The organism is Phytobacter cepae (genome assembly GCF_054165735.1).
This window is the reverse complement of the sequence record NZ_CM135107.1, coordinates 56,500-171,842: the sequence shown is the minus strand read 5'-3', so window position 1 is coordinate 171,842 and position 115,343 is coordinate 56,500. Positions and strand designations below refer to the sequence as shown.

Genomic DNA, 115,343 nt, shown 5'->3' with positions numbered 1-115,343 from the left:
GGCGGCAGGCGCGCAGGTGATGCTGGCGGTGGAGATCATGGACACCGCGTTTATGAACTCCATCACCAAATGGAAGAAGTGGGACGAGATGCTCGCTTCGCCGTGGTTCACCGTCTACCCGGATGTGGGCAATCTTAGCGCGTGGGGCAACGACGTCCCGGCGGAACTGGCGCTTGGCATCGACCGTATCGCCGCCATCCACCTGAAAGACACGCAGCCCGTGACCGAAACCAGTCCGGGTCAGTTCCGTGACGTGCCGTTCGGTGAAGGATGTGTGGATTTCGTGAACGTCTTCAGCACGTTACAAGACCTCAATTATCGCGGCGCATTTCTGATTGAGATGTGGACCGAAAAAGCCAAAGAGCCGGTGCTGGAGATCATCCAGGCCCGTCGCTGGATTGAAGCCCGTATGCAGGAAGGAGGATTCGCATGTTAGAACAACTGAAAGCCGAGGTACTGGCGGCAAACCTGGCGCTGCCCGCACACGGGCTGGTTACCTTCACCTGGGGTAACGTCAGTGCGGTCGATGAAACCCGCCGTCTGATGGTGATCAAACCCTCCGGCGTGGAGTACGAGGTGATGAAAGCCGAGGATATGGTGGTGGTGGAGGTAGCCAGCGGTAAAGTCGTGGAAGGCAGTAAAAAGCCCTCTTCCGATACGCCGACGCACCTGGCGCTGTATCGTCGCTTCCCGGAGATTGGCGGCATTGTCCATACCCACTCCCGCCACGCCACCATCTGGTCGCAGGCTGGCCTCGACCTGCCTGCCTGGGGCACAACGCACGCCGATTACTTCTATGGCACCATTCCGTGTACACGGCTGATGACCTCTGAGGAGATCAACGGTGAGTATGAGTACGAAACCGGCGAAGTGATCATCAAGACCTTTGAAGCGCGCGATCTGAACCCGTTGCAGGTTCCGGCGGTGCTGGTCCACTCCCACGGCCCGTTTGCCTGGGGCAAAGACGCGGCAGATGCGGTACACAACGCGGTGGTGCTGGAAGAGTGTGCCTACATGGGCCTGTTCTCACGCCAGCTGGCCCCGCAGCTACCGGACATGCAGTCTGAGCTGTTGGATAAGCACTATCTGCGTAAGCACGGGGCGAATGCCTATTACGGGCAGTAATCCTCTGCGGCCTGATGCCCTCACCCCGGCCCTCTCCCACGGGAGAGGGAGAAAGACCGGCTCGATCGGCCCCCTCGCCTCCGGGGCTGGGAGCTCTCCAGAAAAAATGCGAGCACGATCGGTCCCCTCGCCCCACCGGGGAGAGGGGTAGGGTGAGGGGGAACATGCGGCTCTGTTGGTCATTCCGTTCACCTTATGTTCCTTGCTTTTCTGTCACGCCAGAACCCGTGAACGTGCCAGGGCGGTTCACCGCCACCGCCCTGGCGACCCGGGCTCCCGGCCAGGAAAATCGCCGCTGGCGCGGTCCACTTAGCGTATTCCTTCAGGCTTATCGGGTCGGGCGCGATGCAGCGTCCCTGCAACGCGCGCCCTGAACCCGCATCCCTGCGGGTTCCCCCGGCCTTACGGATACGCTTCGTCGATTTTCAGCCGGACCCAGTCATCGCGGTGACTGTTTTATTCTCATGACGCAGTGTTATCGCTGCAAAACGTAATATTACCAGGGATTCCTCAGCCCACAGGGAGAGGGAGCAAACCCGTCACCCCGAATTAATATGCTCCTTACAATACCGGCGCTTCCATGCGGCGGGCGTAATGCCGGTATGCTTGCGGAAAATCTGGCGGAAGTAACCCACATCATGAAATCCACACTGTACCGCTACCTCCTTGAGCGATAATGAATCGCTGATCAGCAATTTCTCTGCCGCCCGCACCCGCTGGCGATGGATGGCTTCGGTGAGTGTCAGACGAAAAGCACGACGGTAAACACGCCCCAGGTAATCCACATTACAGTGCAACTCTTTTGCCAGCGTTGAGGCCGAAATCGGCAAGTGAAAATGTGTGCCAATCATCTGCCTGGCTTTCCAGGCGAGGGCAATTCCGGGGTTGTCAGCCGCCTGCTCGCTCAGGGCTGATGCTGAAATCTGTTGCAGAATCAGCAGCAAAATACACTCCAGCGCTACGCTGCGATGTATATTTTCCTGCTCATGTAAAAACTGTCGAAACAGGCCGGTCATATATTGCGGATCGCTTAAAGCCGTATGCTGAGGCAACGCTAATACCGAGTGTTGTAATGTTTTTTCTATCGACTGCGTTAATTCAAAATGCAGCCAATAGAATTTTAAATCCGCCGGAAATTCCCCCACGCCTACATGACGACGCTGCGGCCAGAGTAAAAGACTCTCACCGGCGTTTACCGTAAAAACCTTATCCTCTTCACGAATCGTTAATGTCCCCTTTTCCACAAAAATAACTTCCCAGGAATGGAGCGTACGTGATGGATGACTCCCTACGCCGCGGGAAATAAACAGCCCACCATTTTGTACCCGGATCGGAAGTGTTATGGATAATTCGAGCATAAATATGTTCATTCCCGCTAATAAAGTGTTGTTAACCTCTTTTTAGTATTGATTATTAATGATAAATGCACCCTACGCTGGATCGAAATCACATTTTCTTCATCAGGTCGGAATTGTCACCTTTTTGTACTTTTTCCTTCCCTTGTTGTGTGCTGAATTCAATGCAAAATAAATAAGGTACTTTGCAAACTACAAAACAAAATCCGCAAATAAGCGGCTTATTATTTGGAATAACCGTGAGGCGTTTTCCATGACTTCAACATTAATTTCTAATACCGATTCGGCGCAAACCCGGCTGGACGATAAATTATCCGTTCGTGAAAAAATAGGCTATGGGTTAGGCGATGCAGGCGGAACAGTCATTACCTGCCTGATCATGAATTTCCTGACTTTCTTCTATACCGATATTTTTGGCTTAACCCCGGCGCTGGTCGGCACGCTGTTCATGGCATTACGTATTTTTGACGCTATTTCCGACCCGGTGATGGGAATCATTGCCGACCGTACCCAAAGCCGCTGGGGCCGTTTTCGTCCGTGGCAGATGTGGATTGCCCTGCCTATCGGCATTATCGGCGTGCTGACCTTCACCGTACCGGATGCCAGTATGAATGTGAAAATCGCCTGGGCTTTCGGCACTTATCTTTTATTGTCAGTGGGTTATACCGCCATTAACGTGCCCTACTGCGCCTTAATCAATACCATGACCACCCGCCATAGCGAAGTGATCTCCTGCCAGTCCTGGCGCTTTGTTCTCTGCGGTGTGGCCGGGTTTCTGGTCTCAGTGGGCCTGCCGTGGCTGGTCTCCGCGCTGGGTCAGGGCAATGCTGCGCAGGGTTATCAGCTGGGCGTAGGCGTGCTCTGTGCCATCGCAGTGGTGATGTTCCTCTGCTGCTTCTTCTGGGTGCGTGAGCGCGTGCCGTTGGCGATGATGGGCAAATTCACCCTGCGTGAACATATGGCAGGACTGCGCAAGAACGATCAGTTGCTGCTGATGCTGCTGATGTCATTCCTGCTCATCAACGTGTTCAATATTCGTGGCGGCGGCTATATGTACTTCATCACCTATGTGCTTGAAGGCAGCACCGGTTACACCTCGCTGTTCTTCACCATGGTGACCTTCGCCTCCATTCTCGGCTCGGTGCTTGTAAACCCGCTGTCGAAGCGCATTGATACCGTGAAACTCTACTACTACACCAACCTGGTGCTGGCGGCACTGTCGGTAATGATGTGGTTTCTGCCAGCCGGGCCTGCACACCAGACAATGTGGCTGGCGGTGATCCTCGGCAACGGCGTAATTTTAGGTTTCACCCTGCCGCTGCACTTTTCATTAATGGCGTTTTCGGACGACTACGGCGAGTGGAAAACCGGCGTGCGTTCTTCAGGCATGAACTTCGCCTTCAACCTGTTCTTCATCAAGCTCGCCTGGGCCTCCAGTGCGGGGATCATCAGTCTGGTGTTTATCTTCGTCGCCTACCAACCGGGCGCGGGTAATCAGACCCCCGCATCGTTGCAGGGCATCACCCTGATGGAAACGTTACTGCCCGCCCTGTTCCACCTGCTACTGGCGTTCTCTATCCGCGCCTGCAAGCTCAACAATCCCTTGATGGCGCGTATTTCCGGCGATTTGCGTCAGCGTCATGTTCAGTCTTAAGGAGTCTGTAATGGAAGTCAGTCTGCATAAATTGAAAATTAACGATGCCTTTCTCGGCCAGTATCAACAACTGGTGCGTGATGTCGTTATCCCCTACCAGTGGGATGCGCTGAACGACAGAATTGCCGAGGCCGATCCCAGCCATGCGATTGAAAACTTTCGCATTGCCGCCGGGCTTCAGGAGGGAGAATTTTACGGCATGGTCTTCCAGGACAGCGATGTGGCGAAATGGTTGGAAGCAGTCGCCTGGTCACTCTGTCAAAAGCCTGACGCAGAGCTGGAAAAGACCGCCGACGAGGTGATCGAACTGGTCGCCGCCGCCCAGTGTGACGACGGTTACCTCAACACTTACTTCACGGTGAAAGCACCGGAAGATCGCTGGACTAACCTGGCCGAGTGCCATGAGCTTTACTGCGCCGGCCATATGATTGAAGCAGGGGTCGCGTACTTCCAGGGCACCGGCAAGCGCCGCCTGCTGGAGGTGGTTTGCCGCCTCGCCGACCATATCGATACGGTGTTTGGCCCGGGCGTTAATCAGCTTCACGGCTACCCCGGTCACCCGGAGATCGAACTGGCGTTAATGCGCCTTTATGAAGTCACCCAGGAACCACGTTATATGACGCTGGTGAATTATTTCGTTGAGCAACGCGGCACACACCCGCACTTCTATGACGTCGAATATGAAAAACGTGGGCGCACCTCCTACTGGCACAACTACGGCCCTGCATGGATGGTCAAAGACAAGGCCTACAGCCAGGCGCATCAGCCGCTGGCCGAACAGCAGACGGCGATCGGTCATGCGGTGCGTTTTGTCTACCTGATGACCGGGGTGGCTCATCTTGCGCGATTAAGTCAGGATGAAGGCAAGCGCCAGGACTGTTTACGTTTGTGGAACAACATGGCTCAGCGCCAGTTATACATTACCGGTGGCATTGGCTCACAGAGCAGCGGCGAGGCATTCAGCAGCGATTACGACCTGCCGAACGACACCGTCTATGCTGAAAGCTGCGCCTCGATTGGCCTGATGATGTTTGCCCGCCGGATGCTGGAAATGGAGGCCGACAGCCAGTACGCCGACGTGATGGAACGCGCGCTATATAACACGGTGCTCGGCGGCATGGCGCTGGACGGTAAACATTTCTTCTACGTGAACCCGCTGGAAGTGCATCCGAAATCGCTGAAGTTCAACCACATATACGATCATGTAAAGCCGGTTCGCCAGCGCTGGTTTGGCTGTGCCTGCTGCCCGCCGAATATCGCCCGTGTACTGACCTCGCTCGGCCATTATCTCTATACGCCACGCGAGGATGCGCTCTATATCAACCTCTACATTGGCAACAGCGTCGAGATCCCGGTCAACGATCGGACGCTGCGCCTGCGCATCAGCGGTAATTATCCGTGGCAGGAGCAGGTCACACTGACCATTGATTCCCCTCAGCCGGTCGACCATACCCTGGCATTGCGTCTGCCCGACTGGTGCGCCAGCCCACAGGTACAGCTTAACGGCACGGACGTTGCGCAGGATATCCGCAAAGGCTATCTGCACATTCAGCGTCGCTGGCAGGAGGGCGATACCCTCACGCTGACGCTGCCGATGCCGGTGCGCCGTGTTTACGGCAACCCGCTGCTGCGCCATGTAGCAGGCAAAGTAGCGGTGCAGCGCGGTCCGCTGGTTTATTGCCTGGAGCAGGCGGATAACGGGGAAGAGTTGCATAACCTGTGGCTGTCGCCGGATGCGCAGTTCACTGTCTTTGAAGGCAAAGGCATTTTTGCCCACAAGATGCTGATACAGACGCAGGGGGTAAAACACACCACGGCCGATGCCACGCAGCAGCCTTTGTGGCGCTATGACCAGACGCCCGCCAGTAGTACGCCGCAGACGCTGACCTTCATTCCGTGGTTTAGCTGGGCTAACCGTGGAGAGGGGGAGATGCGCATCTGGGTAAACGAAGAACGATAAACGCGCTTGCCGGATAACGGCTAACCCCTTATCCGGCCTGCAACAAAAGCAACATCCGGTAGGCCCGATAAGCTTGCGCCATCGGGCTTTTTATTGTGCGGAGGATTATTTAAACAGGCGAACGCGGCAGGCTTTGCCTTTGATTTTGCCCTGCGAAAGCTGTTTATACGCTTTGTTTGCCACCGACTGGCGAACCGCCACGTAGGCGTGCATCGGGTGCATGACAATCTTGCCGATGTCTGCGCCATCCAGCCCAATATCGCCGGTCAGCGCGCCGAGAATGTCGCCCGGACGCATCTTGGCTTTCTTGCCGCCATCAATACACAGGGTTGCCATTTCTGCCTGCAGCGGTTTAACGCTGCTGCTGATAACCGGCTCTTGCCACTCAAGTGAGAGGGCCAGCATTTCACTGAGAATAGCCGCACGCTGTGCTTCTTCCGGCGCGCACAGGCTGATCGCCAGACCGCTTGCCCCCGCACGGGCGGTACGGCCAATGCGATGAACATGCACTTCCGGGTCCCAGGAGAGCTCGAAGTTAATCACCATCTCCAGCGACTTGATGTCCAGTCCGCGGGCGGCGACATCGGTCGCTACCAGCACGCGGCTGCTGCCGTTAGCAAAACGTACCAGCGTCTGGTCGCGATCGCGCTGTTCCATGTCTCCATGTAGCGCCAGCGCGCTTTGGTGCTGCTCATTCAGCGCGTCGCACACTTCCTGGCAATCTTTTTTGGTGTTGCAGAACACCACGCACGAGGCGGGCTGATGCTTGCTCAACAGGCTCATCAGCAGCGGGATTTTCTGGCGGCGTGACGCTTCGTAGAACTGCTGCTCGACGGCAGGAAGCGCATCGACGGTGTCGATTTCAATGTTCAGCGGTTCACGCTGGAAACGGGTGCTGATAGCGGCAATCCCTTCCGGCCAGGTCGCCGAGAACAGCAACGTCTGGCGGTTCGCCGGAGCATGGCCGAGGATCTCAACAATCGCATCGCTAAAGCCCATATCGAGCATACGGTCCGCTTCGTCCAGCACCAGGGTTTTCAGCGCGCTCAGCGAGACGGTGCCTTTTTGCAAGTGATCGAGCAGACGCCCCGGCGTGGCGACGATGATGTGCGGCGCGTGCTGGAGCGAGTCACGTTGAGCGCCAAACGGCACGCCCCCGAACAGGGTGAGGATTTTGATGTTTGGCAGATAACGCGCCAGACGACGCAGCTCGTTCGCCACCTGATCCGCCAGCTCGCGGGTCGGACATAACACCAGAGACTGCGTCACAAACCGGCCGGCTTCGATGTGTTGCAGCAAACCAAGGCCAAAAGCCGCCGTTTTGCCACTGCCGGTTTTTGCCTGCGCACGCACGTCTTTCCCCTCAAGGATTGCCGGCAGCGCCGCCGCCTGGACCGGGGTCATGGTGTGGTAACCCAGTTCATTCAGGTTGGCGAGGAGTTCAGGAGGCAAAGCATTTAAGGTTGAAAAGGCAGTCACGGTGTTATCTCTGATTAATGGCAGGCCGCTATGCTAGCAGACTCTGCGGGTCCGGTCATCGCGCCTGCCTGGGTTTACTTTTAACTCGCCTTAAAAGGGTCTTTCTTGTCGTCTTTACTGTCATCGCGCTTGCGCGGGATCTCACCCTGCTTGTTAGGCGCATCTTTAACGTCTTTGACCTGCTGTTCTTCAGATTTCGTCGTGTTGGACATGATTTCCTCCCGTGTCGTTGTTCAGTAAGTATAGACGACAGGAGTTTGAGGCCACGTACGAGGCGATTATCCGGGCAATACACGTCGCGCCGCTTCGGCCAGAAAGGCACTGCGATTGCTGAATTCGGGATTATCGTGCACGAAAACATCGATTTTGCTGAGCAAACGGCGAGGCAGAGTGATGTTGATACGCTCAGCCCGGCCATCGAACTGATTCATATTAATATCCACCAGCAACCATTGGCCTTCGACAAAATCCTCTGCCCGCTGCTGTAAATGCTGTTCAACCGCAGTTGCTGCTGGCAAAACCTGCCCCAACTCACACAGGGTTTCGAAATGTGCGGTGAGTGCACCTTGCGCATCCTTAAACGCTTCGTTCAGGCTGTCACCCGCAAAAAAACAGCCCGGTACGTCGGGGAAAAAACCGCTGGCGCTGCCATCAGCATCAGAGTGTATGTAGGCCGGATAGAACATTTCTGGTTCCTGCGAATTGAGGGTTAATGCCTGCCTGTCGCCAGATTTGCGCCAGCGTGCCAGGTTTGATGTCTTTGCGAGGATGCGGAACCGTTACCAGTCCAGACCGAAGCGGGTGGCTAAACTGATGATGGCTTCCTTTTGTTCTGATAAGAACCCATCCCTGTTTTTTTAGTATTACCATCACCTGTGCGCTGGCCACTTTCCCTGTCCCCGCTTTAAATTATACACATCATACACACGAATTTATCCATGACGATCACATTAACGCAGTGCGGCGCGGGTTTCATCGAGAAGAAGCAGATCCTGGGAAGAGGTACGCAAAAATTTCCTCTGCAAAAATCATCCTGTGGAAAGGGAGATTCAGTCATTACCTGGATTTACAGTTTTCCCGCAGCGGTAAGCCATAATTATTCTGACTATCCGGGACAGCGCAGGGAGAAAAGATGCAACGATTTATCGGCTTCGATGTGGGCGGAACCCATATCAAATATGGCGTGATCACTGAAGAGGGTGAAGAACTGTTCAGTGACGAATATGACACGCCTGAAGATGAACAAACGTTCCGCCAGAAGTGGCAGGAGGCGGTGGAAAAATGTCAGCGCGATCAGGATATTGCAGCCATAGGCATCAGTTTCCCAGGCCATATTAATCCGCACACCGGGCTTGCCGCCAAAGCGGGGGCCGTGGATTTTCTTGATGGTACCAATCTGCTTGAACTCTTCGGCGAGCTGACCGACCTGCCGTTAACCGTTGAAAACGATGCCAACTGTGCTGCCCTCGGCGAACAGTGGCGCGGTGCGGGCAGGCGTTATGACAGTCTGGTCTGCATCACCGTCGGGACCGGTATCGGCGGCGGCATTATTGTCGATCGCGATCTCTATCGCGGGGCGCATTTTCGGGCAGGAGAATTTGGCGTGATTCCGGTCGGCAACGGCGGTGAGACCATGCATGAAGTCGCCTCTGCCAGCGGCCTGATGAGCGCCTGTCGCAAAGCGCTCGGCGTGTCTGAAGAGAAAATGCCGCACGGCAAAGAGATTTTCGACAGGATGGACAGCGATGTTCATCTGCGCGAAGCGGTGAACGACTGGGCGCGGTTCCTGGCGCGCGGGGTCTACGGTGTGATTTCGATGTTTGACCCACAGGTGTTATTGATTGGCGGCGGCATCAGCGAGCAGGAAAAACTCTACCCCCTGCTCGACCGTCACCTGCAAACCTTTGAACAGTGGGATGCGCTCAACGTCCCGATTCTCCCTTGCGAACTGGGGAATCAGGCGGGACGACTGGGTGCCGTCTGGCTGGCGAAGCGCAAATTTGCCGAGAAATCGTCTTAAGCAGCACGGCGGCTTTATGGGCCGCCGATGTTCTTACTTCGTGAATAAGGCTTTGTCACGCAGGATATGGTCATTGCCGCGACGGCGTGTAAAACCGATACGATCGAAATACTCCAGAATCTGAATCGCCAGCTTACGCCCAACGTTGAGGGTATCGCGGAAATCCGCTGCACTGGTGGAGCCGTGAACCGGATCCCGGTCGCGGATCATACTGGCAAACGCGACAATCCGATCGTTACGGTAATAACGATCTTTGACGATCGCCGTAATCAATCCCTGCTGCGCGGCCTGGCGTAATACCCCACGCATCACCTGCTCATCCGCACCGGTTTCCCGTGCCAGATCGCGTACCCACCAGGGCTCATCGCCAAAGAGAGCATCGACACGCTGCCAGATTGCCGCCTGCTCCGGGGTAAATCCCGCTTTGTGATCCGGCAGATGCAGCCACCCGTGATGACTCCGTATGTCACCGCTCTCGCGCATCCGCTCGATGAGTGTCAGCACCAGTGCTTCATCTTCCATCGGCAATGCCATACGGCGCAGGCGTTCGCGGCCGGGGCCGGGTTCGTCCGCGTGTTGCGCATGATAGGTCGCGAGCGTGGTCAGCAGCTTACGCTGCCAGCTCGCCGCCACTGGCGCATTGAGCAGGTTAGCTCCGGCGCGAATAAAACCCGGTTCATTCACTAACGCCGCAAGGCCGGTCTCATTAAGCTGACGCGCCCAGGTAAAGGCCGGAAGATTGACCGCGCCGCGTTGCAGGTGCACCGCCAGCGCTTCGGCATCGCTCTGGGTTGCTGAGAGTGCGCCTATCCACTGCTGGTACTCCGGTTTGCGTTTGCCACGCCGTGGTGGGTGCAGCGTCACCACGCGCGCGCCTGCCAGCGTCTCTCGTGCTGAGATGTCGCGCAGGACCAGACGATCGTTATCCGCCAGCCATAGCGGTGTGTCGAACACCAGCTCTGCCAGATTGTTGTCCAGTAGCGAGACGCGCCCGGTGATATGACTGGCGGCGTGGTGGATATGCAGCGGCTGCCATTGGGTGAGCGGTGCATGAGTTTGCAGGGCCACAATCACGCGATCGGAAGGTTCGGGCGGTTGTGAAGACAGCAGCCAGTCTCCACGGGCCAATGCCTCTTTCTGCGCATCCCCGGCGATGTTCAGGGCAATACGCTGCCCGGCATACGCATGTTCAACGGGCTGATTCTGCGCATGCAGGCCGCGCACGCGCATCGCTGTATTTGCTCCGGTCAGCCAGAGGGTATCCCCCACACGCACCTCCCCCGACAGCGCCGTGCCGGTCACCACCAGACCCGCCCCTTTGACGGTAAAAGCACGGTCCAGCGCCAGGCGAAAACGCTGGTGCTGCGGATGCGCACGGGCCGGGAGTTGCAAAAGGTGCGCGCGCAGGGCGTCGATACCGCGTGACTCAGTGGCGGCGGTAACAAAGAGTGCAGCCTCCGGCCAGCCAAAATCGCGCAAAGTGTTAAGAACTTCCTCACGCACTGCATCAATGCGGGCGTCTTCCACGCGGTCGGCTTTGGTCAGGGCGACCGTCAGGGACGGGCTGCCGGTGAGCTGTAAAATAGCCAGATGCTCGCGGGTTTGTGCCATTACGCCATCGTCGCAGGCGACCACCAGCAGCGCATGGTCGATGCCACCGACGCCTGCCAGCATATTGGACAGAAACTTCTCATGGCCCGGCACGTCAATAAAGCCCGGTACGCGACCATCCGGTTGCGGCCAGTAGGCATACCCGAGATCGATGGTCATCCCGCGCGCTTTTTCTTCCGGCAGCCGGTCGGCATTCACACCAGTGATGGCCTGCAATAAGGTCGTTTTACCGTGATCGACATGTCCGGCGGTGGCAATAATCATTTCAACAGCATCTCCAGAAAACGGGGTTCATCCTCAAGACAGCGTAAATCCAGCCATAAACGCCCGTCATAAATACGGCCAATAACAGGGTGGTCCAGCCTGCGCCAGGCGGCGGCAAGGGCTTCTGTCTCACGCCCACTGCCATCAACAGGGGTAAAGGTCAGTGCCGCACTCGGCAGGCGGTCAACGGGCAGTGAACCGCTGCCAATCTGTGAGAGACAGTGCTCTACCCGCAGGGTAAAGCCTGGATAATTTGCGGCCAAAGCCGCCAATAAGCGCTGCGCCTGCTGGTTTATCTCTTCCTGCGAGCGAGTGAGTAAACGCAGCGTCGGCAGGTTTTCGCGCAGTTTTTCCGGGTGCAGGTAGAGGCGCAGCGTGGCATCCAGCGCCGCAAGGGTCATTTTATCTGCCCGCAGCGCGCGCTTCAGCGGGTGGCGCTGAAGCTGCTCAATCAGCGCTTTTTTGCCGACGATAATCCCGGCCTGCGGGCCGCCGAGTAGCTTATCGCCAGAAAAACTCACCAGGCTCACGCCAGCCGCAATCAACGCCTGCACCAGCGGCTCTTTCGGCAATCCATACTCGCTGAGATCCACCAGCGAACCGCTGCCCAGGTCGGCAATCACCGGCACCTTTAGTTCGTCGCCAAGAGAGACCAGCTCGGCTTCATCCACCGTTTTGGTAAAGCCTTCAATGTGATAATTGCTGGTATGGACCTTCATCAGCAGCGCGGTATTGTCATTCACCGCCTGACGATAATCTTTGGCATGAGTGCGGTTGGTGGTACCCACTTCCTGTAACACGCAGCCCGCCTGGCGCATGACGTCGGGGATGCGGAACGCACCGCCAATTTCCACCAGCTCGCCACGAGACACCACCACCTCTTTGCCGCTCGCCGTCGCAGCAAGCATCAGCAATACCGCCGCAGCATTGTTATTCACGATGCAGGCATCTTCAGCCCCCGTCAGGCGGCAAAGCAGGTCCGCCACGGCACGATCGCGGTGGCCCCGCCCGGCATCGTCCAGCGAGTACTCCAGCGTCACCGGTGAGCGCATCGCCTGCGTCACGGCATCAATAGCCGCTTGCGCCTGCAATGCACGTCCGAGATTGGTGTGCAGTACCGTGCCCGTCAGGTTGAAGACTGGCCGCAGGGCACCCATGCTCTCGTTCGCCAGGCGTTGATACGCCGCCTGCGCCCAGTTTTCGCACCAGCCAGGTAATGTCTGTTTCAGCCGCACCGCCTCACGCGCTTCAACCTGTAGCTGGCGTAACGCCGCAGCGACCTGGCGGTGACCAAAGGCGGCCATCAAAGGGGAGAACGCCTCATCACGTAACAGGCGGTCGGTAGAAGGTATCTGAATATAAAGCGACTGAATTTCCGTTGTCATGAGTGAGCCTGGCTGGGTTTGCCCCTCCCGCCGGGAGAGAAGTTCGACGTGAGGGGATTGTACCGCGAGTTGATTCAGGCTGACATAACGGGTATCAAGCCTTCGGCGGTTCGGTACGTGCGAAGCTCTCACGCTGGAACAGATTTTCCACCAGTTTAACCAGTTGAGGCCTGTCGACACACCAGCCAGGAGAGACGTGGCGGAAGTTGAGATAGCCGATGGCGCAGGCAATGGAGATAGTGGCAAGGTCCAGCGCATCCACGCTTAGCGTGCCGTCACTGAGGTAATTTTCCAGCGCATCTAACCCCTTGCTGATTTTCTCCCGTTGACGCAGAAGCTCCGTTTCTGACTGCTGGGCTGCGGGGCGCGCAATTTCCCGTACCGACACCAGGGCAGCATCCATAATACCGTCGGCCAGGGCTTCTATCTGGCGAAGCTTCAGCGCCGCTTTGGGTTCTTTCGGCAGCATGGCCGGGGCCATATCCAGCAAATCAATATATTCAGCAATGATCGGTGAGTCGTACCAGACGTCGCCTTCATCAGTGACCAGCGCGGGCACTTTACCTAACGGGTTGTACTGCATCACATTGTTGATGGCGTTGTAGGGCTGTTCATTCACAAACTCAAAGGTGATGCCCTTCTCCAGCAGAATGACGGAAATTTTGCGCACAAACGGGCTGGTATAGCTGCCAATCAGTTTCATTGCCTTCTCCTTGTCGCCAACTGCAAAGCCTTAAGTATGTACTAAGGTAAACAAATACGACGCCAGACGTTTCATAAATGTGAAAACTTATCTGGATATGTTGGGCCAGCCGCCGCGTGTGCCAGGCGAGGTGAAAGAGAATTACAGGTTGCGATGTGAGCGAAAACCAGAGTTTGCGACCGATCACACTCAGAAAACACCTGGTTAAAATATCTTGTGACGAAGATCACAAATGAATAACAAACCCACCCCAAACATTTGTGATAAGAGTCACATTAATGGGGGTACCACGCTGTTTTTTTGCCCTTTGTTCTTTTTCTACACAACATATTTGTGACGAATATCACGTTAAAGCACGGTACACCCCCTACTTTAACGTGATCTAAGTCACATTGCCGGGCGTCATCTGGACAGTTGGCTGATTCGGTGCGAGATTTCGCATCACAGAACACGGGTCCGGCTACCTCTGCCGCCACGTTAACAACAAAACCTCGGGCTTCCGGCCTGTGCGATAGCAAACATAAGAAGGGGTGTTTTATGTCATCCGATATCAAGATCAGAGTGCAAAGCTTTGGTCGCTTCCTCAGCAACATGGTAATGCCAAATATCGGCGCGTTTATCGCGTGGGGTATTATTACCGCATTGTTTATTCCTACAGGGTGGTTACCGAACGAAACGCTGGCGAAGCTCGTCGGTCCGATGATCACCTACCTGCTGCCGCTGCTCATCGGTTATACCGGTGGTCGTCTGGTGGGTGGCGATCGTGGTGGTGTGGTCGGTGCTATCACCACCATGGGTGTTATCGTCGGTGCGGATATGCCGATGTTCCTCGGTGCAATGATCGCGGGTCCGTTGGGCGGCCTGTGCATTAAGAAATTTGACGCCGCTGTAGACGGTAAGATCAAATCCGGTTTTGAAATGCTGGTGAATAACTTCTCCGCTGGCATCATCGGTATGATCCTGGCGCTGCTGGCGTTTAAAGGTATCGGTCCTGCGGTTGAAGTGTTGTCCAGAGGCCTCGCGGCTGGCGTTAACTTCATGGTTGTGCACGACATGCTGCCGCTGGCGTCCATCTTTGTTGAACCGGCGAAAATCCTGTTCCTCAACAACGCCATCAACCACGGTATCTTCTCGCCGCTGGGTATTCAGCAGTCGAATGAACTCGGCAAGTCTATCTTCTTCCTGATCGAAGCTAACCCGGGTCCGGGGATGGGCGTCCTGCTGGCGTACATGTTCTTCGGTCGTGGTAGTGCACGTCAGTCTGCTGGCGGCGCGGCTATCATCCACTTCCTGGGGGGTATCCACGAAATTTACTTCCCTTACGTGCTGATGAACCCACGTCTGCTGATCGCAGTAATCCTCGGTGGTATGACTGGCGTGTTCACGTTGAGCGTGCTGGGTGGCGGTCTGGTGTCTCCGGCGTCCCCGGGTTCTATCCTGGCCGTGCTGGCAATGACGCCGAAAGGGGCTTACTTCGCGAACATCGCTGCTATCTTCGCTGCGCTGGCTGTTTCCTTCGTTATCTCCGCGATTCTGCTGAAAACCAGCAAAGTCAAAGAAGAAGATGATGATATCGAAGCCGCTACCCGCCGCGTACAGGACATGAAAGCACAGTCTAAAGGGGCGAGTGCTCTGGCGACTGGCGACGTAACCAACGATCTGAGCCACGTACGTAAAATCATCGTTGCCTGTGATGCCGGTATGGGTTCCAGCGCAATGGGTGCAGGCGTGCTGCGCAAAAAAGTCCAGGATGCGGGTCTGACCAACATCTCCGTGACCAACAGCGCTATTAACAGCCTGCCGTCTGATGTTGACCTGGTGATTACCCACCGTGACCTGACCGAGCGTGCGATGCGCCAGGTGCCGCAGGCACAGCACATTTCGCTGACCAACTTCCTCGACAGCGGTCTGTACACCAACCTGACGGAACGCCTGGTTGCTGCGCAACGCCATGCGGATAACACCGTTAAGGTACAGAGCAGCCTGCAGGACAGCTTTGATACCAGCAACAGCAACCTGTTCAAATTAAGCGCTGAAAACGTCTTCTTGGGCCGTACTGCCAGCAACAAAGAAGAAGCGATTCGCTTTGCCGGTGAGCAGCTGGTGAAAGGCGGCTACGTTCAGCCTGAGTACGTTGAAGCAATGCTGGAACGCGAAAAACTGACCCCAACTTACCTGGGTGAGTCTATCGCTGTCCCACACGGCACCGTGGAAGCCAAAGACCGTGTACTGAAAACCGGCGTGGTATTCTGCCAGTATCCGCAAGGCGTACTGTTCGGTGAAGAGCCGGAAGATGTTGCCCGTCTGGTTATCGGTATCGCTGCGCGTAACAACGAGCACATTCAGGTTATTACCAGCCTGACCAACGCTCTGGATGACGAAACCGTCATTGAGCGTCTGGCTAACACCACCAGCGTAGAAGAAGTTCTGGCTCTGCTGAAGGCGTAATGTTCGAACGCTCCCCTGAAAATTCGGGCGGCGGGAAGGCAGGTTACAACACCACTCTGGCCACTTTTCTAAGCGACCGGGGTCAGTGAAGAAGCCAACCCACCTGCCGCTCGAACCAAACGGGGACGGACCTCTCCCTCTGGGGAGAGGGTTCGGGTGAGGAGAAACGCATGCGGTTCCTCACCCCAGCCCTCTCGGGTAAAAACATTAATGAAGGTTAATACTATGAAAGCATTACATTTTGGCGCAGGTAATATCGGACGTGGCTTCATCGGCAAACTGCTGGCGGACGCGGGAATTACCCTGACATTCGCCGATGTGAATCAGGTGGTTCTCGACGCCCTTAATGCCCGTCATAGCTATCAGGTTCATGTGGTTGGCGAAAACGAGCAGGTTGATACCGTCTCTGGCGTCAACGCCGTCAGCAGCATCGGTGATGAGGTCGTCGATCTGATTGCCACAGTTGATCTGGTTACCACTGCGGTTGGCCCGGTTGTGCTCGAGCGCATCGCCCCGGCCATTGCCAAAGGTCTGGCAAAACGTAAAGCGCAGGGACTCGACACCCCGCTGAACATCATTGCCTGTGAAAACATGGTACGCGGCACCACCCAGCTTAAAGGCCACGTCTTCAATGCACTGGCGGAGGAAGACAAAGCCTGGGTCGAAGCCCACGTCGGTTTCGTTGACTCAGCCGTTGACCGCATCGTTCCGCCATCTGAATCTGCTACCAACGACCCGCTGGAAGTGACCGTTGAAACCTTCAGTGAGTGGATTGTCGACAAAACCCAGTTCAAAGGTGCGTTGCCGACCATTCCGGGTATGGAATTAACCGATAACCTGATGGCGTTTGTTGAACGTAAGCTCTTCACGTTAAACACCGGGCATGCTATAACCGCGTACCTTGGTCAACAGACGGGTCATCAGACCATTCGCGACGCCATTCTGGACGAAAACATTCGTGCGGTAGTGAAGGGCGCAATGGAAGAGAGTGGCGCGGTGCTGATCAAGCGCTATGGCTTCGATGCTGATAAACACGCCGCGTATATTGAAAAAATCCTCGGTCGTTTTGAAAACCCATACCTGAAAGATGATGTTGAGCGCGTTGGCCGTCAGCCACTGCGCAAACTGAGTGCAGGCGATCGTTTGATCAAGCCGCTGCTCGGCACGCTGGAATACGCCACGGCACACACCAATCTGGTCAAGGGTATCGCCGCTGCGATGCATTACCGTAGCGAACAGGACCCGCAAGCGCAGGAACTGGCGGCACTGATTGCAGAAAAAGGCCCACAGGGCGCACTGGTACAGATCTCGGGTCTGGATGCTAACAGCGCGGTGGTAGCCGAAGTCGTCAACGCTTACAACGCAAAGGCATGATGCCGAATTTGGCGCGGGACATCCCGCGCCTGTTAACAAGATTGTCAGATATGCAGGCAATAATGGAACTAACACAGGCTTTCGAAAACCGTGTGCTCGAGCGTCTGAATGCTGGCAAAACCGTACGAAGCTTTTTGATAGCCGCCGTGGAGTTACTCACCGAGGCGGTGAATATTCTGGTGCTTCAGGTCTTCCGCAAAGACGACTATGCAGTGAAATATGCTGTAGAGCCGTTGCTTGACGGAGATGGACCGCTGGGCAATCTCTCCGTGCGCTTGAAGCTGATTTACGGGCTTGGTGTACTGAGTCGACCGGAATATGAAGACGCGGAGCTGCTGATGGCCCTGCGCGAAGAGCTCAACCATGACGGCACCGAATACGGGTTTACCGATGACGAAATTCTTGGTCCTTTCGGTGAACTCAACTGCGTGTCCGCCCTTCCCCCTGTCCCGCTTTTTGATACCAGCGACCCTGACCTGTACGCGATGCAAAAACAGCGCTACCAGCAGATTGTCCGTTCAACGATGGTGCTCTCTTTGACCGAGCTGATTTCTAAAATCAGCTTGAAAAAAGCGTTTCAGAAGTAAGCCTGCGCGCATTCGTGTATCCTTTGTCATTATCTCCCCCGTTTTCTGAGTCAAATGCCATGAAAGAAGTCGAAAAGAACGAAATTAAACGCCTGAGCGACCGCCTGGACCTCATTCGCCACCAGCAGGCCGCCCTGTCTTTGGTGGAGTCTGCCGAGAAATACGCAGAGCTGGAAAAAGAAAAAGAGACGCTCGAAACGGAAATCGAACGTCTGCGCGGCCAGTACAGCCAGAAGCTCAGCAAAGAAGCACAAAAGCTGGTGAACATGCCGTTCAAACGCGCCATCACCAAGAAAGAGCAGGCTGACCTCGGCAAACTGAAAAAAAGCGTGCGTGGGCTGGTCGTCGTTCACCCGATGACCGCCCTGGGTCGTGAAATGGGCCTGAAAGAGATGACCGGTTTTTCGAAGACCGATTTCTGATCCCGCGTCCCCTTCTTAACCGAAGGGGATGTCTTTCCCCCGAAAAAACGCCCATCAAGCAAGATAGCCTAATGGATGGGTTTTAATTGGTACTACCACTTCACGCATTAATGCGCACCGCTTCACACCCCGCAAAATCACATAAAATTAACATTGCCATTACAATGCAGCCTATTAACCTTGTGCTCATGGCGTTGTGCTGCCGGAAACTGGCAGTACCACTTTCCTCCCGGATTTAACTGACACGGAGCAGACCATGACCGCGACGGCTGAACGGCTTTCTGAGGATGTTGCCCGGCGTATCAGAACACTCATTAAAGAAAAAGGACTTGAGGCAGGTATGCGTTTGCCTTCGGAACGGCAACTGGCATTGCAGCTTGGCATCTCGCGCAATTCGCTGCGTGAAGCTATCGCGAAACTCATCAGTGAAGGGGTCTTACTGAGCCGACACGGTGGCGGCACGTTTGTGCGCTGGCAGCATGAGACCTGGTCAGAACAGAGCATTGTGCAACCGCTTAAGACACTGCTGGACGATGATCCGGATTACAGCTTTGATATTCTTGAAGCCCGCCACGCCATTGAAGGCAGCACCGCCTGGCATGCGGCCTTACGGGCCACGCCCGTCGAGAAAGAAAAAATCCGCCTCTGTTTTGAGGCTACCCTGGTCGATGACCCGGACCTCGCCTCGCAGGCCGATGTACGCTTTCATCTCTCCATCGCTGAGGCGTCACATAACCTTGTGCTGCTGCAAACCATGCGCGGCTTTTTCGATCTGCTGCAAAACTCGGTCAAGCAAAGCCGCCAACGTATGTACCAGGTTCCCCCCGTTTTTACCCAGTTAACCGGGCAGCACCGGGAAATTATGGATGCCATTTTTGCCGGTGACGCTCAGCGCGCACGCGACGCCATGATGGCGCATCTCAGTTTTGTCCACACCACGATTCGCCAGTTTGACGAAGACCAGGCGCGTAGCGCGCGCATCACCCGACTTCCCGATGAAAAACTCACGCTTCCCTTTGGAGACTCCGCATGATCATTTCCGCCGCCAGCGACTACCGCGCTGCCGCCCAACGCATTCTGCCCCCTTTCCTGTTCCACTACATCGATGGGGGTGCTTACGCGGAGTATACGCTGCGTCGAAACGTGGAAGATTTGGGTCAGGTGGCCCTGCGTCAGCGGGTACTGAAGAATATGTCAGCGCTGAGCACGGAAACCACGCTGTTTAACGAAAAACTCTCCATGCCGGTGGCGCTGGCCCCGGTTGGACTTTGCGGTATGTACGCCCGTCGCGGCGAGGTGCAGGCGGCGGGCGCAGCAGATGACAAAGGCATTCCCTTTACGTTATCGACCGTTTCCGTCTGCCCGATTGAAGAGGTGGCTCCCACCATCAAACGCCCGATGTGGTTCCAGTTATATGTGCTGCGCGATCGCGGCTTTATGCGCAACGCGCTGGAGCGTGCCAAAGCGGCGGGCTGTTCCACACTGGTTTTCACCGTTGATATGCCGACACCAGGGGCGCGTTATCGCGACGCGCACTCCGGCATGAGTGGGCAGAACGCCGCGCTCCGGCGCTACTGGCAGGCCGCGACCCATCCGCAATGGGCGTGGGATGTAGGTCTGCACGGCAGGCCGCACGATTTGGGGAATATCTCTGCGTATTTAGGGAAACCCACCGGGCTTGAGGATTATATCGGCTGGCTGGCGACCAATTTTGATCCATCGATTTCGTGGAAGGACCTGGAGTGGATCCGTGAATTCTGGGATGGCCCAATGGTGATCAAAGGGATCCTCGATCCCGAGGATGCGCGGGATGCCGTTCGCTTTGGTGCCGATGGCATTGTGGTCTCTAACCACGGTGGTCGCCAGCTCGACGGCGTACTCTCTTCGGCCCGCGCCCTGCCGGCGATTGCCGATGCGGTAAAAGGGGATATCGCGATTCTGGCGGACAGCGGCATTCGTAACGGGCTGGACGTGGTACGTATGATTGCGCTCGGTGCCGACACGGTGCTGCTGGGGCGTGCCTATCTTTATGCGCTGGCAACGCATGGCCGTGCCGGCGTGGCTAATTTGCTGAACCTGATTGAAAAAGAGATGCGCGTGGCGATGACCCTCACCGGGGCGAAGTCGATTAGCGAGATCGGCAAAGATTCGCTGGTACAGGAGCTGAGTAAGATTCCGGCGGCGCTGGCACCGCTGTCGCAGGGGGATGCGGCTTAAATAAGAGCTGCCTGATGCCCTCACCCCGGCCCTCTCCCACCGGGAGAGGGAGAAAACGCCCCCAGTCTTACACCGAGCGCGCACCAGAAGAACGCTGGGGTGAGGGTCAGGAAAAATTCTGCTATGCTCCCCCCGCAATTAAGGGGGCAGCATGTTAAACATCGTTTTATTCGAACCAGAGATTCCACCCAACACCGGCAACATTATTCGCTTGTGCGCGAATACCGGCTTCAGTTTGCATATCATCGAACCTATGGGATTCACCTGGGACGATAAGCGCCTGCGCCGTGCTGGCCTCGATTACCACGAATTCACCGCCGTGAAGCGCCATCATGATTACGCGACCTTTGTTGAGTCCGAAAAGCCTGAGCGTATGTTTGCTCTTACCACCAAAGGGACGCCAGCACACAGTGCAGTGAGCTATCAGGACGGGGATTTTCTGCTGTTTGGCCCGGAAACCCGTGGTCTGCCCGCCTCTATTCTGGACGCGCTGCCGCCGGAGCAGAAGATTCGTATTCCGATGATGCCGGACAGCCGCAGCATGAACCTGTCCAATGCGGTGTCGGTGGTGGTGTATGAAGCCTGGCGCCAGCTCGGTTATCCTGGCGCGGTATTGCGCAGCTGATATTTGCCGGATGGCGGCTCGCGCCTTATCCGGCCTACGGTTTACCAGGCCCGGTAAGCGCAGCGCCACCGGGCAAGGCGTCATATCCCGTCGCCATATTCAAACCCGTGGTTAATCCCATTAAAATGCTGATCCATATCCATCGCGGGTTTGTCTGACTCTGGCTTGCCGACGATACGCGCCGGTACGCCTGCGGCGGTCGTATGCGGTGGCACCGGTTGTAACACCACCGATCCCGCGCCGATTTTCGCACCACGCCCTACTTCGATATTGCCAAGGATTTTTGCCCCTGCGCCAATCATCACGCCTTCACGGATTTTCGGGTGACGGTCGCCGCTGGTTTTACCGGTACCGCCGAGCGTCACGGACTGCAGAATCGACACGTCATCTTCAATCACCGCCGTTTCACCCACGACGATGCCTGTCGCGTGGTCGAGCATAATCCCACGCCCGATTTTTGCCGCCGGGTGGATATCGACCTGGAAGGTCACCGAGACCTGGTTTTGCAGGAAAATCGCCAGCGCGCGACGCCCTTCGTTCCACAGCCAGTGGCCGATGCGATAGGACTGGAGGGCGTGGAAACCTTTGAGGTAGAGCAGCGGTGTGGAGTATTTGTCCACTGCCGGGTCACGGGTGCGCACCGCCTGAATATCGCAGGCGGCGGAGGCAATCATCTCGGGATCGGCCGCATAGGCTTCTTCCACCACTTCCCGGATGGCGATGGCGGGCATAATCGACGAAGACAATTTGTTCGCCAGCATATAGCTCAGCGCACTGCCCAGGTTCTCATGTTTGAGTAAGGTGGCGTGGTAAAAACTGGCCAGCATAGGCTCGCAGTCCGCCAGCGCACGGGCTTCGGCTTTAATATTGTTCCAGACCAGATCCAGTTCTTCACACGGCATTGCTTACTCCAGACGTAATAAGACGACCGGCCAGTCTATGCTGGCCGTGTCGTGAGGTAACATCATTCCCTGCGACTAGTGGCTGCTGCGCTCGTCCTTGCGCGCACGACCTAATAAGGTCAATGCTGCCTCGCGCGCATTTTTTCCGCAATACAATACCTGATAAATTTCCTCGGTAATGGGCATCTCGACCCCAAACCGCTGCGCCAGCGCGCGCACTTCCTTGGTATTGCGGTAGCCTTCAACCACTTGACCAATCTGGTCCTGAGCGGTTTGAACATCGGCCCCCTGGCCCAACGCCATGCCAAAACGGCGGTTGCGCGATTGGTTGTCGGTACAGGTCAGCACCAGATCGCCTAAGCCGGCCATTCCCATAAAGGTGGCAGGATCGGCCCCCAGCGCTTCTCCGAGACGCGACATTTCCGTCAGCCCACGGGTAATGAGCGCGGTACGTGCGTTGGCCCCAAAGCCGATGCCGTCAGACATGCCTGCGCCGATGGCGATCACGTTTTTCACCGCGCCGCCCAGCTGTACGCCGATAAAATCGGGGTTACTGTAGACGCGGAAGCTTTTGCCGCAGTGCAGAAGCTGCTGCAGATCGTCAGCAAAAACGGAGTCCGTTGAGGCCAGCGAAATCGCCGTGGGCAGCCCTGCGGCCAGCTCTTTCGCGAAGGTTGGCCCGGAAATCACCGCCAGCGGGATGTCGTCGCCTAATACTTCCCGCGCCACATCCTGCAGCAGACGGCCCGTTTCCGCTTCCAGTCCTTTGGTCGCCCAGACGATGCGCGCATCGCTACGTATCAGCGGCTTAATCTGTTGCAGCACGATGCCAAATACATGGCTTGGCACCACCACCAGAATATTACGGCTGGCGGCCAGGGCAGAAGCAAGGTCGCTTTCCAGCGCAAGGGTATCGGGAAAAGGGACATCAGGCAGGAAGGCAGCATTGCAGCGATCGTGCTGCAATGTCGCGATATGTTTAGGATCATGGCCCCACAGAACAACCTGGTGGCCATTTCTTGCCAGGGTGATGGCAAGAGCGGTGCCGTAAGAGCCGGCACCGATAACAGTCATTTCAGCATTGCGTGCGTTCATCAGGCATCCTGATGTTGTTCGGCACCTTCGCCAGCCTGCTGCTGCAAATAGTTCATGAACAGCGCATCAAAGTTGACCGGCGCAAGGTTCAGTTGCGGGAAAGTACCGCGAGAAACCAGGCTGGTAATGCACTCGCGCGCGTACGGGAACAGAATGTTCGGGCAGTACGCACCCAGGCAATGAGCCATTTGGTTACCATCAATGCCTTCGATGGAGAAGATACCGCCCTGCTGAACTTCACACAGGAATGCATTTTCTTCGCCCAGCACAGCGGTAACGGTCACACGCAGTACCACTTCGTAAACGCCATCAGCCAACTGGGTGGACGCGGTATCCAGATCCAGTTTTACTTCCGGCTGCCAGTCTTTCTGAAACACGTGCGGAGCATTCGGTGCTTCAAAAGAGATATCTTTAGTGTAGATGCGTTGAATCTGGAAAGTCATTTCCGTGTTGTTTTGTTCTGACATTCTAAAACCCTTGAGTGTTGTCCTTAAATACGCGTTTTTCAGGCTGCCACCGATTAAAGTCCGGTACAACCTGCCTTTTTTGCGTATGCATTAACGCAAGAGGGGATCAAGCCCACCACGCGCGTCCAGCGCATACAAATCATCACAGCCACCGATGTGCTGCGCATCGATGAAAATCTGGGGTACCGTCGTGCGGCCGCTACGTTTAATCATCTCTTCGCGTTTTACCGCGTCACCATCGATAGGTAACTCTTCGAAGGAGACGCCTTTGCTGCCGAGCAGCGCTTTTGCGCGATGGCAGAACGGGCAAGTTGCTTTGGTATAGATCTCAATATTGGCCATGACTGTTCCTCTGAATGTTACTTACCGCGCACCAGCGGAAGGTTCTCACCGCTCCAGCCAGCCACGCCTTCTTTCAGCACATACACCTGTTCGAAACCGGCTTTGATCAGGGCATTTGCAGGGTCTTGAGCCTGCATGCCGGAACCGTCAACGACGATAACCGGTTTGCTTTTGTGTTTCTCAAGCTCACCTACATTATTGGCCTTGATATCGTTTGGCAGCAAATTCACTGAACCGGCGATATGACCTTTGCGGAAATCGTCGCGCTGACGCAGGTCCACAATAACGGCATCTTCTTTGTTAATCAGACGGGTAGCTTCACCGCGGGTGATCACTTTCACTTTCGACGCAAAACCCTTGAACGATGTGAACAGTACAGCCCCGAGTAACGCAATCCAGGCGAGACAAAGAACGGGGTGGCGACTAACAAACTGCATAATTTCTTGCATGGGGGGTAACAGCTCCCGAATCAGTGATTAAAAAACCAGGAAAGGAGTATACCTGCGCGGTGTAGCAAATACAGCCAGCGAGCGTGATGGATTGCATTTTCTGCGGACTGTTATCAAAAAAAAGCCCCGAGACGGCGTATTCATTGCGCTGCGCTACCGTTTTCTTTGATCTTCTGCGGCTATTTTATCGATTCAGCTGTAGTAAAATTACGCAAATTTTTTTGTCTTTCAGCATGAGGTTGTCGCAATGTCGGTTTCTAAAAAACCTATGGTACTGGTGATTCTGGATGGCTACGGCTACCGTGAAGACCAGCAGGATAACGCTATTTTCAGCGCAAAAACCCCGGTCATGGATGCGCTTTGGGCCAAACGCCCGCATACGCTGGTTGATGCATCTGGCCTGGAAGTGGGTCTGCCGGACCGTCAGATGGGTAACTCCGAAGTCGGTCACGTAAACCTGGGAGCGGGCCGTATCGTGTATCAGGATCTGACCCGTCTGGATGTTGAAATTAAAGAACGGACTTTCTTCAGCAACCCGGTACTGAGCGGTGCGGTGGATAACGCGGTTGCCGCTGGCAAAGCCGTCCACATCATGGGCCTGCTCTCTGCCGGGGGTGTTCACAGCCATGAAGATCATATTCTGGCGATGGTGGAACTGGCCGCTGAACGTGGCGCAGAAAAAATCTATCTTCACGCTTTCCTTGATGGCCGTGACACCCCGCCGCGCAGCGCTGAGTCTTCATTAAAACGCTTTGAAGATAAGTTTGCTGAACTCGGTAAAGGCCGTGTGGCGTCTATCATTGGCCGTTACTATGCGATGGACCGCGATAACCGCTGGGATCGCGTAGAACAAGCCTATGACCTGATAACGCTGGCAAAAGGCGAATTCACCACGGCCACCGCTGTGGAAGGCCTGAAAAATGCTTACGCCCGTGACGAAAACGACGAATTTGTGAAAGCGACCGTGATTCGTGCTGAAGGCCAGGCAGACGCAGCAATGGAAGACGGAGATACGCTGATTTTCATGAACTTCCGTGCCGACCGTGCGCGTGAAATCACCCGCGCCTTCGTTAACGCTGACTTCGACGGCTTTACCCGTAAAAAAGTCGTCCAGTTGGGCGAGTTCGTGATGCTGAGCGAGTATGCCGCCGACATTAAAGCCGCCTGCGCTTACCCCCCTTCTTCTCTCGCCAACACCTACGGTGAATGGATGGCGAAGAATGACAAAACGCAGCTGCGTATTTCAGAAACCGAAAAATACGCACACGTCACCTTCTTCTTCAACGGCGGTGTGGAAGAGCCGTTCCCGGGCGAAGACCGTATTCTGATCAACTCACCGAAAGTCGCGACCTACGACCTGCAACCGGAAATGAGCTCTGCCGAACTGACCGAAAAACTGGTCGGCGCGATTACCGGCGGCAAATACGACACCATCATTTGTAACTACCCGAACGGCGATATGGTAGGCCATACCGGCGTGATGGACGCCGCCATTAAAGCGGTCGAAGCCCTGGATCATTGCGTTGAACAGGTTGCCAAAGCGGTTGAGTCCGTTGGCGGTCAGTTGCTGATCACCGCCGACCACGGTAACGCAGAGCAGATGCGTGACCCGGCGACCGGCCAGGCGCATACCGCCCACACCAACCTGCCCGTCCCGCTGATTTATGTCGGCAGCAAAACGGTGAAAGCCGTTGAAGGCGGCAAACTGTCCGACATCGCGCCGACCATGCTGACCCTGATGGGCATGGAAATCCCGCAAGAGATGACTGGTAAGCCGCTGTTCATCGTGGAATAATCCCTCCCCATGAGGGGAAAGGCGATTTATTCAGTCACATGGGGTGCAGTTCGACCTCTGATTTACGCCAGCGCGATTAGCGCTGGCGTATTGTTGTGCGCTTTACCCGCCCACGCGGATGACCGCGATCAGTTAAAATCCATTCAGGCTGACATTGCTGCCAAAGAGCGCAGTGTTCGCCAGCAACAGCAGCAGCGTTCTGCTCTGCTCGCCCAGCTTAAACAGCAGGAAGTGGCTATTTCAGCCGCTACCCGGGCGCTGCGTGAAACCCAGAACTCCCTCGCCCAGCTCAACAAACAAATAGACGCAATGAATGCGTCCATTGCGAAGCTTGAGAAACAGAAAGCCGCGCAGGAACGAAACCTCGCCGCGCAGCTTGATGCCGCCTTTCGTCAGGGCGAGCATACCGGCATCCAGCTGATTCTGAGTGGCGAAGAGAGCCAGCGTGGGCAACGCCTGCAGGCTTACTTCGGCTATCTGAACCAGTCGCGGCAGGAGACCATCGGGCAACTGAAGCAGACCCGTGAAGAGGTCGCCTCGCAGAAAGCAGAGCTGGAAGAGAAACAGAGCCAGCAACAAACGTTGCTGTATGAGCAGAAAGCCCAGCAGGCCAAGCTTGAACAGGCCCGCAACGAACGTAAGAAAACCCTTTCAGGCCTTGAGTCGTCCATCCAGGCAGGCCAACAACAGCTGGGCGAGATGCGTGCGAACGAATCCCGCCTGCGTGACCGCCTCGCCCGCGCAGAAGCGGCTGCCAAAGCCCGAGCCGACCGGGAAGCGCGTGAAGCGCAGGCCGTGCGTGAAAAACAGCAGGATGCATCGCGCAAAGGCTCAACCTACAAACCCACCGAAAATGAACGTTCACTGATGTCCCGTACCGGCGGGCTTGGCTCGCCGTCCGGTCAGGCTTTCTGGCCGGTGCGTGGCCCTCTCCTCCATCGTTATGGCGAACAGCTGCAAGGTGAGCTACGTTGGAAGGGGATTGTTATCGGTGCGTCTGAAGGCAGCGAAGTGAAAGCCGTGGCTGACGGACGCGTGATCCTTGCCGACTGGCTGCAGGGCTATGGCCTTGTGGTGGTGGTCGAGCATGGGAAAGGGGACATGAGCCTCTACGGTTATAACCAGAGTGCGCTGGTCAGCGTGGGCACTCAGGTTCGCGCCGGTCAACCGATAGCCCTCGTCGGGAGCAGTGGTGGTCAGGGTCGACCCTCACTCTATTTCGAAATTCGCCGCCAGGGTCAGGCGGTCAATCCACAGCCGTGGTTGGGAAGATAAGTTTTGCTTCAATTTCGTCGTATTTTTGTTGTTATGGCTAGCCTGCTGGCCTGTTCCACCTCGGCATTCGCCGGAAAACTTGCCATCGTTATTGATGATTTTGGCTACCGTCCGCAGACCGAAAATCAGGTGCTGGCGATGCCGGCAGCCCTCTCTGTTGCCGTGTTGCCCAACGCGCCGCACGCACGCGAGATGGCGACCAAAGCCCATAACGCCGGGCATGAAGTGCTGATTCACCTGCCCATGGCCCCCTTAAGCAAACAGCCGCTGGAAAAAGACACGTTGCGCCCTGAAATGAGCAGCGCGGAAATCGAGCGGATCATCAGTGATGCGGTCAGCAAAGTGCCCTACGCCACCGGTCTGAACAACCATATGGGCAGTGCCATGACCTCCAGCCTGTTCGGTATGCAAAAAGTGATGCAGGCGCTGGAACGTTACGATCTCTACTTCCTCGACAGCATGACCATTGGCAACAGCCAGGCCATGCGTGCGGCCAATGGCACCGGCGTCAAGGTCATCAAACGTAAAGTTTTCCTTGATGATACGCAGAATGAAGGGGATATCCGTCGTCAGTTTACCCGCGCCGTGGAGCTGGCACGTCGTAATGGCTCCGCGATTGCGATTGGCCACCCTCACCCCTCAACGGTTCGCGTCCTCCAGCAGATGATCTATAACCTGCCGGCGGATATTACACTGGTGCGGGCGAGCAGCCTGCTGAACGAGCCCCAGGTCGACACCTCAACGCCAAACCAGGCGCAGCCGCAGAATCCGCCAGCGCCGCGAAATCCGTTCCGTGGGGTCAGGGTGTGCCAGACCAAACATGCACCCGAGCCAGTTTATGCAGGTCATTTCTTTGCAGTGGTGAAAGAGAGCGTCAGTGAAAGCACACTGATAAAGTATTTTACCAATCAGTGGCAGGGCTGGGGTAAGCCGCGCCCCTAAAGGGCGCGGGAGTTTTTCTTTTCGTTGACCGCGACGGCTTTTTCTTCGTTGTGTGAATACCAGGCTTTGAAATATTTAAGAAAACTATAAAAGGTAGCGTATAAGCCGGTCACAACGCCCACTTTACCGCTTCGCCAGGCACCGCTGAATAAATACCATTTAAAAAACGCACCGATAGCACTGATTATTCCCCGGCTTATCGATGGTTTAACTTTCTGATATTTCACTAATCTCGTCGTGTAACTATTTAGTTTACTGAATACTTCATGCAATGAATAAAAGGTATCGTGACGGACGCGTCCCGGTATTTTTGTTGACTGGAGATACCCTTCAACTTTGTCATCAACGGGCCGGTCATTAAAACGGGCATGTGCGCGATGAAATAAGCGAACCGGAAAGTCAGGTGAGGATATGGGATATATCGTGCGAATTTCTTCCCCCAGCACGTACCAATATCGCGGCAGACGCCAGGCCTGTTCAGGTGAGGGTTCCTCCCCGGCTTTCAGTTGCAAAATAAAATTCAGCGTCTGTTCGTCGAGGATTTCATCGCTATCCATACACAGCACCCAGTCATGGGCAGCAAGGCTTGTTGCATGGTTCATTTGCGCGCCATGCATGGCATACGGGTGGTGATGGACGGTCAGGCCATATTCGTGACAAATTTCCAGCGTCGCATCCGAGCTGCCGGAATCGAGTACCACAAAATCATCCGCAACCACTAATAGCGGCGGAAGCACCTCGCGTAATAAACGAGCCGAATTGCAGGTGAGCAAGCACACCGAAAGCTTGAACATAATTATCCGTAATTAAAAGTTAAACCAATCGTCAACAGACTTTAAGTTTAATCCGGTTAAACCGTTACAGAAAATGTGCCTTAAGTGCTATTTCGGCGTAAAAATGTGAGGGAGATAATAAAAAGACGCCCGCAGGCGTCTTTATTTTCAGTTCCAGCTGAGGATAACCTTCCCGGATTGCCCGGAACGCATCGCATCAAAGCCTTTCTGGAAATCATCAATACCAAAGCGGTGCGTGATAATCGGTGACAGATCCAGACCAGACTGAATCAGCGCTGCCATTTTATACCAGGTTTCGAACATCTCACGACCGTAAATTCCTTTAATAAAGAGCCCCTTGAAGATCACTTTATTCCAGTCGATAGACATTTCAGACGGCGGAATACCCAGCAGCGCAATACGACCACCATGGTTCATGGTGTCGAGCATTGTGCGAAAAGCGGGCGGCGCACCGGACATCTCCAGGCCGACGTCAAAACCTTCCGTCATGCCAAGCTCAGCCATCACCTCCGTCAGGTTCTCATTGGCCACGTTAACGGCGCGGGTGACGCCCATTTTACGTGCTAGTTCCAGACGATATTCATTCACATCAGTAATGACCACATGACGTGCACCCACGTGTTTCGCTACCGCTGCCGCCATAATACCAATCGGCCCCGCGCCCGATACCAGCACATCTTCGCCAACCAGGTCAAAAGAGAGCGCGGTGTGCACCGCATTGCCGAACGGGTCAAAAATAGACGCGACATCGTCAGAGATGTTGTCCGGGATTTTGAAGGCATTAAAGGCCGGAATAACCAGATATTCAGCAAAGCAGCCCGGACGGTTAACGCCGACGCCCACGGTGTTACGGCACAGATGGGTACGGCCCGCACGGCAGTTACGGCAGTGACCGCAGGTGATATGCCCTTCGCCGGAAACACGGTCGCCGAGTTTAAACCCTTTCACTTCCTGACCAATACCCACCACTTCGCCAACGTATTCATGGCCGACCACCATGGGCACCGGAATGGTTTTTTGTGACCATTCGTCCCAGTTGTAGATATGAACATCGGTGCCGCAAATCGCCGTTTTGCGAATTTTAATCAGCAGATCGTTATGCCCGACGTCCGGTGTCGGAACGTCGTTCATCCAGATGCCTTCTTCCGCTTTCAGTTTGGATAGCGCTTTCATCTTACGTCCTCAGGCAATCACGCCCAGTTGTTTACCGATGCGGATAAACGCAGCCACCGCACGTTCAATTTGCTCAGGCGTATGTGCCGCCGACATCTGGGTACGAATACGCGCCTGGCCTTTCGGCACGACCGGGAAGAAGAAGCCGGTCACGTAAATGCCCTCTTTTTGCAGTTCGCGGGCAAAGTTCTGCGCCACAACCGCATCACCCAACATCACCGGTATGATGGCGTGATCGGCACCCGCCAGGGTGAAACCGGCGGCGCTCATTTTTTCACGGAACAGACGAGCGTTAGCCCACAGGCGGTCGCGCAACTCGCTACCCGTCTCGACCATCTCCAGCACCTTGATGGAGGCCGCCACGATGGCCGGTGCCAGGGAGTTGGAGAACAGATACGGACGTGAACGCTGGCGCAGCCATTCAACCACCTCTTTGCGCGCAGCGGTGTAACCACCTGATGCACCGCCGAGCGCTTTGCCGAGCGTACCGGTAATGATGTCTACCCGGCCCATCACGTCGCAGTACTCGTGGGAGCCGCGACCGTTTTCACCGACAAAGCCGACGGCGTGAGAGTCATCGACCATCACCAGCGCATCGTACTTATCCGCAAGGTCGCAAACCCCTTTCAGGTTGGCAATCACCCCGTCCATTGAGAAGACGCCGTCGGTGGCAATCAGCACATGGCGCGCCCCCGCATCACGGGCCTCTTTTAAACGCGCTTCCAGCTCCTGCATGTCGTTATTGGCGTAGCGGAAACGCTTCGCTTTACACAGACGCACGCCGTCAATGATCGAAGCATGGTTCAGGGCATCGGAGATAATGGCGTCTTCTGCCCCGAGCAGGGTTTCAAACAGCCCGCCGTTGGCGTCGAAGCAGGATGAGTAGAGGATCGCATCTTCCATTCCGAGGAAATCGGCGAGTTTTTTCTCCAATACCTTATGGCTGTCCTGGGTTCCGCAAATGAAACGTACCGAGGCCATACCGAACCCGTGGCTGTCCATGCCGGCTTTCGCCGCCGCGATCAGCTCAGGATGGTTCGCCAGCCCGAGGTAGTTGTTGGCGCAGAAGTTGATGACATGGCTTCCATTCGCCACGGTGATGTCAGCCTGTTGGGCTGAGGTGATAATGCGTTCTTCTTTAAACAACCCTTCCGCCCGTGCGGTCTCCAGGTCGCTCGTTAACTGCTGATAAAAATCCCCACGCATCGCAATTCTCCAGACAGGGCAAATTTTGGCACATATTACCCAAAGCTATACGTTGATACGAGATGACGCATCATTCATTGCGCATTTTGCAGCATAAATCACGCGTAACAATCTGGCCTGGTGGCGAATGGCTGTAGGGTGTGCAATGAAATGGTATGATGAGAGATATTAGTGTCTGAGATAGTCTCAGCGCTCCACAATTCAAAGGTTACAGTTATGATTATCGTTACCGGCGGCGCAGGCTTTATCGGCAGCAATATCGTTAAAGCCCTGAATGATAAAGGCATCACCGACATTCTGGTGGTGGACAACCTGAAAGATGGCACCAAATTTGTGAATCTGGTGGACCTGAATATCGCTGACTACATGGATAAAGAAGATTTCCTTATCCAGATTATGGCGGGTGAAGATTTCGGCGATATCGATGCGGTGTTCCATGAAGGTGCCTGCTCTTCCACCACCGAGTGGGATGGCAAGTACATGATGGATAACAACTATCAATACTCAAAAGAGCTGCTGCACTACTGCCTGGAACGTGAAATCCCGTTCCTGTACGCCTCTTCCGCTGCCACCTATGGCGGTCGCACCAGCAACTTTATTGAGTCTCGTGAATACGAACAGCCGCTGAACGTATATGGCTACTCTAAGTTCCTGTTTGATGAATATGTTCGTCAGGTGCTGCCAGAGGCAAATTCCCCGGTTGTCGGCTTCCGTTACTTCAACGTCTATGGCCCGCGTGAAGGCCATAAAGGCAGCATGGCGAGCGTGGCATTCCACCTCAATACCCAGCTGAATAATGGCGAAAGTCCGAAATTGTTCGAAGGCAGCGACAACTTCAAACGTGATTTCGTCTATGTCGGCGACGTAGCGGCAGTGAACCTGTGGTTCTGGGAAAACGGCGTGTCCGGTATTTTCAACCTCGGCACCGGCCGTGCGGAATCTTTCCAGGCAGTGGCAGACGCTGCGCTGGCATTCCACCAGAAAGGCAGCCTCGAATACATCCCGTTCCCGGACAAACTGAAAGGTCGCTACCAGGCCTTCACTCAGGCTGATTTAACCAACCTGCGCGCAGCGGGCTACGATAAGCCGTTCAAAACCGTTGCCGAAGGCGTGACCGAATACATGGCCTGGCTGAACCGCGATAACGGCACCCATTCATAAAATCATTTAAGCGGTATCAAGGCGGCAACTGAGTGAGTCCCCAGGAGCATAGAATAACTATGTGACTGGGGTGAACAAAGGCAGCCAACGCAGAGACAGCTTGAAGGATGAAATGAATGAAAATATTGGTGGTTGGCCCGTCATGGGTGGGCGACATGATGATGTCGCAAAGTCTCTATCGCACGCTCAAGGCGCGCTTTCCCCAGGCTTCAATCGATGTGATGGCACCGGCGTGGTGCCGTCCTCTGTTGTCGCGGATGCCGGAAGTGAATGAAGCTATCCCGATGCCGCTAGGCCACGGCGCGCTGGAAATCGGCGAACGCCGCAAGCTGGGTCATCGTCTTCGCCAAAAGCGTTATGACCGATCGTACGTGCTGCCGAACTCGTTTAAATCGGCGCTGGTGCCGTTCTTCGCCAGGGTGCCACATCGCACCGGCTGGCGCGGCGAAATGCGCTACGGTTTGCTCAATGATATTCGCACGCTGGATAAGCAGGCCTGGCCGCTGATGGTCGAGCGCTATGTGGCGCTGGCCTATGACAAAGGCGTGATGAACAGCGCGAAAGATTTGCCACAGCCGCTGCTTTGGCCGCAGTTGCAGGTGAGCGATGGTGAAAAACTGCAAACCTGTGCCGCATTCGATCTCTCATCAGAACGTCAGATTATTGGCTTTTGCCCTGGCGCTGAATTCGGCCCGGCCAAGCGCTGGCCGCACTACCATTATGCGGAACTGGCGAAACAACTTATCGACGAAGGATTCCAGGTAGTGCTGTTTGGCTCAGCGAAAGATCACGAGGCGGGCAATCAAATCCTCGCCTCCCTGAGCGTTGAGCAGCAGGCGTGGTGCCGCAATCTGGCGGGCGAAACCCAGCTTGAGCAGGCGGTCATTCTGATTGCGTCCTGCAAAGCCGTGGTCAGCAATGACTCTGGCCTGATGCACGTCGCCGCGGCGCTTAACCGCCCGCTGGTGGCGCTCTATGGCCCGAGCAGCCCGGACTTTACCCCACCGCTGTCGCATAAGGCGCGGGTGATTCGCCTGATTACCGGCTACCACAAGGTGCGTAAAGGCGAAGCTGCCGAAGGTTACCATCAGAGCCTGATCGACATTACGCCGGAGCGGGTACTGAACGAGCTGAATAACCTGCTGCTGAAAGAAGAAGGGTAACGCATGCGGGTGCTGATCGTTAAAACGTCCTCCATGGGCGATGTGTTGCATACGCTCCCTGCTCTGACTGACGCTGCCCGCGCCATACCGGGTATTCGTTTTGACTGGGTGGTGGAAGAGGGCTTTGCCCAGATCCCCTCCTGGCATGAAAACGTTGACCGGGTCATCCCGGTGGCTATCCGCCGCTGGCGCAAAGCCTGGTTCTCCGACCCCGTAAAGGCGGAGCGGCGGGCATTTCGTCATGCCGTGCAGGCAGAGCAGTACGATGCCATCATTGACGCCCAGGGGCTGGTCAAGAGCGCGGCCCTGGTAACCCGACTGGCGCACGGCATCAAACACGGCATGGACTGGCAGAGCGCGCGCGAACCGCTGGCAAGTCTGTTCTATAACCGCCGTCATCACATCGCAAAACAACAGCACGCCGTGGAACGCACCCGCGAACTGTTTGCCAAAAGCCTTGGGTATGCGAAGCCGGAAACCCAGGGTGATTATGCTATCGCACGCCATTTCCCTAACAGTCGCAGCCATTCAACGCCTTACGCGGTGTTTTTGCATGCCACCACCCGCGACGACAAGCACTGGCCGGAAAGCCACTGGCGTGACCTGATTGGCCTGCTGGCAAACAGCGGCCTGCAGATCAAACTGCCGTGGGGGGCCCCCCATGAAGAAGCCAGAGCGAAACGGCTGGCGGAGGGCTATGATTTTGTTGAGGTGCTGCCGCGCATGAGCTTAGAGCGCGTGGCGCAGGTGCTTGCCGGTGCCCGCTGCGTGGTCTCTGTTGACACCGGGCTCAGTCATCTGACCGCGGCACTCGATCGCCCTAACATTACGCTTTACGGCCCAACGGACCCTGGGCTGATTGGCGGCTACGGAAAAAATCAATATATCTGCCGCCCGGAACATTCATCGCAGCTGAGCGACCTTCACGCAGCTGCGGTTTTTGCGCAATTACAGCCTTTGCTGAAAGCAGAGAGTGACTATGTCTGATTTTTTTACGCCGGAACGTCCGCCGAAGCGTGTGCTAATCGTTAAGCTGCGCCATCACGGAGATGTCCTGCTCACTTCGCCGGTGTTTACCGTGCTGAAAAAAAACTGGCCTGATGTCGAAGTCGACGCGCTGGTCTATGACGATACCCAGGCGATGCTCACCAGCCATCCGTACATCGATCAGGTGCACACCATTGGCCGCAACTGGCGCAAAAAAGGCTGGTTTGAACAGCTTCGCCTCTACCGGGCACTGCTGAAAAAACTCAAAGCACGGGAATACGACGTGCTGATCAACCTGACCGAGCACTGGCACGGCGCCCGCCTGGCGCGTCGTCTCAAACCACGGGTGTCGGTGGGCTTCAAGCCGGATAAACGCGGTGGACTGGCCCGTCGCCGCTGGGTGAAATCCTTTACCACGCTCTACCCGGCGATTCAGGATAACAGCCGTCATATGGTGGAAGTTAACCTCGACGCCCTGCGTCGAATTGGTATTCACCCGCAGTCTGCCGAAGATAAAAACACGCTCTTCGTGCCAGGTGAAGCCGCCGAGGCAATGATTGCTGAGAAGCTGGCCGGTTTTGGCCTCGCCAGCAAGTCGTACATTCTGGTGCACCCCACTTCGCGCTGGATGTTCAAAGCCTGGCAGATCGACCAGCTCGCCGCGACCATTGATAACCTTGCGGCCCGTGGCCTGCCGATCATCCTTTCCGCCGCGCCATCAAAAGATGAGACGGAATACATGGATGCGCTACGCGCGGCGCTGACGCAGCCGGTGTTCGATTTAAGCGGTCAACTGAATCTGAAAGAGCTGGGCGCACTGATGAAGCACGCACGGGTCTACTTTGGCGTCGACTCCATGCCGATGCACCTCGCCAGCGCCGTGGGCACGCCTACCGTGGCAATTTTTGGCCCTACCGGGGCCATCAAATGGGCACCCTGGGGAGTGAACTACCGCGTGATTACCGCCGGCTTCACCTGTCAGCCCTGCGGTAAAGCAGGCTGCGGTGACAGCGGTGTTTCTGACTGTATCACCGCCATCACGCCGCAGCAGGTGCTGAGTGCGATTGACACACTGCTGCTGGAATACCCTGCATGAAGCTGGCGATTGTCCGACAAACCTACAACCCAAACGGCGGCGCGGAGCGGTTTGTCTCCCGCGCTCTGAACGTGCTGGCGCAGGATACTTCGCTCGACGTCACGCTGATTGCCCGCCAGTGGGAAGATGCCGCTGGCTGGCAGACATTAACGGTGAATCCCCCCTTTCGTAACCGCCTGAGCCGTGAGGCCGGTTTTGCCGCCGCAGCCGCCGCGCAATTCGGCCAGTTTGATATTGTGCAAAGCCACGAGCGCATTCCGGGGGCGACCATTTTTCGTGCCGGTGATGGTGTACACGCCACCTGGCTTGAGCAGTATGGCCGTATCCAGTCACCGCTGGCGCGCTGGGCGCAGGCGTTCAGCAAGTACCATCGCTATATTCTGCAAGCGGAAGCGCAGATGTTCACCCATCCGGCACTGCGCAATGTTATCTGTAACTCGAAGATGGTGCGGGATGATATTGCGCGCCGTTTTGCCCTGCCGGATGACAAACTCACCGTTATCTATAACGGTGTGGACACTACGCACTTCCACCCGACAGTGAAAAACCGCTCACAGCGTGAGGCGTTAGGTATTCCGCATGATGCGCCCGTACTGGCTTACGTCGGGTCGGGTTTTAGTCGCAAAGGGGTGGCAACGGCGCTGAAGGCCATTGCGCCCCATCCTGCTGTCTGGCTGTTGATTGCCGGGCGTGATAAACATGCGCGCAAGTTCGAAAAGCAGGCACAGACCCTGGGTGTGGCGTCCCGCGTGCGTTTTCTGGGGCCGGTTGCCGATGTCCGCGAGGTGTACGGTTCTGCGGATGCGCTGATCCTGCCCACGCTCTACGATCCCTTCCCAAACGTCTGCGTCGAAGCGCTGGCCTGTGGCTTGCCGCTCCTCACCAGCCACGGCTGCGGGGCGGCAGAGTGGATTGAAGAAGGGGTCAACGGCTGGGTGCGCGATGCGCTTGACGATAAGGGGTACCAGCAGGCCATTAGCGCCTGGCTGGACGGCAGGAAACAGGGCGTCGATTATTCGACAGCCGCCCGGGCGACTGCCGAACCCTATACTCTCGACCGCATGGCCGGGGAGTTACAGGCGCTTTATCGTGGTCTGCTGCGCTGAGCGGCGTCGGTAAAGACGTTCTCCATCGCCTCAAGCATGCATTCACGCGTAAAGTGAGCGCACAGGTAGTCATAACCCTGCTGCGCCAGCGTTTGGCGTAAGGCTGCGTCGTTATAGAGTGTGAGGATGGCATCACGCAGCGCCTTCTCATCACGCTGACCGATCAACAGCCCGGTTTTACCGTTAATGACCGCGTCCCCTGTTCCCCCTGCGTCCGTCGCGATGGTGGCAATACGCGAGGCCAGCGACTGCAATACTCCCTGCGGCAGGCCCTCCATGTCATGGGACGGGCTCAGCGCAATATCGAAGGCCGGGAAAAAGCGCTCCGGGTCGCTGCGATGGCCCGTCATGATGACCCGCTCCTGTAAACCCAGTTCGATGATCTGCTGCTCAAGGGTGGCTTTGTAGGTCCCTTCGCCGACGATAACCAACTTCACCTCGGGGTGCTCAATGGTCGCCAGTGCACGCAATAGCACGCTGTGGCCTTTGTTGGGCCGCAGGTGCGAGACCACGCCGAGGAGAAAATCATCCTGCGCCAGACCGCAATATGTTCTGGCAGCCTGTTTATCTGCAGGATGAAAACGCCCGGTATCCACACCGCTTGGCACCGACGTGCTTTGCGCCATGGGTACGCCGATATCCGCCATCTGCTGACGTAACGCCTCACCCGTGGTCACGATGTGGGCGCAGGCTTTGCGGAACAACCAACGGGTCGTCCAGTTATTGCGCGGCACACCGGAGGCATGGCGGGTACGGACCAGCGGAATTGGTTTGCTGAGCGTCAGGTTGGCCAGCGCCACCAGCCAGGTGTCCGCAGAATTGTGACTATTTATGACATCTATAGCCTCGCGATGCTCACGTAGCCAGCGGCGTAAGGCCTGCAAATTTTTAAGATTTTTACGCTTCAGCGGCATCGTGACGACAGTAAGCCCGGCCTCGCGTGCCAGGCCATGCAGCGGTGCCGTCTCCGGGCACAGTATGGTTACCTGATGGCCCCGCTGAATCAGCCCGACGGATTCATTGATAATGCGTAACGGCTGTCCGCCCTTACCGCCATCGGCTTCTGTGTGAACGATATGCATACATTTCCTGTTATGAGCTAACGGCCTGATTGTCATAGTATATACTTGCAGTGCGAACGTAAGTACCCATCGGCCAGTGGGTTGCAGATTAATCTTGCTTACAATGATTAGCCTTCTGTCCCTTACGCTTCTATGTTAATTTCCACTGTCTTTTAATTCCCACTAAAAAAGTGGAATTTATGTAAGCTTTGCGCATTCGCTGGTGAAGATACCCATTCCCTTAAACTGTCCAAAAAATATGATAAGTATTCGTAGTTTTCTGACGAGCCTTTTAGTCATGGGCGTACTGGCTTTATGCTTTGCCTGGCCCATCCCAAATGAACAGCTTCCGTTCCACCGTAATGGCTTCATTTACCCTATCATTGCGGTTTCATTGGGGCTTTTTTTTACGTCCCCACTGGCCAAAAGTAAACTGGACTTAAATAAAATTAAGTTTGTCCTTATTACGATTTGGGTATTAACGTTCTTCCTGTTAATAAATGGCTTTTTTGTCGCGCCAGATATTAAAGAGATGGTTTCCACCTGGGATGGCCAATGGCTACGGCCAGTATTGCTGTTTTGCGCAGGTCTTGTGCTTATTCCTGCTATCCAGGCGCACTATCCGCACTTCTCTGCGGCGAAGTTTTTCACGCTGGTCATCCTCTTCTTCTGGGGGGTCATTTGCGTCCATCTGCTGGACACGCTCTGGCTCTACTGGCGCGATGGGGTGATTCATTGGGGTGAGACGCGCATTGTCTTTAACCGCACCCGCATGAGCTTCCAGATTAATATGATCACCGGGTTTATTCTGGCGGAGCTATTAGCACGCGGCCTGTTGCATCAGCGCTTCTTACGCCTGAATACCCCTGTCCTCGCATTGATTCTGCTCAGTAACCTGGTCTGTACCGCGCTGGTCGATACCCGCTGGGGAACCATTGGTCTGGTGGGCAGCCTGTTCTCAACCTTTATTTTGTTGAGCCTGCACAGCATGCGCCGGAGCCGCGTTCTCGTGACCGGCGGTATTCTGGCAGGCATCGTCATTGCTTCCGTGCTGCTGGGCTATGCCTCCTGGAAGACCGACCCACGCTGGCAGGGGCTGGAAAGTGACGCCATCGCGGGCTGGAATGCGCCTTTCACCAGCTTCTGCTACAACAAAACGGATGGCACTGAGCCTGTCAATGACATGGGTAACCCCATGAACCACTCCAACGGCTGCCGGGCCAGTTTCTTCCATCAGGGATGGAAACTGGTGGGTGAGCATCCGGCGGGCATCGGCCCACGCAAAGAGGCGTTCCAGTACGTTTTACAGCGCGATACGCAGGACAAGCGCATCAATATTCCGCATAGCCACTACGGCCTGATTGAATTTGGCATTCAGAATGGAATCGCGGGGATTGCTGGCTGGCTGATTCTGTTAGTCGGATGCTGGCATATTGGCTGGCGTGAATTCCGCCGCGGCAACACCATGTCAGGCATGTTCTTGCTACTGTTTACCGTCGGATTTTTCTCCCGAACCATGGTCGATCACAACTTAAAAGACCATTATCTGGAGCAATATATGATGCTGACGGGACTGCTCATCGGAATGTGTTCATTACGTTCACCGAAGTGTCATAATACCCCTGCCTGATTTTTGCTGCGCCAGTGCGATTGCCCTGGCGCATTTTACCCTTTCAGAACCCTTTACGCGTTGCGCTGTCGAATAACCACCGCAGAGTAAAGAAAGAGTTGAGCGATCGCTGCATCGCTCCGCTTCAATACGGAGAAAGCATGTCTGGAACGCCGCAATTAAGCCTCGTGATCGCCGTCTATAATGGCGAAAATTTTTTGAGCGCTTTTTTTGACAGTATTAAACGTCAGAACCTGAGTGGTCTGGAGTTGGTCGTTGTTAACGATGGTTCAACGGATAACTCAGCACAAATCATCGCGCGCTATGCCAGTGAATTTGAGCACTACCAGGTTATCGATCAGGCCAACGGCGGCGTGTCTGCGGCGCGTAATACCGGCCTGGCCGTTGCCCGTGGCGAGTATGTTGCCTTTCCCGATATTGATGATGTTATCTACCCCGGCATGTACCCCCGGCTGTTGGATATTGCCCTGGCGGGACAACTGGATGTCGCCACCTGTAACGGCACCTATATTTATGACGATGGGCGGCCGTCGAAGAAAATTTTCCCGTCAGATAAGCTGGCATCAACCGGCATCCTGGATGGCCCGACCTGGCTGCAAATGGCCCTCACCTCACGCAAATTCCTGCACGTCACCTGGCTGAATATCTACCGCCATGAATTTATTAAGGCGCAGGGTTTCACCTTCGAGCATGGCCTGCGCCATCAGGATATTCCGTGGACGACGGAAGTGCTGCTGACCGCTAAACGCGTGCAGTACATTGATGAGGTGTTCTACGATTACCTGATTCACTCCGCCTCCGTGTCACATACGCCTGGTACAGACGACACGCGGATGCGCTCTGCCCGGCATTATATGAAGATTCTGGAAATGCTGGATGCCATTAACAAACGCTACCCGGAACAGGTCAAACGCGTTCCCGCCTGCCACTGGCAAATCGCCAAAGAGGGCCTGGGCATCCTGCATAGCATCAATAACATTGAAGATTCAGCCAAAAAGCGCGAAATTACGCGCGAACTTTTTGCGCGCGGCATCTGGTCAATGATCTGGAATAATGCGCGGGGTTTACGTCAGCGCTGGCGTCTGGGACGTCGTTACTTCCGTCTTAAAAAATATGTTAAATAAAGTGGATATATGAGCAGGATGAAATTACACGTCGTTTCCCGATCCGATTTTATTGAAGCACATTTTGCCGACTTCAAAGAATTGATTGATCAGGCCATTAATCCCAACGATATTCCGCATCGTTTTTATTGTGGTGGTCGTGGAGTCTGGACCTTTCAGACCATGCTCAGTCTGAATTATTACTACAACGGACAGATTGAATGTTCCTGGGGAACAGAATGTCGTCCTGATGCCATTAACCTTATGCACAACGACCATTATGGTTCAAGGGTTAAACCCTGGGTTGGTGTCACTGTTGTCGCACGTGCCGATCGTCCGCCGGTCATTGGCGCTGATTATGTTGTCGAGCAAAACCCTGAAGTGGCTGCAATTCCAGGGCGTATATTTATTCCAAACTGGCCGCAGCCGGGCGTCAAACCGCGCGAACGCACTGATGAAACCATCCAGACCGTTGCCTTTTTTGGCCGCGTGGACAGCTTCCCGGAACAGTTCCGCAGCGAAGCCTTTAAACAGCGCCTGGCAGAGCAGGGGATTACGCTGCGCATCTCCTTCGATAACTGGACGAACTATCAGGACGTGGACGTTTGCATCAGTTTCCGCAAATCCCACGACCATAAACTGGCCCGTAAGCCCGCCAGCAAGTTGATCAACAACTGGCTGGGGAAAACGGTGATGATTTGCGACGATGAACCGTCCTATCGCGCCATTCGCGAAAGCGAACTGGATTACCTGATTGCGAAGACGCCTGATGAAGCGTTCGATGCCATCATGAAGCTGAAAAATAACCCGGAGCTGTATCGCCAGATGCGCGAGCAGGGTGAAAAACGGCTGCAGGTTTACTCCCGTGAGGCAGTGGCTGCCCGCTGGTATCGTCTTTTTGAGGATATCCAGGAGAAAGGATTACACACTCGCTCAACGTTTGCTCGCGCCCTGCGCTTCAGCTTCGGTAAAGCTATTCGTCCACTGACCAAGAAATTTTAAGTCATATCGAGTTCTGTTATGTCCACACTATCCGTACAGTCTGCCCGCGCGTCAGGAAGTAAACTGGCGCGCACTGCAGTATTAGCGCTTGTTTTCTTAGTGCTTTTTTCATTCTCAGAAATTCTGATTTTACTCAAAGATCGCGTCTATATGCCTAAAGCAGACGACATCGCACTCTATGTGCTGATCTCCCTGCTCGCGGCCGTTAGCGCCCGTCATTTTCTGACGCGTTTATTATTAGCCGTCACCTTTATCACGCAGATTTCAGAGGCCATCTACTACCAGTTCTATGGTCAGTTCTACGGGCCAAGCGAGGTGTGGCTGGCTTTCGTCGAGACCAAAGACATCGCCAGCGGGATTACCGATAGCCTCGGTTCGCTGGGCATCTACTTTGCGGTTATGGTAGTGGCGGTGGTGTTTGCTCTCGTCATTTCTCGCCGCATGGCGCCGGCGTGGGGAAAATGGCAGACCCTGCCGTGCCTGCTGATTATTCTGGTGATGTTCGGCGGTCAGTTCTATAAAGCCATCGACGGGCAGATGTATAAATTCAACCCGGACCTGCGTCACTCGCTGTTGCGTAACGGCCTTGCTGCCATGAGCTTCAGCAGCGTTCGCCTCATCCCGGAAGCGCTCTCGGGAGAAAACCAGACGCTGGCCCATTACGATCCCTACCAGGTCTCGCCGGCCGCAGGCGTGGTGACGGGCAAATACTCCATCATCCTTGCCATTGGTGAGAGCGTAAACCCGCACCACGTCAGCGCACTGGGGTACGACCGTGATACCACCCCGGAACTGAAAGCGCTGCTGGACAAATATCAGGGGACCGGTCGACTGATTGTCTCCAATGCGGTCTCCACGCGCGTGGCCATTCCGATGCTGGTAAACAATTTACGCGAGCCGGATAACTATGACGCCTACAAATCGAAGGCGACCAATATCTTCGCGAATGCCAAAAAACAGGGCTACCAGACGGCCTTCATTTCCGCCCAGGGGCTGGAAGGGCTGAGCAACTGGATTGGTATTCATGACATCGATTTATGGGAAGATACGCAGATCAGACCCGCGCCGGAAATCGGTGCTGACGTTGTTCTCACGCCCTCCGTTGAGCAGGCGAAGCTGAACTGGGACAAGCCGTTCCTGATGGTGCTGAACAGCCGTGCGCCGCATATTCCTTATGACCGCAACATCCCGCAAGGCTTTGCGAAGTTCTCGACGCCAAAGCTGAGTGATGACGTCGCCCAGAAGAAAAACGAATATGACGATGCTCTTCGTCTCTACGATAAAGAGCTGGCTTCCGCTATCCGTACCGCGTTGGCGAAATCTAAACTGCCCGTGCTGGTCTTTATCACCTCAGACCATGGTGAGCGCGTCGGTGACGGCGGATTATTCGGACATTCGGTGGTCGAAATGCCGATAGCCCAGGTGCCCTTCCTGTACTTCAGTAATGACCCGGCTTATGCCATGGGGAAAATCAGCCCGCAGCTGCCGCTGAACCATTTCCAGTTAGCAACGCTTATCAACAAGATGCTGGGCTATGATGTTAAAAACCCAAATCAGAAAGATGACAGCTACTTCATTACGGGTGGCGATATCCGGGGTTTGTCTGAACGTATAACCTATCACCTGAACGCTCTGCCCCCAGCCGAGCGCTAATAAAAGCAGCGAAACGGGCACAACGGTGCCCGTTTTTCTCTGAAATGAACAGATCCTGACTAAACACCTCCGGGAATAACGCCAAACATATAGCTTTAAGCGGGCTAAATGCTTAGAATTTGCCCGCCGAAACTTAAAAGACGGATTATCGCTTGGAATTGTTGTATACCTTCCTCCTTTACTTAATTCAGCCTCTGGTGTGGTTGCGCTTACTGCTGCGTAGCCGTAAAGCCCCGGCCTATCGTAAACGCTGGGCCGAACGCTATGGCTATTGTCAAAATAAAGTGAAGCCGGACGGGATCTTGCTGCACTCCGTCTCTGTAGGAGAGACCCTGGCTGCGGTGCCGCTGGTGCGCGCTTTGCGCCATCGCTACCCCACCTTACCGATCACCGTCACCACCATGACCCCCACGGGCTCAGAGCGTGCGCTCTCGGCCTTTGGCAAAGACGTGCATCACGTCTATTTACCTTATGATCTGCCCTGCGCCATGCGTCGTTTCCTCAACACCGTCCGCCCGAAGCTGGTGATTGTGATGGAAACTGAGCTGTGGCCGAATATGATTTCGGCTCTGCATGCCCGTAAAATTCCATTGGTCATTGCTAACGCCCGCTTGTCTGAACGTTCTGCGAAAGGCTATGGCAAGCTCGGCAAGTTTATGCGTCGCCTGCTCAGCAAAATTACCCTGATGGCGGCACAAACTCAGGAAGATGGTGACCGTTTCCTGCAGCTCGGCCTGAAGCGCAATCAGCTGGCGATTACGGGTAGCCTGAAGTTTGATATTTCCGTGACGCCTGAACTGGCGGCCCGGGCCATTACCCTGCGCCGCCAGTGGGCGCCTCGGCGTAAAGTGTGGATTGCCACCAGCACCCACGACGGTGAAGAGGCCATTATTTTGCAGGCTCACCGCAAGCTGCTGGAATCCTTCCCGGATTTACTGTTGATCCTGGCGCCACGGCATCCAGAGCGCTTCCCGGACGCCTGCGAGATGGCCCGTAAAGGCGGCTTTAGCTTTATTACCCGCAGCTCGGGCGAAATCCCCTCTGGCAGTACGCAGGTGGTGATTGGCGATACCATGGGCGAACTGATGATGCTGTACGGCATTGCTGACATCGCCTTTGTCGGTGGCAGCCTTGTGGAGCGCGGCGGACATAACCCGCTCGAAGCGGCAGCCCACGCTCTTCCGGTGCTGATGGGGCCACACACCTTTAACTTCAAAGACATTTGTGCGCGCCTGCAGGCTGCGGATGGCTTGATCACCGTGACGGATGCAGATTCCCTCGCCAAAGAGATTGCCACCCTACTGACCGATGAAGACTACCGTTTATGGTGCGGTCGCCATGCTGTGGAAGTGCTGCATCAGAATCAGGGCGCGCTATCGCGCCTGCTGCAACTCCTGCAACCGTATCTACCGCAACGGAGTCATTAATGTCGCCACGCCTGTCGGTGGTCATGATCGCCAAAAACGCGGCGGATCTGCTGCCGGATTGCCTTGCCTCGGTCGCCTGGGCAGACGAAATCGTGTTGCTCGACTCGGGCAGTGAAGACGATACCGTTGACGTGGCGCGTGCCGCAGGTGTGAAGGTCTTTACCCACACCGACTGGCAGGGCTATGGTGTCCAGCGGCAACGCGCCCAGAGCCACGCCACCGGCGAGTATGTGCTGATGATTGATACCGACGAGCGTGTGACGCCTGAACTGGCCAATGCGCTGCGTGCCACACTCGCTTCCCCGCACCCCGACGCCGTCTACAGCATCGCCCGCCGTAACTATTTCCTTGGGCGCTTTATGCGCCACAGTGGCTGGTACCCGGACCGGGTGATGCGCTTGTACCCACGTGAGCGTTATCAGTACAACGATAATCTGGTGCACGAATCCCTGGAAACCCAGGGCGCTAAAGTCATTGAACTCAGTGGCGATCTGTTACATCTGACCTGCCGCGACTTTGCCAGTTTCCAGCGTAAACAGTTGAATTACGCCACCGCCTGGGCCAAAGAGCGGCATCAGAAAGGCAAGAAAACCTCGCTCACCGGTATTTTCACCCACACGCTGGGGGCCTTTTTCAAAACGCTGGTGCTGCGCGGCGGCGTACTGGACGGTAAACAGGGTTGGCTGTTGGCGGTGGTCAACGCGCAGTATACTTTCAATAAATACACCGAGCTGTGGGCGCTGAACCACGGCTTTTCTGCGAAAGGGTAACGGATGAGCACAAAAGCGATTTATCCCGGTACGTTTGACCCGATTACCAACGGACATATTGATATTGTCGCCCGTGCCGCCACCATGTTTGACGAGGTGGTGCTGGCGATTGCCGCCAGCCCCAGCAAGAAGCCGATGTTTACGCTCGATGAACGCGTCGCCCTGGCGCGAGAAGCAACCCAACATATTCCCAACGTGACGGTGACCGGTTTTAGCGACCTGATGGCCAACTTCGCCCGCGCCCAGCAGGCCAATATTTTGATTCGTGGTTTGCGAGCGGTGGCGGATTTTGAGTATGAAATGCAACTGGCGCACATGAATCGCCATTTGATGCCGGATCTGGAAAGCGTCTTTTTGATGCCGTCGAAGGAGTGGTCGTTTATCTCCTCCACGCTGGTCAAAGAGGTGGCCCGCCACGCAGGCGATGTGACCCACTTCCTGCCGGAGAATGTGCATCAGGCGCTGATGGAAAAGCTGAAGTAGCGCCAGTATGCCGGATAGCGGCTTCGCTCGTCCGGCAAACTAATTCATTACTTCTGGCACTGCCTGCAATAGAACGTCGCCCGCTGCGCATGTTTCGCTGCCACAATCGGCGTGCCACACACCCGACATGGTTCCCCTTTACGCCCGTAAACCTGCAGCTCCTGCGCAAAGTAGCCAGGCTTCCCGTCACTTTGCAGGAAGTCCTTCAGCGTAGTGCCGCCCTGCTCTATCGAGCGCAGTAACACCGCTTTAATGACCCGTACCAGCAGTTCGTATTCCGCTCGGGAGAGAGAGGAGGCCAGCCTGTCAGGGTGAATGCCCGCAGCAAAGAGCGATTCACTGGCGTAAATATTACCCACGCCCACCACCAGCTTGTTATCCATCAACCACGGCTTAATGGCGGTCTTTTTCTTCGCGCATTTTTGTTGCAGGTAGTCTGCATTAAACGCATCGCTAAGCGGCTCAGGGCCGAGATGAGCCAGAACGTTATGGCCCTCCAGCTCTTTCGTCCACAGCCATGCGCCAAAGCGACGGGGGTCGGTGTAGCGCAGGACTTTACCGTTGCTCATCACCAGGTCGACATGGTCATGCTTTTCGGCGGGCAGTTCTTCCGGGAGAATACGCAGGCTACCAGACATCCCAAGGTGAATAATTATCCAGCCATCAGGCAGCTCAAGCAGCAGGTACTTCGCTCGGCGCTGCACACTGAGCACGGGCTTGTCGCTCAGGCTATGAATCTCACTGGAGACAGGCCAGCGCAGGCGACCGTTGCGAACAATGGCATGAAGGATGTTGGCACCCACCAGATGCGGCTCAATGCCACGGCGGCTGGTTTCTACCTCAGGTAATTCTGGCATGTTGCATTCTCCGGGTCTGAAAACGCAAAAACCCCGCCGAAGCGAGGTTTTCGTACAAGAAAGCCAAAATTATTTAATTTTTGCTTCTTTGTAAAGAACGTGCTGACGGACAACTGGATCGAACTTTTTCAGTTCCAGTTTTTCCGGCTTAGTACGTTTGTTCTTCGTGGTGGTATAGAAGTGACCAGTACCAGCAGAAGAAACCAGCTTGATTTTCTCACGAATACCTTTAGCCATGATTTATTTCCTCTAAGTACTTAGTACTTTTCGCCACGGGCACGCAGTTCGGTCAGAACTGTATCGATGCCTTTCTTATCGATTACACGCATACCTTTAGCAGATACACGCAGGGTGACAAAACGCTTCTCGCTCTCAACCCAGAAACGGTGAGAGTGCAGGTTAGGCAGGAAACGGCGTTTAGTCGCGTTCAGTGCGTGGGAACGGTTGTTACCGGTCACCGGACGCTTGCCAGTAACTTGGCAGACTCGGGACATGTCTATTCTCCAAAAATCAAATTAGCTCGAGCTTCGTATGGGGTATTGGCGCCTCGTCAGGCTTTCACAGCCTGGTCTGACGGTTCTAAGCGAACTCGTGTAGCCAGGCCCAATTGCCAAACCCGAGATTCTCAAAGGTGGCGTAGTATACGCTGACTCAGCGATGTGCTCAAGTCCCGAACAGACAAAGATCCCGATGGATCGCGCAAAGAAGTCTAAATCCACCCACGTTCCGCGAACGAAACGTACTCTCCACGACCTATCACCAGATGATCGAGCACACGTATTTCCATGAGCTGACAGCACTTCACCACCTTTTCGGTGATGATTCTATCCGCTTTGCTGGGTTCAGCGCTACCCGAAGGATGATTATGTGCAAGGATCACGGCAGCAGCGTTAATTTTCATCGCTTCTCGCACAATTTCTCGTGGATGCACCTCAACCTGGTCGATTGTCCCGGTAAAAAGGCGGCTGTATTTCAACACCCGGTTATGGTTATCGAGAAAGATCGCCATAAAGATCTCACGATTCTCGCCTGCCAGCTGGCTTTGTAAGAATTCCAGCGTCATTTCGGGACTGAGCAGCGCCGTCTCTTCAAGCATCTTTACGCTGTAAAAACGCCGGGCCAGCTCTGCAATACCTTTTAACTGGGCATATTTCGCCACGCCAATGCCGCTTACATGCCGAAAAGCGCGATAATCCGCCGTCAGCAGGGTGTAAAGCGAACCAAAGTGAGCCAGTAGCTCCGTTGCCAGCGCCATGACGGGTATACCGGGCATGCCGGTGCGTAAAAAGAGCGCCAACAGTTCAACGTCGCTTAATGACTCAACCCCCGAGTGCATCATTTTTTCTCTGGGCAGCTCGCTTTCCATCTCGACTCCTCCCTTTTTCCTCATGCTGCCATAAGCGAAACACCGACTCGACAACCAATGAACACCCTTGCGTAGCGCCTCGCAAAACGCACGACGGGCAAAAACACGACAACACCAGGATTGTGATAAAATGCCCGCCTTCTGGTGAAATCCAACAGGAAAGAATCATGGTGAGTCTGGCGGGTAAAAAAATCGTTCTCGGCATCAGCGGCGGTATTGCCGCTTATAAAGCGCCGGAGCTGGTGCGTCGTCTACGCGATCGCGGTGCCGATGTACGCGTGGCGATGACCGAGGCGGCGAAAGCCTTTATCACACCGCTGAGCCTGCAAGCCGTCTCCGGTTACCCGGTTTCCGACAGCCTGCTCGACCCCGCTGCCGAAGCGGCGATGGGGCATATTGAGCTGGGGAAATGGGCTGACCTTGTGATTCTCGCCCCTGCCACCGCAGACCTGATTGCCCGCGTTGCTGCCGGTATGGCCAACGATCTGGTGTCGACGATTTGTCTGGCAACGCCTTCACCGGTTGCGGTGGTGCCCGCCATGAATCAACAGATGTATCGTGCCGCTGCCACACAACATAATCTTGAGGTCCTTGCTTCGCGCGGTCTGCTGCTCTGGGGGCCAGACAGCGGCAGCCAGGCGTGCGGGGACATTGGCCCCGGCCGGATGCTCGACCCGTTGACCATCGTGGATATGGCCGCCGCACATTTTTCACCCGTCAGCTTGCCTGTCAACGATCTGCAACATCTCAACATCATGATTACCGCGGGTCCAACCCGTGAGCCTTTAGACCCGGTGCGCTACATCACCAATCAAAGCTCCGGCAAAATGGGGTTCGCGATTGCTGCCGCTGCTGCAAGTCGCGGGGCCAATGTCACGCTCGTATCAGGGCCTGTTTCTCTGCCGACGCCTGCCTTTGTGGAACGCATTGATGTCACCACCGCGCTGGAGATGGAGGCCGCCGTCCAGGGGCGTGCTCAGCAGCAGAACATTTTTATTGGCTGCGCCGCCGTCGCGGATTACCGTGCCGCGGCAGTAGCCGAAGAGAAAATTAAAAAGCAAGGCGATGAATTAACAATAAAAATGGTCAAAAACCCGGATATCGTGGCCGGGGTTGCCGCACTGACCGAGCATCGCCCCTATGTCGTTGGGTTTGCCGCCGAAACAAATAATGTGGAAGAATACGCCCGGCAAAAACGTGCCCGCAAAAACCTTGACCTGATCTGCGCCAACGACGTTTCGCAAGAAAATCAAGGCTTTAATAGCGACAATAACGCTTTGCATCTTTTCTGGCAGGATGGCGATAAACATTTACCGCTAAAGAGCAAGGAAGAGTTAGGCCACTTATTACTGGACGAGATCGTTACCCGTTATGATGAAAAAAATCGACGTTAAGATTCTGGACCCGCGTGTCGGCCAGCAATTCCCGCTGCCGACCTATGCCACCGCTGGCTCTGCTGGCCTTGACCTGCGCGCCTGTCTTGATGACGCCGTAGAACTGGCGCCGGGCGAAACCACCCTGCTGCCGACGGGTCTCGCGATTCACATTGCTGACCCTTCGCTTGCAGCGGTCATTCTGCCGCGTTCGGGCCTGGGCCATAAACATGGCATCGTGCTGGGTAACCTGGTGGGGCTGATTGACTCCGACTATCAAGGACAGCTGATGGTCTCTGTCTGGAACCGTGGTCAGGTGAGCTTTACCATCGAGCCGGGTGAACGCATCGCACAAATGGTATTTGTGCCTGTTGTGCAGGCAGAATTCAATCTGGTAGAAGAGTTTGATGCCACAGATCGTGGTGAAGGTGGCTTTGGCCACTCCGGGCGTAAATAAGCAGCCCATTTAACGCATCCCGCGACGCAATAACGTCATAACATTTCCGCACTCTGGGGTGCGGCCGTCGCGTGGATGTTCGCCTGATAAGCGCTTATTTCAGGGGTATTTTGCAACATGGCAGAAAAACAAACCGCGAAAAGGAATCGTCGCGAAGAAATACTTCAGTCTCTGGCACTGATGCTTGAATCCAGCGATGGCAGTCAACGCATCACTACGGCAAAACTGGCGGCGTCTGTGGGCGTCTCCGAGGCCGCTCTGTACCGGCATTTCCCCAGCAAGACACGCATGTTCGATAGCCTCATTGAGTTTATCGAAGACAGCCTGATGACCCGTATTAACCTGATCATGAAAGATGAAAAGGATACAACGGCGCGTCTGCGGTTGATTGTGCAGCTCATTCTGGGATTTGGAGAACGTAACCCAGGCCTGACCCGTATTTTAACGGGCCACGCGCTGATGTTCGAACAGGATCGCTTGCAAGGGCGTATCAACCAGCTTTTTGAACGCATCGAATCGCAGATTCGTCAGGTGCTGCGTGAAAAAAAGATGCGCGAAGGCGAAGGTTACAGCACTGACGAAGCGCTGCTGGCCAGCCAGCTATTGTCATTCTGTGAGGGGATGCTCTCCCGCTTTGTCCGCAGCGAGTTCAAATACAGCCCTACCGATGAGTTTGAAGCCCGCTGGCCGCTGCTGGAAGCCCAACTGCAATAATCTCCCTGTGCGGCCTGAAAAGGCTGCACAGCGCACATGCCCTTGGGTAAAAGCCCAACATATTTCGTTACGTTGCCAGATGTTCTGTTCATGGACATCTCTTAACCTGCCTGTGGCATAACCTTTCTGCCTTTTACAAATAAACAGAAAAAATCCCTACAGACATGGAGACGTTGTCATGGCAACTTCGAGACGAGATTTATTAAAGCTGAGTGGCATCGCCACCGCATCGTTACTGCTGAGCCAAAAAAGCTTTGCGGCCTGGGCCCCCGCCGGGCGTTACCCCGATCCGCGCATCATTGCCGTCGATGACACTTTCAAACCCTATATGCTCTCTAGTGCGAAAGTCGAACAAATTGCCACCGGATACCGCTGGGCCGAAGGGCCGGTCTGGTTTGGCGATACGCGAATGCTGTTGTGGAGCGATATTCCTAATGACACCATCATGCGCTGGGATGAAGTCACCGGGCAAGCCAGCGTTTTCCGTCATCCGGCCAACTATAGCAACGGTCATGCGCGCGACAGGCAAGGGCGTTTAATCAGCTGTGAACATGATACCCGCCGCATCACGCGTACCGAATACGACGGTTCCATCACCGTTCTTGCCGACAGTTATGATGGCAAACCGTTAAACTCCCCGAACGATATCGTTGTGAAGTCTGACGGTACTATCTGGTTTACCGATCCGCCGTTTGGTATTTCAGGTTTTTATGAAGGGCATAAAGCCACGCCGGAGCTGCCGCAAAACGTCTACCGACTGGATCCTGAAACGCGCAAGCTGACCGTGGTTTTAGGCGATGTGAAAGGGCCTAACGGTCTCTGCTTTTCGCCGGATGAAAAAATCCTTTATGTCGTGGAAAGCCGGGCAACGCCGAACCGCTTAATTCTGGCATGGGATGTAGTCGATAACACATTGAAAAACAAACGCGTACATATCGACTGCGGCAACGGTACGGCAGACGGTATTGCCTGCGACATGGACGGGAATCTGTGGTGCGGCTGGGGAACGGGCAGCGAAGAACTCGATGGCGTGCGTGTGTTCAACACGCAAGGCAAGCACATCGGCACCATTCAGTTACCTGAGCGATGTGCAAACCTCTGTTTTGGCGGCGAAAAAGGCAACCGCCTGTTTATGGCTTCCAGCACTTCCATCTATTCACTGTACGTGAATACGCTGGGAGCGAAACTGGTTTAAAACCGTTTAATGCCCACCAGGCAAACGCCTGGTGGGCATTAAGCATCAGACGCCGTACTCTTCCCGATAGGCCTGTACCGACGCCAGGTGGTTGGCCATTTCCGGCTTCTCTTCGAGATACGCAATTAAGTCTTTCAGTGTAATGATGGAAATGACGTTGCAGCCGTAGTCGCGCTCCACTTCCTGAATCGCAGAAATTTCCGCCCGGCCACGTTCCTGACGGTCAAGCGAAATCAGCACGCCTGCAAGCGTTGCGCCGTTGGCCTGAATAATCTCCATGGATTCACGAATTGCGGTACCGGCAGTGATGACATCGTCCACCAGCATCACGCGGCCCTGCAGCGCGCTGCCAACCAGATTGCCCCCTTCACCGTGCGTTTTGGCTTCTTTGCGGTTGAAGCAGTAAGGCACGTCGCGTTCGTGATGTTCAGCCAGCGCCACCGCCGTGGTGGTCGCGATCGGAATGCCTTTGTAGGCCGGACCAAACAGCAGGTCGAAATCAATCCCGGAATCCACCAGCGCTTCGGCGTAAAAACGGCCTAACAGAGCCAAATCGCGCCCGGTATTAAACAGGCCGGCATTGAAGAAATAGGGGCTTTTACGCCCGGATTTCAGCGTAAATTCGCCAAACTTAAGGACCTGCTTGTTAAGCGCAAACTCAATAAACTGGCGCTGATAGGGTTTCATGGATTCGCTCCTTACTTATCGACAGACAAAAAAAAGGCGACTTCTCAGTCGCCTTAAAAACTAGTTTTCCAACGCCGCCTTCTGCGTTGAAATAATGGATTCGATCCCCCCTCGGGCCAGCGCCAGCAAGGTCAGGAGTTCTTCGTGAGTAAAAGGCTCGCCCTCAGCGGTGCCCTGAACCTCAATGATACGACCGTCTTCGGTCATCACCACGTTCATGTCTGTTTCTGCGGCAGAGTCTTCAACATACTCCAGGTCGCACAATGCTTCACCCTTGACGATACCCACGGAAACCGCCGCGACCATCCCTTTCATCGGGTTCGCTTTCAACTTGCCCGCACTCACCAGCGCGTTCAGTGCATCCGCCAGCGCCACACAGGCTCCGGTGATAGATGCCGTACGCGTACCGCCATCGGCCTGAATCACGTCGCAGTCCAGCGTGATGGTATATTCGCCCAGCGCGTTTAAATCCACAGCGGCGCGCAGTGCACGGGCAATAAGACGCTGGATTTCCATGGTGCGCCCACCCTGTTTGCCTTTGGCGGCTTCACGGGCGTTACGGGTATGGGTAGAACGCGGCAGCATGCCATATTCAGCGGTGATCCAGCCCTTTCCCTGACCTTTCAGGAAACGCGGCACACCCTCTTCAAGGGTGGCGGTGCACAGAACTTTGGTGTCACCAAATTCAACCAGCACGGAGCCTTCAGCGTGTTTTGTATAGTTACGGGTCAGGGTGACGGGACGCACCTCAGTAGTGCTACGACCTGATGGACGCATGATGATTTCTCCGGCTGTTACCAATGTGGCTGCGCATTATACTGGCTTACCCAGGTTATTCCTATCCTGACAAGCCCATGAAAGCTATAATCCTCGCATCTCTCCTTAAAAAACGGGAACGTCTATGATCCGCAGTATGACCGCCTACGCCCGGCGTGAAATCAAAGGTAGCTGGGGCTCCGCCTCCTGGGAACTGCGCTCGGTTAACCAGCGTTATCTGGAAACCTACTTCCGCATGCCTGAGCAGTTCCGTAGCCTTGAGCCGGTCGTTCGTGAGCGCATCCGTGCGCGTCTGACCCGTGGCAAAATCGAATGCAACCTGCGTTTTGAACCCGATGCCAGCGCACAGGGCGAGCTGATCCTCAACGAGAAGCTGGCTAAGCAGCTGGTCTCGGCAGCGAACTGGGTCAAAATGCAGAGCGATGAAGGTGAAATTAACCCTGTTGATATTCTGCGCTGGCCCGGTGTCATGGCGGCTCAGGAGCAGGATCTGGATGCGATTGCTGCAGAAATCCTCGCCGCCCTTGAAGGTACGCTGGATGACTTTATCGTTTCCCGTGAAACCGAAGGCCAGGCGCTGAAGGCACTGATTGAACAGCGTCTTGATGGCGTGAGCACTGAAGTGAAAAAAGTACGTGCCCAGATGCCAGAAATCCTGCAATGGCAGCGCGATCGTCTGGTTGCCAAGCTGGAAGATGCGCAGGTGCAGCTCGAAAATAACCGTCTGGAGCAAGAGCTGGTGCTGATGGCACAGCGTATTGACGTTGCCGAAGAGCTGGACCGTCTGGACGCACACGTCAAAGAGACCTGGAACATCCTGAAGAAGAAGGAAGCGGTCGGCCGTCGCCTCGACTTTATGATGCAGGAGTTCAACCGTGAGTCGAACACTCTGGCGTCAAAATCGATCAATGCTGATATCACTAACTCAGCCATTGAACTGAAAGTCCTGATCGAACAGATGCGCGAACAGATTCAAAATATCGAGTAACACTGCGCGACAAGCTATGTAAGCCTTTAAATGGTCCCTCCTGTGGGACCATTTTTTTAGCTGCTTTTAGGGAAGATGTTTTTCCACCGCGCCCTTAAGCATGAATAAATCTAATATTTAAAATGAGCTAATTGCCTAATAAACCCAGTAAACAATGAATCAATACATTACGAAAAGTATCTCTTAAGGCTTCACACAAAAAAATCTCAATCGTGAGCTGAAATACAAAACACTACCCTTACGCCCTCACTGCTGGGGGATACATGCTGCTACACATTCTTTATTTGATTGGTATTACTGCCGAAGCCATGACCGGCGCGCTGGCTGCCGGACGCCGCCGTATGGATACCTTTGGCGTCATCATCATCGCAACCGCTACGGCGCTGGGCGGCGGAACGGTCAGGGATGTGCTGCTTGGGCACTATCCGCTGGGCTGGGTGAAACACCCGGAATATGTCATTATCGTGGCCATTGCAGCGGTGCTGACCACGCTGGTTGCCCCCGTGATGCCCCATCTTCGCCGCCTGTTCCTGGTCCTCGATGCGCTTGGCCTGATCGTCTTTTCCATTATCGGGGCGCAAATCGCGCTGGAGATGGGCGAAGGTCCGGTCATTGCCTCCATTGCCGCCGTCGTTACCGGTGTGTTTGGCGGCATCCTGCGCGACATGTTCTGCAAACGCATTCCTCTCGTCTTTCAAAAAGAGCTCTACGCGGGCATTTCCTTTGCCGCCGCCGTGTTGTATATCGCGTTGCAGCACTATGTCAGCAATCAGGATGTGGTTGTCATCTCGACGCTGTTGTTCGGCTTCACGGCACGCATGCTGGCACTGCGCTGGAAACTGAGGCTGCCCGTTTTTCACTATAACCATAACGTGCATTAATCCTGGGCAAAGCCGGAAATGCGCCGCTCGCCAAGCCACTGCGCCAGTGCAGCCACGTCTCGATGACGGGCAAAGGTGACCAGTCGCCCGGCAATACCGGCACCGATGCCCGGAAGGCGCTGCCAGCTCCTGGCATCGCGTTCCTGGACCCGATGCCAGGTATCGTCACTCGCGGCCTTTAAGGCTGATTTTGGTATTGGCATACCCAGAGCAGTCACCCAGCGTATAAAGGGTCGCTCGCGGACCATTTCAAAGCGATGCCAGAGCTGCGCTCCTCGTGCGGGGGTTAACCCTGCGGTGTTCTGCAACTGCTCAGGCGTGAGTTCCAGCCAGGAAAAGAGATGCTCAAAGTGCCAGGCCTGATCCAGTACACGCCAGCCCGCCTCCCCTAACCCGGCAATATCCAGAGCCTGTTTCGAGCTCAGCCACACCAGCCGGGCCATAAACTGTTCACGGCACTCGGGCGAAGCATAAAAGCAGGTAAGCGGAGTAAAGGTTTTCTCCGGCGGCAGCGGTTTTTCCCGTACCTGGCCGCGCCAGACCACGTCATCAATACGCGGGATACCCTGCCCGGCCAGACTGACTCGCACCTGATCGCCAGGAGCAATATCCAGCGCCTGCCAGCGTCTGACCGAGCCAATATTCACCCGCTGCACACGCTTATCATCAAGCTGGACAGGCTCAAGCTGCGCCACGACGGCCACCTTTCCGGTGCGCCCTACGGTAAACAGGATCTGTTTAACCTCAGCAACTTGCTCAACCGGCGGGTATTTCCATGCCACGACCCAGCTACCCTGCCCCGGCAGCCAGCGCTTGCCCTCAGGTTCACGCTCGCTTCTTACCACCACGCCGTCTGTCGCAAAAGGCAGTGCTGAGGTGAACCATCGCTCCCTGAGTTTTTCTATGTCATCAGCATTATTCACGGCAATACTGTATTTCTCTGCCCATGCAAAACCCGCTTGCGACAGTAGCTTTCCCCGCTCAGCCAGGTTTTTTGGTCCATCTGGCCAGCTCCAGACGAACAGCGAAACGTCGTTTAACAACGAAGGATCGCGATGACGCATCATTGCGCCCGCCACTTTCGCCCTTGCGTTCATCCCACCCATTTTCTTTTGAATATGGCCGGGGCGATGGAGAAAAAGCTCTCCTTGCAGAACGCTGTTCGCCAGCACGCCTGTCACCTTTTTTGGCAGAGAGGGAATCTGGCGGGCGTTTGCTGTCCAGTCCTCTCCTGCAAGGCCATTACCGCGACTGATAACCTGTGTAAGCTCGCCGTGACGATAAACCAGCGTCACAGCCACACCATCTATCTTTGGCTGCACCCAAAGCGCCGACTTTCCGTGCATCCATTTTTGCAGCGCAGCTTTGCTCCGCACTTTCTCAACCCCCGTATGGGCAACAGGGTGGTTCTGAGTGCCGCCGGGTAACTCGGGTGTCGTGCTCATCTCAACCCCGAAGCAACGTCGCCAGGTCTCCAGCCGTGCCGTAAGGGTGTCATACACATCATCACTGACTGCACTGGCGCCTTGCTGCCAGTAATCATCATTCCACTGGCTTATCTGCTGCTCCAGGCGGGCAATCTCTTGCTGCGCCTGCGTGGGCGACCAGACCGGGCAGGCCGCACATGCCCAGGCGCTATAAAGCAGAGTGATAATTAAAATGCCTGTCCTGATTGCCATAAGTTCGTCTCCTTACCGGGATGGCAAGGGTATATCTGACGACACGACCGCGTTCGAGCGGTAAAAAGAGGGAGTGCGAGGCGGCTTCAGCGATATTATGTCTGTTGCAGAAAACTAACGACAAATCAGGGAAAAGGCGCGCATAACTGGATAATCGGCAGTAAAAAGTGTGACGGGGGCTACGTCACATTGCGCCGTTGTGTATAATAGGCACGTATGTAAGTTTCCTTTCGCAATTCACATACAAAAGACTCTCATGGCTCAAGGCACGCTTTATATTGTTTCCGCCCCCAGTGGCGCGGGTAAATCAAGCCTCATTCAGGCTTTATTAAAAACCCAACCGTTGTATGACACCCAGGTTTCTGTTTCACACACCACGCGCGCGCCGCGTCCGGGTGAGGTGCACGGTGAACACTATTTCTTTGTGAATCACGACGAATTTAAGTTGATGATTAACGATGATGCTTTCCTTGAGCATGCCGAGGTATTTGGCAACTATTACGGCACATCCCGCGCCACCATTGAGCAAGTGCTTAAAACCGGTGTGGATGTTTTCCTCGATATCGACTGGCAGGGCGCGCAGCAAATTCGTTCAAGAATGCCGCAGGCGCGCAGCATTTTTATTCTGCCACCGTCGAAAGTCGAACTGGACAGACGCCTGCGCGGTCGCGGTCAGGACAGCGAAGAGGTGATTGCGAAACGAATGGCGCAGGCAGTTGCTGAAATGAGCCATTACGCCGAGTATGATTACCTTATTGTGAATGATGATTTTGATACCGCGTTGGGCGATCTGAAAAACATCATTCGCGCCGAACGTCTGCGCATGAGCCGCCAAAAACAGCGACATGACGCTTTAATCAGCAAACTATTGGCAGACTGACACCAGTTTCAGTATCATGCCCAGTCATTTCTTCACCTGTGGAGCATTTTAATTATGGCACGCGTAACTGTTCAGGACGCTGTTGAGAAAATTGGTAACCGTTTTGACCTGGTACTGGTCGCCGCGCGTCGCGCTCGTCAGATGCAGGTAGGCGGAAAGGATCCGCTGGTACCGGAAGAAAACGATAAAACCACCGTTATCGCTCTGCGTGAAATCGAAGAAGGTCTGATCAACAACCAGATCCTCGACGTGCGTGAGCGCCAGGAACAGCAAGAGCAGGAAGCCGCTGAATTACAAGCCGTTACCGCTATTGCTGAAGGTCGTCGTTAATCACAAAGCGGGTCGCCCTTGTATCTGTTTGAAAGCCTGAATCAGCTGATTCAACACTATCTGCCGGAAGACCAGATTAAGCGTCTGCGGCAGGCGTACCTCGTTGCACGTGACGCTCACGAGGGCCAGACACGTTCAAGCGGTGAACCCTATATCACGCACCCGGTAGCGGTAGCCTGTATCCTGGCCGAGATGAAACTCGACCACGAAACGTTAATGGCCGCCCTGCTGCATGACGTGATTGAAGATACCCCCGCCACCTACCAGGATATGGAACAGCTGTTTGGCAAAAGCGTTGCCGAGCTGGTGGAAGGGGTGTCAAAGCTTGATAAGCTGAAGTTCCGCGACAAGAAAGAAGCGCAGGCTGAAAACTTTCGCAAGATGATTATGGCGATGGTGCAGGATATCCGCGTCATTCTCATCAAACTTGCTGACCGCACCCACAACATGCGCACGCTGGGCTCACTTCGCCCGGACAAGCGTCGCCGCATCGCCCGTGAAACCCTCGAAATCTACAGCCCGCTGGCGCACCGTTTAGGTATCCATCACATTAAAACCGAGCTGGAAGAGCTGGGCTTTGAAGCGTTGCACCCAAACCGTTATCGCGTCATTAAAGAAGTGGTGAAAGCCGCGCGCGGCAACCGTAAAGAGATGATTCAAAAAATCCTTGCGGAGATTGAAGGGCGTTTGCAGGAAGCGGGGATTCCGTGTCGCGTTAGCGGTCGGGAAAAGCATTTGTACTCCATCTACTGCAAGATGGTGCTGAAAGAGCAGCGTTTCCACTCGATCATGGATATCTACGCGTTCCGCGTGATCGTCCACGATGCCGACACCTGCTACCGCGTGCTTGGCCAGATGCACAGCCTCTATAAGCCACGTCCCGGTCGCGTGAAAGATTACATCGCCATTCCGAAAGCGAACGGCTATCAATCTTTGCATACCTCGATGATTGGCCCGCACGGTGTTCCGGTTGAAGTGCAGATCCGCACCGAAGACATGGACCAGATGGCGGAAATGGGGGTGGCGGCACACTGGGCGTATAAAGAAGACGGTGGCGAAAGCAGCACCACGGCACAAATCCGCGCCCAGCGCTGGATGCAAAGTCTGCTGGAACTGCAACAAAGCGCAGGCAGCTCCTTTGAATTTATCGAGAGCGTAAAATCTGATCTCTTCCCGGATGAGATTTATGTTTTCACCCCGGAAGGCCGCATTGTCGAACTGCCGGCTGGCGCGACCCCGGTCGACTTCGCCTATGCCGTGCATACCGATATCGGCCACGCCTGTGTAGGCGCACGCGTCGACCGCCAGCCTTACCCGCTTTCGCAGTCGCTTGCCAGCGGCCAGACGGTGGAAATCATTACCGCACCGGGCGCTCGTCCGAACGCGGCGTGGCTGAACTTTGTCGTCAGCTCGAAAGCCCGTGCCAAAATCCGCCAGTTGCTGAAAAACCTCAAGCGTGATGATTCCGTCAGCCTGGGCCGTCGTCTGCTTAACCACGCGTTGGGCGGCAGCCGCAAGCTGGCCGAGATCCCACAAGAACACATTCAGCGCGAACTGGACCGCATGAAGCTGGCGTCACTGGACGACCTGCTGGCCGAAATCGGTCTCGGCAACGCCATGAGCGTTGTGGTAGCGAAAAACCTGCAACAAGGTGACGCAACGGCGGTAACGCAAAGCATCACCAGCATTAGCAGCGGCCACAGTCATCTGCCTATCAAAGGTGCAGATGGTGTGCTCATCACCTTTGCAAAATGCTGCCGTCCTATTCCGGGTGACCCGATCGTGGCCCACGTTAGCCCAGGTAAAGGGCTGGTCATTCACCATGAGTCCTGCCGTAACATTCGTGGCTACCAGAAAGAGCCGGAAAAATACATGGCGGTCGAGTGGGATAAGGACACCGCGCAGGAATTTATCACCGAAATCCGGGTGGATATGTTCAACCACCAGGGGGCACTGGCGAACCTGACGGCCGCAATCAACACAGCCTCTTCCAATATTCAAAGCCTGAATACGGAAGAGAAAGACGGTCGCGTTTACAGCGCTTATATCCGCCTGACCTCTCGCGATCGTGTGCATCTGGCAAACATCATGCGCAAAATTCGCGTGATGCCGGACGTTATTAAAGTCACCCGTAACCGAAATTAATTTTATACACAAAATCATTCGAATTGCGTCACAAAACGCTTTAGCGTTTTGAACAGCGCTTGCGCTGGCCCTGAAAGGGTGAGGCTGCAAGCCGAATAACGCAGCAAACGAATGAATCCCCGGGAGCGTACAAAAGTACGTGACTGGGGTGAGAGAGTGCAGCTAACGCTGAGGCAATTTGAAGAATGAAGTGTATATGAATGAACAACGTTATGCGCGCATTCGCGAAATGCTCGCCAGGCGTCAACCGGACCTGACCGTCTGCATGGAGCAGGTCCACAAACCTCATAACGTTTCTGCGATCATTCGTACGGCAGACGCCGTGGGTGTGCATGAAGTGCATGCCGTCTGGCCGGGCAACAATTTACGCACCATGGCCGGTGCAGCCGCAGGGAGCAACAGCTGGGTGGACGTGAAAACCCACGCTAATATCCGCGATGCCGTTACCCACATTAAAGCTTCGGGTATGCAGGTGCTGGCAACGCATCTTTCCGCAAAGGCCGTGGATTTTCGCGATATCGACTACACCCGCCCGACCTGTATTCTGATGGGCCAGGAAAAAACCGGGATCACCCAGGAGGCGCTGGATCTGGCGGATCAGGACATTATCATCCCGATGATTGGCATGGTGCAGTCGCTGAATGTCTCCGTCGCCTCGGCCCTCATCCTCTATGAAGCGCAACGTCAGCGGCAAAATGCCGGGATGTACGAGCGGGAAAACAGCATGCTGCCGGACGACGTGCAGCAACGTCTGCTGTTCGAAGGCGGCTACCCGGTGCTGGCGCGCGTTGCCAAACGCAAAGGTCTGCCCTATCCCCGCGTTAATCTGCAAGGGGAAGTCGACGCCGACGAAAGCTGGTGGGCGACCATGCAGGCCTCAAGGTAAAACATATGCAAGGTCGCCTGTTAGATTCTATTCCCCTTAATACCTTAACCGGCGTTGGCGCGGCGCAAAGCAACCGACTTGCGAAGATTGGCCTGCATACCCTGCAGGATTTACTCTTACACCTGCCGCTGCGCTACGAAGACCGCACCCAGCTTTATCCAATTAACGATCTGCTGCCGGGCATTTACGCCACGGTGGAAGGGGAAGTGCTGAACTGCAATATCACTTTTGGCGGGCGTCGCATGATGACCTGCCAGATAAGCGACGGTTCCGGCATCCTCACCCTGCGTTTCTTCAACTTCAACGCAGCGATGAAAAACAGCCTGGCAACCGGGCGCCGCGTGTTGGCGTACGGCGAAGCAAAACGCGGGAAATACGGCGCGGAGATGATCCACCCGGAATACCGCGTACAGGGCGATCTCAGTACGCCCGAGCTACAGGAAACCCTGACCCCGGTTTACCCAACCACCGAAGGGGTGAAGCAGGCCACGTTGCGCAAGCTCACCGACCAGGCGCTGGACTTACTGGATACCTGCGCCATTGCTGAGCTTTTACCGCCTGAGCTGGCGCAAGGGCTGATGCCCCTGCCAGAAGCTCTGCGCACGCTCCATCGCCCGCCGCCATCGCTTCAGTTAGTGGATCTGGAAACCGGGAAACATCCGGCGCAGCGCCGTTTGATTCTGGAAGAGTTGCTGGCACATAACCTTAGCATGCTGGCCGTGCGGGCAGGCGCACAGCGTTATCACGCGAAGCCGCTTGCGGCAAATGACGCGTTGAAAAATAACCTGCTGGCTTCACTGCCGTTTAAGCCCACCGGCGCGCAGGCGCGTGTGGTGGCAGAAATTGAACACGATATGTCACTCGACGTGCCGATGATGCGGTTGGTGCAGGGAGATGTCGGCTCCGGTAAAACCCTGGTCGCCGCACTGGCCGCACTGCGGGCAATTGCCAACGGTAACCAGGTGGCGCTGATGGCCCCTACCGAATTGCTGGCCGAACAGCACGCCAATAACTTCCGCAGTTGGTTTGAACCATTGGGCATTGAAGTGGGCTGGCTGGCCGGTAAGCAAAAAGGGAAAGCGCGTCAGGCACAACAGGACGCTATTGCCAGTGGTCAGGTGCAGATGGTGGTGGGCACCCACGCCATCTTCCAGGAACAGGTGCAATTTAATGGCCTGGCACTGGTGATTATCGACGAACAACACCGTTTCGGCGTTCATCAGCGTCTGGCGCTGCGGGAAAAAGGCCAGCAACAGGGCTTCCACCCCCATCAGCTAATCATGACCGCCACCCCGATTCCGCGTACCCTGGCCATGACCGCATATGCCGATCTCGACACCTCCGTGATCGATGAAATGCCGCCGGGCCGTACGCCCGTTACCACCGTGGCGATACCGGATACCCGACGTAACGACATCATCAACCGTGTGCGCAATGCCTGTGTCGAGGAGAGCCGTCAGGCCTACTGGGTATGTACATTGATTGAAGAGTCTGACCTGCTTGAAGCCCAGGCGGCAGAAGCGACCTGGGAAGAGCTGAAACTGGCGCTGCCGGAGCTCAACGTCGGCCTGGTACACGGGCGCATGAAACCCGCGGAAAAACAGGCGGTAATGCATGCCTTCAAGCAGGGCGAACTGCATTTATTGATTGCCACCACGGTTATCGAAGTGGGCGTGGATGTGCCCAATGCCAGCCTGATGATTATCGAAAACCCTGAACGTCTGGGTCTTGCGCAACTGCACCAGCTTCGTGGTCGTGTCGGCCGCGGCGCGGTGGCTTCCCATTGCGTACTGCTCTACAAATCGCCGCTGTCGAAGACCGCACAAATGCGTCTGCAGGTGCTGCGCGACAGCAACGACGGCTTTGTGATTGCGCAAAAGGACCTGGAAATTCGCGGCCCTGGCGAGCTGCTCGGTACCCGCCAGACCGGCAATGCCGAATTCAAAGTCGCGGACCTGCTGCGCGACCAGGCGATGATCCCGGAAGTGCAGCGCATTGCCCGCCACATCCACGAACGCTATCCGCAGCAGGCACAAGCGCTGATTGAACGCTGGATGCCGGAAACCGAACGTTATTCCAACGCCTGATCACCGCTTGTGATAGACGTTACTAAAGCTAACGTTCATACCGCCGCAGTAGCCGCTATCTCTGACGATTAGGTTGCCGTTGACCAGTTGTGCCGTCCCGCTGCACGTGTACTCCTCTTTCGGGTTTCCCCAGTGCAGCGCATTTCCTTGTGGCGTGATTGTTTCATCGAGATCGCCCGTATGGACAACGTCATAGCCTGCCGAATTTTTGCCGCCATACCAGGTCGCCTGGCCGTTGAGATTGATCTGCCCTTTTCCGACAGAGGTAATATCAATCTCATCGTCCCCCACTTCGGCACGCCATTTTCCGGTCCACTCGGCAAGCGTTGCGCTATCTATCGGCTGCTTTTCTAAGTTTTTGGTGGGCAACCAGCCCACAAATTCATGCTTTTTACCCGAGTACCAGACGCAGCTCCAGCCCGGCACTTCCTGCGCCACCAGTACCGTGTTGCCCGCCACCAGATACGGTTTTGTTGCGCAGGCCTCGCCCTGACCCGGGCAGCCGTCATCATCGCGATAGAAATGCACTTTTGCATCATCACCGGCTTTTACTTTTGCCTGATTGAAGACGCCCGGCCAGGTGGGGAAATAGCCATTGCGGCAGCTATGCAGGTCATAGTCATCAGCGAGGCACCCGGCGGAGAAAAAGGCCAGTGCGAGCAATATTTTTCCTTTCATTTCAATCCCTAAGTTTTAATTATCATGTGCGATTGCCGATGATTCTACCATTGCGCAAATCCTGTGGAGCGATAAATGCGCAGACCACCTAAAATCGGTGGGTCTTAGAACCCAATCTGCCACTCTCAACTTTCTTTATAAAACTACATTGTATTGGTAAGCAACCGTTTGCTTTTACCAAACAGTCCGCTAGAATCTGCGCTTTTCCATCAGGGGATTGCTTGAGATGTCTGTCAACACCGTCGAGTCCGAAAATGCGCAAACGGTTGCGCATACCCAGCCTAGTGAACTGATCTATCGTCTTGAAGATCGCCCGCCGATAGCGCAAACCCTTTTTGCCGCCCTGCAGCACCTGCTGGCAATGTTTGTCGGCGTGATCACGCCAGGCCTGCTGATTTGCCAGGCGCTGGGTTTACCGGCTCAGGACACACAGCACATCATCAGCATGTCCCTGTTCGCCTCCGGCGTGGCATCCATTATCCAGATTAAAGCATGGGGCCCGGTGGGTTCCGGCCTGCTATCGATTCAGGGGACCAGTTTTAACTTTGTTGCGCCGCTGATTATGGGCGGTACGGCGCTGAAAACCGGTGGTGCCGATGTGCCGACCATGATGGCAGCGCTGTTCGGCTCCCTGATGCTGGCAAGCTGCACCGAGATGGTTATCTCCCGCATTCTGCCGTTTGCCCGTCGTGTCATCACCCCGCTGGTCTCTGGCGTGGTGGTGATGATTATCGGCCTGTCGCTGATTCAGGTTGGCCTGACCTCAGTAGGCGGTGGCTTTGGCGCGATGGCAAACCACACCTTTGGCGCACCGAAAAACCTGTTATTAGCCGGTATTGTTCTCGCCATCATTATCCTGCTTAACCGCCAGCGTAACCCCTACCTGCGCATCGCCTCCCTGGTGATTGCGATGGCCGTCGGGTATGTCGTGGCGATGATGATGGGTATGCTGCCTGACTATGTTGCCCCTGCCGACACCTTCATGATCCCGACGCCGCTTTACTACGGTCTGAGCATTGACTGGAGCCTGCTGCTGCCGCTGATGCTGGTCTTTATGATCACCTCGCTGGAAACCATCGGCGACATCACCGCCACGTCCGACGTCTCCGAACAGCCCGTTTCCGGGCCGGTGTATATGAATCGTCTGAAAGGCGGCGTGCTGGCGAACGGCCTGAACTCTTTCGTCTCCGCCGTATTCAACACCTTCCCCAACTCCTGCTTTGGTCAGAATAATGGGGTTATCCAGCTGACCGGTGTGGCCAGCCGTTACGTGGGTTTCTTTGTGGCGGTCATGCTGATGGTCATGGGCCTGTTCCCGGCAGTAGCGGCTTTCGTTCAGCAATTGCCTGAGCCGGTTCTGGGCGGCGCCACCCTGGTGATGTTCGGTACTATCGCGGCATCCGGCGTGCGTATTGTTTCCCGCGAGCCGCTGAACCGCCGCGCCATCATGATTATCGCGCTGTCTCTGGCCGTTGGCCTCGGCGTTTCTCAGCAACCGATGATTCTCCAGTTCGCCCCTGACTGGCTGAAAAACCTGCTCTCCTCCGGCATCGCCGCAGGCGGTATCACCGCCATCGTGCTGAACCTGGTGTTCCCTGTCGATAAGCCGTAATTCCATCGCGGCAGTGGGTCACACCGCTGCCGCTGTCGCTTCGCTGTAACGCTCTTTCACCAATCGTACCTTGAGGATTGCGCACAAATCGTGCATAACTCCTGTATCCGTATTCGAGGGTGGAAGATGATGAAATTTATTGGAAAGCTGCTGTTTTTTGTTGTTATCGTCCTGCTGGTGGCGGTAGTAGCCTGTTATTTCCTGCTGAAAACCCAATGGGGCGCAACCCAGGCCAGTAACTGGATTAACGAGAACAGTGACTATCACCTCACCTTCGATGCCATCGACCACTCGCTTTCTTCGCCGTCCCATGTCCGTTTACGCAATGTGAATTTTGGCCGTAAGGGCCAGCCTGCGACGCTGGTCGCTAAAGGTGTCGACATCGGCCTGAGCAGCCGCCAGCTTACCGACCCGCTACATACCGACACCATCCTGCTTCAGGATGGCACGCTGAATCTCTCGCCGGCTACCGCACCACTGCCCTTCCAGGCTGACCGCCTGCAACTGAGCAATATGGCCTTTAACAGCCCGGCGACCGGCTGGGATCTCAGCGCCCAGCGCGTGACGGGCGGCGTGAGCCCGTGGCAGCCTGTTGCCGGGAACGTGCTGGGGAATCAGGCGCAAATCCAGATGAGTGCGGGCTCCATGACCCTCAATGGCGTCCCCGCCAGCAACGTATTGATTCAGGGGAGCATTGATAAAGGCACGGTGACATTGACCACCCTCGGCGCAGACATGGCACGTGGTTCGCTCACCGGCAACGCGAGGCGCGACGCTGACGGCGGCTGGGTCGTCGACAACCTGCGCCTCACCGATATTCGTCTACAAAGCGATAAGTCCCTGAGCGACTTTTTCGCCCCGTTGACAACGCTGCCGTCGCTGCAAATCGGGCGGCTTGATGTCACCGATGCACGCTTACAGGGGCCGGGCTGGGCGGTCACCGACCTTGATCTCAACGTGCGTAACCTGACGCTGGCCAACGGCGACTGGCACACCGACGACGGTCAACTGTCGATGAATGCCAACGAGTTTATTTACGGCTCGCTGCACTTCTTCGATCCCATCCTGAATGCGGAATTTACTCCGCAGGGCGTGGCGGTTAAGCAGTTCACGACCCGCTGGGAGAACGGCATGGTGCGCACCTCCGGCTACTGGACACGCAGTGGCAACGCACTGGTGCTGAACGATGCGGCGATTGTTGGCCTGGAATACACCCTGCCTGAAACCTGGAAACAGACGTGGATGGAACCCCTTCCTGCGTGGCTGCACAGCGTGGAGCTGAAAAAGCTGAGCGCCAGCCGCAACCTGGTCATCGACATCGATCCCACTTACCCCTGGCAGCTGACCGCCCTGGACGGCTACGGGTCGAATCTGCTGCTGGCACGCAATCGCCAGTGGGGCGTCTGGAAGGGCGACCTGAAGCTGAATGCCGCCGCCGCAACCTTTAACCGCGTGGATCTTCGCCGTCCGTCTTTAGCGCTCAGCGCCAATAGCAGCTCGGTGAACATTACTGAACTCAGTGCCTTCGCCGGAAAAGGGATGCTGGAGGGCACCGCCGTGGTCGGCCAGACGCCGGAACGCAGCGTGAACCTCAGTCTGAATGGACGCGGTGTACCGGTAAATGTGCTGCAGGACTGGGGCTGGCCGGCGCTGCCCATCAATGGCGACGGTAACCTGCAACTGAGCGCCACCGGGCGTGTGCAGGCTGATGCGCCGCTTAAACCCACGGTGAACGGTGAGCTATCGGTCGTGAATGCGCAACAACAGCAGGTGAAACAGAGTATGCGTGGCGGGGTGGTGTCAGGTGGGGAAGCGGCGGCGTCTGCACCTGTTCCGGCACCTACCGCAGCAGCACCAGTGCCATAACCCCGCCCTCTCCCTGTGGGCTGAGGGATCCCCACATAATAATACGAGCACGGAATGTCCCCTCTCCTCTTTGGGGAGAGGGGACAGGGTGGCTCATCTGCACTGAACCCGGCCCCCGGCCATGAAAATCAGTTCACATTCAGTCGATTATATTCGTTGCATAACAGCCACTTCACGGGCACATCCTCCTCGATGGCTGGAAAACGACCGCCGGGTTCCAGGAAATGGTTATCACACTTATCGTCATTCACCATCGAAATTTCCCAGCCGAGCACAAACGCTTTCTCGGCCCAGAAACGGTGATACAAACGCGGTGGCAGGCACACCCCCTGACCCGGTTTTAACACCAGCGTCTCGCCGGGCTTAAACGTACGTCGCCGCCCGTCCACGCGTACCTCTACCGTTCGCCGCTCATCAAACAGCGCCTCATTCGTCGCCCAGCCAAGCTGCATACACAAATCGCCACCGCCCCGGTTCAGAATGTCTTCCATCTTATGACGATGAAAATGCCACGGCGTCTGCTGCTCCTGCTGAATTTGCAGCATCTTTTCGGCATACGGCTTCGGGTACGCCGTCGAATTCAGCGCGCCGTTACGCAACGTCAACAGCGTCAGGCCAACCTTGCCGAAATCTCCCTGGCCAAAATCAGTGATGTCCCAACCCAGTTGCAGGTCCAGCACCTCACCCCATTCCTCCAGCGGCTGCTTTCGCCAGGCATCGGCGGTAAAAAACGCAAACTCCGGCAGACACACCCGGAACGTCTCAGCGATGGCATGAGCTTTATCAATGGCATAGTTAATCTGTGAACGTTTCATTCTGTTCTCCCGGTTCGAAGGGCAAGCCAGGCAGCGCCGCGCATGCCGCTGCTGTCGCCATGATGGGCTTTCACGATGGGGGTGGCGAAATGATCGGTAAAAACGAAGGGGGCCACGTCGGCGTCCAGGTTTGCGATAAGCAGTGCCGCATTCGACAGCCCGCCACCAATCACAATCACGCCAGGATCGAGCAGATTCACCACTGTCGCCAGTGTGCGGGCAAGCTGCTGGCGAAACCGCGTAACCTGCCTTACGGCGTTGGCTTCACCCTGCTGTGCCAGCGCTACAATCGCATCGCCTGACAGGTGCTGCCCGCTCAGCCACTGATAGCGCTCGCTTATTCCCGTTCCCGAGACAAACGACTCCACGCAATTGTCTTTACCGCAGTAACAACGCGCTGGCGGGCCGTCGTGCTGCTCACTGTAGCCTGGCAGAGTGATATGCCCACATTCGGCGGCATTCCCCCACGCGCCGACAAAAGGCTGGCGCTGAATGGCTATGCCACCGCCGCAGCCGGTACCGAGCGTGATGCCAAACACGACCTCGTGCCGCTGCCCCGCACCGTCGCAGGCTTCCGACAAGGCGAAGCAGTTGCCGTCGTTTGCCATGACTACCGTCTGTCCCAGTAACTGCTGGAGATCCGCCTGCAACGCGCGGCCATTAATCACCTGAATATTCGAATTCTTAATCAGCCCACTCAGCGGTGAAACGCTGCCCGGCAGGGCAATTCCCGTCATCATCGGCTGTTGCATGTCATGGCGAATCTGGTCAATAAAAGCGACCACCGATTCCACAAACTGCGGATAGCTCGCTTTCTGCGTCGGGCAGCGGTAACGGGCCATTTCTTGTCCCTGCGCATCCATCACCACTGCCGCGATTTTCGTGCCGCCGATATCCAGCCCCAGGTAGTACATATCCCTTTCCTTATTGCGAAAGAGGCGGGCGAACCCGCCTCGATGGCTTTAGTAGAGTGACGCTTTCCCGGTCGATCCAAACAGCTTCATTTTGTGGCGGATCACATCCCGTGCGGCGTTGATCGCATCCGGGTAGATCACGTTCGGATCCCACCAGGTTTCTCTTGCGAGGATCTCACGCACTTTCTGAAAGTAGGCGTACTTCATGTCGCTGGAGATATTGATTTTGCCCACGCCCAGGGTCACCGACTCGGCGATTTCCGCATCCGGGTTTGCCGACCCTCCGTGCAGCACCAGCGGAATATCCAGACGCCCGGCAATATCGCGCAGAATGTTCATTTGCAGCTCCGGCTGCATCCCTTTCGGGTAGATGCCGTGCGCCGTACCGATGGCCACCGCCAGGGTGTCTGCCCCGGTGCGGGCAATAAAATCTTCCGCCTGTGCCGGGTCGGTATAGGTCACTTTCGACACGCCGCCTTCCACGGAGGTGCCCGTCTGGCCGATAGTGCCCAGCTCCCCTTCCACCGAAACGCCCACCGCATGCGCCAGGCGCACCACCTCTTTGGTAAGCGCCACGTTCTCTTCATAGGGCAGCAGCGAGCCGTCGATCATCACCGAGGTAAACCCACACTGGATTGCCCGCAGCACATGCTCGATAGACGCACCGTGGTCCAGGTGCAGTGTGAACGGTACCGGGCTGCGCATAGTGATATCGCGGACATAGCCGAAAAAGCTATCCCCGACAAAATCGTGCTCGCTGGGGTGGATGGAGATTATGGCAGGCGTGTTGGTAGCTTCCGCTTCTTCCACCACCGCGCGGATAAAACAGCTGTCCGCCACGTTGAACGCACCAATGGCGAAACCGTGTTGGCGGGTGGGTTTCAGTAACTCTTTCATTGAAATTAACATGTTAATTCTCCAGTTTCAGGGTGTAGCAAGCCCTGCCGGTGCGTCGTTGCAGAGGCATTGAAGGCGTTACAGAAAAATGAATCAGGCTTTGCCGATGGCGCCGCTGGCCTGCAGATACGGGATTATGGCTTCCTCGCTGGCCTGCTCCATGGCCATCAACACATCCACCAGCTCGCGAGAATTGTCATGACACAGGGTATGCAGCAGGGCGGCTTTCCCGGCTTCGAACACCGCGGCACCGACGTTGATCTTGGCAACGCCAAAGGACGGACAACGCTGCATCTGCTCAAATGGGGTACCGCTGCCGCCGTGCAATGCCAGAGGCACCGTCGATTTGCCGGCCACCTCTTCCAGTCGCTGGAAATCGATGGCAGGCGTGATGCCAGGGGCGTACATGCCGTGTGCGGTCCCGACTGACACCGCCAGCAGGTCAATTCCTGTCTGCTGGATAAACGGCTCGACGTCGGCGGCCTGGGTCATCAGATCCGCATTGGTGGCGTGGTCGTAGCGCGGCGCATCGGCCAGATGGCCCAGCTCCCCTTCCACACACAGCCCGGCGCTGGCGGCCAGCTCAACCACCGCGCGGGTCTGGCGGACGTTTTCTTCCAGCGGGAAGGCGGATGCGTCAATCATCAGCCCACTGAACCCGGCGCGAAACGCCTGGCGAATACGCAGCGGATCTTTCCCGTGGTCCAGCGCCAGCGTAACCGGCACCGTGGCCTCCTCGGCCAGCGCTTTTACCACCGCCACGGCAACCGGTGCCGGGAAATGGGCCAGATGCCCCTGATACAGATTCAGGATGATCGGCGCGCGGTGTTTCTCTGCAACCCGCACCGCCGCACGGGCACTTTCGAGATTCATACAGTTGATGGCGAGCAGCGCATAGTGTTCACGCCAGGCTTTGGTCACCATGCTTTTCATGTCGGCAAACATAGGGTCTCCATTTATTCCAGGGTGAAGGTGATCTCTTCGTCCTTCAGCTTTTTCTCGCTGAGTTCGTCAAACTCTTCGTCACGCTCGGTCACCGGTTTCTTCCACAGCGACAGCATCACACCGCAGATAACCGTGCCGATCCCCAACGCCAGGCAGAACAGCAGCGGATGGGTAAACAGCGGGACCACGAACATGCCACCGTGCGGCACCGGGCTTTCCACCCCCCACACCATGATCAGGCCACCCGCCACCGCCGAGGCCACGACACAGGAACCGACCACACGCAGCAGGTCGCGCGCCGCAATCGGGATAACCCCTTCGGTGATCATGCAGATCCCCATCGGGAAGGCCGCTTTCAGCGCTTCACGTTCAGCACGGGTGTATTTGTGGCGCGTCAGCAGAAACGAGAGGGTGATGCCGAACGGCGGAATAATGGAGCCGACAAACTTCACCGCTTCCGGCCCGTACACGCCGCTCACCAGCAGCCCGTCGGCGAACAGCGACATGGTTTTATTCACCGGGCCGCCGAAGTCGAAAGTCGCCATTGCGCCGAGGATGGCCCCCATCAGGAAGCGTGAACCGCCCTGCATCGACTCCAGCATGTGGATCAGCGCTTCCTGAAGCCAGGCGATGGGCTTGCCGATCAGAGTCATCATCAGCAGGCCGCCGATGATGGTGCTCAGTACGGGCAGCACCATGATGGGCATCAGGCCCTGCATCGATTTCGGCAGGCGAATGTAGTGTTTAAGCAGCAGGACGGTATAGCCCACCAGGAACCCCCCCAGCATCCCGCCGATAAACCCGGTATGAATCTGCCCGCAGACAAAGCCGACAATCAGGCCCGGCGCGAATCCGGGACGGTCAGCAATGGAATAGGCAATCGCGGCACTGATCAAGGGGACAATCAACCCCATTCCCCAGCCGCCAATCTGATTGAGCATCCAGGGGATGGTGCCCGTTTTTTCTCCAACGTTTGTGCCGCCGAGTACCTGGCCGAGGGCAATACAGATCCCTGCCGCCACAATTAACGGAATCATCCACGAGATGCCCGTCAAAAGATGTTTTTTAATTTCCAGAGAAACAGGAATTTTACTTTCACTCATGTGAGATCCCTCCGAATAAGGATCATGCATTAGCTAATGATTTTTCGACCTTTTCAAGAAACTGAACGGGTGATTTGATAACAATTTCGGTCTTAACTCGCACGATGCGTTTATTAATAAAGCGCTCTTCTCCTTTTATTTTGACATCGACCGCAAGAATAACGACGTCGGCTGCGGAAATATCTTCCGCCAGTAACTCATTTTCAGTACCAATAGTGCCCTGAGTTTCAACTTTAATATTATGCCCGAGCGCTTTCGCGCCTTTAATTAACTTCTCGCGGGCAATATAAGTATGTGCAATTCCCGCCGTACAGGCAGCGACACAAACAATATTCATAACATGCTCCACTTTTTATTTAGCAAACATCGGATTCAGCATACTGACTAAACAAGTCAATTATCTTTTGTGGACTGCTCTCTTCCAGTAATTGCTCAATGATCTCCTCATCCGCCAGAGCACCCGCCACCTGAGACAGCAAACGGATATGCGTGGTGTTTTGATCTTCAAGCCGTACAGCAAACAAAATAATGCAGCGCACGTTACTACCATCGAGGGTTTCCCAGGGAATATCGTGCCGCGTGCGTCCAATCGCGAGGGTGGTATTGACCACCGCAGACGATTTTCCATGCGGTATTGCGATATGATTTTCGAAGCCGGTCGACCCTTCCGACTCACGTTGCCAGACATCCTGAATAAACGTCTCCCGGCAATTAATAGCGCCGTCTTTTTGCAAAAGATCGGTTAACTCTTCAATCGCCTCCGTTTTAGTCGTGGCCTTCATATCTAAAATAACGCGATTCGTATTCAGGATTTTCGTTATGTCCATTAATCAAACCTCATGGAATTCAGACATTAATTTTCGACGACCAGAAACGTCGCACGATGCAATTTTTCCGTGATAACCGTTTCCGTCACGCGCTTAATATCGGCATCATTAAAGAAGGCGGTGACATACACCACCGGTAGGGCAATGGCGGGCAGATTGATCGTCGAGACAACCAGCTCAATATCCTCCGTCAGGATTGACGGCAAGCTCCCTGCGGAGACCACGCCTACGATGGTCCAGTCCGGGAAAGCGCGCAGAATGCGGCTTTTAAGCAGGTGCGATGTGCCGATACCCGTCGAACAAACCAGTAGCACGCGCTTGCGGGCAATCTGTCGCTCCATTGCCGCCTGGAAATGTACGGTCAAATAGCCCACTTCATCTTCCGACACCGCCTGCTCGCCCCAGCCGCTAAATACCCACCTCACCGCGCAGTCGGTCAACCGCCAGACATCCTGCAACTCGCCTTTGATATCATCCAGTAGCGGGTTACGAATGCGTATCTGGTAATTAAGACGGTTAATCAAAGGCTTAATATGAATTAGCAGTCCGTCGTAGAGGGCGATATCCTGACTAAAGTCGCTGTCGACCATATCGGCGAAGGTCGCGATCAGCCGGTGGGTAATCAACCGGGCCTCGTCGCTGGAGTGCATATGGCCAATGACGCTGACATCGTTATGCTCTTCGATGGCCACGCCGGAAGAGATAATGTATTGATAAATAAACCAGACTTCGTCTTCCGGCAGCGGATGGGCAATACGTTTTTCGATACGCTGAATCATACGGCTGGCGACGGAGAAGATGTTTTCATCGAAGACGCTGGCGCTATCGTCCTTTTTCACCAGCGCATTGCCGCGCGTAATGCGGTACATCATGATCAGAATATGGGTGAAAATATTGACGTAATACGGTTCGCCCAGCGACCAGCAGAGATCGCTTTCCATCTCCTGTAATAATGACTGAACGAATAAAACGTCTTCTTCGCCAAAATAATGGACCAGTGCGTTATAACTGCCCGGGTCGAGGCGAGAGTAAATCACGCTGCCTGGTTCGTTATGGTTTATAACGCCGTTAATCAGCGATGCCATCGCCTGACGCACGCTACTTTCACTGCCCTCGATATGCGTTCCGCTTTGGCTGCGAATCAACGTCAGTCCCAGCGGAGCAATCCAGGATTCAATCACTTTCAGATCGTTAACGATGGAAGCACTGCTGATAAAATAGCGTTCCGACAATTTGCTGATGGACGTTTCATGTGGCGTTTCACTTAATAATTGTGAGGCTATTTTCACGCGCCGGGAATTGTTCATCATGCCATCGGTGTCGTCACCTTCCGCACCAAGCAGCTGATCGAGGTGTAACAAGTCCGTTATATTATTGGCGCTTAACATTACCCCGGCACCAGCACGTTTATTTATGCCGATACTCCATTCCGCTAACCACGGCTCCAGTATTCGTAAATCGCGTTGGATGGTTTTTTCCGAAACATTTAAGTATTCAGCGATTTTTAACAAGGTAATAAATTCCCTTCGTGAAAGAAGGAATTTCAATAATCTGTTTTGTCGCGAGGTAATCATTTGCATTATTTACCCTTACGCAGATTAAAAATAATTAAGAAGCCCTGAACAGATAAGCTCCATTTGCAATCCGTGATGATAAATATAAAAGAGCATTGAATTAACGACAATACTAAATCGTGTCCTGTATTCCGGACAGAGAATAAGACAAGAATGAGAAAGAAGAGGATATTTCCAGCGCAGATCACACTTTTTACGGAAATAAGCGTGACAAGGTTCGCAAATATGAGGGAGATAAAAAGAATCCTCCCCCGAACAAATAGCCTGATGTTCGGGAGAGGAGGGGAAAACCGATTAAACCATCGGTTCTTTATCGTTATCGATAGGTGACCAGTCAAGTGCGCCCTGTTCCCGCACCTGACGCCAGGCGAGGAACGTCAGCATCACCGTCACCACCGCATAGGCAAAGGTGACCGTCGGCGAGGCGTTGACCGCCATCTGATGACCGTGAATAAAGCCGAAGAAGGAGAGCACCGTGGCCGCCGCGGCGTACACCGCCGCCCAGTTAAAGCGTCGGTCGATAATAAAGGCCGCAATCGCCCCCATCATCAGCCCTGCCAGCACCGCCCCACCGCCGGTGGTCGCCATCCCGTTATAGAGCACGCCGTTGTTCGCCATATTGCTCATCACCTCAGCCGGGAGATTGACCGTATTGGCCCCTGCCGCATTCAGCGCGCCGTCTACCTGGGTTTTCGCCCATTCGGCGATGTTCGGCACCAGCGCCAGCACAATAGCCGGGGCGTGGCGTTTTGGTGACACCTGGAACGCCTGCGCACCAATCACCAGCCCGATAAACAGCAGAATTGGCACAATCGCCACCAGCGGAATGATCGACAGCAGCAGCGCGGTCAGGCCGAGGAAGCAGACAATCGCCATGCAGATGCCGGTTGCCAGCGAGTAGCCAATCCGCCCGCCCATTGCTTTCCAGCCCGGGTGACCAATATAAACCGCGGGCGGGAACGGTGAGCCGAGCAGTGCGCCCACAATCGCCCCAACGCCATCCGCCGCCAGCACCGCACGCAGGTTGTAGCTGTCGCCCCCCACTGCCGCCGACTCGACGTTGTTGAGGATTTCGGTGAAGTTGAAGATGCCCAGAGGGATTGCGGTGACCAGCAGCGGCCAGACCAGCTCAGACGGCACGCTGAAGACGTCGCCGGTCAGCGAAGGCAGATGCAACGCAAAATTGCCCGCCGCCTCTTTGACCGCCGCTGGGTTCATGATGTCGCTGAAACCTAAGAAGGTCGCCCCCCACCCCAGCACGCACCCGACAATGACCACCGCCAGCCCGCCAGGCAGACCAAACGGCAGACGCACATTACCGACCCAGTTGAGTAGAATGATGGCAAAGCAGATGACCCCAATCCACGCGGTATCAAACATCTGATACGCCGGGCGCATGGCGATAAACGCAATGGCAATACCGGCGAGCGTCCCCAGCATGGCGGCACGCGGCGTGTATTTACGAATAGTCGGGCCGACCACCACACCGAGCAGAACAATAACGCCCACGATCATCGCCCAGATAAGCCCGAGCTTCCACGCCAGCATCCAGTCTTTATGGATGAGCAGCGTGGGCAGCATCACCACGAATACCACGATAAACATATGCGGCACGCTGGGGCCGTAAGGCAGCGCGGTGACGTTGTTGCGCCCCTCACGCTGAGCCAGTCGCCAGGCAAGCCAGGCATAGAAGAGATTGCCTAAGGGAAGTGCAATGCCCAGAGCGGGCAGGATACGGCCATAAACGGTGGTCGCCGGAATTTGCGCGACGTACAACGCCAGCCCCGAAAGGACCAGCACATTCAATAACACATTGGTGAACAGACCAAAAAAAGCGTTTAAATCGCCCGCGACCCAGAGCTGTGGTCTAAAGGCGTTGTTTCCTTGCGCCATGATCCTACTCCTGACGTTATTACTCAGTCATATAGTGGCCGGTATACGCTCTCCAGCCTCCCAGGGTGGTTATCTCTTTTTGTCCTTCCACCAGCCAGGGTTCGGCCAGCACGCCAAGGACTTCGCTACCGTCACTCAACTCCACTTTGCCGATGCACAACCCGGCAGGCTCTTTTTGTAAAATCTCACCAAGTCCCGCAGGCGGAACAGCCCAAATCTCCAGCGCAATCGGCCCACCGTCCCCGGGGGTACGGATCATGCCAGGATGATTATCGTTGATGGTCCAACAGCGGTAGCAGGCGGCGGTAGTGTCTTCCCTGATAAAGTCAGCCTGTGCGGCAATCATATTAGGATTGAGTACAAGGCCACGCATTAATGTGCCATTTACGGCGAGTAAGATCTTGTTATTTATCATAGAATTTTGCTCTGAATAGTCTGTCGGTACTAGCACGTAAAACGGGTTCCGCCCTCGCCACGCAGCGCACGGGCAATGCCCTGTGGCGTTGTGATAAGCCCGGTGCCCTGCGGTTGGCCGCGCAAATAGGTCAGCATCGCCTCAACCTTCGGGGCCATGCTGCCTGCGCCAAACTCACGACTCTGTAGCAACGTCTCGGCTTCGCTGAGGGAAAGCTGGCTAAGCCAGCGCTGCTGCGGCGTACCAAAGTGAAGCGCCACCTGATCAACCCCGGTCGGGATAAGCAGCATCTGCGCGCCCAGCTCACAGGCCAGCAGCGCCGAGGCCCTGTCTTTGTCGATAACCGCCTGCGCGGCCACCAGGCTACCGTCGCTGTCGCGCCAGACCGGAATGCCGCCGCCGCCGCAGGCAATGACCAGAACGTTTTGCTCAAGGAGGGTGCGAATAATGGGGGTTTCAATCACTTCAAGCGGTGTCGGGGAGGCGACGACGCGCCGCCAGCCGCGACCAGAATCTTCGGCAATTTGCCAGCCCTGAGTCGCCGCAAGGCGGGTCGCCGTCTCGTGATCCATCGGCGCACCGATGGGTTTATCCGGCCTGGCAAATGCCGGATCGTTGGGGTCGATGCGCGTCTGCGTCACCAGCGCAACCACGTTCACCTCCGCCAGGCCACGCGCAGCCAGCGCATTGCCCAGGGCGTTCTGGAACATAAAACCAATCGCCCCTTGCGTATCCCCTACCGCATATTCCAGCGGCACGGTCGGGGCGGCATCTTTCGCCACTTCGCTGCGCCGCAGAATAAAGCCTACCTGCGGCCCGTTGCCGTGCGTCAACACAACGCGCCAGCCTTCAGCAATCAGATCCACCACGTGCGTGGCGGTCTCCTTCACTGCTTCATACTGCTGCTCAAGGGCATTTTCACCCGGTGAGCGGATAAGCGCATTGCCACCCACGGCGACAACAGCGATGTTGCGTCCAGACATGGTTATCCCCCTTGGGACAGCGCGGTCAGTCCAGCAATGAAACAGGCCAGCGGTGCGGTGGTAATGCCCGCACCAATTTGTCCAACCCCGGCCAGCTTGTGGGCGATACCGGTGTTGATGATCGGCAGAATGTTGCTGTCGACCACGCGTCGGGCGTCAATCCCGCAGCCGCTGCCAACGAAGTTCAGCGCAGGCAGCGTAAAGGCCGGTTGCGTGGTCAGGGTGATTTCGTGCATCGCCTGGCTGTGGCGCACCGCATCTGCTGGGGTGCCGCCGACAAATTTCACGATAGCCGGAGAGGCCGCCATCGCAAAACCACCAATCCCTGCGGTTTCGGTGATCGCAGAGTCGCCTAAATCCGCCGCCGCATCGTTGACGCCAAAGCCGGGGAAGAAGAGACCGTTGACCGGGTTAGCCGGTGCCTGGAACCAGCGGTCACCGGTGCCGGAAAGGCGAATCCCGAAGTTAACGCCGTTGCGCGCCATCACCGTCACCATTGAGCTGTGCGGCACGTTGCTTGCGGCATCCAGCATCGACTTGCAGGCGGCCATGGAGAGATTAAGGAAGAAGTGATCGTTGGCGGCAATAAACTCCAGCACCTCCGGCCCGTGCTCAATGCGCGCCAGGTCGGGAGCAAGACGGCGGAACAGCAGTCCACTCGCCGCAACATTGCGGTTGTGGCACTCATCGCCCATATGCAGCGCCTGGGCAATCAGGGGTTTCAGTTCTATATGCCCGCTCATGCCCAGCGCCTGCCTGAGGGTCGGGGCCAGCACGTCAGCCATCCAGCGCAGGCGGTTCAGCACCTCTTCGTGGTTGGCACCAAAGCGCAGCACTTTGCCCAGACCTTCATTGAAGTTGCAGTAAGCGCGATTGCCCGCCGTTTTGTTCTCTACCACCCACACCGGCATCGACGGGCTGATAATCCCCGCCATCGGCCCGGTGGCATGATGGTGATGACATGGCTCCAGCTCAATCTCACTGTTTGCCGCCATCAGCATGGCCTGCTCTACGCTGTCGGCCCAGCCTTCGAGCACAATCGCACCGGCAATCGCCCCCTGCATCGGGCCACACATATCCGCCCAGGCAATCGGCGGACCGGCATGAAGAATCTTACGTTCCGTCGCCAGCGCAGGAATGGCGTCCCGCGCGGTGCTGATATCCACAAGCACCGGTTGCGCATCAAGATAACGCTGGAGGGCAATTTCGTTAGCGGCATCAACCCGTGTGTCGGCGGTCAATGTCGCCAGCATCCAGTTAGCCTCTTCGTCCCCTTCCGCTGCTGGCTGCCATTGCAGATGCAAAACGTCCCCACCGGCATCACGCAGATTATCGGCGAAGCTCTCCAGACCGAGATTGATAACGCTAAGCGGTTGTTGAAATAACGACGTCATAATCTATTTCCGTTGTTGTGCGACAAATGCCGCCAGCCGTGCAGCCTCGATATTACTCTCAGCCACCAGTACACCCGCCTGATGTAAACGTTCAATTTGCTGCTGACGATTCTGCGGATCGTCTTCAGTACCGCAAACATGCGCAATCAGCACCAGCGTACGCTGCCCCTGGGCGGCTTCCCGTTGCAGGGTGTCCAGCACGGGCAACAGTGTGGCGCACGGATCGGCGCTGGCACCATAGCCCAGGACAATGTCGAACAGCAGGACGGCAGTGGCAGGGTCGCGCCCTTCAGATAACAGGCGCGCATTGCGCAGTGTGGGGTCAATCATCGGATGCGGTCGGCCCTGAGTGAATTCGTCGTCACCCATATCAACCAGACTGTGTCCGCTGCCCTGCTGGCGGTTTTGCAAATGTTCCGCCCCCTTAACAGGGGCGTTCGATTCGCAGGACAGCCCGGCTGCCAGCAGGGCGAGTTGTGCTTCGTAACAGAATGTGCCACCGGCGAAAACGCCGCGAATGTCTTTTTGTACTGCCGCCATTGTCCCGATTTTGGCCCGGGCTTCGGCGAGGAAGGATTCCCTGGTATTGGACTCCTGAGGCGTTTTTTTACCCTCTGACGTGGCTACCGCAACTTGCGCTGCATGAAGCAGACTGCGTGCGGGAATAACGCCTTCATATTCTAAGCAGTGGTCTTCGGCGCCGAGGAAATGAACGACAACCGGTTTGCCACACTGGCGTGCGCTGGCCAGTACTTTTTGCATAATCCCTGGTGCTGGGGGTTTTGAAATAAGAACAATAAGGTCTGTTTCTGGATCCTCAGCGAGCATCGCGATCCCCTGGATCATGCTCAGCCCGCCGATGGCTTCGTGCAAATCTCGTCCGCCGGTGCCAATGGCCTGCGACACGCCAGCTCCGAGATGGTGAATATGGCAACTCACTTCCTGTAAACCGGTGCCAGAGGCAGCCACCAGGCCAATCGACCCGCGCCGTACCACGTTGGCAAACCCGAGCGGCATGCCGTTGATAATGGCGGTGCCGCAGTCCGGCCCCATCACCAGCAGATCGTGCTCACTGGCATAGCGTTTGATGGCCGCTTCATGCTCTTCGGGAACATTATCGCTGAACAACATGACGTGCAGGCCCTGGCTCAATGCCTTCAGGGCTTCGGCAGCGGCATAACGCCCCGGTACTGAAATCAGGGCAAAGTTGGCCTGCATTTCATCATGAACGCCCATGGCGATACTGACCGCAGGGCGGTGAGAGGCATCTGATGTTTCCTGCGTCGCGGACGGTCGCAGTAGCGTTGCGGCCAGTTCCAGCGCCTGGGCCGCCGCCTCATCACCCGCGTCGAGTGCGATCAGCAGGTCGTTGGGGCGCGCTTCCAGGGTGATGTCGAGACCTGCATCGCGCATACGCTCGATATTCGCAGGGGTCGCCATCGCCACAGAGGCCTGCTCAACGCCGTCCAGGGCATTGAGTCTGGCGGAAATCTGCATAAGGGAAACAGAGTCCTTATACAGATTCGGGAAACATTGGTAGTGCAGTGCCATCTTTTATCCTCAAACGGAAATCTTTATACCCGTCATACTTCAAGTTGCATGTGCGTTGGCTGTCCTCGCTCACCCCAGTCACTTACTTCAGTAAGCTCCTGAGGACTCGCTGCGTTGCCGCCTGCCTGCAACTCGAATTATTTAGGGTATATGTATGGCGTTATGTCACAGGCGAAGCGCCGAAATAACCGCCGTTGAATCACTTACCCAGCCCACAATGGCGCCCTGGGCTTTGATCATCTCCAGCGCCGCCTTATGGAATTCCGGGAAATAGGAGGCGCAGCAGTCTTCCGGGATGACCAGCTCATAGCCGCGATCGTTCGCTTCACGCGCGGTACTCTGGACGCACACTTCCGTGGTGACGCCGCAGATAATCAGCGAGGTGATGCGGTGCGATTGCAAAATAAGGTGTAAATCGGTGGCATAAAACGCGCCTTTACCCGGCTTATCAATAACCGGCTCGCCCGGCAGCGGTGCCAGCTCCGGGATAATGTCGTGGCCTTTTTGACCACGGACGAGAATGCGGCCCATCGGACCCTGCTCGCCAATAAAGGTTTTGCCGCCACGGGTCCGTTTTGCGGGCAGACAGTCGCTGAGATCGTCCCGGTGACCTTCACGGGTATGGATAACCAGCAAGCCTGCGTCACGCGCACTTTTTAACAGCGCGGCGCAGGGTTCGATCGCCCGGCGCACAAGGGAAACATCATTGCCGAGGGCCTCACCAAATCCGCCGCTTTCGACAAAGTCGCGCTGCATGTCGATAACCACCAATGCGGTGGTATCCGGGTCAAACTGAAAGTCAAAAGGTTGTGCTTTAATTGTGCGCATAAACGTCCCTTGCTGAGTTGACTTTAAATGGAGTGTACGGAGTGCTAAAGGTATGTGCGCAAAAAGGTTTTCTGCCTCAACCTCAAAAAAAATGAGGCATCGTTGCGCAACAAACCACCATAATGCGTAAATCGTGTACTGCTATGACTTTTTCTGCACAACATGAAAATCGGCGGCAACTCTCCGGCAAAAAAAAGCGCGCCGGGATGTGATCGCCCACTGAAAACAGGAGTCACCGTGAATACCTTAACGGATTTCAGCGCAACACATTGCTGCGATTCGCTTACGTTGCCCCTCTCCCCTGAGACCGTGCTCCGTGTGCATTCGGTTTTTCAGCGCGCCTGCAATCTGCAAACCCGGCAGGGAGCGCTATGGGTCATTCAGGCGCAGGGGATGCCGTTGGCACCTTCGGGGATGATTATTACCCGCCATGACCTGCGCCCGCTGTTTCGCACCGGTGAAAGCCTGCATCGGGATAACGAAGGCAACCTGCGCACGGAAAAAACCCGTATCAGGCTGGACCAGACCGTCGCGTGCTCGACCCGCCTCCCCATCTGCACGGAAGCGCCCGCGCTTGCGCAGTTGGCGAGACAAATAGCGGCGTTCTTTGCCTGCCAGCCTGCCAAAGGCATTCGCCTGGCGTTGATGTCCGACCCGGCGCTTATTGCCGCGCATCAGGCGCTGACGGAGTGGCTGCTATCCGGTAACGGGGATCTCACGGCCATCCTGACCACCTTTATTGGCCGGGGAGAGGGGCTGACGCCCGCCGGGGATGATTTTTTACTGGGGGTGTTATGGGTACTGGAATGGAGCACAAGCCCTGACGTCGGCACGCTGACAGCGGCGCTACCCGGCTTGCTTGCCCGCACGACTGACATCAGCCGGGCAATGCTGACACAGGGGTGCGGTGGTCACTACAGCGCGCAGCTGCTTGCGCTGGCACAAGGGAATACGCGCACCTGGCCCGCTGCGGTGGCAAACGTCGCTGACTATGGCCACTCTTCCGGTCACGACATGCTGGCTGGCATCCTCACCGCGGCAACGGCTTTAGCCGAGCGGCGTGAAAAAGCCCCGCTGCACATCGGCCCGTTTTAACTGCTGTAACCACCAGCTATAGCAGGGTCGCGGAGGGCGATTCTGCCAGGCAAGAAAGAGCGGGGTGGCTTGTTTGCTCTCTTCAACGTGTAACAGCGCCAGCTGCCCGTCATTAATATAGTGCTGGCAAAAATGGCGCGGCAGAAAGCCAATACCCAGCCCGTTCAGGTGCATGGCGATTTTGGTGCGGTAGTCGGGCGCGACGATCGCTTTTTGCCCACGCAGTTGCCAGGCCACCTTGGGTTCGAGCTTGACGGAGGTATCGTGAATGCAGACGGCAGGATAACGCCGCAGGTCATCGGCGCGCAGCGGGCGGTTGAGCGCGGTCAAGGGATGCTCAGGCGAGATGGCAAACAACCAGTCAACCGCTGGCATTTCGAGGCAACAGATCTCGCCGGGCAACGCCACCTGATTAGGCGCGCCGATGGCAATATCCGCACGCTTTTCCAGTAAGGCATCCCACACGCCATCATGAACATCAATAGAGATATGAATTTCGGTCTGCGGAAAATGGTTTTCGCTTTCAGCCAGCAGGGCATAAAGCGGTTTCAGACTGACAATATTATTCAAGGTAATATTGAGACGCGTTTCCACCCCGGCGGCAATACGTTGAGTGGCAAACTGGAGTTCGTCCAGCTCGCTGAGAATAAGCTGGCCTTTTTTAATGAAATAATTACCAGCCTCGGTTAATTCAAGCTGTTTTCCCAGGCGTTTAAATAACTTAAGCCCCAGTTCACTCTCCAGCTTGTGCACCGTGTAGCTCAGCGCCGTTGGGACCTTGTGCAGCTCTTCGGCCGCAGCAGCAAAACTGCCGCACCGCGCAATGGTGATGATCACGTTCACTGCCTGGGCACTAATCAATATGCCGTCTCCCTTGCCTGAAAGCGCTTTAATACTGTTTACCGCATAACGAAGGTGCAGACCAGCCTACAGTGTGGGTTCTGATTCATACCCTGCTAATAAAGGTGGTAATCACAAAATTCGGCCATCAAATAGCGGGCGTAATTTGTTACTCTGAATCAAAGTCAAATAACTATTTCAAAAAATTTCAGCGAGTAATAAAAAATTAAACCGTTCAGAAATCATTCTGGCATTTTATCCTTAAGCTTTACCTTAAGACGGACTTTTATACTGGAAAACCTGACTAAAGCTGGGCCTGTTCAAATCACCATTATGGGTTATTGATATTTAATACTTTAATGATTTCTACGTTAAAAAAAGATAGCATGTGTACAGCTGATGTTTATATATTTGCTGGAAATTAAAGGGTCTGTTAGCAAAAGTGAAATTACCGTGATTATAAAACGGATGCTTTCAGGCCGTAGCATTACATCGTACCTTCACGACGGGCGTATAGCCTAAATATATACCGAACTCTGCCAATACCTGATGCGTAGAATTATATCGGTAGTGGGTACTAATTATTATGTAAATCATGAGTATAACGATGAATCATTATGATGATTTGCAGAGGTTTAAGGATAAGACCCGCAACCAGCAGCACGACTTCAAGGATTTCTCGGCACAAAATACTGCACACGACCAGGGCAACTGGGCGCTTATCAATCAGCTTTCACCTGCTTCCGATGATAACAAACTGGCCATGGGCGGACACGTTTCGCTGCCTCAGCCTCAGCCCATCAATCCCGCGCTTTTTACCCAAAATGAAAGCGTTTCCGGGGTGGCAAGCGTCGAACCGACCGTTGAGATTCCGGCCCAGGTGACCCCAGGCGCCGTTGCGCCCATTCTGCGCGATGTGGCACAACAGCTTTCGGCGACGCGCGATCCGCTCACCGCCCCCGTACCGGCACCGATAGCGCCACCGGCACCCGCCGCTGCGCCGCTGGCACAACCCGCACCGAAACCGCACTATTCCGCGCCTGTTCAACCGGCTTCCGTCGCCACTGAACCGGCCAGCTATGCCCGTCTCTTCGCGCCAAAACCGGCAGAGACCAGGCCAGCAGTAGAAAAGAATCAGCCATTACACACTTTGCTAGAAAGGATCGCTTCATGCCGTTGATTTGTGTTTGTTCGCCGAAAGGTGGTGTGGGGAAAACGACCCTGACGGCAAATCTGGCCTATGCCCTTGCGCGGTCAGGTAGCAAAGTGCTGGCGCTGGATTTTGACATACAGAACGCCCTGCGCCTGCATTTTGGCGTACCGCTGTCTGATGGTCGCGGCTACGTGGCAAAATCAGCGGAGTCTTCGGACTGGAGTCAGTTTGTGCTGACCGCAGGCGGCAATATTTTCGTCCTGCCCTATGGCGATGCCACCGAAGAGCAACGTCTGCAGTTTGAAGAGCGCCTGACGCACGATGAGCACTTTCTGGTGCGTGGCCTGAACACCTTACTGAATTACCCTGGCCTGATTATCGTCGCCGACTTCCCTCCGGGTCCGTCAGCGGCACTGAAAGCCATGTCGCGCCTGGCTGACTTGCACCTGGTCGCCCTGCAGGCAGACACCGCCTCCCTCTCCCTGCTTCCGCACGTGGAAAACCATCGTCTGACCGGCGACGTGCTGAACAGAAAAGCGGGCCATTATTTTGTGCTTAACCAGAGCGACAACCGCCGCCAGATAAGCCGTGATGTCACCGCCTTCATGGAAGAAAAATTAGGTAATCAACTTTTAGGCGTCATCCATCGTGATGAAAGCGTCCTGGAAGCGAACGCCTCCCAGCAGTCCATTTTTGACTTTAGTCCTGCATCCGCCGCTGCGTTTGATATTGAACTCATCGCCAAACGGGTCGCCGGGATAGTAGGCGTCAATATCGGAGACGGCACGGTTCATAGCAAACCGAAGATGTCTGGCTTCTAATTCGCTCAGGGCACCCCATGAAAAAGTTCCTTTACGTTTTGCTGGCACTGGCAATGCTTCCGATTGCCGTGCTGGTCATCATTACGCCGATGGACAGCCAAAAGCAGTATATTTTTGGCCTGCTCAGCATTGGCGTTCTGTTTTTAATGGGCTTCGTCAGTAAAAAGCGCAGCGTCTCCGTCATTATGGTGGTGATGTCGGTGCTGCTGTCGACCCGTTATATGTACTTCCGCCTGACACAAACCCTGCACTTCAATTCCGAGATAGAAACCATTCTTGGCATGGGGTTATTCCTTGCGGAGGTGTACGTCTGGGTCATGCTGCTGCTGAGCTATTTGCAGACGGTCTGGCCGCTCAAGCGTGGCATCGTCCCCCTGCCGGACGACATGACCCAGTGGCCGACGGTGGATGTGTACATCCCCACCTATAACGAACCGCTGGACGTAGTACGTGATACCGTGCTGGCGGCACAGTGCATTGATTACCCGCGCGACAAGATAAACATCTACCTGCTGGATGACGGCAAGCGTCGTGAGTTTGCGGTCTTTGCCGCCGATGTGGGCGTGGGTTACATCACGCGTAACGACAACAACCACGCCAAGGCCGGTAACCTCAACCACGCCATGAAGCTGACGCAGGGCGAGTTGATTACCGTGTTCGACTGCGACCACGTGGCGACGCGTATCTTCCTGCAGGCCACCGTCGGCGGCTTCCTGAAAGACCCGAAGCTGGCGCTGGTACAGACACCGCACTATTTCTACTCGCCGGACCCGTTTGAACGTAACCTCTCCGTTGGGCGCAATATCCCGAACGAAGGCTCTCTCTTCTACGGCCCGATTCAGCAGGGTAACGACAACTGGAACGCCACCTTCTTCTGCGGCTCCTGTGCGGTGATTCGCCGTAGCGCGCTGGAAGAGATCGGTGGTTTTGCCGTGGAAACCGTCACGGAAGATGCCCACACCGCGCTGAAATTGCAGCGTCGTGGCTGGGGTTCTGCCTTCCTCGACATCCCCCTGGCTGCTGGCCTGGCGACCGAGCGCCTGGTCCTGCACGTGATTCAGCGTACCCGCTGGGCGCGAGGCATGACGCAGATTTTCCGCCTGGATAACCCGCTGTTTGGCCGCGGGCTGACGATCCAACAACGCCTTTGCTACCTGAGCGCCATGCTCTATTACCAGTTTGCCCTGCCGCGCATTGCCTTTTTGACTGCGCCGCTGGCCTATCTGCTGTTCAACCTGAACATTATTCACTCCTCGGCGAGCCTGATTTTCGCCTATGCGTTGCCGCATCTGTTCCTCGCGATTTACGTCAACTCACGAATGAACGGACGTCATCGTTACAGCTTCTGGGGTGAAATTTACGACCTGGTGCTGGCCTTCCACATTGTGCTACCGACCGTGGTGACGATGATTTTCCCGAAACGCGGCAAGTTCAACGTCACGGACAAAGGCGCACTGCTGAACGTGGGCTACTTTGACTTCAGCGTGGTCCGCCCGCACCTGATCATCGCCCTCCTGCTGGGTGCCGGGGTGATTGCCGGTATCGTGCGCGCCTTTGCGCATGACTACTTCGGCGTCGACCCGCGCGTTATCGCCCTCAACGTCGGCTGGGGTCTGTACAGCCTGATCTTCCTGCTGGCCGCCATTGCGGTGGCGCGTGAAACCCGTCAGACGCGTAAGACCATTCGTGTCGATGCGGCCATTCCGGTGCTGCTGCACCATGCCAGCGGTATCGTGTCGCGCAGCGTCACCGCCGATCTGTCGATGGGCGGCTGCCGTATCGTGGCCCCGGACGAGCGTCATCTGAATGATGAAATCGAAGAGATCGAGCTGCTGTTGCAGTCCGGCGCGATTAACATTCCGGTGAAAACCATTGCCAGCGATGAAGACTTTATCCGCCTGATGTTTGACGATATTCCGCTCTCACGTCGCCGCGAGCTGGTGCGCGTTGTGCTCTCCCGTGCTGACGCCTGGATCAATCCGCCAAAACCGCAGGACAACCCGTTCCGTTCACTGGGCACCATTATGCGTTGTGTGTTTGACCTCTTCTGGCTGACCTGGAAAAACCGTCGTGAAAACCGCCGGCTACGCGCCCAGGCAGCCGCTCAGGAGGAGGGGAACGCATGAAACGTTTAACCTCACTGGCCCTGCTGGTCGGGGCGCTGTTTGTCGCCCCTGGCTACGGAGAAGAGACGTCCATAGAGTCGCTGCTGCGCCTGAATGACCCGGCCCCCGCAGCGCCTGCGGCGCTCTCCCAGACCTCGCCGGTCTTTGTGCCCTCGACGGTCAATAGCATCAGCATTTCACAGATGGGCTTCCCGCAGGGGATCGCGCTGAGCGGCGGCCAGTTCCAGGGCGGCGCGGCCTTTACGCTGCCGGTGGATCAGGTCATCACCACCGCCCGTCTGTCATTAAACCTGAAAATCTCTCCGGCGATGGCCACGCGCAACGCCAGCATGCAGCTGATGCTCAACGGGCAGCCGCTGGGCACCGTTCCGCTGACCGCCGCCGACAGCGACACCGCGAGCTACCAGTTAGATATTCCCTCAGCGCTGCTGGTCTCCAGCAACAGCCTGAGCTTCAAGGTGAACGATGGCGATGCGATGCAGTGCCAGCGTGACCTGACGGATAAATACCGCGTCACCATCATGCCGGATTCGCATTTTGAACTGGAAGGCCAGCAGCTGGATATTGGTTCGGATCTCAGCCACTTCCCGCGCCCCTTCTTTGACAGTATGCAGATGACCCCGGCGGCGATTGCGATGGCCTTCCCAGCGACCTTAAGCCCGGACGGCATCAGCGCGGGTGCGCTTATCTCTTCGTGGATGGGGATTCAGGCCGATTACCGTGGCGTCTCCTTTGCGGCGTATCACGACCGTCTGCCGGAGAAAAACGGCATTCTGATTGGTCACCCCGGCGATCAGATTGGCGGCTTCACCCTGCCGCAAACCCCTCAGCCGTTGCTGAAAGTGATCGATAACCCGGCCAACCCGGTTTATAAGCTACTGCTGGTGGTGGGCAAAGATGAAAGCGAACTGCGTGCCGCCGCCTGGCGCTTAACACGCGGTAATTTCGCTCAGCAAACGCCGTCCGTGGACGTGACTGCTCAGACGATCCCGGTGAGCAAGCCTTATGATGCGCCGCGCTGGATCCCCACCGATCGTCCGGTGAAGCTCTCAGAACTGATCCGTAAGGATCAAAGCCTGACCACCACCGGCCTCTGGCACGACGCGCTGCGCGTCGCGTTCCGCGCGGCACCGGACCTGTTCCTGTGGGACGGCGAGACCATCCCGTTGCACATTGGCTACCGCTTCCCGACCGAAACCTGGATTGATGAAGACCGCTCCTGGTTAAGCATGACCCTGAACGACACCTTCCTGCACAACCTGCCGGTGAACAAACAGGGGGCGCTGGAAACCCTGTGGCACAAACTCGGTGGCGATGCGCGGCAGGAGAAGTTCGATATGCCGCTGGAGCCGTACATGATTTACGGCGACAACCAGCTCTCGCTCTACTTCAATATTCAGCCGAAGGCGAGCGCGCCGTGCAGCGTGCTGCTGAACAACAACATCAAGAGTCGCATCGAAGAAGATTCGTGGATAGATTTGAGCAACACCCGCCATTTTGCGCTGCTGCCCAACCTCTCCTACTTCGTGGGGGCGTCCTTCCCGTTCACCCGTCTTGCTGACTACTCGGAAACGGTGTTGATGCTGCCTGCGCAACCCACCGAGACGCAGATCGCAACGCTGCTGGATATGGCGGCGCGCTCCGGTAACGCAACCGGCACGGCGCTGGGGCATAACCGTGTTCTGTTGGGGATTCCAACAGCGGGGGCAGGCCCGGAGCTGCTGAAAGATCGTGACGTGCTGGCGGTGAGCGGCCTGAATCAACATGATTTCAACCGCGCCATCCTCAACGACTCGCCGTTTGTGCTGCATGACAGCACGCTCGGCGTGCGCGAGCTAACCACCTGGCAGCGGATTAAACGCTGGGTGGTCGGTGACTGGGGCTCTGACGGTCTGGAGGCTGACCGCTACTTCTCCTCTAACGAAGCGTGGCGCGGGTTCGTCAGCTTCCCGTCGCCGTGGAACGATGCGCGTTTAGTGGTGCTGGCGCTCGGCAGCAATGACGAACAGCTGTCACGGCTGCATGGCGATTTAACCTCGGCACGGATTAACGCCGGCATCCGCGGTGATGCCGCGGTGATTACCAATGAAAACGGCGTGCGCAGCTTCCGCGTGGGCGAACAGTCCCCGCGCGGCGAAATGCCCGCCCAGATGATGGTTATCTGGTATGCGAACCAGCACTCAGCGATGCTCGCTATCCTTGGCCTGGTGTTCGGCTGTATTGGCGGGCTGGCGCTCTTTGCGTGGCTGAGAAACCGGGCGAAGAAACGCCTGGATCTGGATAACCGTAATTAAGAGGGTGATAACAATGACGATAAAAACCGCCCGCCGTTTGACGACGCTGTGCCTTTCCGGCGTCCTCACATTCGGAGCGCTGGGGCACGCGCAGGCCGCGCAAAATGACGCCGCCCTGAAAGCGCTGTTTGACCAGGCGAATTACTGGCATGAAAAGTCCCATGACGACCTGGCGATAGAGTCGCTGAAAAAGGTGTTGATGGTGGATGCCAATAACACCCAGGCGATGTACCTGATGGCGCTGTGGACGCAACAGAATGGCGACCTGCAAACTTCCGCCCAGTGGCGCGCGCGCCTGGCGCAGGTGTCACCGGATGATGCCGGGTTGCAGGCGCTGGATAACGCCAAACAGCTCACCCAGGTACCGCAGGGGCAACTGTCGCTTGCCCGCCAGCAGGCGCGCAGTGGCAACGTCCCGGCGGCGCTGGCCACCTGGCGCAGCATGTTCAATGGCGATACCCCGCCGCCAAGCCTGGCGCCGGAGTATTACCTGACCATGGCGGGAGACAAAGCGCTCTACCCGCAGGCCGTCGCGCAGTTGAAAAATTTTGCGGTGCAAAACCCGCAGGATAACGCCGCGCGCATTGCGCTGGGGAAAATGCTGACCTGGCGTGAAGAGACGCGCCGCGACGGGATTTTGTTGCTTGAGCCGATGGCCAGCGGCAGCAAAGACGCTGACGAGGGCTTGCGGCAGGCACTGTTGTGGCTTGGCCCACAGGCGGGTGACGAACGGTTTTACGACACCTGGCTACAGCGCCACCCTCAGGACACCGACGTCCAGAACTACTACCGTAAAAACGTCGGTGGCGCCGCCAAGGGCGCGGGTTTTACCGCCCTTAACAGCGGCGATGCCAGTGCGGCAAAACGCAAATTTGAGCAGGTGCTGCAAACCAACCCGGACGACGCCGACGCGCTTGCCGGGATGGGGTACATCGCCCAGCGCAGCGGTGACTATAAAGCGGCGGCGCAGTACCTGAACCGGGCGGCGAGCCAGGGCGGCGATGCGTCCGGTGAGCGTAAAGAGCAGGCCACCGACGCCGCGTTTTACGGTCAACTGGCTGAAGCACAGCAGACCTTAAAAGAGGGCAACATCAGCCAGGCGCTGGCGCTCTCTTCTCCGCTCGCCCAGGAGAGCGGCGAGCGCGGCACCGCCGCCAAACTGTTCCGCGCTGACGTGCTGCGCCAGAACAAAGATTACTCGCAGGCCGAGCAGACGCTGCGCAGCGTGCTCAACGATCAGCCGCAGAACGGCCCGGCGCGGGAAAACCTCTACTATGTGCTGCGCGATCAGAACAAAACCGAAGAAGCACAAGCCGTACTGCGCACCTTACCGGCCACGCTTCAGCAGCGGCTGGCCCCGCGCGCGGTCGCCGGTGCGCCTGGCGACCCGATCCGCCGTCAGGCCCAACAGCTTGAGGCCAGCGGCAACACGTCGCAGGCCATCAATGTGCTGCGTCAGGGCGTGGCCCGCGTGCCGGATGACCCGTGGCTGCGTCTGGATCTGGCCCGTCTGCTGCAAAAGTCCGGTCAGGAGGGCGAAGCCGCGACGGTCATGCTCCCTGCCGGGCGTGAAGGCGCGGGGGCTAACTCACTGTATGCCGCTGCGCTCTTTGCCAGCGAAAGCGGCGCCTGGCAGCAGGCTAACTCCCTGCTGGGGCGGATTTCGCCCGCCAGTCGCAACGGCCAGATGCGCGACCTCTCTGCGAGCGTGAACTACAACCTGCAAATGGCGACGGCAGAACGTTACCTCGCGCAGGGGAACATGACTGCGGCATCTAACACCCTGAAGGCCTTATCAAATCAGCCACCGAAGTCCCCAGCCGACGCCGGGAAACTGGCCCGTATGCTGGCCCGTACCGGCGACATGACCGGTGCCGTTGCGCTGGTGCGTGACAGCATGAAAGCGGGTGTGCAGGGCAACGCCGGGGATTACGCTGACCAGGTGGCGGTGTTAAACCAGGCGGGGCTGAGCCAGGAAGCACAGACCTTTATGTCCAGCCCGGAGATCCAGTCACGCAGTACCCCGGCACAGCTCGCGGGGGTACGTAATGGCTACGTGATTAACGAGGCGGACGAACTGCGCGAGCAGGGTAATTATGCGGCGGCGTACGATAAGTTGATTCGCGCCCTGCAAAGCGACCCGCAGAATACCGACCTGATGTTCGCCATGGGCCGTCTCTACCAGACCGGCAAGATGAACAAAGAAGCGGGCGTGCTGTATGACTACCTGATGACCCGCGACACCGACGATCAGGCCGCCCGCGTGGGCGCGATTGACGTGGCGCTGGCCGAAGATAACGTGCAGAAAGCCTCGACGCTGGCCAGCGGCCTGCGTAACGACACCTCACCGGAACGTATGCTGCTGCTGGCGCGTCTGGAAGAGGCCAAAGGCAACCATCAGCAGGCGATGACTTACCTGCGCAACGCCCGTGGCAAACTGGTTGGGCTGGAGTCCAGCAACAGCACCGGCACCCCGACCATCGGTGGCGTACTGCTGGCGGATAACCCGTTCACCACCACCAGCAAAACCGGCACCTCTCCCTCCATTTATGGCACCTCGCTGCCGTGGCAGGTGGCGCAACAGGCACGGGAACCTGGCTCTACCCTGCCGGGCACCACCCGTACCGATCTGCCGATGGAAACCGCACAGACCCGCACGCTGCGTCAGGTGGATGAAATGATGCAGCAGATGGACGAGAAGAACGGCATGTGGCTACAGGGCGGCGTAGAAGTCCGTGGCCGCGACGGCGAGTCGGGCACCAGTAAGCTGACGGAGGCGAAAGCGCCGATCACCTGGTCCAGCTCACCGTTTGGCGATTCACGCTTTGAATTTACCGCCACGCCGATAACCTTAAGTTCAGGCAGTGCTTCCGGCGATGCATGGCGACGCTCCGGTGCGAACCCGCTGGCGAACGCGGTCAGCAATATCAGCGCATCCGTCAGCAACGCCAATAATTCGGCGGCCAACGATGGCAACACCGATAAATTTAGCGATCTTAGTAACCTCGCAGATGCCAATAATCTGTCGCCGTTTACCGATACGGGCTTCGACAGGCTGACCACGCTGCTGGGGGATACCAGCGATACCAGTCGTCTGCGCGCCCTGAGCCGCTCCAGCTACAAAGCGAACTACAACGACACCATTCGTTCCTCAACCGACTCGCAAAACGCCAACGGCGTAGAGCTGAATATGGCGTTGAGTGGCGACAGCTATCGTATGGACATTGGCAGCACGCCGCTGGGGCAGGATCTGAGCACGCTGGTCGGCGGCGTAAAATGGTCGCCAAAACTGACCAACTACCTGTCGCTTATCTTCACCGGTGAGCGCCGCGCCATGACCGACAGCCTGCTCTCCTACGTGGGGCTGAAAGATACCTATTCCGGCCAGCGCTGGGGCCAGGTCACCAAAAACGGCGGCAATCTGCAGTTAAGCTACGACGACGGCGACGCCGGCTTCTTCGTTGGCGGCGGCGGTTACAGCTACCTCGGTGAAAACGTGGCGAGCAACACCAGCGTGAATGCCGGAGCCGGGGTCTACCTGCGCCCGTGGCATGACGACTTCCGCCAGTTACAGACCGGCTTAAGCGTCAACTGGATGAACTTCTCCAAAAACCTGAGTTACTACACCTTCGGCCAGGGGGGCTACTTCAGCCCGCAGAACTACGTCAGCGTGTCGCTGCCGGTCGACTTCTCGCAGAAAATCGACAACTGGAAGCTGAGCATTGGCGGATCCGTGGGCTATCAGTCCTATACCCAGGATAAGAGCGACTACTTCCCGAACGATCCTGATGCCCAGAAAATGTTGCAGCAACTGGCCGACCTGGGCTTCACCAAAGAAGCGCAGTACAAAGGCTCGTCGCAAAACGGCATTGGCTACACCTTCCGTGGCGGGGTGGATTACAACGTCAACAAAGATATGACCGTGGGCGGAAAAGTGGGTTACGACACCTTCGGCAATTACAACGAAAGCACCGCCGGGATCTATTTCCGCTATATGTTGGGAGACAAATAATGACATCAATAACGGCGAATCCTTTGCTGCACACCTATTTTCAGGGGCAACAAACCCCGGCAGGTTGGTTTGATCTGCTGACCGTGATGATTGATGGCATGGTGCGCAACGTCGGGGAAGCGGAGAGCCAGCCTTTTCTGCGCCAGATGGGCGAGGCGATGGCGGAGCGTTTCCCGCTGCCGGGTTCCGAGACCGTGGGCGAGCTGGAAGCCAACATCAACGCGAAGCTGGCGCAATTCAACTGGGGCTTTATCGATATTGAAGCCAGTGACACCGGCATGAGCTTCCACCACCAGGCGCTGCCCGTCTCCCGCGATGAAAACAGCCAGACCCGTTGGTGCTACGCTTTTTGCGCCATACTTGAGGGTCTCTATTCCCGCTGGCTGCTGGGTCAGGGTGGCGGTTCGCACGTCGCCTTCAGCCGTGAGCGGCTCTATTCCGTGTCGGACGTGACGTTCCGCTACGCTAACCCACAATGAGTCTGTTTATGTTTAAACGCGTGATACCTGCAATGGTGATGATGGTGAGTGTGCTGTTTTCGTCGTTCGCCTCGGCGGGGCAAGCCTGGGACACCTACAAAGCCCGCTTCCTGATGCCGGATGGCCGTATTGTGGACACCGGCAATAACAACGTCTCTCACTCGGAAGGGCAGAGCTACGCCATGCTGATGGCGGTGGTCAGCAACGACAAAGCCGCCTTTGACAGCATCTGGGGCTGGACCAACAAGACGCTGAGAAACAAAGACAACGGTCTCTTTTACTGGCGTTACAACCCGGTTGAAGCCGATCCGATCGTTGATAAAAACGATGCCACCGACGGCGATGCGATGATTGCCTGGGCGCTGTTAAAAGCCAGCCAGCGCTGGAATGACAACAGCTACGCCACGGCGTCTGACGCCATTACCCAGGCGCTCATCAAGCATACGGTGATTAACTTTGCAGGCTACCGGGTGATGCTGCCAGGGGCAAAGGGCTTCAACCTCAACAGCTATGTGAACCTGAACCCGTCGTATTTTATTTTCCCGGCGTGGCAGGACTTTGCCAACCGCAGCCATTTGACCGTGTGGCGTGACCTTATTCGCGATGGTTCTACGCTGCTTGGCAAGATGAGCTTTGGTCAGTCGCACCTGCCCACCGACTGGGTGGCGCTCTCTGCCGATGGCAAGCTGACGCCTGCCAAAGAGTGGCCGCCGCGCACGAGCTACGACGCCATCCGCGTTCCGCTGTATATCGCCTGGTGGAACCCACAGAGCACGCTGTTAACCCCGTGGCGCGCCTGGTGGCAGGGCTACAACCGCAGCCGCACCCCGGCGTGGGTAAATGTGACCACTAACGACACCGCGCCCTACAACATGAACGACGGCCTGCTGGCCGTGCGTGATTTGGTTCTGAATGAACCCGTGAGCGAACCGCAGATTACGGCGCAGGATGATTACTATTCCGCGAGCCTGAAGATGCTGGTGTGGGTGTCGCAGCAGAAGTAGTGTCTTTCCCCTCTCCCAAACGGAGAGGGGGCCTTGATTTTCCCCCTCTTCCCTCCGCTTAAGGGAAAAAAATCCTCTCCCTCGCCCATAAAAAAACCTTTTTACGTTACGCACTTACCTTTTCTCAACGCAAAAACCCCCTTCCGCAAAATAAGCAAAAATCGCAACCTACGGAAAAGGTAAAGATTTATCTCAAATACGTAAAATTTCACTCCGCAGAGTGAGAAAAAAGTGTGATGGGGGATGTGGTTAGCACTTGAAAGTGGCTATAATGCGCCCCGCCTCCATGTAGCAATCGAGGCGCGGAAGATCGTCGTCTCCGGTGAGGCGGCTGGACTTCAAATCCAGATGGGGTCGCCAGCGATCCCGGGCAGGTTCGACTCCTGTGATCTTCCGCCAAAGTTTGCCATTAACAACGAATCATTCTTTTAGACTTTTTAATTAATATATTCACGAGATTGCTTACTTCATTATTTACAGTCCCTTCCTTATCATCAAAAACTATTATATCAACTGGCGGTTTATTATATTTTTGTTGCATCAAAAGATTGGCAAAAAGACTTGCGATTTTTTCATTATCATCAAATCTCATTTTCAAAAGCTTTCGCATTCCGGATGCCAAAAGGTCTACAACTTGCAACCCTTCATTTCTCATTGAATCTTCATAACTAATATCTTTACGCAACAGCCTCTGAATATTAACTGCACGGCCATGAATCAATGAAGGTTTTTTTTCAACTAGATATGCTGGAATATCTCCTTTCTGATAAAGATAATCACTCAAATATCTATAATCAAATCCATCCACAAGCCCAATAGGTTTTTCCAATGAATACATTTGTAAAAGAGCTGGAGAAAACTTCTCGAAAATTAGTTCATACTTTGTTTTATGTGAAGGTTGTTTTTGATCTAAACGCCATTTAAATCTTTGTAATGTCTGCGGATGCCGTTGCGCATAGTAATTTAGAGATTGTGAGATAATGGTATGCACTAATCTAATTTGACACATGAGCTGAATATACAAAGGAATTGACACTGCCTGCATTTCTTTCGCCATTAATTCTTGCGAAACTTTCCCTTCTGGGAATCTCATTTGTTCGATACCATCAATGATGGTCTGAACATGACTTTCTTTATGTTTTACAATAAAATTCTTATTGTTATAATATGAATCAGTTACTACACAAAAAAGACTACCCTTAAGTTCAGACAGCTCTTGGAGAAAATTAATATAATTCTCTTCGCTAATATCGCCAAGTTTAATTTCACGACACCCAGTGCAATTCCTTCTTTTTAAATTACTTAATATCTTTCTGTATTTTCTTTTTTCAGTCTCAGGGCAAACATAAGCAGCGACTACACTCCAAGAGTTTTCAATCCTGCTTTCTGGTGTAAATGAGCCTGATTCATCAATTAATATTTCCATATTTATCGCTCTTTTTCATTTAATGACAATCTGAGCGTGCAAGCCTCTTTCACCCACTTGCTAAAATTCCCTTTCCCCGCGGCTTTCTCGATCTGCTCCAGCAGCTCATCCTCGAAACGGATGTTCTTCATGGTGCTTTTCGTACGGTCAAAACTGAGTTTCTTTTTCTCTTGCATGGTAGGTACCATTTAGGTTAAGTTAACTCCACATGGTACCTACCACATGAATTCTATATCAACGCTCCTGCGGTGCAGCAACACCACCGGAGCGTCTAACCTCACCAACTATCAAGGAGTTGATTATGGCTGATTTGCATTCTAACCTGGACATTACGACCACTGGAACCTCGCGTGAGTTAATTGTGGGATATCGCCCGCGAGGTCGTGATAAAAGTTCGCCGAGTTTGACGATTTCCGGCAAGTGGTTGCGAGAGGTGGGGTTTGATACCGGGCAGCATTACACGCTGCGGGCGATGAATGGCTGCATCGTGCTGACGGCGTTTACGGAAAAAGAAGAGACGTTAACGGCGGAATTAAAAGAAGCGCGTCAGTGGTTAGAGGGAATTAAAGCGGCGGTGCAGGCTGAGAAACAGGATGTGGCACCCTCAAAAACCAAAGTCCCTCCGTTACCTGATCTAACCAGATTACTGGAATATTCATTCTGATGATCAGGGATGACGAAGCAAAAAAACTTCAGGATTTGAAAGCCAAAATCCAGCGCGCAAATGAGGGCATCGCGGCCGGAAATAGCGTTGATGGCAAGACTTTTTTCCAGGGCTTACTTGAGAGCGAGGGAGTCAACCCAGCCAACGTAAAACCTGGCAATGTGCAGGTAAGCCTTAAACGTTCGTGCTGATGAATTGTCGGATGGCGCTACGCTTATCCGACCTACACACATCTTCCGGCATCGAGGCCCGGTGGGTCGGTTTATCGAATAACCGGAAAGCGTCGGATGGCGCTACGCTTATCCGACCTACACACATCTTCCGGCATCGAGGCCCGGTGGGTCGGTTTTACCGAACAACCGGAACACGTCGGATGGCGCTACGCTTATCCGACCTACAAAAGCGACAAACCTTTAGCACTCGCCTCCGGTTTCAACAGAACGTCCCTGTCCTGTCTTGCTGCCGCTGCCGCTTATTTGCGGTGGCGACGCTGGAAGTCCTGCATAAAGTCGGCGAGTTTCTCAACTGCCGTTACGCTCAGGGCGTTATAGATAGATGCGCGCACGCCGCCGATGGCGCGGTGGCCTTCGAGGCCGGAGAAATCTGCGGCGCGGGTCTCTTCGAAGAACGCGGCTTCAATCTCTTTGGTCGGCAGGGTGAACGCCACGTTCATATCAGAACGGTGCTCCGGTGCGGCCCAGGAGTGATAGAAATCGTCGCTGTTGTCGAGAATGCTGTACAGCAGGTCGGCTTTCACGCGGTTGATTTCACCCATTTTTTCCACGCCGCCCACATCGTTGAGCAACCAACGGGTCACCAGCAGCACCACGTAAATGGCGAAAACCGGTGGGGTGTTGAGGTTAGAGTGCGCTTCAATCTGGCGACGGTAGTCGAGGAACGCAGGCAGCTCTTTGGTGCCCGCCTGTACCACGCTGTCGCGGATAAGCACGATGGTCACGCCTGCCGGGCCGATGTTCTTCTGCGCGTGGGCATAAATCAGCGAGAACTTATCCGCTTCGCACGGTTTGGAGAGGAAGTCAGAAGACATGTCGCACACGCGCGGCACGTGGTCATAACCCAGCACGCGGTTAAATTGCAGGCCTTCCACCGTCTCATTGGAGACATAGTGAATGTATGGCGCGTCCGGGGAGAAGGTCACTTCGCCGTCGTTCGGCAGACGACGATAACCGTCGCTCTCACCGCTCCAGACCACTTTCACCGGGCCTTCGCGCATGGCTTCGGTCACCACTTTACGGCTCCAGTAACCGGTGTCCAGGTACTCCGCCGCGTGCTTTTTACCGCGCAGCATGGTCATTGGCACCTGGGAGAACTGCTGGGTCGCGCCCCCTTGCAGGAACAGGATGTGGAAATCATCCGGCAGGTTAAGCAGCGTGCGAATGTTGTTTTCTGTTTCACGCACCACGTTTTCAAACCACTCGGAACGGTGGCTGATGCCGAGGATCGACAGACCCACTTCCGGCACGTTGATGATCGACTGCTGAACCTGGTTCAAAACCACTTCCGGCAGCGCACCAGGGCCACCGGAGAAGTTAAGGGCGTTCTTTGGATTTAATGACATAATTTTTCCAGAGTACTCAATAACATGTGAATTAAGAGTTAACCCGCGCAAGCAGCAGGTTACGAAATGCATCGGTCACTTTACGCATCGGGATCTGTTTGTTGGGGAACAGAACGTCGTCATCCATTGCGTGAATAACCATGGCCGGATCGATTTCAAAAACCAGGAACTGCCCGTCTTTGGTTTCTGCACAATCAATACCGAGGTAGTCGAGGCCGGTACGCTGGTAAATGGCGTCCAGCGCGGCTTTATGACGCTCAGCAAACTCGGCGAAGTTGTTGAGGAACACCGCCTCTTCCGCACGTTTAGCCGCGTCTTCGTACATGCCCGCATTGACGTAGTGAATCATCCAGTGGGATGAAATGCCCATGTGGCAGGCGTACGGCTTGCCATCAATCAGCACCACGCGGTACTTGCGGAACTGGCCGTCATCGCCGCTGTAATCAATAAATTGCGAGAGGAAGAACACCGTCTCGTTCATCTCAGCCAGATAGGTTGCCACTTCCGCCGGGGTGTCGAGCTTTTGCAGACCGTGCCCGCCGTGGGTGCCCACCGGGCGCAGGATGATGGGGAACTGATGCCCCGCCACCACGTCCGACAGCATCAGGTTGCCGGCGGCGACCTCGTCCAGCTCGGTGCGGGTGATGTGCAGCGCCGGGCTGATTTGCAGGCCCGGCACGTTTTGCAGCAGCAGGCTGGCGGTGTTGCGCTCAGACGAGAACACATACTGCGGCGCGTTAATCACCGGCGTCGGCCAGTCAGTGAGTTTGTGCTCCAGGCGAACGATCAGCTCGCGGGTGTCGTCGCTGGCACCGATGGCCACCATGGTCAGGTCGTGTTCGGGGATCGCCCAGGCCAGCGGCTCGGCGCCGTGCGGGTCAACGAAGTAGTAAATGAGGTCGACGTCGCTGTTTTCCAGCAGGCAGTCCAGCGGCACGTTGGCGGAGAGGTTGCCCGGCACCACCAGCATCAGCAAACGCAGCTTTGCAGGCTGGATAGCGGCAGGGCGCACGTAAATGCGCTGTTGCGCCAGCGCCTGATCCTGAATGGTCAGCCCAAGCTCTTCGTGCTTGAGGCTCATCATCGCCGTGGACAGGTTCATCCACAGCATGGCGTCGTCAGGGTTATCCTGCGCCTTCGCAATCATCTCCTGGGTATGGGCAGTGAAATCAATGCCGGCAATGCTCATACGCAGAAAAGGGGCGAGTCCGAAAAAATGGGCCGCTGGAGGGAACGTTGCTTCGGACGCGGGCAACGTATCGGCTGACGCTGGAGTGTTCAATCGTCAATTCTCTTTTTGGAAGATGAGCGCCGAAGTCCTCGCCGGGCAGCGGCGAAGCTTTCAGTCATAACCGCACCATTATTCCAGCAATCAAGAAAAGCAAAACGCCAATTATCCTCTGTTTTTGGATGCATTTCGGAGAATATGCCCGCAACGATTTCTCCGGGAGAAGTGACAAACACCACACATTGGTCGCTGCCTTTCCGCCCTACCTTTTTTTGTAGGTCAGGCCATTTTCATTATGTTAATCCCACTAAGTTTATTAATGGCGATATGAAATGTCGCTAATCGATGAATCTCTTCGTTTCATCAGCCTAATCTTCTTTGCAATCACATAAGGTTCGCTTAAGTAAAATTATTGCCCTAAAGAAAGCAGGGCGATGCCGATAACTCATACCAGGGATTTCTTCGTGAGCAGGCTAATGATCAGTCTCAAAACTAACCTTTCATCGCTAAACACCCAGAACCAGGCAGCTAAGAGCAAATCTGAACTGGATGCGTCTATCCGTCGCCTGGGTTCCGGTCTGCGTATCAACAGCGCCAGTGACAACGCTGCCGGGCAGGCGATTGCCAACCGTCTCGCCAGTCAACAAAGCGGGCTGGCGCAGGCGAAGCGCAATGCGGGTGATGGGCTCTCGATGGTGGAGACGGCAGAAAGTGCACTCGATGAAATCAACAACCGCCTGCAGCGCATCCGTGAACTGGCGGTGCAGGGGCTGAACGGCATTAACTCGCAGGAAGATTCAGATGCCATTCAGGCGGAGATTAACCTCAACCTGAAAGCCATCGACCAGCTTAATTCCACCTCTAACTTCAACGGCATTCATCTGCTGGACGGCAGCGCGGGCAAGATGGGGTTTCAGGTCGGGACGCACGACAACGAGAAAATCGACCTCGACTTATCTTCCCCCGGCTTCAGCGTGGATGAGCTGGGGCTGAAAGACCTGATTATCAGCGGCCTCAGCGGCTCCGTGTCTGATGTTAACAATTACGTGGGCAGTGCCAGCGCGATGTCGCTCAGCAATCCCGCCATTAGCGTGAGCTATGCCACCACGTTAACGTCTCCGCAGCTGGTCAGGGGCACGGATAATCTGTATTACATTCAGGGCAATGATGCGAACGGCAAACCGGCCTATTACCGGGCGAACTACTCTGCAAGCTGGGACACCCAGACAGGAACCGGAGCTATTGCAGTCAGTGAGACCAGCAGCACGGCAGCCTATAGCGCTGCGGGTCAGATCCCTTCTCGCGCCATTACCACCCTTAATGTGTTCGACACCAACGGCGCGGCGGTCAGTGGCAGCACGCTTACTCAGGATAACGGCCAGTATTATATTCAGCAGGGTGATACTTACTTCCCCGCGAGCCTGACCTTTGGGCCATCCGGCGCGGTAACGGCGCAGATGACCAGCGCGACCGGCAAAGAAGATTTCGAATTTACCACCCTGCCCACCAACGTCACGACTACCCCTGCGGTGGACAGCAGCACGGTGCCCTCGACCTTTACCGATGCCAATGGCAACACGGTAGCGGGCAGGCTGATGAAGTCCGGCAGCCAGTACGTGATGGAAGTGAACAACGGCGGCAATTTGCAGTACTACCCGGCCAGGTTTACCGCCACCTCGAACGGCACCACGACCTCGTTGAGCGTAACAGCCACCAGCACCACCCTGGCAAACAGCTTTACGCCCGTCACCAGCGTCAGCGGCACCTCGTACGTGACGCTCGACCCGGCAAAAGTGCAGGTCAATTACACTGACGCCGAAGGCAAGACCTTTAACGACGTGCTGCGCCTGGACAGCGACGGTAACTACTATATGGATCTGCCCGGCAGCGGCACATCGAAGACCGCCACCCTGGTGGTTCGCAATACGCCGACCAACCCGTATTTGCTGAAAACGCTCAACGGCGTGGGCGATGTGCAGATCTACTACACCCCCAGCATGTCCTCCAGTACCGATACCGCCACCAACCACACGGTGATGAACATTTCAGAAGTGGGTTCAGGGATTCGCCTGCGCAACCCGGATGATCCACTGGCCACGCTCGACCGCGCTATCAACCGGATCGACACCCGCCGCACGCAGTTGGGTGCCGTGGCGAACCGCCTTGAATCGGTGCAAAACCTCCAGGACAGCGCCACCGGCGCCATCGCCTCCAGCCGTTCACGTATTGAAGACGCCGATTATGCGACCGAAGTGTCGGCCATGACGCGCGCGCAGCTGTTGCAACAGGCCAGTGCCGAAATGCTGGTGAAGGCGAACAGCACGCCGGAACTGGTGCTGTCACTGCTGAAGGGGTAAAGGGTTTAACATCGCCCTTGGGTCTCACTCTCATCCCTGCCCTCTCCCTCAAGGGCTGAGAGATCCCCAATAATATTCCATTTTGCAGCGATAACACTGCGCCATGAGAACACAATAGTTAAAGCGACGGCTGGGTCCGGCTGAAAATCGACGAAGCGTATCCGTAAGGCCGGGGCGACGCGCAGGGATGCGCGGCGAGGGCGACTTTACAGGGACGTTACCTTCGCCCGTCCCCGATTAGCCTGAAGGAATACGCTAAGTGAACCGCGCCAGCGGCGATTTTCCTGGCCGGGAGCCCGGGTCGCCAGGGTGGTGGCGGTGAACCACCCTGGCACGTTCACGGGTTCTGGAGCGATAGAAAAGCAAGGAACATAAGGTGAACGGAAAGACCATCAGAGCCGCATGTTTCCCCTCACCCTGACCCTCTCCCCAAAGAGGAGAGGGGACCGACTGTGCTCGTATTATTTTGTGGGGATTCCTCAGCCCTCAAGGGAGAGGTGGCCGAACGCCCCCTCACTCTTTTGCAGTAAGAGAAACCTATGCCCTCAATAATCACCTTCCGAAATAACATCCCCCCTAAACACTATCCCACTAATCATTACACCTGAGCGCCATCTTATATTCGATTAAGAAAGAACTTAGGCTACTCCGAGTCATTTCGAATATTTAAAGATCCCTTGAAAGATTAATTTATAACCACGGCACTCAACGCTTGCCGTTATCACTTAAATGGATCCGGCTACGTGCTGGTGATAGTTATTTTCAAGGAAAAGCAATGAATATGAAATTGATGTCCGCGTCTGTTGCCGCAGGTCTGATGTTATTAGCAGGGGCAGCTCAGGCTGATGCCGTTAGCGTCACCGGGGGTACCGTCCATTTCGAAGGTAAACTGATTAACGCAGCCTGTGCCGTCAGCACCACCTCTGCCGATCAGACCGTACAGCTCGGTCAGTATCGCACCGCCACCTTCACCAAAGTGGGTGATACCTCCACCCTGGTGCCGTTTAAAATTGTCCTGACCGACTGCGATCCTGCGGTGGCTGAAACCGCTGCCGTTGCCTTCACCGGCCAGGTAGACGCTACCAATAACACGCTGCTGGCCATTGCTTCCGGCGACAATGGCTCCACGGCGAAAGGCGTAGGGATTGAGATCCTCGACAACAACTCTACTCCACTGAAACCAGACGGCGTGGTGACCTCTGTCGCCCAGAAGCTGGTGGAAGGTGAGAATACCCTGCGTTTTTCAGCGCGCTATAAAGCGACTGCGGCGACGACTTCGCCGGGTCAGGCAAACGCAGACGCCACCTTCATCATGAATTACGAGTAAGCACCCGAGTAAAGGGACGCTCCTCGCCCCATGGATGGGGCATTTTTATTTCCGCCATAAAACGTAAAGAGTTTTTTTCGCGATGCGTAATTATTTAAAAACAGCCGCTGCCATTATTTTTTCGGCGATGGTGTCATTGCCGGCATATGCCGCTGGCGGTATTTCTCTGGGTGCCACGCGGGTTATTTACCCTGCCGATGCCCAGCAAACGTCTTTATCTATTTCCAATAGCGGCGATAAAGAACGTTTCCTGGTCAACGCGTGGATTGAAAATAATAACGGACAAAAAGAAAAAGCTTTTGTGGTTACCCCGCCATTATTTGTTAGCGAACCGAAAAGCGAACATACCCTGCGCATCATTTATGCCGGACAGCCGCTGCCTGCGGATCGCGAATCGGTATTCTGGATGAACGTCAAAGCCATCCCGTCTATCAACAAAAACAGCCTGGAGGGCAAAAACGTCCTGCAACTGGCGGTGCTGTCGCGCATCAAACTCTTTGTGCGTCCGGCTAAATTGCCCGGCTCACCGACAGAAGCCCCGGCACAACTGACCTTCGCCCGGACGGGCAGCACCCTTACCATTAACAACCCGTCGGCGTATTACGTCTCGCTGGTGAACGTGCGCATGGGCAGTCAGAAAATAGAAAACCTGATGGTCGCCCCGAAAGCCAGCAGCCAGGTTGCTCTCCCCGCCGGTGCGCAGGGCAGCCTGACGTATCAGACTGTCAATGATTACGGCGCAGTAACGCCTGCCATCACTGCCCGCCTGCCTTAACGCTGCGCGTTGAGAAAACACAGGAAAGGATGATGACCCCGATACGTCTCTCATTGTGCGCAGGGCGTGCGCCCCGTTGGTGCGGATTTTTGCTGGCCGCGAGTTGCCCGCTATTCAGCCATGCTGAGAGCTATTTCAACCCGGCATTTTTATCTGATGACACCGCCACGGTGGCGGATCTGTCGCGCTTTGAGAAAGGAAATAACCAGCCGCCGGGCGTCTACCGGGTGGATATCTGGCGCAACGATGACTTTATTGGCACCCAGGATGTGCACTTCGCGATCGCCAAAGGCGAGGCGGCAACCGCCTCTGGCGGGCTGACTCCCTGCTTTGACGAGCAGTGGTTGAAACGCCTCGGCGTTAACCTGCAGGCGTTCCCGGCCATCAGCACGCACCAAGACAAAACCTGTCTGACTATCCCGACGCTCGTGCCGGGGGCCACCGTGACCTACAATTTCGCCTCCCAGCGACTGGACATCACTCTGCCCCAGGCGGCGATGAACAACAGCGCACGCGGCTATATTTCACCGGAAGAGTGGGACGAAGGCATTCCGGCCGGGCTACTCAACTACACCTTTACCGGCAGCCGGGGCACTGACAGCGATAACTACTATGTCAGCCTGCAAAGCGGCATGAATGCGGGGCCGTGGCGACTGCGTAACAGCAGCGCGTGGCGCTATACGAGCAGCGACAGCGGGCATTCTCAGCGCTGGAGCAACATCGGGACCTGGCTACAACGCACCCTTGTTCCCCTGAAAAGCGAACTGGTGGTGGGCGACAGCAACACCACAAACACCGTTTTTGACAGCCTCGGGTTTCGCGGCGTACGCCTGTTCTCCTCAGACAGCATGTACCCCGACAGCCTGCAGGGTTACGCCCCGACCGTGCGTGGCATTGCCCGCACCCCTGCCAAACTGGTGATTCGCCAGAACGGTTACGTCATCTATCAGAGCTATGTGTCTGCGGGTGCGTTTGCGATAACCGATCTTAACCCCACATCGTCGAGCGGCGACCTTGAGGTGACCGTAGAGGAAAAAGACGGCGGCCAGCAACGCTACGTGGTGCCCTACTCCACGGTGCCCTTGCTGCAACGTGAAGGCCGGGTGAAATATGATGCGGTGGTGGGTAAATTTCGCAGCGGCAATGGTCAACAGTCTAAGCCGGGGTTTACGCAGGGCACGCTGATCGCCGGGCTCGCCGATAACTACACCCTCTATTCCGGCACACAGCTGGCCTCACGCTACAGCGCCTTTGTGGCTGGCGCAGGGAAAAACCTCGGCGACTGGGGAGCCGTCTCTGTCGACCTTACCCATGCGCGCAGCGAACTGGCAGACAACAGCACCCATCAGGGGCAATCGTTGCGTTTTCTGTATGCAAAATCCCTTAACCGTTACGGCACCAACTTCCAGTTGCTCGGCTATCGCTACTCCACGCGCGGGTTTTACACCCTGAGCGACGTGGCCTATCGCAATATGGAAGGCTACGAATACGAAGATGACGGCGAAGGCACATCGGTCAAAACCCCGGTGGTACGCAGTTACCACAACCTGCATAACAGTAAAAAAGGACGTTTTCAGGCCAACATCTCGCAGAACTTCGGCGATTACGGGTCGATGTACCTTTCCGGCAGCCAGCAAACGTACTGGAACACCGGCGACACCGATACCTGGTATCAACTGGGCTATGCCAGCAGTTGGAAAGGCGTCAGCTATTCGCTCTCCTGGTCATGGAACGCCTCACCCGGCATCAGCGGCAGCAACAAAATCGCGGCCCTGAACGTCACCATCCCCTTCAGCGTCTTTAGCGGTCAGCGTTATGACCGGGACAGTGCGCTTGACCGCGCCTGGGCCAGCATCAATGCCAGCCGCAACAGTAACGGCCAGCAGAGCTGGCGCACCGGCGTGGGCGGCACGCTACTGGAAGGGCGCAACCTCAGTTACAGCGTGAGCCAGGGCCACAGCAGCACCAACGGCACAAGCGGCAGCGCCAGCGCAAACTGGCAGGCAACGTACGGCACGTTGGGGTTCGGCTATAACGTCGACCGTAACCAGCACGATTACAACTGGCAGCTGGCGGGCGGCATCGTCGGGCATGAGAACGGCGTGACTTTCAGCCAGCCGCTAGGCGATACCAATGTGTTGATCAAAGCGCCGGGCGCGCGCGGGGTGCGTATCGAAAACCAGACCGGGGTGAAAACCGACTGGCGCGGCTATGCCGTGATGCCCTACGCCACCGTTTACCGTTACAACCGCATCGCGCTCGATACCCTGTCGATGGACAACCACACCGACGTGGAAAATAACGTCAGCCGCGTGGTGCCAACCCAGGGCGCCCTGGTGCGTGCCAGCTTCGATACCCGTATTGGCGTGCGTGCGCTACTGACCGTGAAGCGCGGCGACCGCCCGGTGCCGTTCGGCGCCATCGTGCGCGAAGCCCACAGCGGCATCACCAGCATGGTGGGGGATGAGGGGCAGATCTACCTGAGCGGACTGCCGCTTAAAGGCGAACTGTTAGTGCAGTGGGGGGACGATGCGGCATCACGCTGCGTGGCCCGTTATTCACTGCCCGAAGAGAGTCTGCAACAGGCTGTCACTCAATACAGCGCGCAGTGCGAGCGAAAAGGATAATCATGATGAACAAGACCTGTCTGCTGCTCCTTGGGGCAGCGTCACTGGGGATGGCGGCCTCCGCCCGCGCCACCATTTGCTACAACTCGAACGGCAGCCCGACCGACATCGCCTACGATTTGTCGAATACCTTTAACAGCTCGAATAACCAGGTCGGGCAGATCATTACACTACCGGAAAAATCGGGCTGGGTGGGCGTGCGGGCTACCTGCCCCGCAGGAACGACCGTGAATTACACCTACCGAAGCTATGTCACCACCCTACCGGTGCAGAACACAGAGGGCAGTTTTCAGTACCTGAAACTCAACGACTACCTGCAAGGGGCGATGCAGATAACCGACTCTGAGGCGGGGGTGTTTTATCCGCCTAAAAACTACATTCGCATGGGAAATCATCCCAATGTTAGCAAGCGACAACCCTTTCCCGTCATGGATTCGAAACTGGTGTTCAGGCTTAGAGTGACACGCCCGTTCATCAATATGGTGCCGATTCCACGCCAGACGATGCTGACGGTCTATGTGACCTCAACCGCGTCAGATGCTCTTAATACGCCCGTCTACACCATCAGTTACAGCGGCAGAGTCGAGGTGCCGCAAAACTGCAAGATTAATGCGGGCGAAACGGTGGAGTTCGATTTCGACAACATCGGCGCGGCGCTCTTTAGCAAAGCGGGAGCCGGCGGCCGCCCGTCAACCGCCACGCCGCAAAACAAGCGTATCGCCATCAAGTGCACCAATATTGACGCTCAGGCCTATCTTTCGATGCGTCTCGAAGCAGAAAAATATGAGGGCGACATAATGGTGTCGGACAACCCGGACGTCGGCTTTAAAATTGCCGAAGAGGGTGGGAACGTCCTGACCCCTAACACGCTGGCGAGCAAAATTCCTTTCCAACTGGACGATAACGCCGAAGCAAATTTAGGCATCCGCGCCTGGCCGGTCAGCGTGACGGGGGAAAAACCGGCGGAAGGGCCCTTCACCGCACGCGGCTACCTGCGCGTGGACTTCGACTAAGGGGAGAGACGATGCTGAAACAATCCCGCCTTCTGGCCCTCGCCTTGCTCTACAGTCAGGCTGCAATCTGCGCCACCCCGCTGGGGGAAATCAACATTGAGCTGCGCGGCAACGTGGTGGATTTTAGCTGTACCGTCGAGACCGCCGACAGCAACAAAACGGTGAGCCTCGGTACCTGGCCCACGAAACAACTGCGCACACCGGGCAGCACCACGATGGCGGTGCCGTTCAAACTGAAGCTGACCGGCTGCCCGCCCGGCAGCGCGTCTATCACCTTTTCCGGCACGCCGGCCGCCAATCCGTCTCTGCTGGCGCTCAGGGACAGTGAAATGGCGAAAACGGTGGCCATTGAGCTGCGCGACGGCGACCGCAGCCGTCTCGCGCTGGACAATGCCAGCCAGCAGGCGACCATCGATGATAACGGTGATGTGACGCTGCAGTTTTACGCTAACTATATTGCGCTGGCCGCAAACGCCCAGCCGGGCGATGCCAGCGCGGATGCGACCTTTACCCTCAATTACTATTGAGCGGACACGATAAAAAACACGCCCGGGAGGGGTTTCTCCCGGGCGTGTTTTCTAGAGGAGTTCGTGTGACTTCGCGTAGTCGATCAGTTCAACAATCGTGTGGACGCCCAATTTGGAAAAGATATTGGATTTATGCGCACTGATCGTCTTATTACTCAGCAGCAGGTGATCGGCAATCTCTTTATTCGACAACCCATTAGCCAGATAGCGTAATACCGTGACCTCACGATTGGATAAGGGCATATCCCATTGTTCTCCGCGCCGCCGTCCCGGATGATTGATAAAACTAATGGTGTCCGAGGGGAAGAAAGAATAACCCGCGAGGATCATCTCGACCGCATTGTAGATATCACACAAATCTTTGCGTTTACTGACAAATCCATTCGCTCCGGCGCGAATAGCCCGCCCGGCATAAAAGGATTCTGATTTCGATGACAGGAACAACACGTTGGTCTTTTCATTTATCGCCTTAATTCTTCTTAATAAACTAAAGCCATCGGTTTTGGGTAATTCAATATCGAGAATAACCAGATCCACAGGATTAGCGCGAATATAATCAAGTGCGGTACGACTGTTGTCAGTTTTCAGCACCACCTGCACATCTTTGTTTTTTGCGAGCAGGACATCTATCGACATTCTGACAATAGGGTGCTCGTCCATAATGATAACGGAAGCCGGTTTCATGTTTTGCCTCTGATTTCTTAATACAACGCTAATAATAAGTATTCGCGCTGACAGGATTTATGTTCAATCAAGAATTCAATGCCGGGGCTTTCCTCGGGAAAACCATAAGCATCCTTGCGTGCTTTGTTATTTCCAATCGCAGACTGCGAATGTGGAGCGTCGTCTTTTCGTATTACAGTTGAGATTAGTCTTATTTGTTAATAAGTTGAAATGATTATACCTGGGACGCTTCATTCGAAAAGCCTTAGAAAAATAAAAGCTTTTTTCAATAATATAAAATCCCGGAAAAACGGAGTATAGGGAGGGTTTTTGAAACGAAAGCCTAACGAAACAACATTTTTAAGATTTACGCGTTGTTATTAACAGAGAAAACAAAGCTGTAACCCAAATGTGTGAATATCGTTACGCTAAACGCCGCAATTTTCAGGCAATTATCAACGCAATACCATGAATTTACTACAAATAGTAAGGGTATTACTGGGGGAGAACCCCCTCCAGGAATAGTTATAATTGTTAACTACATGTAACTTAACTTCCTAAAATTTATAAGAATTAAGTAGTTTCTTATGCTGCGGGAGAGTAACAACTCATCCGTTGCGCCTTAATGATTTACATCAAGCGTCAGTCGATGCAGGAGCTGCGTAAGAGACTGGCGGCCAGGTAGCCCCAGATGCTGCGACAGGGTGGTGATGCGATAAACCGCGCGATGGTAGGGAAGATGGAGCTCTCTGGCCACGTTTTTAAGCGTCTGCCCTTGTGCCAGGCGGCCAATCAGTTGCCATTCCAGGGCCGTGAAGCGCGTGACGGTTTCCGGCACCGGCGGCATCAGCACCGCCTCTCTGAGCGCCTGTACCGGCAGCGTGCGCATCAGCAGCTCAAACGGCCCGGCGGCACGCAAAAACCGGCTCATGGGCGGGTCCTGCTGAGAAATCAGCAGAAAAATACGCAGCCCATTTTTCGCCATGCGACAGCCGCGCAGCGTCTCAAGAGCCACGAATCGGCTGGTGGTCAGGCTTTCCATGTCGACAATCAGTGAGATGAGATTGCTGTCGTTCAGACGGTAATGGGCAGCCTCCAGCGACAAAAATGCCGCCGTGCGTTTATCAACAAAAAGATGACGACGCCAGGCCCAGGCCAGAAAGGTGTCTGAGGTGACAATAAGCTGATTAAGGGGGCTTTCAGGCGATGTGTAGCCGAGCGACGGCGAAAGCGGTAACAGCGCTTCCACCGCCAGAGGGGCATCATACCGCCGTGGTAACACCCCAGCCAGGCCCTTCGTTCTGCGCTTTTTTCCCCTGCGGACCACACGCCGCATATTCCATTCGCAGATAGTCCTCTCCCCAATGAATGTGCCGCAGTCTCATCAGGTCCGGAATGCATAGTGCCAGGATTTTCCTAATCGATAACGTGCTAAATGGCGTTTTTGGGCGGACAAGGTCACAGTTATCCGCAATATCCGCCTATTTTGTGTGCCGTTGCGTTGTGCCGCAAAGGTGACGTTCCTTAAAGCAGGGTGAGAATTTTCGCAAACAAGCGCCATCCCTTTCCTTCAAAAGATTAGTCAAAACCTCGCCACAGATCACGTTTCCCCGCCCTAACTCGGTTCAGCCTGTTGAACCAGATATATTTTCCGCCCTGCGCGGCAGATAGAATTTTATCAACAGAAAAAGGGAGCCGTTTATGGGCGGTAAAGGATGTCATTCAGTTATTCGGGCAGAAAAGATTCTTACTTACATTGCTTATGTGGGTGCGGCAACGTTTATGGAGTTACTGCGCGAATTCCAGTATCCAAAAAGCAGCTTGCTGAATTTATTAAGTGTAATGGTGGCATGCGGCTTTTTAACTAAAAGCGAACGCAACCAGTATTCGCTCGGCATTAAGAATTATGAATTGGGCTGCCAGGCGTTACACCGGAAAAACATATTTGAAGTGACCAAACGGCCGATGCAGGAATTATCGCAACAAAGCGGGCTGGTCTGCCATTTAGGCGCTATCGAAGATTGTTACGCCATTTATCTGGATAAAGTCGAAAGCCCCGGCTCTGTGCCCACAAAGAAAAGCTGGATTGGCAAGAAATTAGAGTTACACATCACCGCGTTGGGTAAAGCCTTACTGGCATGGAAATCCCCAGAGGAGATGAATTATTTTTTGGATGCGTTAACACTCACTCAACACACACGCAATACCTTCACGGATAAGAAGCTATTTCGTGACGAGTTGCAAAAAACGCGTCTGAGAGGTTGGGCCATAGATAACGAAGAATCGACCTATGGTGCGGTATGTCTGAGTATGCCGGTCTTCAATATGTATAACCGGGTTAATTATGCGATCTCACTGTCGGGCGATCCGGTGGTGTATTCAGGAAATAAGGTCGATGGTTATCTCGATTTGCTCCGCCAGTGTGCCGCGCAAATATCGTATGGGCTGGGATACAGGAATGAAAACGCTTATTTAAGAAAAGGAAATTGATGTAATGAAAAAATTCAGTGGCATTATTCCCCCGGTTTCCAGCACCTTTGACCGTGACGGCAATATCGACAAAACCGCGATGAAAGCCGTTGCCGATTTCCTGATTCAAAAAGGGGTCGACGGGCTGTTTTATCTGGGCACCGGCGGCGAATTCAGCCAGATGAATGCCGCTCAGAGAATGGCCCTGGCCGAAACCGCCGTCGCCATCGTCGACAAGCGCGTGCCGGTGCTGATTGGCGTGGGCTCAACCTCCACGGATGAAGCGGTCAAACTGGCGCGCCACGCTGAAGCCTGCGGCGCAGACGGGATTGTTGCCATCAACCCCTATTACTGGAAAGTGGCCCCGCGCAATCTCGACGATTACTACCAGCAAATCGCCCGTAGCGTCAGCCTGCCGGTCATCATTTATAACTTCCCGGACCTCACCGGCCAGGATTTGACGCCTGCCATCGTAAAACGCCTGGTGCTGGCGAATGACAACATTGTGGGCATTAAAGACACCATCGATAGCGTCGGCCACCTGCGCACGATGATCAATACCGTTAAAGCGGTGCGCCCGGGCTTCTCGGTGTTCTGCGGCTACGACGACCACTTACTCAACACGCTCCTGCTCGGTGGCGATGGGGCGATCACCGCCAGCGCCAATTTTGCCCCGGACTTATCCGTTGGCATCTACCGCGCCTGGCAACAGAACGATCTCGCCACCGCAGCGACGCTCAATAAAAAACTGCTCCAGCTGCCGTCGATTTATGCGCTGGAAACCCCGTTTGTCTCACTCATCAAATATGCCATGCAATGCGTGGGACTGCCGGTCAATACCTACTGCCTGCCGCCAATCCTGGAGGCATCTGAAGAGGCCAGAAGTCAGGTTCGTGAACTGTTAGCCACTCAGGGAATTTTAAAATCATAAGGGGGAACACCATGTCTGTTCGCACCATTTTTGATAACGACAACCGGGATATTTACCGGGTCAGAACCCATGCGGAAGGGCCGCAGGGGGAGCTGCCCCTGACCCCGGAAATGCTGATAAACCGCCCGAGCGGCGATATTTTTGGCATGACGATGAATGCCGGAATGGGCTGGTCGCCGGACGCGCTTAATCGCGATGGCATTCTGCTGCTGAGCACGCTCGGCGGGCTACGCGGTGCGGACGGAAAACCGATCGCGCTGGCGCTTCACCAGGGTCACTATGAGCTGGATATCCAGATGAAAGCCGCGGCCGAGGTGATCAAAAGTCACCATGCGCTGCCTTATGCGGTGTACGTGTCCGACCCGTGTGATGGTCGCACGCAGGGCACCACGGGAATGTTCGACTCCCTGCCGTACCGCAACGATGCGTCGATGGTGATGCGCCGCCTGATTCGCTCTCTGCCAGACGCCAAAGCAGTGATCGGTGTGGCGACCTGTGACAAAGGGCTGCCCGCCACCATGATGGCGCTCGCGTCTCAGCATGACAAAGCCACCGTGCTGATTCCAGGCGGTGCCACCCTTCCGGCACGCAACGGTGAAGATAACGGCAAAGTGCAGACCATCGGCGCGCGCTTTGCCAACGGTGAATTGTCTTTACAGGGCGCACGTCGCGCGGGCTGTCAGGCGTGCGCGTCCTCCGGCGGCGGCTGCCAGTTCCTTGGTACGGCGGGCACCTCCCAGGTGGTGGCCGAAGGGTTAGGGCTGGCGATCCCCCATTCAGCGCTGGCCCCGTCCGGCGAGCCGGTATGGCAGGAGATTGCCCGCGCCTCCGCACGCGCCGCGCTGTTGCTCAATCAGAAAGGCATCACCACCAAAGATATCCTGACGGATAAAGCCATTGAGAACGCGATGATGGTGCATGCGGCCTTTGGTGGTTCCACCAACCTGCTGCTGCACATTCCGGCCATTGCTCACCAGGCCGGGTGCCATATTCCGACCGTGGAGGACTGGATCCGCATCAATAAACAGGTGCCGCGTCTGGTCAGCGTGATGCCTAACGGCCCGGTTTATCACCCAACGGTGAACGTCTTCATGGCCGGTGGCGTGCCGGAAGTCATGCTTCACCTGCGCAGCCTCGGCTTGCTACATGAAGAGGTTATGACCGTCACCGGCAATACGCTTAAGGAGAACCTCGACTGGTGGGAACAGTCTGAGCGTCGCCAGACGTTTAAAGCCCTGCTTCGCGAACAGGAGCAGGTGGAGCCGGAGGAGGTGATCATGTCGCCTGCGCAAGCGGCGAAGCGCGGCCTCACCTCGACCATTACCTTCCCGGTGGGCAACATCGCACCGGAAGGTTCAGTGATTAAATCAACTGCCATCGATGCGTCAGTCATTAATAAAGAAGGCGTCTATTACCATAAAGGGGCGGTGAAAGTTTATCTTTCAGAAAAAACAGCGATTTACGACATCAAACACGACAAGATCAAAGCGGGCGATATCCTGGTTATCATCGGCGTCGGCCCGTCCGGGACAGGCATGGAAGAGACCTATCAGGTGACCAGTGCGTTGAAGCATCTCTCCTGGGGTAAACAGGTGTCGCTGATTACCGATGCCCGTTTCTCCGGCGTGTCGACCGGCGCCTGTATCGGCCACGTGGGGCCAGAAGCATTAGCGGGCGGCCCGATTGGTAAATTACGCACCGGGGATATTGTCGAAATTAAAATTGATTGCAAACAACTCCAGGGGGAGGTGAATTTCTTAGGTTCCAGCACTGACGATATATTGCCTTCACGAGAAGAAGCCACTGCGATGTTAAATAACCGAAGCAGCCACCCGGATTTAATGCCTGACCCGGCATTACCGGACGACACCCACCTCTGGGCGATGCTTCAGGCCGTGAGCGGCGGCACCTGGCGTGGCTGTATTTACGACGTTAATAAAATCAGTGAAGCACTATGGGCGCATTTAAATAAGCCCTGAATAACAGAGATAACAATTAATACATATGTTCATTAGCGCGGCCGGT

105 protein-coding genes and 1 tRNA gene (1 of these 106 running past the window's edge) are annotated in these 115,343 nt (G+C 55.7%); 60 read left to right on the top strand and 46 right to left on the bottom strand.

Annotated features, from left to right (window positions below):
• On the top strand, positions 1–436 hold the 3' portion of the coding sequence (locus ACUY4Q_RS00815; RefSeq protein ID WP_458045265.1) for an L-ribulose-5-phosphate 3-epimerase. The gene continues 425 nt to the left of window position 1, outside the view; the window shows 436 of its 861 coding nt (coding positions 426–861); its start codon lies beyond the left edge, outside the window; the stop codon is at positions 434–436.
• Positions 430–1,125 (top strand): L-ribulose-5-phosphate 4-epimerase, encoded by a 696-nt coding sequence (gene araD, locus ACUY4Q_RS00810; protein WP_458045264.1) that lies wholly within the window; start codon positions 430–432, stop codon positions 1,123–1,125. Before ACUY4Q_RS00815 ends, araD begins: the two co-directional genes overlap by 7 nt.
• A 539-nt stretch (positions 1,126–1,664) precedes the next feature.
• Here the strand turns inward: araD and ACUY4Q_RS00805 are convergent.
• Complete coding sequence (locus tag ACUY4Q_RS00805; protein WP_458045263.1) at positions 1,665–2,483, bottom strand: helix-turn-helix domain-containing protein; 819 nt, start codon at positions 2,481–2,483, stop codon at positions 1,665–1,667.
• A gap of 250 nt (positions 2,484–2,733) precedes the next feature.
• On the opposite strand from ACUY4Q_RS00805, the gene ACUY4Q_RS00800 reads away from it, so the two are divergent.
• Positions 2,734–4,134: an MFS transporter gene (locus tag ACUY4Q_RS00800; protein ID WP_458045262.1), complete on the top strand. Its 1,401-nt coding sequence runs from the start codon at positions 2,734–2,736 to the stop codon at positions 4,132–4,134.
• Positions 4,121–6,094, top strand: a complete 1,974-nt coding sequence (locus tag ACUY4Q_RS00795; RefSeq protein WP_458045261.1) for a glycoside hydrolase family 127 protein — start codon at positions 4,121–4,123, stop codon at positions 6,092–6,094. The genes ACUY4Q_RS00800 and ACUY4Q_RS00795 overlap by 14 nt, the downstream gene beginning before the upstream one ends.
• A 105-nt stretch (positions 6,095–6,199) precedes the next feature.
• Here ACUY4Q_RS00795 and dbpA read toward each other — a convergent pair whose 3' ends face one another.
• The 4 genes from dbpA to ACUY4Q_RS00775 form a co-directional block, all read right to left on the bottom strand.
• Positions 6,200–7,573, bottom strand: coding sequence for an ATP-dependent RNA helicase DbpA (dbpA, locus tag ACUY4Q_RS00790; RefSeq protein WP_458045260.1), 1,374 nt, complete (start codon positions 7,571–7,573; stop codon positions 6,200–6,202).
• An 80-nt stretch (positions 7,574–7,653) separates the two neighbouring features.
• The gene (locus tag ACUY4Q_RS00785) at positions 7,654–7,785 is read right to left on the bottom strand and encodes a hypothetical protein (protein WP_458045259.1); all 132 of its coding nucleotides are present in this window, start codon (positions 7,783–7,785) and stop codon (positions 7,654–7,656) included.
• Positions 7,786–7,851: 66 nt separating this feature from the next.
• A complete protein-coding gene (locus ACUY4Q_RS00780) occupies positions 7,852–8,259 on the bottom strand; it encodes a type II toxin-antitoxin system HicB family antitoxin (protein ID WP_458045258.1) in 408 nt (135 codons plus the stop codon).
• Positions 8,231–8,443, bottom strand: a complete 213-nt coding sequence (locus ACUY4Q_RS00775; protein WP_458047445.1) for a type II toxin-antitoxin system HicA family toxin — start codon at positions 8,441–8,443, stop codon at positions 8,231–8,233. Before ACUY4Q_RS00775 ends, ACUY4Q_RS00780 begins: the two co-directional genes overlap by 29 nt.
• Before the next feature lie 262 nt (positions 8,444–8,705).
• Between ACUY4Q_RS00775 and ACUY4Q_RS00770 the strand changes: the two genes are divergently transcribed.
• Positions 8,706–9,593 carry an ROK family protein gene (locus ACUY4Q_RS00770; protein ID WP_458045257.1) on the top strand — a complete coding sequence of 296 codons (888 nt, stop codon included), beginning with the start codon at positions 8,706–8,708 and terminating at the stop codon, positions 9,591–9,593.
• Positions 9,594–9,626: 33 nt separating this feature from the next.
• Here the strand turns inward: ACUY4Q_RS00770 and selB are convergent, their stop codons facing one another.
• The 3 genes from selB to ACUY4Q_RS00755 form a co-directional block, all read right to left on the bottom strand.
• Positions 9,627–11,468, bottom strand: a complete 1,842-nt coding sequence (gene selB / locus ACUY4Q_RS00765) for a selenocysteine-specific translation elongation factor (protein ID WP_458045256.1) — start codon at positions 11,466–11,468, stop codon at positions 9,627–9,629.
• Positions 11,465–12,853 (bottom strand): L-seryl-tRNA(Sec) selenium transferase, encoded by a 1,389-nt coding sequence (selA, locus tag ACUY4Q_RS00760; protein WP_458045255.1) that lies wholly within the window; start codon positions 12,851–12,853, stop codon positions 11,465–11,467. The genes selB and selA overlap by 4 nt, the downstream gene beginning before the upstream one ends.
• 94 nt (positions 12,854–12,947) lie before the next feature.
• Positions 12,948–13,556 (bottom strand): glutathione S-transferase, encoded by a 609-nt coding sequence (locus tag ACUY4Q_RS00755; protein WP_458045254.1) that lies wholly within the window; start codon positions 13,554–13,556, stop codon positions 12,948–12,950.
• A 537-nt stretch (positions 13,557–14,093) separates the two neighbouring features.
• Between ACUY4Q_RS00755 and ACUY4Q_RS00750 the strand changes: the two genes are divergently transcribed.
• The 7 genes from ACUY4Q_RS00750 to trmL all read left to right on the top strand — a co-directional run bounded on the left by ACUY4Q_RS00750 (position 14,094) and on the right by trmL (position 21,229).
• Positions 14,094–16,004 carry a PTS mannitol transporter subunit IICBA gene (locus ACUY4Q_RS00750; protein WP_458045253.1) on the top strand — a complete coding sequence of 637 codons (1,911 nt, stop codon included), beginning with the start codon at positions 14,094–14,096 and terminating at the stop codon, positions 16,002–16,004.
• Positions 16,005–16,229: 225 nt separating this feature from the next.
• The gene (gene mtlD / locus ACUY4Q_RS00745) at positions 16,230–17,378 is read left to right on the top strand and encodes a mannitol-1-phosphate 5-dehydrogenase (protein WP_458045252.1); all 1,149 of its coding nucleotides are present in this window, start codon (positions 16,230–16,232) and stop codon (positions 17,376–17,378) included.
• A complete protein-coding gene (gene mtlR / locus ACUY4Q_RS00740) occupies positions 17,378–17,965 on the top strand; it encodes a mannitol operon repressor MtlR (RefSeq protein WP_458047444.1) in 588 nt (195 codons plus the stop codon). Before mtlD ends, mtlR begins: the two co-directional genes overlap by 1 nt.
• 59 nt (positions 17,966–18,024) lie before the next feature.
• On the top strand, positions 18,025–18,387 hold the full coding sequence (locus tag ACUY4Q_RS00735; RefSeq protein ID WP_437433412.1) for a YibL family ribosome-associated protein: 363 nt from the start codon (positions 18,025–18,027) through the stop codon (positions 18,385–18,387).
• Between the two features lie 256 nt (positions 18,388–18,643).
• On the top strand, positions 18,644–19,420 hold the full coding sequence (gene lldR, locus ACUY4Q_RS00730; protein WP_458045251.1) for a transcriptional regulator LldR: 777 nt from the start codon (positions 18,644–18,646) through the stop codon (positions 19,418–19,420).
• Positions 19,417–20,604, top strand: coding sequence for an FMN-dependent L-lactate dehydrogenase LldD (gene lldD, locus ACUY4Q_RS00725; protein WP_458045250.1), 1,188 nt, complete (start codon positions 19,417–19,419; stop codon positions 20,602–20,604). Before lldR ends, lldD begins: the two co-directional genes overlap by 4 nt.
• 151 nt (positions 20,605–20,755) lie before the next feature.
• On the top strand, positions 20,756–21,229 hold the full coding sequence (gene trmL, locus ACUY4Q_RS00720; RefSeq protein ID WP_458045249.1) for a tRNA (uridine(34)/cytosine(34)/5-carboxymethylaminomethyluridine(34)-2'-O)-methyltransferase TrmL: 474 nt from the start codon (positions 20,756–20,758) through the stop codon (positions 21,227–21,229).
• An 80-nt stretch (positions 21,230–21,309) separates the two neighbouring features.
• Here trmL and cysE read toward each other — a convergent pair whose 3' ends face one another.
• The 5 genes from cysE to ACUY4Q_RS00695 form a co-directional block, all read right to left on the bottom strand.
• On the bottom strand, positions 21,310–22,131 hold the full coding sequence (gene cysE / locus ACUY4Q_RS00715) for a serine O-acetyltransferase (protein WP_458045248.1): 822 nt from the start codon (positions 22,129–22,131) through the stop codon (positions 21,310–21,312).
• A 75-nt stretch (positions 22,132–22,206) separates the two neighbouring features.
• Positions 22,207–23,226, bottom strand: coding sequence for an NAD(P)H-dependent glycerol-3-phosphate dehydrogenase (gene gpsA, locus ACUY4Q_RS00710; protein WP_458045247.1), 1,020 nt, complete (start codon positions 23,224–23,226; stop codon positions 22,207–22,209).
• A complete protein-coding gene (secB, locus tag ACUY4Q_RS00705; RefSeq protein ID WP_458045246.1) occupies positions 23,226–23,693 on the bottom strand; it encodes a protein-export chaperone SecB in 468 nt (155 codons plus the stop codon). The genes gpsA and secB overlap by 1 nt, the downstream gene beginning before the upstream one ends.
• Before the next feature lie 90 nt (positions 23,694–23,783).
• A complete protein-coding gene (grxC, locus tag ACUY4Q_RS00700) occupies positions 23,784–24,035 on the bottom strand; it encodes a glutaredoxin 3 (protein ID WP_437433262.1) in 252 nt (83 codons plus the stop codon).
• 17 nt (positions 24,036–24,052) lie between these two features.
• Positions 24,053–24,484 (bottom strand): rhodanese-like domain-containing protein, encoded by a 432-nt coding sequence (locus ACUY4Q_RS00695; protein WP_458045245.1) that lies wholly within the window; start codon positions 24,482–24,484, stop codon positions 24,053–24,055.
• Between the two features lie 247 nt (positions 24,485–24,731).
• On the opposite strand from ACUY4Q_RS00695, the gene gpmM reads away from it, so the two are divergent.
• Genes gpmM through ACUY4Q_RS00680 form a run of 3 tightly spaced genes read left to right on the top strand, consistent with a single transcriptional unit; the run spans position 24,732 to position 28,496 of the window.
• Positions 24,732–26,279 carry a 2,3-bisphosphoglycerate-independent phosphoglycerate mutase gene (gene gpmM / locus ACUY4Q_RS00690; protein ID WP_458045244.1) on the top strand — a complete coding sequence of 516 codons (1,548 nt, stop codon included), beginning with the start codon at positions 24,732–24,734 and terminating at the stop codon, positions 26,277–26,279.
• A gap of 9 nt (positions 26,280–26,288) precedes the next feature.
• Positions 26,289–27,554, top strand: a complete 1,266-nt coding sequence (envC, locus tag ACUY4Q_RS00685) for a murein hydrolase activator EnvC (RefSeq protein ID WP_458045243.1) — start codon at positions 26,289–26,291, stop codon at positions 27,552–27,554.
• A 3-nt stretch (positions 27,555–27,557) separates the two neighbouring features.
• Positions 27,558–28,496 (top strand): divergent polysaccharide deacetylase family protein, encoded by a 939-nt coding sequence (locus ACUY4Q_RS00680; protein WP_458045242.1) that lies wholly within the window; start codon positions 27,558–27,560, stop codon positions 28,494–28,496.
• Here the strand turns inward: ACUY4Q_RS00680 and ACUY4Q_RS00675 are convergent.
• The 3 genes from ACUY4Q_RS00675 to kbl form a co-directional block, all read right to left on the bottom strand.
• Positions 28,493–29,290, bottom strand: coding sequence for a glycosyltransferase family 2 protein (locus ACUY4Q_RS00675; protein WP_458045241.1), 798 nt, complete (start codon positions 29,288–29,290; stop codon positions 28,493–28,495). The genes ACUY4Q_RS00680 and ACUY4Q_RS00675 overlap by 4 nt on opposite strands.
• Before the next feature lie 147 nt (positions 29,291–29,437).
• Positions 29,438–30,463 (bottom strand): L-threonine 3-dehydrogenase, encoded by a 1,026-nt coding sequence (tdh, locus tag ACUY4Q_RS00670; protein ID WP_458045240.1) that lies wholly within the window; start codon positions 30,461–30,463, stop codon positions 29,438–29,440.
• Between the two features lie 9 nt (positions 30,464–30,472).
• Positions 30,473–31,669: a glycine C-acetyltransferase gene (kbl, locus tag ACUY4Q_RS00665; protein WP_458045239.1), complete on the bottom strand. Its 1,197-nt coding sequence runs from the start codon at positions 31,667–31,669 to the stop codon at positions 30,473–30,475.
• A gap of 216 nt (positions 31,670–31,885) precedes the next feature.
• Between kbl and rfaD the strand changes: the two genes are divergently transcribed.
• From rfaD to ACUY4Q_RS00640, 5 genes are all read left to right on the top strand, one after another.
• Positions 31,886–32,830, top strand: coding sequence for an ADP-glyceromanno-heptose 6-epimerase (gene rfaD / locus ACUY4Q_RS00660; RefSeq protein ID WP_458045238.1), 945 nt, complete (start codon positions 31,886–31,888; stop codon positions 32,828–32,830).
• Positions 32,831–32,946: 116 nt separating this feature from the next.
• Positions 32,947–33,993, top strand: a complete 1,047-nt coding sequence (gene rfaF, locus ACUY4Q_RS00655; RefSeq protein ID WP_458045237.1) for an ADP-heptose--LPS heptosyltransferase RfaF — start codon at positions 32,947–32,949, stop codon at positions 33,991–33,993.
• Positions 33,994–33,996: 3 nt separating this feature from the next.
• A complete protein-coding gene (gene rfaC / locus ACUY4Q_RS00650) occupies positions 33,997–34,980 on the top strand; it encodes a lipopolysaccharide heptosyltransferase RfaC (RefSeq protein ID WP_458045236.1) in 984 nt (327 codons plus the stop codon).
• Positions 34,973–36,076 (top strand): putative lipopolysaccharide heptosyltransferase III, encoded by a 1,104-nt coding sequence (rfaQ, locus tag ACUY4Q_RS00645; RefSeq protein ID WP_458045235.1) that lies wholly within the window; start codon positions 34,973–34,975, stop codon positions 36,074–36,076. The genes rfaC and rfaQ overlap by 8 nt, the downstream gene beginning before the upstream one ends.
• Complete coding sequence (locus tag ACUY4Q_RS00640) at positions 36,073–37,182, top strand: glycosyltransferase family 4 protein (protein WP_458045234.1); 1,110 nt, start codon at positions 36,073–36,075, stop codon at positions 37,180–37,182. The genes rfaQ and ACUY4Q_RS00640 overlap by 4 nt, the downstream gene beginning before the upstream one ends.
• Here the strand turns inward: ACUY4Q_RS00640 and ACUY4Q_RS00635 are convergent.
• Positions 37,161–38,264, bottom strand: coding sequence for a glycosyltransferase family 4 protein (locus ACUY4Q_RS00635; protein ID WP_458045233.1), 1,104 nt, complete (start codon positions 38,262–38,264; stop codon positions 37,161–37,163). The genes ACUY4Q_RS00640 and ACUY4Q_RS00635 overlap by 22 nt on opposite strands.
• A 277-nt stretch (positions 38,265–38,541) precedes the next feature.
• On the opposite strand from ACUY4Q_RS00635, the gene ACUY4Q_RS00630 reads away from it, so the two are divergent.
• The 7 genes from ACUY4Q_RS00630 (at position 38,542) to coaD (ending at position 46,311) form a co-directional block, all read left to right on the top strand.
• Positions 38,542–39,873, top strand: coding sequence for an O-antigen ligase family protein (locus ACUY4Q_RS00630; protein ID WP_458045232.1), 1,332 nt, complete (start codon positions 38,542–38,544; stop codon positions 39,871–39,873).
• Between the two features lie 140 nt (positions 39,874–40,013).
• On the top strand, positions 40,014–40,997 hold the full coding sequence (locus ACUY4Q_RS00625; RefSeq protein ID WP_458045231.1) for a glycosyltransferase: 984 nt from the start codon (positions 40,014–40,016) through the stop codon (positions 40,995–40,997).
• 9 nt (positions 40,998–41,006) lie between these two features.
• Positions 41,007–41,978 (top strand): glycosyltransferase family protein, encoded by a 972-nt coding sequence (locus ACUY4Q_RS00620; protein ID WP_458045230.1) that lies wholly within the window; start codon positions 41,007–41,009, stop codon positions 41,976–41,978.
• Between the two features lie 18 nt (positions 41,979–41,996).
• Entirely contained in the window at positions 41,997–43,631 is a 1,635-nt protein-coding gene (locus ACUY4Q_RS00615; protein WP_458045229.1) for a sulfatase-like hydrolase/transferase, read from the top strand.
• 152 nt (positions 43,632–43,783) lie between these two features.
• A complete protein-coding gene (gene waaA, locus ACUY4Q_RS00610; protein WP_458045228.1) occupies positions 43,784–45,058 on the top strand; it encodes a lipid IV(A) 3-deoxy-D-manno-octulosonic acid transferase in 1,275 nt (424 codons plus the stop codon).
• Positions 45,058–45,828: a glycosyltransferase family 2 protein gene (locus ACUY4Q_RS00605; RefSeq protein ID WP_458045227.1), complete on the top strand. Its 771-nt coding sequence runs from the start codon at positions 45,058–45,060 to the stop codon at positions 45,826–45,828. The genes waaA and ACUY4Q_RS00605 overlap by 1 nt, the downstream gene beginning before the upstream one ends.
• A gap of 3 nt (positions 45,829–45,831) precedes the next feature.
• The gene (gene coaD / locus ACUY4Q_RS00600) at positions 45,832–46,311 is read left to right on the top strand and encodes a pantetheine-phosphate adenylyltransferase (protein ID WP_458045226.1); all 480 of its coding nucleotides are present in this window, start codon (positions 45,832–45,834) and stop codon (positions 46,309–46,311) included.
• 47 nt (positions 46,312–46,358) lie between these two features.
• Here the strand turns inward: coaD and mutM are convergent, their stop codons facing one another.
• The 4 genes from mutM to radC form a co-directional block, all read right to left on the bottom strand.
• Positions 46,359–47,168, bottom strand: a complete 810-nt coding sequence (gene mutM / locus ACUY4Q_RS00595; protein WP_458045225.1) for a bifunctional DNA-formamidopyrimidine glycosylase/DNA-(apurinic or apyrimidinic site) lyase — start codon at positions 47,166–47,168, stop codon at positions 46,359–46,361.
• 69 nt (positions 47,169–47,237) lie between these two features.
• Positions 47,238–47,405: a 50S ribosomal protein L33 gene (gene rpmG, locus ACUY4Q_RS00590; protein WP_003024094.1), complete on the bottom strand. Its 168-nt coding sequence runs from the start codon at positions 47,403–47,405 to the stop codon at positions 47,238–47,240.
• Between the two features lie 20 nt (positions 47,406–47,425).
• Positions 47,426–47,662 (bottom strand): 50S ribosomal protein L28, encoded by a 237-nt coding sequence (gene rpmB, locus ACUY4Q_RS00585; protein ID WP_032198225.1) that lies wholly within the window; start codon positions 47,660–47,662, stop codon positions 47,426–47,428.
• A gap of 215 nt (positions 47,663–47,877) precedes the next feature.
• Positions 47,878–48,534, bottom strand: coding sequence for a RadC family protein (radC, locus tag ACUY4Q_RS00580; RefSeq protein WP_458045224.1), 657 nt, complete (start codon positions 48,532–48,534; stop codon positions 47,878–47,880).
• A 170-nt stretch (positions 48,535–48,704) separates the two neighbouring features.
• On the opposite strand from radC, the gene coaBC reads away from it, so the two are divergent.
• The 4 genes from coaBC to ACUY4Q_RS00560 all read left to right on the top strand — a co-directional run bounded on the left by coaBC (position 48,705) and on the right by ACUY4Q_RS00560 (position 52,273).
• Positions 48,705–49,928, top strand: coding sequence for a bifunctional phosphopantothenoylcysteine decarboxylase/phosphopantothenate--cysteine ligase CoaBC (gene coaBC / locus ACUY4Q_RS00575; protein WP_458047443.1), 1,224 nt, complete (start codon positions 48,705–48,707; stop codon positions 49,926–49,928).
• A complete protein-coding gene (gene dut, locus ACUY4Q_RS00570) occupies positions 49,906–50,364 on the top strand; it encodes a dUTP diphosphatase (RefSeq protein WP_458045223.1) in 459 nt (152 codons plus the stop codon). Before coaBC ends, dut begins: the two co-directional genes overlap by 23 nt.
• 117 nt (positions 50,365–50,481) lie before the next feature.
• On the top strand, positions 50,482–51,078 hold the full coding sequence (slmA, locus tag ACUY4Q_RS00565; protein ID WP_458045222.1) for a nucleoid occlusion factor SlmA: 597 nt from the start codon (positions 50,482–50,484) through the stop codon (positions 51,076–51,078).
• A gap of 178 nt (positions 51,079–51,256) precedes the next feature.
• On the top strand, positions 51,257–52,273 hold the full coding sequence (locus ACUY4Q_RS00560) for an SMP-30/gluconolactonase/LRE family protein (RefSeq protein ID WP_458045221.1): 1,017 nt from the start codon (positions 51,257–51,259) through the stop codon (positions 52,271–52,273).
• Between the two features lie 45 nt (positions 52,274–52,318).
• Here the strand turns inward: ACUY4Q_RS00560 and pyrE are convergent, their stop codons facing one another.
• A complete protein-coding gene (pyrE, locus tag ACUY4Q_RS00555; RefSeq protein WP_458045220.1) occupies positions 52,319–52,960 on the bottom strand; it encodes an orotate phosphoribosyltransferase in 642 nt (213 codons plus the stop codon).
• A 60-nt stretch (positions 52,961–53,020) separates the two neighbouring features.
• A complete protein-coding gene (gene rph, locus ACUY4Q_RS00550) occupies positions 53,021–53,737 on the bottom strand; it encodes a ribonuclease PH (RefSeq protein ID WP_458045219.1) in 717 nt (238 codons plus the stop codon).
• Between the two features lie 124 nt (positions 53,738–53,861).
• Between rph and ACUY4Q_RS00545 the strand changes: the two genes are divergently transcribed.
• On the top strand, positions 53,862–54,725 hold the full coding sequence (locus ACUY4Q_RS00545; RefSeq protein WP_458045218.1) for a YicC/YloC family endoribonuclease: 864 nt from the start codon (positions 53,862–53,864) through the stop codon (positions 54,723–54,725).
• 263 nt (positions 54,726–54,988) lie between these two features.
• On the top strand, positions 54,989–55,606 hold the full coding sequence (locus tag ACUY4Q_RS00540; protein ID WP_458045217.1) for a trimeric intracellular cation channel family protein: 618 nt from the start codon (positions 54,989–54,991) through the stop codon (positions 55,604–55,606).
• On the opposite strand, the gene ligB is transcribed toward ACUY4Q_RS00540, so the two are convergent.
• A complete protein-coding gene (gene ligB, locus ACUY4Q_RS00535) occupies positions 55,603–57,285 on the bottom strand; it encodes an NAD-dependent DNA ligase LigB (protein ID WP_458045216.1) in 1,683 nt (560 codons plus the stop codon). The two genes, ACUY4Q_RS00540 and ligB, sit on opposite strands and share 4 nt — an antisense overlap.
• 256 nt (positions 57,286–57,541) lie before the next feature.
• Here ligB and gmk point away from each other — a divergent pair, with 256 nt between their 5' ends.
• The 5 genes from gmk to recG all read left to right on the top strand — a co-directional run bounded on the left by gmk (position 57,542) and on the right by recG (position 63,613).
• Positions 57,542–58,165 carry a guanylate kinase gene (gene gmk / locus ACUY4Q_RS00530; RefSeq protein ID WP_458045215.1) on the top strand — a complete coding sequence of 208 codons (624 nt, stop codon included), beginning with the start codon at positions 57,542–57,544 and terminating at the stop codon, positions 58,163–58,165.
• Positions 58,166–58,219: 54 nt separating this feature from the next.
• Positions 58,220–58,495, top strand: coding sequence for a DNA-directed RNA polymerase subunit omega (gene rpoZ, locus ACUY4Q_RS00525; protein WP_000135058.1), 276 nt, complete (start codon positions 58,220–58,222; stop codon positions 58,493–58,495).
• Positions 58,496–58,513: 18 nt separating this feature from the next.
• Entirely contained in the window at positions 58,514–60,640 is a 2,127-nt protein-coding gene (spoT, locus tag ACUY4Q_RS00520; RefSeq protein WP_458045214.1) for a bifunctional GTP diphosphokinase/guanosine-3',5'-bis pyrophosphate 3'-pyrophosphohydrolase, read from the top strand.
• A 196-nt stretch (positions 60,641–60,836) separates the two neighbouring features.
• Positions 60,837–61,526, top strand: a complete 690-nt coding sequence (trmH, locus tag ACUY4Q_RS00515; protein WP_458045213.1) for a tRNA (guanosine(18)-2'-O)-methyltransferase TrmH — start codon at positions 60,837–60,839, stop codon at positions 61,524–61,526.
• Positions 61,527–61,531: 5 nt separating this feature from the next.
• Positions 61,532–63,613, top strand: a complete 2,082-nt coding sequence (gene recG, locus ACUY4Q_RS00510) for an ATP-dependent DNA helicase RecG (protein WP_458045212.1) — start codon at positions 61,532–61,534, stop codon at positions 63,611–63,613.
• Here recG and ACUY4Q_RS00505 read toward each other — a convergent pair whose 3' ends face one another.
• On the bottom strand, positions 63,614–64,291 hold the full coding sequence (locus tag ACUY4Q_RS00505) for a hypothetical protein (RefSeq protein WP_458045211.1): 678 nt from the start codon (positions 64,289–64,291) through the stop codon (positions 63,614–63,616).
• 226 nt (positions 64,292–64,517) lie between these two features.
• Between ACUY4Q_RS00505 and ACUY4Q_RS00500 the strand changes: the two genes are divergently transcribed.
• On the top strand, positions 64,518–65,903 hold the full coding sequence (locus ACUY4Q_RS00500; RefSeq protein WP_458045210.1) for a uracil-xanthine permease family protein: 1,386 nt from the start codon (positions 64,518–64,520) through the stop codon (positions 65,901–65,903).
• Between the two features lie 129 nt (positions 65,904–66,032).
• Entirely contained in the window at positions 66,033–67,769 is a 1,737-nt protein-coding gene (locus ACUY4Q_RS00495) for an AsmA family protein (protein WP_458047442.1), read from the top strand.
• Between the two features lie 128 nt (positions 67,770–67,897).
• Here the strand turns inward: ACUY4Q_RS00495 and ACUY4Q_RS00490 are convergent, their stop codons facing one another.
• From ACUY4Q_RS00490 to ACUY4Q_RS00425, 14 genes are all read right to left on the bottom strand, one after another.
• The gene (locus ACUY4Q_RS00490) at positions 67,898–68,584 is read right to left on the bottom strand and encodes a D-lyxose/D-mannose family sugar isomerase (RefSeq protein WP_458045209.1); all 687 of its coding nucleotides are present in this window, start codon (positions 68,582–68,584) and stop codon (positions 67,898–67,900) included.
• Positions 68,581–69,498 (bottom strand): ROK family protein, encoded by a 918-nt coding sequence (locus tag ACUY4Q_RS00485; protein WP_458045208.1) that lies wholly within the window; start codon positions 69,496–69,498, stop codon positions 68,581–68,583. Before ACUY4Q_RS00485 ends, ACUY4Q_RS00490 begins: the two co-directional genes overlap by 4 nt.
• Before the next feature lie 48 nt (positions 69,499–69,546).
• Entirely contained in the window at positions 69,547–70,407 is an 861-nt protein-coding gene (locus ACUY4Q_RS00480; RefSeq protein WP_458045207.1) for a ketose-bisphosphate aldolase, read from the bottom strand.
• Between the two features lie 81 nt (positions 70,408–70,488).
• Positions 70,489–71,340: a class II fructose-bisphosphate aldolase gene (locus ACUY4Q_RS00475; protein ID WP_458045206.1), complete on the bottom strand. Its 852-nt coding sequence runs from the start codon at positions 71,338–71,340 to the stop codon at positions 70,489–70,491.
• An 11-nt stretch (positions 71,341–71,351) separates the two neighbouring features.
• Positions 71,352–72,443 carry a PTS fructose transporter subunit IIC gene (locus ACUY4Q_RS00470; RefSeq protein WP_458045205.1) on the bottom strand — a complete coding sequence of 364 codons (1,092 nt, stop codon included), beginning with the start codon at positions 72,441–72,443 and terminating at the stop codon, positions 71,352–71,354.
• Between the two features lie 22 nt (positions 72,444–72,465).
• A complete protein-coding gene (locus ACUY4Q_RS00465; RefSeq protein ID WP_039080096.1) occupies positions 72,466–72,780 on the bottom strand; it encodes a PTS fructose transporter subunit IIB in 315 nt (104 codons plus the stop codon).
• 19 nt (positions 72,781–72,799) lie between these two features.
• Positions 72,800–73,270: a PTS sugar transporter subunit IIA gene (locus tag ACUY4Q_RS00460; RefSeq protein ID WP_458045204.1), complete on the bottom strand. Its 471-nt coding sequence runs from the start codon at positions 73,268–73,270 to the stop codon at positions 72,800–72,802.
• A 26-nt stretch (positions 73,271–73,296) separates the two neighbouring features.
• Positions 73,297–74,850 carry a BglG family transcription antiterminator gene (locus ACUY4Q_RS00455; RefSeq protein ID WP_458045203.1) on the bottom strand — a complete coding sequence of 518 codons (1,554 nt, stop codon included), beginning with the start codon at positions 74,848–74,850 and terminating at the stop codon, positions 73,297–73,299.
• A 288-nt stretch (positions 74,851–75,138) separates the two neighbouring features.
• Positions 75,139–76,737: a regulator gene (locus tag ACUY4Q_RS00450; RefSeq protein WP_458045202.1), complete on the bottom strand. Its 1,599-nt coding sequence runs from the start codon at positions 76,735–76,737 to the stop codon at positions 75,139–75,141.
• A 19-nt stretch (positions 76,738–76,756) separates the two neighbouring features.
• Positions 76,757–77,152 (bottom strand): allophanate hydrolase-related protein, encoded by a 396-nt coding sequence (locus tag ACUY4Q_RS00445; RefSeq protein ID WP_458045201.1) that lies wholly within the window; start codon positions 77,150–77,152, stop codon positions 76,757–76,759.
• A 29-nt stretch (positions 77,153–77,181) separates the two neighbouring features.
• Positions 77,182–78,135: a carbamate kinase gene (locus tag ACUY4Q_RS00440; protein WP_458045200.1), complete on the bottom strand. Its 954-nt coding sequence runs from the start codon at positions 78,133–78,135 to the stop codon at positions 77,182–77,184.
• A gap of 2 nt (positions 78,136–78,137) precedes the next feature.
• Entirely contained in the window at positions 78,138–79,529 is a 1,392-nt protein-coding gene (locus tag ACUY4Q_RS00435) for a YlbE family protein (protein WP_458045199.1), read from the bottom strand.
• A gap of 3 nt (positions 79,530–79,532) precedes the next feature.
• Positions 79,533–81,080 (bottom strand): acyl-CoA synthetase FdrA, encoded by a 1,548-nt coding sequence (gene fdrA, locus ACUY4Q_RS00430; RefSeq protein WP_458045198.1) that lies wholly within the window; start codon positions 81,078–81,080, stop codon positions 79,533–79,535.
• A gap of 165 nt (positions 81,081–81,245) precedes the next feature.
• A complete protein-coding gene (locus ACUY4Q_RS00425) occupies positions 81,246–81,908 on the bottom strand; it encodes a cysteine hydrolase family protein (protein ID WP_458045197.1) in 663 nt (220 codons plus the stop codon).
• A 237-nt stretch (positions 81,909–82,145) separates the two neighbouring features.
• On the opposite strand from ACUY4Q_RS00425, the gene ACUY4Q_RS00420 reads away from it, so the two are divergent.
• On the top strand, positions 82,146–83,003 hold the full coding sequence (locus tag ACUY4Q_RS00420; RefSeq protein WP_458045196.1) for an oxamate carbamoyltransferase subunit AllH family protein: 858 nt from the start codon (positions 82,146–82,148) through the stop codon (positions 83,001–83,003).
• Here the strand turns inward: ACUY4Q_RS00420 and ACUY4Q_RS00415 are convergent.
• On the bottom strand, positions 82,956–83,864 hold the full coding sequence (locus ACUY4Q_RS00415) for a LysR substrate-binding domain-containing protein (RefSeq protein ID WP_458045195.1): 909 nt from the start codon (positions 83,862–83,864) through the stop codon (positions 82,956–82,958). The genes ACUY4Q_RS00420 and ACUY4Q_RS00415 overlap by 48 nt on opposite strands.
• A gap of 586 nt (positions 83,865–84,450) precedes the next feature.
• On the opposite strand from ACUY4Q_RS00415, the gene bcsO reads away from it, so the two are divergent.
• From bcsO to ACUY4Q_RS00375, 8 genes are all read left to right on the top strand, one after another.
• The gene (bcsO, locus tag ACUY4Q_RS00410) at positions 84,451–85,023 is read left to right on the top strand and encodes a cellulose biosynthesis protein BcsO (RefSeq protein WP_458045194.1); all 573 of its coding nucleotides are present in this window, start codon (positions 84,451–84,453) and stop codon (positions 85,021–85,023) included.
• A complete protein-coding gene (gene bcsQ, locus ACUY4Q_RS00405) occupies positions 85,014–85,817 on the top strand; it encodes a cellulose biosynthesis protein BcsQ (RefSeq protein ID WP_458045193.1) in 804 nt (267 codons plus the stop codon). Before bcsO ends, bcsQ begins: the two co-directional genes overlap by 10 nt.
• Before the next feature lie 17 nt (positions 85,818–85,834).
• Entirely contained in the window at positions 85,835–87,943 is a 2,109-nt protein-coding gene (bcsA, locus tag ACUY4Q_RS00400) for a UDP-forming cellulose synthase catalytic subunit (protein ID WP_458045192.1), read from the top strand.
• On the top strand, positions 87,940–90,237 hold the full coding sequence (gene bcsB / locus ACUY4Q_RS00395) for a cellulose biosynthesis cyclic di-GMP-binding regulatory protein BcsB (RefSeq protein ID WP_458045191.1): 2,298 nt from the start codon (positions 87,940–87,942) through the stop codon (positions 90,235–90,237). The genes bcsA and bcsB overlap by 4 nt, the downstream gene beginning before the upstream one ends.
• A 13-nt stretch (positions 90,238–90,250) precedes the next feature.
• Positions 90,251–94,249, top strand: coding sequence for a cellulose biosynthesis protein BcsC (locus ACUY4Q_RS00390; RefSeq protein ID WP_458045190.1), 3,999 nt, complete (start codon positions 90,251–90,253; stop codon positions 94,247–94,249).
• Positions 94,249–94,728, top strand: a complete 480-nt coding sequence (gene bcsD / locus ACUY4Q_RS00385) for a cellulose biosynthesis protein BcsD (protein ID WP_458045189.1) — start codon at positions 94,249–94,251, stop codon at positions 94,726–94,728. The genes ACUY4Q_RS00390 and bcsD overlap by 1 nt, the downstream gene beginning before the upstream one ends.
• An 8-nt stretch (positions 94,729–94,736) precedes the next feature.
• Positions 94,737–95,732 carry a family 8 glycosyl hydrolase gene (locus ACUY4Q_RS00380; protein WP_458045188.1) on the top strand — a complete coding sequence of 332 codons (996 nt, stop codon included), beginning with the start codon at positions 94,737–94,739 and terminating at the stop codon, positions 95,730–95,732.
• A 304-nt stretch (positions 95,733–96,036) separates the two neighbouring features.
• Positions 96,037–96,131, top strand: a tRNA-Sec gene (locus ACUY4Q_RS00375).
• 10 nt (positions 96,132–96,141) lie between these two features.
• On the opposite strand, the gene ACUY4Q_RS00370 is transcribed toward ACUY4Q_RS00375, so the two are convergent.
• Both ACUY4Q_RS00370 and ACUY4Q_RS00365 read right to left on the bottom strand, forming a co-directional pair.
• Entirely contained in the window at positions 96,142–97,158 is a 1,017-nt protein-coding gene (locus ACUY4Q_RS00370) for a DUF3800 domain-containing protein (protein ID WP_458045187.1), read from the bottom strand.
• A gap of 2 nt (positions 97,159–97,160) precedes the next feature.
• Positions 97,161–97,334, bottom strand: a complete 174-nt coding sequence (locus ACUY4Q_RS00365) for a YlcI/YnfO family protein (protein ID WP_458045186.1) — start codon at positions 97,332–97,334, stop codon at positions 97,161–97,163.
• Between the two features lie 125 nt (positions 97,335–97,459).
• On the opposite strand from ACUY4Q_RS00365, the gene ACUY4Q_RS00360 reads away from it, so the two are divergent.
• Entirely contained in the window at positions 97,460–97,822 is a 363-nt protein-coding gene (locus tag ACUY4Q_RS00360) for a SymE family type I addiction module toxin (RefSeq protein ID WP_458045185.1), read from the top strand.
• Positions 97,822–98,013 (top strand): hypothetical protein, encoded by a 192-nt coding sequence (locus ACUY4Q_RS00355; protein ID WP_458045184.1) that lies wholly within the window; start codon positions 97,822–97,824, stop codon positions 98,011–98,013. Before ACUY4Q_RS00360 ends, ACUY4Q_RS00355 begins: the two co-directional genes overlap by 1 nt.
• A gap of 281 nt (positions 98,014–98,294) precedes the next feature.
• Here ACUY4Q_RS00355 and ACUY4Q_RS00350 read toward each other — a convergent pair whose 3' ends face one another.
• Both ACUY4Q_RS00350 and ACUY4Q_RS00345 read right to left on the bottom strand, forming a co-directional pair.
• Positions 98,295–99,401 carry a phosphoserine transaminase gene (locus ACUY4Q_RS00350; RefSeq protein ID WP_458045183.1) on the bottom strand — a complete coding sequence of 369 codons (1,107 nt, stop codon included), beginning with the start codon at positions 99,399–99,401 and terminating at the stop codon, positions 98,295–98,297.
• Between the two features lie 31 nt (positions 99,402–99,432).
• Positions 99,433–100,683, bottom strand: a complete 1,251-nt coding sequence (locus ACUY4Q_RS00345) for an ATP-grasp domain-containing protein (protein ID WP_458045182.1) — start codon at positions 100,681–100,683, stop codon at positions 99,433–99,435.
• A 422-nt stretch (positions 100,684–101,105) separates the two neighbouring features.
• Between ACUY4Q_RS00345 and ACUY4Q_RS00340 the strand changes: the two genes are divergently transcribed.
• The 6 genes from ACUY4Q_RS00340 to sfmF all read left to right on the top strand — a co-directional run bounded on the left by ACUY4Q_RS00340 (position 101,106) and on the right by sfmF (position 109,255).
• On the top strand, positions 101,106–102,986 hold the full coding sequence (locus ACUY4Q_RS00340; protein ID WP_458045181.1) for a flagellin N-terminal helical domain-containing protein: 1,881 nt from the start codon (positions 101,106–101,108) through the stop codon (positions 102,984–102,986).
• 775 nt (positions 102,987–103,761) lie between these two features.
• Positions 103,762–104,313 carry a type 1 fimbrial major subunit FimA gene (gene fimA / locus ACUY4Q_RS00335; protein WP_458045180.1) on the top strand — a complete coding sequence of 184 codons (552 nt, stop codon included), beginning with the start codon at positions 103,762–103,764 and terminating at the stop codon, positions 104,311–104,313.
• 82 nt (positions 104,314–104,395) lie between these two features.
• Positions 104,396–105,088 (top strand): type 1 fimbria chaperone FimC, encoded by a 693-nt coding sequence (gene fimC, locus ACUY4Q_RS00330; protein ID WP_458045179.1) that lies wholly within the window; start codon positions 104,396–104,398, stop codon positions 105,086–105,088.
• A gap of 32 nt (positions 105,089–105,120) precedes the next feature.
• A complete protein-coding gene (locus ACUY4Q_RS00325; protein WP_458047441.1) occupies positions 105,121–107,715 on the top strand; it encodes a fimbrial biogenesis usher protein in 2,595 nt (864 codons plus the stop codon).
• Positions 107,716–107,720: 5 nt separating this feature from the next.
• Positions 107,721–108,728, top strand: a complete 1,008-nt coding sequence (gene fimH / locus ACUY4Q_RS00320; RefSeq protein WP_458047440.1) for a type 1 fimbria D-mannose specific adhesin FimH — start codon at positions 107,721–107,723, stop codon at positions 108,726–108,728.
• A gap of 11 nt (positions 108,729–108,739) precedes the next feature.
• On the top strand, positions 108,740–109,255 hold the full coding sequence (gene sfmF / locus ACUY4Q_RS00315) for a fimbria assembly protein (protein WP_458045178.1): 516 nt from the start codon (positions 108,740–108,742) through the stop codon (positions 109,253–109,255).
• A gap of 51 nt (positions 109,256–109,306) precedes the next feature.
• On the opposite strand, the gene fimZ is transcribed toward sfmF, so the two are convergent.
• Positions 109,307–109,939 carry a fimbria biosynthesis transcriptional regulator FimZ gene (gene fimZ / locus ACUY4Q_RS00310; RefSeq protein ID WP_458045177.1) on the bottom strand — a complete coding sequence of 211 codons (633 nt, stop codon included), beginning with the start codon at positions 109,937–109,939 and terminating at the stop codon, positions 109,307–109,309.
• A 601-nt stretch (positions 109,940–110,540) separates the two neighbouring features.
• Entirely contained in the window at positions 110,541–111,245 is a 705-nt protein-coding gene (locus ACUY4Q_RS00305) for a fimbria biosynthesis regulator FimY (RefSeq protein WP_458045176.1), read from the bottom strand.
• A gap of 374 nt (positions 111,246–111,619) precedes the next feature.
• On the opposite strand from ACUY4Q_RS00305, the gene ACUY4Q_RS00300 reads away from it, so the two are divergent.
• The 3 genes from ACUY4Q_RS00300 to ACUY4Q_RS00290 are packed head-to-tail and all read left to right on the top strand — an operon-like array spanning position 111,620 to position 115,297.
• Positions 111,620–112,408 carry an IclR family transcriptional regulator gene (locus ACUY4Q_RS00300; protein ID WP_458045175.1) on the top strand — a complete coding sequence of 263 codons (789 nt, stop codon included), beginning with the start codon at positions 111,620–111,622 and terminating at the stop codon, positions 112,406–112,408.
• Between the two features lie 4 nt (positions 112,409–112,412).
• On the top strand, positions 112,413–113,318 hold the full coding sequence (locus tag ACUY4Q_RS00295; RefSeq protein WP_458045174.1) for a dihydrodipicolinate synthase family protein: 906 nt from the start codon (positions 112,413–112,415) through the stop codon (positions 113,316–113,318).
• 11 nt (positions 113,319–113,329) lie between these two features.
• Positions 113,330–115,297: a YjhG/YagF family D-xylonate dehydratase gene (locus ACUY4Q_RS00290; RefSeq protein WP_458045173.1), complete on the top strand. Its 1,968-nt coding sequence runs from the start codon at positions 113,330–113,332 to the stop codon at positions 115,295–115,297.
• The last annotated feature ends 46 nt before the right edge of the window (positions 115,298–115,343 follow it).

Bases quoted from the DNA above. Each gene is read 5' to 3' on its own strand.
- araD (WP_458045264.1), top strand. From the start codon at position 430: ATGTTAGAACAACTGAAAGCCGAGGTACTGGCGGCAAACCTGGCGCTG.
- ACUY4Q_RS00805 (WP_458045263.1), bottom strand. From the start codon at position 2,483: ATGCTCGAATTATCCATAACACTTCCGATCCGGGTACAAAATGGTGGG.
- ACUY4Q_RS00800 (WP_458045262.1), top strand. From the start codon at position 2,734: ATGACTTCAACATTAATTTCTAATACCGATTCGGCGCAAACCCGGCTG.
- ACUY4Q_RS00795 (WP_458045261.1), top strand. From the start codon at position 4,121: ATGTTCAGTCTTAAGGAGTCTGTAATGGAAGTCAGTCTGCATAAATTG.
- ACUY4Q_RS00785 (WP_458045259.1), bottom strand. From the start codon at position 7,785: ATGTCCAACACGACGAAATCTGAAGAACAGCAGGTCAAAGACGTTAAA.
- ACUY4Q_RS00780 (WP_458045258.1), bottom strand. From the start codon at position 8,259: ATGTTCTATCCGGCCTACATACACTCTGATGCTGATGGCAGCGCCAGC.
- ACUY4Q_RS00775 (WP_458047445.1), bottom strand. From the start codon at position 8,443: ATGGTAATACTAAAAAAACAGGGATGGGTTCTTATCAGAACAAAAGGA.
- ACUY4Q_RS00770 (WP_458045257.1), top strand. From the start codon at position 8,706: ATGCAACGATTTATCGGCTTCGATGTGGGCGGAACCCATATCAAATAT.
- selB (WP_458045256.1), bottom strand. From the start codon at position 11,468: ATGATTATTGCCACCGCCGGACATGTCGATCACGGTAAAACGACCTTA.
- selA (WP_458045255.1), bottom strand. From the start codon at position 12,853: ATGACAACGGAAATTCAGTCGCTTTATATTCAGATACCTTCTACCGAC.
- ACUY4Q_RS00755 (WP_458045254.1), bottom strand. From the start codon at position 13,556: ATGAAACTGATTGGCAGCTATACCAGCCCGTTTGTGCGCAAAATTTCC.
- ACUY4Q_RS00750 (WP_458045253.1), top strand. From the start codon at position 14,094: ATGTCATCCGATATCAAGATCAGAGTGCAAAGCTTTGGTCGCTTCCTC.
- mtlD (WP_458045252.1), top strand. From the start codon at position 16,230: ATGAAAGCATTACATTTTGGCGCAGGTAATATCGGACGTGGCTTCATC.
- mtlR (WP_458047444.1), top strand. From the start codon at position 17,378: ATGCCGAATTTGGCGCGGGACATCCCGCGCCTGTTAACAAGATTGTCA.
- ACUY4Q_RS00735 (WP_437433412.1), top strand. From the start codon at position 18,025: ATGAAAGAAGTCGAAAAGAACGAAATTAAACGCCTGAGCGACCGCCTG.
- lldR (WP_458045251.1), top strand. From the start codon at position 18,644: ATGACCGCGACGGCTGAACGGCTTTCTGAGGATGTTGCCCGGCGTATC.
- lldD (WP_458045250.1), top strand. From the start codon at position 19,417: ATGATCATTTCCGCCGCCAGCGACTACCGCGCTGCCGCCCAACGCATT.
- trmL (WP_458045249.1), top strand. From the start codon at position 20,756: ATGTTAAACATCGTTTTATTCGAACCAGAGATTCCACCCAACACCGGC.
- cysE (WP_458045248.1), bottom strand. From the start codon at position 22,131: ATGCCGTGTGAAGAACTGGATCTGGTCTGGAACAATATTAAAGCCGAA.
- gpsA (WP_458045247.1), bottom strand. From the start codon at position 23,226: ATGAACGCACGCAATGCTGAAATGACTGTTATCGGTGCCGGCTCTTAC.
- secB (WP_458045246.1), bottom strand. From the start codon at position 23,693: ATGTCAGAACAAAACAACACGGAAATGACTTTCCAGATTCAACGCATC.
- grxC (WP_437433262.1), bottom strand. From the start codon at position 24,035: ATGGCCAATATTGAGATCTATACCAAAGCAACTTGCCCGTTCTGCCAT.
- ACUY4Q_RS00695 (WP_458045245.1), bottom strand. From the start codon at position 24,484: ATGCAAGAAATTATGCAGTTTGTTAGTCGCCACCCCGTTCTTTGTCTC.
- gpmM (WP_458045244.1), top strand. From the start codon at position 24,732: ATGTCGGTTTCTAAAAAACCTATGGTACTGGTGATTCTGGATGGCTAC.
- envC (WP_458045243.1), top strand. From the start codon at position 26,289: ATGAGGGGAAAGGCGATTTATTCAGTCACATGGGGTGCAGTTCGACCT.
- ACUY4Q_RS00675 (WP_458045241.1), bottom strand. From the start codon at position 29,290: ATGTTCAAGCTTTCGGTGTGCTTGCTCACCTGCAATTCGGCTCGTTTA.
- tdh (WP_458045240.1), bottom strand. From the start codon at position 30,463: ATGAAAGCGCTATCCAAACTGAAAGCGGAAGAAGGCATCTGGATGAAC.
- kbl (WP_458045239.1), bottom strand. From the start codon at position 31,669: ATGCGTGGGGATTTTTATCAGCAGTTAACGAGCGACCTGGAGACCGCA.
- rfaD (WP_458045238.1), top strand. From the start codon at position 31,886: ATGATTATCGTTACCGGCGGCGCAGGCTTTATCGGCAGCAATATCGTT.
- rfaF (WP_458045237.1), top strand. From the start codon at position 32,947: ATGAAAATATTGGTGGTTGGCCCGTCATGGGTGGGCGACATGATGATG.
- rfaC (WP_458045236.1), top strand. From the start codon at position 33,997: ATGCGGGTGCTGATCGTTAAAACGTCCTCCATGGGCGATGTGTTGCAT.
- rfaQ (WP_458045235.1), top strand. From the start codon at position 34,973: ATGTCTGATTTTTTTACGCCGGAACGTCCGCCGAAGCGTGTGCTAATC.
- ACUY4Q_RS00640 (WP_458045234.1), top strand. From the start codon at position 36,073: ATGAAGCTGGCGATTGTCCGACAAACCTACAACCCAAACGGCGGCGCG.
- ACUY4Q_RS00635 (WP_458045233.1), bottom strand. From the start codon at position 38,264: ATGCATATCGTTCACACAGAAGCCGATGGCGGTAAGGGCGGACAGCCG.
- ACUY4Q_RS00630 (WP_458045232.1), top strand. From the start codon at position 38,542: ATGGGCGTACTGGCTTTATGCTTTGCCTGGCCCATCCCAAATGAACAG.
- ACUY4Q_RS00625 (WP_458045231.1), top strand. From the start codon at position 40,014: ATGTCTGGAACGCCGCAATTAAGCCTCGTGATCGCCGTCTATAATGGC.
- ACUY4Q_RS00620 (WP_458045230.1), top strand. From the start codon at position 41,007: ATGAGCAGGATGAAATTACACGTCGTTTCCCGATCCGATTTTATTGAA.
- ACUY4Q_RS00615 (WP_458045229.1), top strand. From the start codon at position 41,997: ATGTCCACACTATCCGTACAGTCTGCCCGCGCGTCAGGAAGTAAACTG.
- ACUY4Q_RS00605 (WP_458045227.1), top strand. From the start codon at position 45,058: ATGTCGCCACGCCTGTCGGTGGTCATGATCGCCAAAAACGCGGCGGAT.
- coaD (WP_458045226.1), top strand. From the start codon at position 45,832: ATGAGCACAAAAGCGATTTATCCCGGTACGTTTGACCCGATTACCAAC.
- mutM (WP_458045225.1), bottom strand. From the start codon at position 47,168: ATGCCAGAATTACCTGAGGTAGAAACCAGCCGCCGTGGCATTGAGCCG.
- rpmG (WP_003024094.1), bottom strand. From the start codon at position 47,405: ATGGCTAAAGGTATTCGTGAGAAAATCAAGCTGGTTTCTTCTGCTGGT.
- rpmB (WP_032198225.1), bottom strand. From the start codon at position 47,662: ATGTCCCGAGTCTGCCAAGTTACTGGCAAGCGTCCGGTGACCGGTAAC.
- radC (WP_458045224.1), bottom strand. From the start codon at position 48,534: ATGGAAAGCGAGCTGCCCAGAGAAAAAATGATGCACTCGGGGGTTGAG.
- dut (WP_458045223.1), top strand. From the start codon at position 49,906: ATGATGAAAAAAATCGACGTTAAGATTCTGGACCCGCGTGTCGGCCAG.
- slmA (WP_458045222.1), top strand. From the start codon at position 50,482: ATGGCAGAAAAACAAACCGCGAAAAGGAATCGTCGCGAAGAAATACTT.
- ACUY4Q_RS00560 (WP_458045221.1), top strand. From the start codon at position 51,257: ATGGCAACTTCGAGACGAGATTTATTAAAGCTGAGTGGCATCGCCACC.
- pyrE (WP_458045220.1), bottom strand. From the start codon at position 52,960: ATGAAACCCTATCAGCGCCAGTTTATTGAGTTTGCGCTTAACAAGCAG.
- rph (WP_458045219.1), bottom strand. From the start codon at position 53,737: ATGCGTCCATCAGGTCGTAGCACTACTGAGGTGCGTCCCGTCACCCTG.
- ACUY4Q_RS00545 (WP_458045218.1), top strand. From the start codon at position 53,862: ATGATCCGCAGTATGACCGCCTACGCCCGGCGTGAAATCAAAGGTAGC.
- ACUY4Q_RS00540 (WP_458045217.1), top strand. From the start codon at position 54,989: ATGCTGCTACACATTCTTTATTTGATTGGTATTACTGCCGAAGCCATG.
- ligB (WP_458045216.1), bottom strand. From the start codon at position 57,285: ATGGCAATCAGGACAGGCATTTTAATTATCACTCTGCTTTATAGCGCC.
- gmk (WP_458045215.1), top strand. From the start codon at position 57,542: ATGGCTCAAGGCACGCTTTATATTGTTTCCGCCCCCAGTGGCGCGGGT.
- rpoZ (WP_000135058.1), top strand. From the start codon at position 58,220: ATGGCACGCGTAACTGTTCAGGACGCTGTTGAGAAAATTGGTAACCGT.
- trmH (WP_458045213.1), top strand. From the start codon at position 60,837: ATGAATGAACAACGTTATGCGCGCATTCGCGAAATGCTCGCCAGGCGT.
- recG (WP_458045212.1), top strand. From the start codon at position 61,532: ATGCAAGGTCGCCTGTTAGATTCTATTCCCCTTAATACCTTAACCGGC.
- ACUY4Q_RS00505 (WP_458045211.1), bottom strand. From the start codon at position 64,291: ATGAAAGGAAAAATATTGCTCGCACTGGCCTTTTTCTCCGCCGGGTGC.
- ACUY4Q_RS00500 (WP_458045210.1), top strand. From the start codon at position 64,518: ATGTCTGTCAACACCGTCGAGTCCGAAAATGCGCAAACGGTTGCGCAT.
- ACUY4Q_RS00495 (WP_458047442.1), top strand. From the start codon at position 66,033: ATGAAATTTATTGGAAAGCTGCTGTTTTTTGTTGTTATCGTCCTGCTG.
- ACUY4Q_RS00490 (WP_458045209.1), bottom strand. From the start codon at position 68,584: ATGAAACGTTCACAGATTAACTATGCCATTGATAAAGCTCATGCCATC.
- ACUY4Q_RS00485 (WP_458045208.1), bottom strand. From the start codon at position 69,498: ATGTACTACCTGGGGCTGGATATCGGCGGCACGAAAATCGCGGCAGTG.
- ACUY4Q_RS00480 (WP_458045207.1), bottom strand. From the start codon at position 70,407: ATGTTAATTTCAATGAAAGAGTTACTGAAACCCACCCGCCAACACGGT.
- ACUY4Q_RS00475 (WP_458045206.1), bottom strand. From the start codon at position 71,340: ATGTTTGCCGACATGAAAAGCATGGTGACCAAAGCCTGGCGTGAACAC.
- ACUY4Q_RS00470 (WP_458045205.1), bottom strand. From the start codon at position 72,443: ATGAGTGAAAGTAAAATTCCTGTTTCTCTGGAAATTAAAAAACATCTT.
- ACUY4Q_RS00465 (WP_039080096.1), bottom strand. From the start codon at position 72,780: ATGAATATTGTTTGTGTCGCTGCCTGTACGGCGGGAATTGCACATACT.
- ACUY4Q_RS00460 (WP_458045204.1), bottom strand. From the start codon at position 73,270: ATGGACATAACGAAAATCCTGAATACGAATCGCGTTATTTTAGATATG.
- ACUY4Q_RS00455 (WP_458045203.1), bottom strand. From the start codon at position 74,850: ATGCAAATGATTACCTCGCGACAAAACAGATTATTGAAATTCCTTCTT.
- ACUY4Q_RS00450 (WP_458045202.1), bottom strand. From the start codon at position 76,737: ATGGCGCAAGGAAACAACGCCTTTAGACCACAGCTCTGGGTCGCGGGC.
- ACUY4Q_RS00445 (WP_458045201.1), bottom strand. From the start codon at position 77,152: ATGATAAATAACAAGATCTTACTCGCCGTAAATGGCACATTAATGCGT.
- ACUY4Q_RS00440 (WP_458045200.1), bottom strand. From the start codon at position 78,135: ATGTCTGGACGCAACATCGCTGTTGTCGCCGTGGGTGGCAATGCGCTT.
- ACUY4Q_RS00435 (WP_458045199.1), bottom strand. From the start codon at position 79,529: ATGACGTCGTTATTTCAACAACCGCTTAGCGTTATCAATCTCGGTCTG.
- fdrA (WP_458045198.1), bottom strand. From the start codon at position 81,080: ATGGCACTGCACTACCAATGTTTCCCGAATCTGTATAAGGACTCTGTT.
- ACUY4Q_RS00425 (WP_458045197.1), bottom strand. From the start codon at position 81,908: ATGCGCACAATTAAAGCACAACCTTTTGACTTTCAGTTTGACCCGGAT.
- bcsO (WP_458045194.1), top strand. From the start codon at position 84,451: ATGAATCATTATGATGATTTGCAGAGGTTTAAGGATAAGACCCGCAAC.
- bcsQ (WP_458045193.1), top strand. From the start codon at position 85,014: ATGCCGTTGATTTGTGTTTGTTCGCCGAAAGGTGGTGTGGGGAAAACG.
- bcsA (WP_458045192.1), top strand. From the start codon at position 85,835: ATGAAAAAGTTCCTTTACGTTTTGCTGGCACTGGCAATGCTTCCGATT.
- bcsB (WP_458045191.1), top strand. From the start codon at position 87,940: ATGAAACGTTTAACCTCACTGGCCCTGCTGGTCGGGGCGCTGTTTGTC.
- ACUY4Q_RS00390 (WP_458045190.1), top strand. From the start codon at position 90,251: ATGACGATAAAAACCGCCCGCCGTTTGACGACGCTGTGCCTTTCCGGC.
- bcsD (WP_458045189.1), top strand. From the start codon at position 94,249: ATGACATCAATAACGGCGAATCCTTTGCTGCACACCTATTTTCAGGGG.
- ACUY4Q_RS00380 (WP_458045188.1), top strand. From the start codon at position 94,737: ATGTTTAAACGCGTGATACCTGCAATGGTGATGATGGTGAGTGTGCTG.
- ACUY4Q_RS00370 (WP_458045187.1), bottom strand. From the start codon at position 97,158: ATGGAAATATTAATTGATGAATCAGGCTCATTTACACCAGAAAGCAGG.
- ACUY4Q_RS00365 (WP_458045186.1), bottom strand. From the start codon at position 97,334: ATGCAAGAGAAAAAGAAACTCAGTTTTGACCGTACGAAAAGCACCATG.
- ACUY4Q_RS00360 (WP_458045185.1), top strand. From the start codon at position 97,460: ATGGCTGATTTGCATTCTAACCTGGACATTACGACCACTGGAACCTCG.
- ACUY4Q_RS00355 (WP_458045184.1), top strand. From the start codon at position 97,822: ATGATCAGGGATGACGAAGCAAAAAAACTTCAGGATTTGAAAGCCAAA.
- ACUY4Q_RS00350 (WP_458045183.1), bottom strand. From the start codon at position 99,401: ATGTCATTAAATCCAAAGAACGCCCTTAACTTCTCCGGTGGCCCTGGT.
- ACUY4Q_RS00340 (WP_458045181.1), top strand. From the start codon at position 101,106: ATGATCAGTCTCAAAACTAACCTTTCATCGCTAAACACCCAGAACCAG.
- fimA (WP_458045180.1), top strand. From the start codon at position 103,762: ATGAATATGAAATTGATGTCCGCGTCTGTTGCCGCAGGTCTGATGTTA.
- fimC (WP_458045179.1), top strand. From the start codon at position 104,396: ATGCGTAATTATTTAAAAACAGCCGCTGCCATTATTTTTTCGGCGATG.
- ACUY4Q_RS00325 (WP_458047441.1), top strand. From the start codon at position 105,121: ATGACCCCGATACGTCTCTCATTGTGCGCAGGGCGTGCGCCCCGTTGG.
- fimH (WP_458047440.1), top strand. From the start codon at position 107,721: ATGAACAAGACCTGTCTGCTGCTCCTTGGGGCAGCGTCACTGGGGATG.
- sfmF (WP_458045178.1), top strand. From the start codon at position 108,740: ATGCTGAAACAATCCCGCCTTCTGGCCCTCGCCTTGCTCTACAGTCAG.
- fimZ (WP_458045177.1), bottom strand. From the start codon at position 109,939: ATGAAACCGGCTTCCGTTATCATTATGGACGAGCACCCTATTGTCAGA.
- ACUY4Q_RS00300 (WP_458045175.1), top strand. From the start codon at position 111,620: ATGGGCGGTAAAGGATGTCATTCAGTTATTCGGGCAGAAAAGATTCTT.
- ACUY4Q_RS00295 (WP_458045174.1), top strand. From the start codon at position 112,413: ATGAAAAAATTCAGTGGCATTATTCCCCCGGTTTCCAGCACCTTTGAC.
- ACUY4Q_RS00290 (WP_458045173.1), top strand. From the start codon at position 113,330: ATGTCTGTTCGCACCATTTTTGATAACGACAACCGGGATATTTACCGG.